The following is a 113,743-nucleotide window of genomic DNA, read 5'->3' as shown; positions in this document are numbered from 1 at the left end:
ACCGCCGAAGTGAATGCGCAAATGCAAAGCGTCCGCGAACTCGCCGCAAAGAACAGCGCTGCCGAGCAACGACTCGCGCAGAGTGATGCTGAGCGCGCTGTCGTGTGGAAGGGCCGCAAGGCCGCCTTCGCCGCCATGGGTCGCGTCTCGCCGAACTACATCGTGCAGGACGGCGTGATCCCCCGCACCGCTCTGCCGCGCGTACTCGCGCAGTTCGATGCACTCAGCAAGGCCACTGGTCTCCGCATCGCCAACGTCTTCCATGCCGGCGACGGCAACCTGCATCCGATGGTGCTCTACGATGGCTCGATCGCTGGCGAAGAAGCCCGCGCTCTCGACGTCTCTTATCAACTCCTCCGCCTCTGCGTCGACGCAGGCGGATCCATCACCGGGGAGCACGGCGTTGGACGCGAGAAGCAATGCGAGATGAGCTACATGTACGCGCAGCCTGACCTTGCCGTCATGCAACGCGTCCGCCACGCCTTCGATCCGCACGAGCTCGCGAACCCCGAGAAGCTCTTTCCCACGCCTCGCCTCTGCGGCGAGCGACACAACGGACCCCATCGCGAACACCCGCTTGTCACTGCGGGCATCGCGGAGATTTTCTAATGCGCGCACTCACCGACACTCTTCGCAACGAACTCGAACAGGCTGCAGGCGCACCCTTTGCAGGACCCGACACGATCGCGCCACTCAGTACCGATCACGTCTCCGCCGTGATGAAAATCGCTGCGCGCGAACAGCTGATTGTGCGCACGCAAGGTGGCGCGACTAAGCTCGGCTGGAGCAATCCTGTCGATGCCGACATCACGATCAGTACCGCGAACCTCGCGGGCATTCGTGAGCACATCTGGCAGGACCTCACCTGCACCGTCGGCGCGGGCACCACATGGGCGGTGCTCGAAGAACATCTCGCTGAGCATCATCAGCGCGTCGCGCTCGATGCCTTTGCGCCACAAAGTGCAACCGTCGGCGGCATCCTCGCGACAAATGACAGCGGTCTCCTGCGCCTCAAGTACGGCTCGCTCCGCGATCTTGTCCTCGGCGTCACCATCGTGCTTGCAGACGGCACCATTGCGCGCTCCGGTGGCAAGGTCGTGAAGAATGTCGCAGGGTACGATCTGCCGAAGCTCCTCATCGGTTCTTTCGGCACGCTCGGCATCATCACCGAAGCCAGCTTCCGCCTGCATCCGCAGCCGATCAATGCTGCCAGTTTCACGCTGCGCTCGCATGATGCTTTAGCGCTGGCCGATGTGATGAAGGCCGCTCTGGCTCAACAGCTCGCCGTGGAGCGCATGCAGATGCGCAACGAGAGCACCGCGTTCGCGCTCGATATCGAGCTCGCCTCAAACGACTCAGTCCTCGCCGAACATACGCAGCGTCTGCTGGCCCTCGCGGGAGACATCGCGATGGAGCCGGCCGCGCCACAGGTATGGCAAATCCGCGATGAGATCCTCGCCACACGCGGCGAAGCCTCGATCCTGAAGATCACGGCGCTTCCGGCGAAGCTCGCTGCCATCCTCGCAGGACTTGCGCAACTCGCACAGCAGCCCGACCACAGCATCCGCGCGGTCGTCGATCCCGTCGGCATCATCACGCTCGTCTGCGAAGCGCCTCCCGAAACCACAGTCGCTATCGTCGAAGACCTTCGCGCGCGGCTACGCTCTTCGGGCGGCAATGTAGTCGTCGTGCGTCGCGGCTGGCTGCCAGAACTCATCGACACCTGGGGCATCGCGCCGCAAGCCATCGACGTCATGCGTGCCGTCAAAAAAGAGTTTGACGCCGACCGGTTACTGAACCCCGGCTCCTTCGTAGGAGGCATCTGATGGACTCCACAGGTACAGCTCCGCAGACGCTCGTCAGCATCAAGCCTTCGGCCTTCGACGCGATCCATCCGCCGGAAAAATCCGTCATGGACACCTGCGTCCATTGCGGCTTCTGCCTGCCTGCGTGCCCCACTTACACGCTCTGGCAGGACGAGATGGACTCCCCGCGCGGACGCATCTGGATGATGCGCAAGGCCGCGCAAGGCGAGGCGCCGCTGGATGAAACCTTCCAGCAACACATGGACCACTGTCTCGGCTGCATGAGCTGCATGACGGCCTGCCCCTCGGGCGTTGAGTACAACAAGCTGATCGAAGACACGCGCGGCCAGGTTGAACGAAATATCCCCCGCACCTTTGCAGATCGCCTCTTCCGCAAGATGCTGTTTGCAACCTTCTCGCATCCGAAGCGCCTGCGTTCGCTCGGCGTGCCGCTCGCGATCTATCAACGTACCGGTCTGCAATCGCTCATGCGCAAGAGCGGTTTGCTCAAGCTTCTGCCCGCACGCCTTGCCGCGATGGACGCGCTGCTCCCGACCGTTCCGCTGAACCCCATTCATTCGCTGCCCACGAAGAATGCCGCCACCACAGCAGCCATGCGCACTCGCGTCGCGATGCTCACCGGCTGCGTGCAAGACGCCTACTTCGACCACGTCAATCGCGCCACCATTCGCGTCCTCACCGCCTTCGGCTACGAGGTCGTCATCCCCGAATCGCAAGGCTGCTGCGGCGCGCTCCTCGTCCACTCCGGACTGGAGGAAGAAGCTCATGCCTACGCCAAGCGCCTCATCGAAAAGTTCGAATCCACCGGTGCTGAGTTCATTGTGATCAACGCTGCGGGATGCGGCTCGACGATGAAGGAGTACGGCCATCTGCTGCGCGACGACGCCACATGGGCCGCACGCGCGGCGAAGTTCTCCGCAAGCTGCCGCGACATCTCCGAGTTGCTCTCGCCGCTGAACGATAAGCCCGAGTTCCATGCGCTGCCGATCCGCATCGCGTACCACGATGCATGCCACCTTCGTCACGCGCAGGGGATCTTCACTCCTCCGCGCGCGCTGCTGCAGTCCATCCCGTCGCTCGACCTTCGCGAGATCGCCGATGGCAATCTCTGCTGCGGCTCCGCCGGCGTCTATAACCTGCTCTATCCCGAGACCGCTGCAGAACTCGGCGACCGCAAGGCGGCAAACGTCCTCGCCACAGAAGCGGAAGCCCTCGTCAGCGCAAATCCCGGCTGCCTGTTGCAACTCGCAGCATCGCTGCGTCGTAATGGCCACGCCGAGTTGCCCACTTTCCACACCGTAGAAATTCTCGACGCCGCTCTGCGCGGCATCTCACGAGAAGAGTTGCTCGCAGGTCGACGCGCATAGCATCCCTCATGCAAACTGAAAGACTGACAGAAGGAGTTACACCGATGACCGGAGATCGCGAAGCTATTCTCACCAAGACCGCCGACGTGTTGCTCGACGCACGCCGCACCGGCAAGACGCTCACCGACTTGCCCGCAGACCTTATCCCCGCGGACATGGACGAGGCCTACTTCGTGCAGGACAAAATCGCCGAAGCCTTTGGCGAGATCGGCGGATGGAAAGTAGGCGCGCCGACTCCCGAAGCCACTCCCGTGTTCGCACCGATGCCCCTCGCGTGGATCTCCGCCTCAGGATCGACTCTCACCGGTGCGCGCTGGCGCTATCGAGGTCTTGAGGCTGAGATCGCTTTCCTCGTCGGCGAGGATCTTCCGCCGCGCGAGCAGCCTTATTCGCGCGAAGAAGCTCTTGCGGCTATGGCCTCATGCCACCCCGCCATCGAAGTGCTCGAAGCAGCGTTTGAAGATCCGACGAAGGCCACACGCCTCGCAGCCTTCGCAGACATCCAGATGCACGGCGGCTTCGTCTACGGCCCGGCCATCGCGGACTGGCAATCCATCGACTGGAATACCGAGGTCGTAACGCTCGTTGTCGATAGCGCTGTACGCGTCGAGCGCACCGGCTCCAACACATCCGGTGATTTGCTCAAGCTCCTGCCTTGGCTTGCGAATGAAGGCGCCAAGCGCACCGGCGGCCTGAAGAAGGGCCAGTGGATCACGACAGGTTCGTGGACCGGCAATGAACCTGCCAGCGCTGGCTCCACCGTCGAAGCGAAGTTCACGCACGCTGACTCTGTCGATCTGAAGTTCGCCTAACTCCCCAAAACGAGGTCGCTATGTCTCTCCCCGCAGGCGTCGAACTTCACGCCACCACTGCCGACAAATACGCTGAGATCCTCACGCCCGAAGCCCTTGAGTTTGCGGTTGCTCTTCAGCGTGAGTTCAACGCAACGCGCAAGCAGCTTCTCGAGAACCGCGTGGCGCGCCAGGCGCGCATCGACGCTGGCGAACTCCCGGACTTCCTTCCCGAGACCGCGCACATCCGCGAATCCGAGTGGACCGTCGCCCCTCTGCCTGCCGACATCCTCGACCGGCGCGTCGAGATCACCGGCCCCGTCGATCGCAAGATGATCATCAACGCGCTGAACTCCGGCGCGAAGGTCTTCATGGCTGACTTCGAAGACTCTTCCACACCCACGTGGGAGAACCTGCTCGACGGCCAACTCAACCTCCGCGACGCCGTGCGCCGCACCATCACCTTCCACGACGCCAACAACGGCAAGGACTACGCGCTCAAGCCGGAGACGGCTGTACTCTTCGTCCGTTGCCGCGGATGGCACATGGAAGAGCGCCACGTCCTCGTCGACGGCGAATACATGAGCGGTTCCATCTTCGACTTCGCGCTCTACTTCTTCCATAACGCCAAGGAAGCGCTCTCGCGCGGCACCGGTCCCTACTTCTATCTGCCGAAGATGGAGTCACACCTCGAAGCACGCCTTTGGAACTCGATCTTTGTGCGCGCGCAAGAGATGCTCGGCGTGCCGCAAGGCTCCATCAAGGCCACGTGCCTGATCGAAACCATCCTCGCTACCTTCGAGATGGACGAGTTCCTCTACGAGCTACGCGAGCACTCTGCCGGTCTCAACTGCGGCCGCTGGGATTACATCTTCAGCTTCATCAAGAAGCTCGCCGCTGACGAGACAATACTTCTCCCCGACCGCTCGCAGGTTACGATGGCGACGCCCTTCATGAGCAAGTACTCCAAGCTCTGCATCAAGACCTGCCACCGTCGCAATGTCCACGCTATGGGCGGCATGAGCGCGCTCATCCCGATCAAATCGGACGCGGAGGCGAACGAAAAGGCCATCGCGGGCGTGCGTGCTGACAAGGAGCGCGAAGCCACCAACGGCCATGACGGCACGTGGGTCGCGCATCCGGCGCTCGTGCCCGTGGCGATGGAAGTCTTCGACCGCATCATGCCCACGCCGAACCAGATCACCAAGCAGACGCCGGAGTTCGCCGTCACCGCTGCTGAACTGCTTGAGGTTCCGGCCGGCACGATCACGGAAGCAGGCCTGAAGCAGAACGTGGCTGTCGGTCTCGGCTATGTAGAAGCATGGCTGCGCGGCATCGGCTGCGTCCCGCTCTTCAACCTCATGGAAGACGCCGCCACAGCGGAGATCTCACGCGCACAGCTCTGGCAGTGGGTGCATCATCATGCAAAGCTCGAAGATGGCCGTGCGGTCACCGCAGAGCTTTGCGACGAGTACATCGACGCCGAACTCGCGCAGGCCAAAACAGCCTATCCGCAAGCCCGCTACGAGGCCTACGAGCATGCCGCCTTCCTGATGCGCGAACTCATCAAGACGCCTAAGTTCCAGGACTTCCTCACCACTCCCGCCTATGCGCGAGTGCTGGATAACGAGATCTACACCGCATAAACAGAAAGGCCGCTGATCACTCAGCGGCCTTTGCACTTCTGACATCTTGTTAGGATCATCGCGACCTGAACACAGGCGCGATCTCCAACTAGAACGCTGCCAGCTCCGCCATCGCGTCATAAATCCGCTCCGGCTGCGGCAGGATGATGTCCTCAAGAATCGGCTGATACGCCACAAATGTATCAAGACCTGCGACGCGACGCACCGGCGCATCCAGATCATGGAAGAGCTCATCGCCAATGCGCGCGGCGATCTCCGCACCATAGCCCCAGCTCTTCATGTCCTCGTACGCGACCAGCACCTTGCTCGTCTTCTTCACTGACTCCGCAATCGCTTCCCAGTCATACGGCGCGAGCGTGCGCAGATCGATCACCTCAACGCTGATGCCCTTTTCGCGCTCGAGCTTCTGCGCAGCCTGCAGCGCACGCGGCACCACCGCGCCGTAGGTGATCACCGTGAGGTCCCTGCCTGGCTTCACGATCTTCGCCTTGCCAAACGGGATTGCATACTCCGGCCCCGGATACGGCGCGCGGCCAAAGGTCTCGCGGTACAAACGCTTGTGCTCGAGGAACAGCACCGGATCGTCGCAACGAATCGCCGTGCGCAACAAGCCCGCTGCATCCAGCGCATTCGATGGCATCGCAATCCGCAAGCCCGGGATATGCGTGAAGATGCTTTCGCCCGACTGCGAGTGATAGATCGAGCCGCCCGTCAGATAGCCGCCAATTGGCACACGCATCACCATCGGCGAAGAGTACGTTCCGTTCGAGCGCCAGCGCATCACGCTCAGTTCATTGCGAATCTGGTGTACCGCCGGCCAGATGTAGTCGAAGAATTGGATCTCCACCACCGGCTTCAGGCCGCGTACAGCCATGCCAATCGCACGACCCGTAATGTTCGCCTCGGCCAGCGGAGAGTTAAAGCAACGATCGTTGCCAAACTCCTTCTGCAAGCCGCTCGTCAGCTTGAACACGCCGCCCTTGCCCTTCAGTTTGCCCGCGCGCAGCGGCTCATCGCGCGTTGCGTCGGCAACATCTTCACCAAAGACCACGATGCGCTCATCGCGACGCATCTCGTCATGCAGCGTGGCGTTGATGAGATCCGCCATCGTACGGTCTTCGCCTTCAAACTTCGGCTCGGTCGCAAAGATCGCATCCGTCGGCTTCAAGTCTTCCGAGTACTGATGCACGAAGATCGACTCAGGCTGCGCAGGCTGAGCTGCAAGCGCGCGGTCCGCTGCGTCCTGCACCTCAACATCCACCTCATGCTCCAGCGCTTTGACGCCATCCGCATCAAGAATTCCCTCGCGAATCAGCCACACCTGCATCTTCGCAATCGGATCACGCAGAGCATCTGCCTCGAGCTCTTCGGCAGAGCGGTAGTTGCGCTCATCATCCGAAAGCGAGTGAGAGTAAGGGCGAATCACGTGTGCATGAACCAGCGCTGGCCCCTTGCCTGCGCGAGCATACGCCACAGCCTCGACCATCGCCTCATAGCTCGCGATCGCATCCGTGCCATCCACCTCAGCAAAGTGGAAGTTCGGGAAGTTCGCAATCAGCTTGGAGATATTCCCGCCTGGCGTATTCGCTTCCACCGGCGTCGAGATCGCATAACCGTTGTCCTCGACCACATACACCACAGGCAGCTTCGCATTCGAGGCCGTGTTCAGCGACTCCCAGAACTCACCCTGCGAGGTCGAGCCTTCGCCGATCGAGACATACGTTACCTCGTCGCCGTGCCACACCACATCCTTGAACTCGCGATAGTCGCCCGTGGCCTTCTTCGCCGCGTCGGGATGGTTCTTGTAATAGCGTCCGGCTTCCGCGCAACCAATCGCGTGCAAGCACTGCGTCGCGGTCGACGAGCTCGGCGAAACAATATGCAGTTCCTTCGACGTCCAGTGCGAGGGCATCTGGCGTCCGCCGCTTGCGGGGTCTGTCGCCGCTCCCACCGCCTGCAGCAACTGGTCTTCCGGCGTATTGCCCAGCGCCAGGCAGATCGCGCGATCGCGATAGTACGGCACGAACCAGTCGTAGCCCGGCTTCATCGCCATACCCGCGGCCACGAGAATCGCCTCATGTCCCGCGCACGAAATCTGGAAGAAGATCTTTTGCTGGCGCTTCAGCAGAATCTCGCGATCATCCACCTTTCGTGAGGTGTACATCGTCCGATAGAACCGAATCAGCTCTTCAGGAGTCAGCCCACCATAGGACGCAGATTTCTTCGCGGTCTCTTTTACTGTCTTCATCGTCTTCTGCGCCACGTAGATAAGCCCTCCTGCTGCAACTAAAGATTTTACCTGTCCCGCGGCCTCTTCGGCTCGGCGTCTGCGGTGGAAACTTGAGCTGTGTCCGAAGCTTCGGCGCAACCGCTGCCTCACACCGCAATCGCCGATGAAGCCTGCGTCCGCGAAACCATCGCGCGAGGTTCCACTCCGCATGTTGCAACGTCTCGTTCTCCTGTTCGCTGCTTTGCTGCCTGCCTCGCTCTGCGCACAGACGACACGGCTCGTTGTCTTCTACGACAAGCCAGCCTCTCTACCGCTCGTGCAGCAGAATGCGCGATGGTTCGGAGCGCGCGGCCTGCGCAACATGCCGCACCTGAATGCCAGCATTCTCACCGTCGACAACAACGTCGAGCAGATCACCGCAACCGCGATGCGGATGCAGCCCGGAGTGCTCGCCGTGGTCCGCGATCGCTACGTCAGCGGTCACGCACTTCGTGTGCGCGGTGTGCGCGAGCTTCATCCCTTCATCGAAAGCATCGGAGCTCCGCGGCGTAGCCTCGCGTCCTCGAGTAACCCGACGACTGTCGACGCTGCCTACAACTCTCCGGCAGGCTGGGCCGTGCGAGCTTCAGGGGGTTACGGCAACAGCATCGCAGGCGGCCCGAGCGTGGGCCCGTGGAACTCCACGCGAGGTGCTGGTGTACGGATCGCTGTACTGGACTCAGGCATCGACAGCAATCACCCAGACCTCATCAACAATGTTGCTATCAATCTCAGTGAGGTCGATCAGACTGCGCTGCCGAGCCCCTGCGATGACGGATCTCCCCAGGATCAACAAGGACACGGAACCTGGGTCGCGTCCCTCGCCGCTGGCGCTCTCGGCGGCGGAGAAACCGTCGGCGTTGCGCCAGAAGCAACGTTACTCAACATCAAGGTTCTGCAGCGAATGCCCGCCATAGGCCAGAGCAGCACACTCGCCGCCTGCGAGGCGGGCGACACCGGCGGCCTGTTGAGCTGGGTGCTGACGGGCATCAACGACGCGCTCGCGCAGCACGCTGACGTCATCTCGCTTTCGCTTGGCACGCTCGTCGACCTCACCACCGGCGACGGCGCAGGCTGGAAGACGAGCTTCGACCGCGTCACCTATGCCGCGCAGCAAGCCGGAACGGTGATCATCGCGGCGACCGGCAACGACGGCATCGATCTCTCCACCGGTCGATATATCGAGCTTCCATCACAAGCTCGCGGCGTTCTCGCAGTCACCGCTACCACGAACGCTGATTGCGTCGAAAACCCTAAGCCCAATGCGATCTGCGCTGCAGGGCCGGTAGCGCGAGCTTCTTACGCGAACTTCAACGCGCCAAATTCGATCGCAGCCCCCGGAGGCGCATTGCCAGAAGGTGCAGACGACGCGACGAGCGGCTGGATCTTCGGCGCGTGTTCCAGTGGCATCGCAAACACCACCGACGGCCTTCCCGCCTCCGGCAAGAGCTTCGGCTGCTTCGGTCTCGGCCATGTAGCGTACGTGCAGGCGATGGGAACGAGCGCGTCCGCGCCGCTTCTCGCGGGTGCCGCTGCGCTGCTCAAAGCGGCGCATCCCGCATGGAGTGCCGCGCAGATCATTACCGTTCTTCAAACTTCTGCGACACCATCGATCTACATGAGCGAGCGTCAGCTCAACTTGCCCGCGGCTCTGTATGCCACGCCTTAGCCCGCGTATTCGTTATCCTTAGGCGACGCCGCTCCTAGCGGCCAGGGACAAGATCATGCTGCAGCCCTCGCTCCTCCCCCCGTCGCTCCCGCAGAATGAGAAGACGCTTCACTCAGTCGAAGTCGGCTGGCACGCCGCCTTTGTGGACTTCGTGCAGACGGGTTTACCAAAGATTGTCGTCGCATTGATCCTCGCGTTCATCGCAGGCGTCATCGTGCGCTTCTTTGTCAGCCGCCTGCGCAAGCGCGCCGATGCGCACGTGGGTAACTCGCACCGTGCGGCGCAGCTACGGACGCTCTCAGGCATCATCCGTGCCACGGCCTTCGGCCTCATCGGCGCGTATTTGGTCATGCAGATTCTCGGTGCGGTCGGTGTGCCACTCGGCACCTTCATCGCTTCCGCCGGAGTCATCGGCCTCGGCATTTCCTTCGGCGCGCAGTCCATCTTCAAGGACATGCTCACCGGCATCTTTGTACTTGTCGAAGACCAGTACAGTGTCGGCGATGTCGTGAAGCTCGCTGGCCTCACCGGCACCGTCGAAGATTTCACGCTGCGCATCACACAGCTCCGCGACGGCGACGGCACTCTTTACATCGTGCCAAACTCGCAGATCACGACAGTGTCGAACCTATCGCGTGACTTCTCGATCGCGACGCTCAACGTCTCCGTCGATCCGAAGGAGAACCCCGATCGCGTCGTCGAAGTGCTCACCAAGCTCGCGCAGGAAGTCCGGCAGGACGCGATCTTCAACGACATCGTCATCTCCGACCCGACCATCGTAGGCGTGGACAAGATCTCCGGCAACGAAGCGATCTACCCCATCAGCGTGCGCGTACGAGCCAATCAGCGCGACGGCGTGCTTCGTGAGCTTCGCCGCCGCATTCTGCTTGCCTTTGCCCGCGAGCGCATCGCTTTTGGAGCTACTAGCAGCACCATTCTGCTGCAGCATGATCCAACAGCGGCTGCGCCCTCCACGGCTTCGTAGCCTATTCGTCGAGCAGGTCCAACAGCGCCTCCGGTTCAAACACCGGGGGCGCACATGTTTTGCCTCGGCATACGAGCGCGACGGCCTCAGCCTCCGGCAGATGCGGCAGCGTCTCAGCCAGCGCAGGCGGCAACGCCCCCATCTGCTCACGGCTCAGGCGAATGATGCTCTTGTTCGCCGCGTAGCGCATCGTCGCTGCGAGGGCAAGCTCCTCAGCCTTCTGCCCTTCGCCCACGATCGCAATCTGCAAGCCGCCTTCGAGCAAGCGACGTAGCGAAAGCGCGTAGCTCGCCGCATACAGCCCGAAGTGTTCTACAACCCCTGCGAATGTCTCAAGCGTCTCGCGTCCACGCTCGACATAGGTGTCATCGCCGCTCAGATCGCCCACACGCAGCAGCACATTTGCGGCTACGGAATTCCCCGAAGGCGTCGGCGAATCTTGTAACGGCTTACGGCGTGCAGCGAGGGCGCCGATGGCTTCCACCTGCAGCTCGGCGTCGAAGAACGCGCCACCTTCAGCGTCGTAGAACTTCAAGAGCATCGCGTCGGTGAGTCCCTTCGCAGCCTCGTAGTAACGAAGCTCTCCGCTTGCTTCAAAGGCATCGAGCGCTGCTTGTGTCACAAACGCGTAGTCCTCGAGCACCGCAGGAATCGGAGTTGCCGTGCCTCCCTGCTCTCCGTAGGCGACTACGCGCTGCAGCGTCGTTCCATCCCACGCCGTAGCCAGTACGCGGTCCATCGACTTCAACGCAAACGTACGTGCCTCGGGCAGGTTCAACGCGGCAGCAGCGGTAAAGTACGCCGAGATGCACATACCATTCCATCCCACATAAATCGTCTTATCCACGTAAGGCGTCTTGCGAAGCAGGCGCGCGGCGTACATCTTCGCGTGAGCACGTTCCAGCGCGGCCTCATCCACCTTTGCAGGCGCGACGTGCAGCACGTTCTTCAGCGGATTGTGGTGCATGTCGCCCACAGGACGCAGGTTGTAGAACGCGGATGCAGCCGCGAACTCTTCGGGAGACAGCACAGCCTTGGCTTCATCGCGCGTCCAGGTGAAATAATCGCCGTCATCTTCCAGCGAATCATCCGCATCCTGAGAACCGTAGAAGCCGCCCAGCTTGCGGTCCGACAGCCACTCATCCATCCACTTCACGATGCCGTTCGCCACCTGTGCGAAGTCTGGCTGCGCGAAGGAAGCGAACGCATGCGCATAATTCTTCAGCAGGTCGGCGTTGTCGTAAGCCATCTTTTCAAAGTGCGGCACGATCCAACGCTCATCCACCGAGTAGCGATGGAAGCCGCCGGCAAGCTGATCGTGAATGCCGCCTGAAGCCATCTTGCGCAGCGTCGTTTCCGCAACCATACGGGCGTTGTCCGACTCCACACCACCGCGGCCCGCAGCATCGATCAACAGATCGATCGCGCCACTGTGCGGGAACTTCGGCTGCGAGCCAAAGCCGCCATTGCGCCCATCGAACTGGCGTAGCGGCGCGTTGATCAGCTTCGCAAGAATCTCGCGGCCCAACTCGCCATCCACTCCGGCAGCACGACCGGAGAAATTTTCATTGTGCTCAAGCGCAGCCATCACGCTGCCAGCGGTCTCCAGCACTTCGTCGCGCTTATCTTCATAAGCGTCGGCCATCAGGCCAAGCACACGTCGAAAGCTCGGACGCTGATAGCGATCGTCCGGCGGAAAGTACGTCCCACCGAAGTAGGGGCGGCCATCCGGCGTGAGGAACGCCGTGAGCGGCCAGCCGCCTTGTCCGCTGATCGCCGACACCGCAGCCTGATAACGCGCGTCCACATCGGGACGCTCGTCGCGGTCCACCTTCACGGCGATGAAGTGCTCGTTGATCATCTCCGCCGTCGCCGCATCCTCGTAGCTTTCGCGGTCCATCACATGGCACCAGTGGCACCACACCGCGCCGATGTCGAGCAGCACCGGCTTGTCCTCAGCCTGCGCCTTCGCGAAAGCCTCAGTACCCCACTCCATCCACAGCACCGGTTGATGCCGCGCCGAGCGCAGGTATCCGCTTGCTGACTTCGCCAATGCATTTTCTGTCCCGTGATCGTGGGTCATCTGCTCGCTCATGCTTTTCCGTCCTGCTCCCTTGCAAGCGAAGGCCGCAGCATCATCGCTGCGGCCCTTCGCGTCCTGTCATCTCTTAGTTTACGGCGTTACTGCTGCAGTGGTCCGGGATCGGCCGTCAGCGGCTTTGGCGGAGCGGGCGGCACCGGCGGCGTCAGCCCCGGAATCACGGGCCTCTGCGCGAGGTTGCCCGTCGTCGCATCCTGAAGGGTAATGCCGTAACGATCCAGCGTGTTCGCCAGCAGCTGGTTCAGCGAGGAGCGATCGCGCGCAAACGCCGAGTTCGCCGAGATCAGCGTGTTCTCTGCTGTTGCCAGATTGCGTTCCTGCTGCAACACGTTCGCGGTCGTCGAAGCTCCCAAACGATACTTCTTCTGCTCCGCTTCCAACGCCTGCGCTTGATAGTCCCGCGCCGACTGCGCCGACACCACCGAAGCGCGATCGTTCGTGATCGCATACATCGCGTTCACAACCTGGATGCGGATCTGCGTGTACAGCTGCTGCAGGCGCATCTCGCTTTGGCGAAGCTCCATCTGCGAACGAACCTGGTCAGCCTGCGCCGCACGGTTGCGCAGCGGCACCGAGATATTCACGCCCACCGACCAGTCCGGGGCCTTGCCGCTGAAGGAGTTGCTCAGCGAAGAGCCGTAGCCGCCGGTCGGAATATTCTGCTGCTGATAGTAGTTCGACGCGCACGGTACAAATGTGTTCGTGGTCGTGCTCGTGTTGCAGTTCAGCGAAGGGTTCTGCGATCCCGTAAGTCCCGATCCCGCGTAGAAACCATACGCATCCACGACAGGCAGCAGACCGTTCTTCTCTGCACGGATCGTGATCTTGTTGTTCTTCATGTTGAGCATGGCCTGCTCAATCTGAGGGTTGTTCTCGTACGCTTCGCGCACAAGGTCCTCCACCTGCATGTCCTCTTCGGGCAAGCGACCCAACCCGGCGCGGTCGGTCGGTACTACCGGCGCGTGGGTCAATTCGGGATCATTCAGGTTGCGGGCGACGGCCTGCTTCAGCAGCAATTGCTGATACTCAAGATTCGTCTGCGAGGTGATCAGGGACTGCTTGTCGGTGGCTACCGTCGAGTCGGAGTTCACCACGTCCAGCGGAGCCAGCGTGCCGATCTGCAACTGCTTACGATTGTCATTCGCCAGCTGCGTCGACTGCTGCAGCGCGCGTTCCTTGGCCTGCTCGTCCTCATACGCGCTTACCACCGCCCAGTAGATGTTCTCTACCTGGTTGACGGTGTAAAGCACCTGCTGACGGAAAACCGAGTCTTCGATGCGACGGTTGTTCTTTGCCTGCACGATGAAGCGCGTGTTCAGCCAGAGCCCGAAGCCCTGCAGCAGATGCTGCGTGAGCTGGGCCTTGAAATTGTTCTGGTAGAGCGGGCTGTAGGTCGAGCGCTCGCTGTTGGTGCCCGTGCGAGAGTTATCGAAGGTCACGTTCAGCAAGGTGCCCGTCTTGAACCCCTGTTGATAGCCCGCGTTCCAGGTGAACAGCTTCTGGTTCAGCGTATTGGTTCCGGTCAGAACCGTCGTGCTCTGGGGCGTTGTCGAGCTTTCGTAGCTCACTGTGCCGGTCAGAACCGGGTCGAAGACCTCGGGCGCGGGACCGCCGCCATTGGTGCTCAGGACGAGTCCTGAAGCACCCGTGCCGGCCGTGCTTGAAGTCGTTCCCGCAGGGCCGCCACCGGTGGTGATCGTGGTGGTCGTGCCGCCCAGCGTGTTGTCCACGATCGAGGTCGAAACGCCGCGCAGCGTCGAGCCTGCCTTCGCGCGCAGAATGTCCGTATCCGCGATGTCGAGGTTGATGCGGGCGACCGCAATGTCGTAGTTGTTCTCGAGCGCCAGCGCCACAGCGTCCGACAGGCTCATGTAAATCTTGCCGTCGTGCAGCAGATCACGAAGGTCGGAGGTGTTCGTCAGGCGTTGTCCGGGATACGAGATCGCCTTGTAATCGAGCAGCGGATTCGGAAGGAAGCGATAGCCCTCGGTGTAATCACGCGTCGTCGGACGCAGATACAGCGGCTCAGTCAGCTTCGGCGCGGGGGCCTGCGGCAGGTTCGGATCGCCGGTCGTGTCGTTCTGCACCGGCACGGCCGTAGCGGGCGTCGTCGGGCTTACCTGACCGCCTGTCTGCGCAGCGTTCGGCGTCCCCTGCTGTTGCTGGGGTGCGGCCTGAAAAGGTTGCGCAGCCATCTGCGCAGATGCGCTGGCCAACGTCAGGGCGACACACGCCGCCGCCTGCAAATGCTTCAACATCGTTTCCTGGTCTCCGGGGATCGCGCACAACGATCCTCTGCAACTACATACGGACGACACCAGCGCGAAGTTCCAACAACCTGAAAAGCCACGCGCGGGAATCCTCACGAGTATAACTTCGTCGCGCGACGACGTCGTGTATTCCACCGCACCAAACTCTGTACCATTTCGACAGAGGACGCAAGGCAACCCCAAGATGGCGCACTGGAAGCTCACAATCAGCTATGACGGCAGCAGTTTCCACGGCTGGCAGATCCAGCCCAACGGTCTGCCCACCGTACAGGCAGCATTCAGCGAAGCCATCCATCACCTCACCGGCGAATCCGTACAGCCGCAGGGCTCGGGGCGCACCGACGCCGGTGTTCACGCCCTCGCCCAGGTCATATCCTTTCCGTTGAACGGTGCGCTGCCGCCCACGAACTTCCTCCGCGCGCTCAATCGCGTGCTGCCGCAGAGCATTCGCGTGCTGCAAGCGGAGCTCGTCCCGGAAAGCTTCCACGCGCGCCACTCCGCGCGCGGCAAGACCTACGAATACCGCGTCTTTGAGCGGCGAGTGCGCCAGCAACCCGGCCAGCCCGCTGCCGAACTCGTCTGCTCGCCCTTCCTTGCACCCTTCGTCTGGGATTGTCGTTGGCCGCTCGATTTCGAGCTGATGCAGCAGGCATCGCGCCAGGTCCTCGGCACGCATGACTTCACCTCCTTTGCCGCCAGTGACCCTGACAAATCTCTCCGCGAAGACGGCCAGCGCTCCGGCCCTAATCCCGTGAAGACGATCGATCGCTCTGAGTGGACACGCGAAGACGGCCTGCTCATCTACCGCGTCCACGGCACGGGCTTTTTGCACCACATGGTGCGCAACCTCGTCGGCACCTTCGTAGACGTCGGCCGCGGTGCGATCCTGCCCGACGAGATACCGACGATCCTCGCAGCTCGCAACCGGACCGCCGCAGGACCGACCGCGCCCGCACGTGGCCTCTTCCTCAAGCAGGTGGATTACGAAGCGCAAGCTCCGCAGGCTGGCAAACTGGAAGGTGAAAGCTGAGTCTCGCATCCATGCCCACGCGCTTCCAAATCTCGCTGCTTGGCCTGATCCTCGCTCCGACCGTCGCCGCGATCACAGCTCAAACGCCGCAGCCCGCAGCGCAGATTGAGATCCAGCTTCGCGATGGCCGCAGCGGAAAGTCCCTGCCCAAGACCCGGCTCACCGTTACTGAAGCTTCAAGTGCCTCAGCAATCTCCAGCCTTGACACCGCAGAGACTTCGCGGGCCCAGGACCTCGACGTGATCCTGACCACGGATGAGAGTGGGAACGCCAAACTCACCCTCGCCGCAAACATGACGGCGCTGCAAATCCGGGTCAGTGGGCAGGTCTCCTGCGGCTCTCAAATCCAGATCTTTCCGGTCGCGACAATCCTCAGCACAGGCGTGACGGACGCAAACACCTGCAACCCTCTGCCTCTCTGGACGCCTACCCATCCCGGACAGCTGACCTTTTACGTCCGGCCGAACGCTGCGGAGAAATTCAGCTGGTGACGAACTCCGCCGCGAACCGCCGCATCACCACGCTCGCCGGACAGCGTGCCGTGCACGCTGCCTTTGGCTGGCTGCATTTGCATGAACCGCAGGTGCGCCGTTGGCAGCGCGAACTCGTGGCGATTCCCGCCCCGACCTTCCACGAGCAAGCCCGCGCCGCCTGGTTCGCCGACCGCTTTCGCGATCTCGGCCTCGCCGACGTCCACGTCGACGAAGCCGGCAATGCCCTCGCCGAGCTTCCCGGCGCCAGCGAGCAGTGCGTGCTGCTCTCCGCGCATCTCGACACCGTCTTCGACGCCGACACCCCCATTGTGCCGACCGAGGAGGAGGACGGTACGCTCCACGCGCCCGGTGCCACTGACAACGCAGCCGGTCTCGCGGCGTTACTCGCGCTCGCCGCTGCGCTGAAGCACTCGCAGATCCAGCCTGCCGCCACCATTCTCTTTGCCGCGAACGTCGGCGAAGAAGGCCACGGCGATCTGCGCGGCATGCGCCATCTCTTTGGCCCGTCGCCCTACGCTCCGCGGATCCGTTCGGCCATTGCACTCGAAGGCGCAGGCACGTCGACCGTCATCGATCGCGCGCTCGGCAGTCGACGTCTGCGCATTTCGCTCACCGGTCCCGGCGGCCATTCCTGGGCGGACTCGCATCGGCCCAACCCCATCGTCGCGCTCGCGGAGTTGATCGTTGAACTGCAACGCCTGAGCCTTCCGGCCACGCCGCGCACCACGCTCAACATCGGCACGATCCTCGGCGGCAGCACGGTGAACTCCATCCCCGCGGAAGCCTCAGCCGACCTCGACCTGCGCTCCGCCTCCGCGCATGAGTTGAACCGCCTCGAGATGTCGGTCCTCAAGCATCTCAGCGGCGTGATCGCCCGCTGGCCCGACCTCAGCATCTCCGCCGAACGCATCGGCGATCGTCCCGCAGGTGAGCTCGCCGCAAACTCCGCGCTGGCTACCAGCCTCCGCGCCGTCGATCGTCACCTCTCGCTCCAGCCAGACTCACGCCTCGGCTCCACCGACGCGAACCTCCCGCTCTCGGTCGGCATCCCTGCATTGGCTATCGGCGCAGGCGGCCAAGGCGGAGGCATCCACACCACCGGCGAATGGTTCACCCCTGCGAACCGCACGCTCGCGCTACGCCGCATCCTGTTGCTCCTGCTCGATACCTGCGCCCTCGTCGGAGCCGCCGAGTGACACCGCGCCGCACGAGCCTTACCGCACACATCCTGCTTGCGCTCGTCACCCTCGTCTGGGGAACGACCTTTGCGCTCGTCAAAGTCGCCCTCCACGACGCCACGCCGCTGGCGTTCAACCTCGCGCGCATGACACTCGCATTCCTCGCGCTCGCGGTCATCAACTTCGACAGTCTCCGCACGCTCACCCGCTTCGACCTGGTCGGCGGCGCCTCCGCCGGACTCTTCCTCGCCCTCGGCTACCAGTTCCAGACCGCCGGGCTCGCCCACACGACCGCCGCCAAGTCAGCTTTCATCACCGGCCTCGTCGTCGTCATCGTGCCGCTGCTGGCGACCATCCCTGCGCTCGCTCCGCCGAACCACCGCAAGCCCGGGTTCGCCGCCCTCCTCGGCGCGATCATCGCATTCGCGGGCCTAGTACTGCTCACCACGCCTCCCGGCTCTGGCGCGGCGGTCTTTTCCGGGCTGCATCGCGGGGAGTGGCTCAGTCTCTGCTGCTCGTTCGCTTACGGCCTGCATCTGCTCACCATCGCCCGTTTCGCTCATCGCAGCTCCGCGCGCAAACTCGGCACGCTGCAAATCGGTTTCGCCGCTCTCGTCATGGCAATCACGCTTCCACTCGGCGGCAAGCCGATGCTGCATCTCACGCCGATCGTCATCGTCGCTCTCCTCGTCACCGCTCTGCTCGCCACCGCAGCGGCGTTCACCATCCAGAGCTGGGCGCAGCAGCACTTGCCTGCCACGCACACAGCACTCATCTTCACGCTGGAACCCATCTTCGCGTGGCTCTTTTCGCTGCTCTTCCTTGGCGAGCATCTCAGCACGCGCTCGCTGACAGGAGCTGCGCTCATCCTCGCCGGAATCCTCTTTGCCGAGCTCGCCGCCGCGACCTCGGGCGAAAACAGCGATATCCTACCCACGACGGGCACGTAGCGTCGGTCGCCGCTATCATGTTCCACAGCCGGGCTTAGCGACCTTTTCGCCAGCGTCACGTCTATCCTTGTGGCGTACATAAGTGGCGTACCTAACCTTCGCCGCGGCGGACATCCTCCCCGGTGAATTCGATCTCCAATCGAGAACGAGGAAAATACACAAAGATGTCATCTCCCAAGCACCCGTTTACATCCTTTTGGACCAACATCCGTTCCGGTCGTCTGACCACCACCTTCACGGTGCTCGGCGCTCTTTCCGTCGGCGTCCTTGCTGGCTCTCTGCTCACCGGCCGCGTTCACGGCGCCGAGCAGAAGGCCTCCGATGCGAAGCCGCTGACCATTCCCTCTCCGGTTACGCTTTCCAACGGCTTCTCGACCATCGTCAAGCAGGTTGAGCCCGCGGTGGTGAACATCAATACCGAGTCCACGCCCAAGCCTGCGAGCAAGCGTCGCGGCGGTCGTAACATGCCCGTCCCCAACGGCGGCGATGACGACGACCAGCAGAACGACATGCAGGACTTCTTCAACAAGTTCTTCGGCGGCCAGAACCCCAACGGGGATGGCGATGCTACCGGTGGAACGCGTCGCGCTCTCGGTTCGGGCTTCATCGTCGACCAGCGCGGCTACATCATCACGAACAACCACGTCGTCGACAAGGCTGACCACATCTACGTGAAGCTCTCGTCCGACCCCGAAAATCCTCTCGATCCGGGCCGTCCCGCTACCGTTGTCGGCACCGACAAGGACACCGACATCGCCGTCATCAAGATCGACCCCAAGGGCATGACGTTGCCGACCGTAAAGCTCGGCAACTCCGACGGTCCGCAGGTCGGCGACTGGGTTCTTGCCATCGGCAGCCCCTTCGGTTTGTCGCACACGGTTTCGGCGGGCATCATCTCTGCCAAGAACCGCTCGATCGACGAAGGTCCTGACGCAAACGGCGTCTCGAAGAACCAGTTCCAGCGCTTCATCCAGACCGACGCGGCGATCAACCCCGGCAACTCCGGCGGCCCGCTCGTCGATATGTCCGGCTCGGTGATCGGCATGAACACGGCGATCTACACACAGTCGGCCGGCTCTGAAGGTGTCGGCTTCGCGATGCCGTCGAACATCCTCATCAACGTCTACAACATGCTGATCGGCCCGAGCCACAAGGTCACGCGCGGCTCTATCGGCATCCAGTTCCAGGCCAATCAGTCCTCGGCGGTCGGTCGCATGTACGGCTTCGCCAACGGTGGCGTCATGGTCAGCGCAGTTACGCCGAACATGCCCGCAGCGAAGGCTGGCCTGCAGCCGAACGACATCATCGTCACCATAGACGGCAAGCCGGTGAAGGATGGCGACGAACTCGTCAGCATCATCTCCGCGAAGACGCCCGGTTCGACCGTGAAGATCGGCTATCTCCGCAACGGCAAGCAGGAGTCGGCAGAGGTTGGCATTGCTGACCGCGCCAAGCTCTTCGACGATCTCGACAAGAGCGACTCCTCCAACAACGCACCCGATGACAGCGACGCTGGCCAGGCCGGTCAGGCCAAGCTGGGCATCACGGTCTCGGCCGTCCCCGCCCCGATGGCCTCGAAGCTCGGCCTGAAGAACGGTGGCGTGGTCGTTACGGCGGTCCGCCCGGGTTCGTTCGCGGACGAAGTCGGTCTGACCCGCACTGCGGTCATCACCGAGATCAACCGCCATGCCGTCACGGACGTCTCGAGCTACCGCTCGATCGTCAGCAATCTGAAGTCCGGAGACGACGTGGTTTTCGTCGTTCGCGCCCAGACCGGCGGTGGATCCAACTTCATCGGCGGTACTCTCCCGTAAACAGAAGCAGCCATAAGGTTGCTTTGAGCACACGGAAAAGCCCGGCCAATTTTGGTCGGGCTTTCCACTTCATGGAACTCTTTTCCACAACATTCCACGACGACGCGCGTCCACACAAAGGTACCCTGATAGCTACCTGTCAGGTGTGCCTCGTGGCCGCCAAATCGGGCTACGATAAGAATTCCAGCGCACGCCCTCAGGCTGCCGACAACGATCGTATGAGGTCAGATTTCACGATGCGTTCTGCTACCGCTTTCGCTCTGCTCTTCTCCATCGCACTTCCCGCCGCAGCCGCGCGCCCGCACCATGCCAAGCACGCTGCCACCACTTCACATTCCAGCGCACACAAGAAGACCGCTGCCGCCGTATCGCACACCCCGGCGATGGCTCCGGAGCGCGCTACGGCCATTCAAGCAGCGCTCATCAAGCAGGGCTACCTCACCGGCGAGCCTTCGGGTAACTGGGACTCGTCCTCCGTCTCGGCCATGCAGAAGATGCAATCCGACAACGGCTGGCAGACCAAGTACACGCCCGACTCGCGCGCTCTGATCAAGCTCGGGCTCGCGCACAATGACACGACGGCTGTCGCTTCCGCGCCATCCTCTCCTGCCGGCGGCGGCGTCTCCGACGCGAGCTCGCAGCAATAGCAACCGCTCCCGCAAAATGCCGGAATCCTCAGGATTCCGGCATTTTATTGCGTTATTCTTGACCCATGAAGCTGCGCTTCGCCCTCGTCTTCGCCGCGTTCCTCCTGGCCATGCAAGCCCACGCCACGGAAATTAAGATCTCCGCTCAGGCGCTCGAACGCACGCTGCACCAGCAGCTCTTCACCGGACCGGACGGCAAGTATTTCATCAAGGGCAAAGATGGCCAGCCGTGCTTCGTTTACGCGCGAGACCCGAAAGTCTCTTTCAAAGACGACCGCATCGTCATCCACGTCAGCACAAAGAGCCGCTTGGGCAGCAGCGTCTTCGGCAACTGCATCGGCGTCGGACTCACCACCGATGCCGATGTCTCCGTAATCCCGGAAGCTGAGGGCGAGTCCATCGGGTTCCGCGACGCACGCGTCGATAACCTCGCTGCCAGTCGCGAGTTGAACTTCCTGCTCGTCCCGTTTCTGACGAAGAAGCTTCCCCAGCAGATGAAGATCAACGCCGCCGATCTCATCCGCCAGCTGCTCAAGAATTCGCTGCAGCAGACCGGTTACGAAATGCACCTTGACGGTCTGAAAATCCACTCGATGCAGGTCTCAAACGGCAATCTCGTCGTGGATTTCGATAGCGAACTTTCCGTGAAGTAACTACCGCCAGCTCACCGCAAGATGCCAGCGCAGATCACGCTCGGCGGTCTTTCGCAGCACCGACTGGTACTCGCGCAACTCCGCCAGCACCATGGCCCCTTCGCTGCCGAGCTGATACGGATCCTCCTCGAGCGTCACCACCAGCGCATCAATCGTGCGCAGGCCATCCTCTCCGCGATACCACTGCGGCGGAGGCAGACGCTTCAATAAGTCCGGATTCCCTGCGCCTTCTTCGATCAGCAACGCCATCGAGTGCTCGTCGGCCGAGAAGAACTCCAGCAGCGGCTTCACACCAAGCTCCAGCGCCAACCGCTCTACCGCGGACTCATGTCGCGCCAGGGCCCGGCCGTTCACGAAGATGTCGTAGCCCGGATCTTCGCCTTCCACCACGATGTACATCGAAGCCGCCATTGCCCAGAGTGTAACGCCATCTCCCCGAGCAAGCGCAAGCCCTATCGTCAGCGATTACTCGTCACTCACCGGCACACCAAACTCTGCGTCATCCATCTTTGGCGGGAGCAGCAGAAACACCGCGGCAAAGAGCATCAGCGCAAGCCCGGCAATCGTCCGCGGATCAAGATGCGGTCGCAACAGCAACACTCCTTCTGCGATCACGACGAGCGGCACCAGCACAAATTGCGCGGACCACCGTGTGCCGCCCACGCGGAAGAGTGTAAGCACCGTCAGCCCAGCGGTCGCGGCGTCAAACGCTGAAGCCAGCAACGTCGCGTGGCTCACAGGAAGGTGCCGCACAAAAGCGACAGCCACAGCGACCAGCATGCCCGCAGCTAACGCAAGCGCAGCGCGCCAGGACGCCGAGCCCGCACGCGTCCGCAGCCACATGGCGCCAACGCCTGCCATGATCGGAGCAGCTCCTAGCGCGATCCATGGAAGTGCGCCACTCAACGCGGGCTGGGGCAGCAACAGCAGCATTCCCGCCACCGCGGCAATCCCCGGCCAGAGTCGCCCGGCCAGTTCTTGACGATCGCCACGATGAAACGCGGGCCGCGCTACGGCCACGACCACAGGTACCAGCGCCAACGCCAGCGTCAACGCACTTGCATCGATGAACCGCGTTCCCAGCAGGACTCCCAGCAACGGGCCGCCGAGCATCAGACTTCCCGCCGCGAAAGAGGCGAGCCCGTCGCGCAGCAGCAACTTCGGCTCATGCCGCAGCGTCGCCACCGTCAACGCGATCAGGCAAGCCGTCAGGCAGCCTAAAGCTGTCGACCATAGCGACGGCAGACTCGCAGGCACACTTTCGCCTACGGACCAGCGAACAGCCGTAAACACGCAGAGGCAGACAAAGGGCCACCAGCGCCGAAACGTCGAACTTGCAGCAGTTTCACTCATGCTTGAGTACTTAGACGTCAAAAACACGAAAGGCCGCGCAAGGTAGCGCGGCCTTTCGTCTATTTTTGTAGCGAACCCACTTAGCTGGCTGCTCCGGCGTTTCCACCACCGTTGCCACCCGGGCGACGGCCCGGACGACGGCGGCGACGACGCTGACGATCACCAGCAGGCTTCGAGCCGTCAGTCGCTGCCGGCTCTTCACCGGTCGACTCCGTCTCTTCGCCCTCATCCTCACCGTCTTCGAAATCATCGTCGTCATCAAAGTCGTCTCCGCCTTCAACCACTACGGTGTTCTCATGCTGCGGACGTGCCGGAGCTGCTCCGCCTTCCTGCGTTTCCGGCAGGCCGAGCTTGGCGCGCTGTTCCTTCAGCACAGCCTTACGGCTGAGCTTGATGCGGTTGCCTTCGATTGCCAGCACCTTCACTAGGATCTGATCACCTTCGCGAAGCTCGTCCTTCACTTCCTTCACACGGTGCTCTGCGATTTCGGAAACGTGCAGCAGGCCATCGGTGCCCTGGAAGATTTCGACGAATGCGCCGAACTCCGCCAGACGAACCACCTTGCCGAGGTAGGTCTTGCCCACTTCCGGCACAGCCGTGATGTCCGAAACCATCTGGATCGCCTTCGCGAGGTTGTCCGGATCCGACGAAGCGATGTTCACCTTGCCCGAGTCCTCAACGTCGATCTTCACGCCGGTCGCTTCCACGATGCCCTTGATCACCTTGCCGCCAGGGCCGATGAGGTCGCGGATCTTGTCGGTCGGGATCTGCAGCGTGTGGATGCGCGGAGCGTACTTCGAAGTCTCTTCGCTCGGTGCAGCGATCGCAGCTTCCATCTTGTCCAGGATGTGGAGACGGCCAGCCTTCGCCTGCGCCAGTGCCTCACGCATGATCTGCGGCGTGATGCCCATGATCTTGATGTCCATCTGCAGCGCCGTGATGCCATTGCGCGTACCGGCCACCTTGAAGTCCATGTCGCCGTAGTGATCTTCTGCGCCTGCGATGTCGGTCAGGATGGCGTACTTGTCGCCTTCCATCACGAGACCCATCGCCACGCCGGCCACTGCACCCTTCAGCTTGATACCAGCCTGCATGAGCGAGAGCGACGCACCGCAAACCGTCGCCATCGACGACGATCCGTTCGACTCGAGAATGTCGGAAACCACACGCAGAACGTACGGCGACTCCTCGGGCAGAACTGCTTCGATCGCGCGCCATGCCAGCGCGCCATGACCGATCTCGCGGCGACCTACGCCGGTCATGCGGCCCACTTCGCCCACCGAGAACGGTGGGAAGTTGTAGTGCAGCATGAACGCGCGCTTCTGCTCGCCTTCGTACGACTCCATGCGCTGCGCGTCGTCGCTCGTGCCCAGCGTTGCCGACACGAGTGCCTGAGTTTCGCCGCGGGTGAAGATCGCCGATCCGTGGACGCGCGGCAGCACGCCGAGCTCGATCGAGATCGCGCGGATCTCGTCAAACTGGCGGTGATCCGGACGGATACGCTCGTCCAGCACCTGGTCGCGGAAGATCTTCTCGCGCATGCCTTCGAAGTAAGCGTTCAGCTTCTTTGCGGCATCCTTGTCGTCTGCGGGAAGGTCCTTCTTGACCGAATCCTTAACTTCCTTAACCTTCGCGTAGCTCTCGAACTTCGGATACTTCTTCGTGTTCAGAGCGTCCTTCAGGCTCTCGCCGATCTTCGCTTCGAGCTCCTTCGCGTAAGCTTCGTCCTTTTCAACGACGGCAACCGTTCGCTTCGTCTTGCCAGCCTTCGCGGCCAGCTCCTCGATGCCTGCCACGATCTTCTTGATCTGCTCGTGCGCAAACTCAATCGCGTCCACCACGCGATCTTCGCCGATTTCCTTCGCACCCGACTCGATCATCGTGATGCCGGCCTTCGTTCCAGCAACCATGATGTTCAGCGTCGAGGAGAGGCGCTCGGTGTACGTCGGGTTCACGATGAACTCGTCGTTCACGATGCCGATACGCACAGCGCCGATCGGGCCCTGGAACGGGATGTCCGAAAGCGTCAGCGCGCAGCTCGCGCCGTTGATGCCGAGAACGTCCGGGTCGTTTTCCTTGTCCGCGGAGTACACGAACGCGACCACCTGGGTCTCATTGCGGAAGGTCTCCGGGAAGAGGGGGCGGATCGGGCGATCGATCTGACGCGAGGTCAGGATTTCCTTCTCGCTCGGACGGCCTTCACGCTTGATGAAGCCACCCGGAATGCGGCCACCGGCGTAGGTGAACTCGCGGTATTCCACGGTGAGCGGGAAAAAGTCGATGCCTTCCTTGGGGTCGGCCGAGGCCACTGCCGTAGCGAGCACAGCGTTGTCGCCGCTGGTCGTGTAAACAGCGCCGCTTGCCTGCTTGGCAATGCGACCTGTCTCAAACGTGATGCTCTTGCCACCGGCAAGCTGTACGGTTACTTCCTGCTTCATTCAGGTTCTTCCTTTTCGTCTTCTTTGTTTGCTTTAAGCTTTTGCGTTTAAGCGCTACGTTCGCAGCTAAAACGAAAACCCCGCCGAAAATTCGGTCGGGGTCTTTGAGGTTAGGGCTGGTTTGAAGATGCAGAACCGCTGCGATGAGCGCGTAGGCTGCTCACCGTGCGCGAGGCAAACAGGCCCAGTCGAAACCAGCCCTGCTGCTCGGTCATCGCAACGAAATTCAAGGATTCCTGCACTCCAGCAGACGCGATATCCTCGCGTCCGACCAGCGAATTTACTTACGGATACCGAGCTTGCCGATGACTTCACGGTAACGATCCGAGTCAGTCGTCTTCAGGTAGTCCAGCAGGCGACGGCGCTTCGAGACCAGCATAAGCATGCCGCGGCGCGAGCCGTGGTCCTTCTTGTGCGCCTTGAAGTGCTCGTTAAGCTCGCCGATGCGCTCCGAAAGGATCGCAATCTGGACTTCCGGGCTGCCGGTGTCCGAATCGTGCGTGCGGAATTTCGTGATGATGTCGTTCTTCTTAGCAGTTGCCAACACGGCGGTGATGCTCCTAAATCTTTTGTCTAGTCCACTACTCTTAGTGACTCGTATCAGAATACCACTAAACCCGCGATATTTGGCCGTTTGCAAGCCGCAAATGCACCGTTCTTGATGCCACCTCAATCTATTCGTAAGAATCTGGCTTTCCCGCAGAAAATAAAGCGGATACGGGAGCTTCCCGTATCCGCCTGACTTGCGTTCTACGAAACGCTGCAGAGAACTAACCGAGATGCTTGCGCAGGAAGCTGATCGAGCGCTCGTCCGCGACCTTGGCCGCGGCTGCCACGAAGCTCGGGCGAGCTGGATTCGCGAACGCGTGTCCTGCGCCGTCGTAGACGTGAATTTCGACCTCAGGATGAGCCGCCGCTACCGCTTCGCGCTGATCCGCGCCGATGTGGTCGTCGTCCGCACCGAAATGCAGCATCACCGGGCAATGGATCGCCTCAGCCGCCACCTTGCCGACGCCACCTGCGTAGTAGCCCACCGTGCAAGTCGGTGTGAAGCCGAAAGCAGGTCCGCGTGCCGCCGAAAGCCACGCCGTCAGGCCGCCATAGCAGAATCCCAGGACTGCAGTGCCCTTGCCTTCGTTCTTTACGAACTCAAACGCCGCAGCCACATCGTTCAATGTGTTATCCGGGTTGAGCTTCGCATACAGCTCGTAAGCCTTCTTCATGCTCGCTTCGTCATAGCCAAGCTGAACGTCCTTCTCATAACGGTCGAAGATCGCCGGAGCAATCGCCACATAGCCTTCGCTTGCCAGCCAGTCGGCCGCGCCCTGGATCGACGGATTCACACCGAAGATCTCCTGCACCACGACCACGCCTCCGCGCACTTCGCCCGAAGGCTTTGCCACATACGCGCTCAGTTCGTTGCCATCGGCAGCCGTCAGCTTTACCCAATCACCCATTCGTCAAATGCTCCTTATCGCAATAAGACGAAGATACTCTGCGGAAAGCTGCAAGAAGATGAACGCCTTCTACATGTAATCGAACAGCGAGTACTTGTTCACCGCAGTGGCGGCGCTCAGCAGGGCTTTCTCCTGCGTTTCGGTTGTGCTCAGGTCCGTGGCAACCTTCGTCGTATCCGCCGACACGAGCGAACTCTGGCCGGCGGTCAGGTTCGTGATCTCTGTGGAAGCATATGTGCTTGCAGCGCTTAGCGCGTTTGTGGAGGCCGCCAGCACACCGCGCTGTGTCGTCACGACATCCAGCGCACTTCGCAGCGTATTCAAATCCGTTGTCGAGCTCGACGATGCAGTGCCTGCAGAAAAGTCCGCAATCAGATTGTTGAGGCTTCCCAGCAAATCGGCGTTGCTTGACGAGAAGATGCTCGAGCCATCCATCGTCGTCGCAATCTTCTGCCCCGTAGGTGTCGACGCGAACTGCGTATCGGCATCGCCCGCGTAGCCTGAGGTGGCGCTGGCATATGGCTGTGTGTCGCTCGTGCCGCCGAAAACATACGTGCCGTTGTAAGACGTATTCGCCAGCGAGACTACCTGGTCGCGAATCGAGGTCAACTGCTGCGCGATCGCCTGCAGGTTGCTCGCAGTCAGTGTGCCGTTCGTCCCTTCTACGCCCAACGTGATCGCAGAGGTCACCTGGGTCACCACGGAACTCAACGCGGAGTCTGCGGTCTGCAGGCGGCTCTCCAGACTCGATGCGGTCTGGACGAATGTATCGTCCTGCGCGATCTTACTGCCCATGCGCACGCTTGCCGCCGCCGCCGCGGGATCGTCCGAAGCGCTCGACACGCGCAGCCCACTCGACAACTCCGAGGTCAGCGTGCTTTCCTGTCCCGCCAGCCGATTCAGGTTGCTCGCCGCATTGAGATTGAACAGCGGATCTACTCGCAACATCGTCTCCTCCTAGCTCACTGTCGTTGTCTGGCCGAGGTTGATCGCATCCGCCATGATCGCGTCGATGACAGAGAACAATTTTGCCGCCGCCTGGTACGAGCGCTGAAACTGCGACAGCGCCGAAGCTTCTTCGTCGAGCGATACCGCCGACAAGCTGTCGCGTGCCGTTTGCGCCTGGGTCGTCGCCGCGCTCGCGGTGCTCTCGTCCGTCGTGGCTGCAGACACCGTCGTTCCCAGCGCGCCCAGGAAGCTTGCGAAGAACGAGTCGGCCGTCTGTCCGCTGACCAATGCACTCGACGCAATCTTCGCCAGGGCGATCGCGTTCGAAGTTCCGGCGGCGCCTTCACCACTAGCCGCTGTCGCGAGGCCATCCGTAGAGCTCATCGCGACAGTGATCTGCGCGGCCGATCCGGCAACGCTCGATGGCAAGGAGAAGATAGCTCCTCCCGCCCCTCCGCTCGGGGTGAGCCCCGCCTCGTTCTGCGTGTTCATTGCGTTGCCCAAGGCATTCGCAAGCTGATCCAGCGAACTCATCATCGACGGAAGATCCTGATCACGCGTCTGCAGCATTCCGCCGATTGATCCGCCGGAGATACCACTCTGCAACGTTGCAGGATCTCCGGCAACGAGCTGCATGTTGCCGTTCACCGTGGTCGTGGAAACGCTATAGGCGTTCGCTCCGCTCACCAATACTGCGCCCGTGGAGGTCGTCAGCGTCAGCCCGTTGTTCTCGGTCGTGATGGAGTTGACGCCGATCAAAGCCGATAGCTGTTTCACGGCTTCCTGTCGCTGGTCCTCGAGCGTGCCGGCATCCTCGTCGGATCCCATCGACGTGATCTGTGAGTTCAATGAAGCGATGGTGCTCGTCAAGCTATCAATCTGCTTCGCCGAGCTTGCGATGCCGCTATTTAGCGAACTCGTCTCCTGCGAGATGGTATTCGATGCATCGTTGAACGCCGTAGCCAGAGTCTGCGCCGCGCTCAGAACAGACTGGCGCGTCGCTGCATCCGTGGGGGCCGATTCCAACGAAGACAACGCGGAAAAGAATCCGTCCAGTGCAGATCCTAGTTCTGTCGAACTCGCGTTGCTACTTGTGGAGGACAGTCCAAACCCCGATTCCACACTCTGCAAAGCCGTCAAACGCGCGGCCGCAGCGCTTGAGGTCGATGTCGCCTGCTGTAACCGCTGCTCCAGCACTCGCGAACGCTGCGAACTCACCGTCGCATCCACGCCTGTGCTCTCGCCGGAAATGGTGACGCGATCGCTCGTCGTAAAGCTCACGATCTGTCGCGTGTAGCCTGCCGTGTTCTGGTTGGCCACATTATTCGCGGTCGTATTCAGCGCGGTCTGGTCAGCATCCAGCGCGTTCTTCGCCAGCGACATTAATGCGGTCAGCGAACCCATCGCAGCTCCCCATCTTGCGATGCATCCCCCGACAGACCGCTCGCACGCAATCCACGCAGCTCACGCAGTACCCGCAGATTTTCGTCGGTCGTGCGCAGCAGCTCGAAGAGCGTCTGCTTGAGCGCAGAAACCTCTGCGACGGGCAAATCACCAGCGCCTGAAGTCTGCGATCGAAGATCTTCCGCCTGCTCACACAACGCTTCCAGGCGTTCTGCGTCCATCTGCCCGAGTGCCGTAATGCTCTGCTGCAACAAAGGCTTCAACATCGTCGTTACTTCCCTTCCATCATGAAGCCCATCAGCTTGTCGGCCACCTGCGATGCGCTCACGTTGTAGCTGCCGGATGTAATCGCAGCCTGCAGCGCCGACACCTTGTCCGCGCGGATGTCGTCATCTCCCACATTCTGCGAGAGCAAATTCCCCGTGTTGCTTACGACAACCGTCGACGGCGCCGATGCATTCACCGAACCGGTGCTCGTGCTCTCCATCGCAGCAGCCGGTGCTGCCTTATCCAGCGAGTCGGACTCCCCTACGTTCATTGTCGACAACCCCATCGTCGACATCTGCAAGCTATTGATCTGAGTCATGGCTTTCTCCTTACTTACTTCATCGGCCGATGCGAGGGAGACTTTAGCGCCGTCCGAAATTATTTCCCGGTCTCAAGTTTCTGGTTCTCGGCTTCGACCTTCGCGACAATCTGCCGTGCGACTCCAAACCCGCCAGCGGTTGCGACGGCCTTCGACATCGACTCCACGCCCAGGCTCTTCATCGTGCCGTTCGCGCCATCGCTCTCTGTCTGCGACTCATCGCTACCGAAGCTGCTCTTCAACATCTCCTGCAGGAAGATCGCCTCAAACTGCTGCGCCGCGTCCACCAGCTTGTGATGTTTCACCGCATCTTCGTTGGCGGGCACCGGCCCACTCGTGTGCACACCCGCAACACTCGTCATAGCACCTCAATCTCCGCTTCCAGAGCACCAGCAGAGTGCATCGCCTGCAGAATCGAGATCACATCGCGTGCGGTCGCTCCGATCATCTGCAGATCGCGCACCAGCTCGTCCACGGTTGCACCCTGTTTCAACTCGATCCGATTCACCGGTTTATCTTTCGCTTCCAGTCTGGTCACCGGCACGACCTCAGTTTGCCCCTGATTAAGCGGTCCAGGCTGCGACACGCTGTACTGCGTCACCACATTTACGGAAAGACCGCCATGCAGAATCGACACCGGCTGCAACACGACCAACCCACCGATCACCACAGTGCCTGTCCGTTCATTCACCACCACGCGCGCCTTCGGATAGAACGGCACCTCCACCGCCTCCACACGTGCAAGTGCGCCAGGCACATCGAGCGACGGATTCACATGCAGCTCAATGCGACGGCTATCGATCGCGCGCGCCCCCACTCCTTGCACCTGTGAGTTGATCGCATCGGCCATCGCGCCCGCCGAGCGGAAGTCAGCCTCGTGCAGCGCTAATACAAACTCACGACGTGATCCAAGCGCGGTCGGGGCGGCGCGCTCCACCATAGCTCCCAGCGGGATGCGTCCTGTCGTCGCGTGATTCACCGTTTTACTCGATCCGTTAGCGCTCACGGAGTATCCACCGAGCACTACAGGCCCCTGCGACTGCGCATAGATGCGACCATCAGCGCCGTAAAGCGGAGTCATCAAGAGCACTCCGCCTTCGATGCTCTTCGCATCGCCAGCCGAGGAAACAGTGACGTCGATCTTCGCGCCGGAGTCCGCAAACTCCGGCAGCTGCGCCGAAACAAACACCGCCGCCATATTCTGTACACGAATCGCACTTGGCGAGACGCTAACGCCCATGCGCAGCAGTGTCGCCGCTAGCGTTTGCACCGGAAAGCTTGTCTGCTGCGAGTCACCAGTCCCCTGCAAGCCCACGACGATGCCGTAGCCGACCAGCTGGTTCTCACGTACACCTTCGATGGACGCGATGTCCTTCACACGCGCCAGCATCGGCTTCGCCACATCCCTGGCATTCGCGCGCGCAGCACAAGCCAACAACACAAGACATATCCAACGTCGCATCGTCATCCCCTTAGAACACCAGCAGCTTTTCGATGAACCGCACCAATGGGTTCTGTCGATGCGTGTAGTCGTTGATGATCCCCTTGCCCTTCACCTCAAGCTCCAGACTCGAGATCGCCGTCGAGAGCACTTGATTGCTCTGCGAAATATCTTCAGGACGCACCAGTCCACGCAGCACGATCGTCTGCGTCTGTTGGTTGAACTCCACCTGCCGTGCTGCTTCGATCACCAACATGCCGTTGGGCAGGACCTCGACAACCTGTCCGCCAAGCGTGGTGTTCAAGCTGGAGCTGGTTTCGCTGTCCCCCGCTGCGTTGAGCGCTGAGGCGGAGTTCTGCGTCAGCAAATTCTGCATCGCATTGCCCGCATGTAGTTTGCCGATCAAGCCGCTGATGCCGGAGCTTGCGCTGCTGGAGCGAGAGTTCTTCACCGTTCCATCTGTCGTCGCAGAAAGACTCTCGTTCACCACGACTGAGATCAGATCATGCGGTCGACTTGCTCGCGGGTCTGCGCTCAGCCGCGCGAAGCGCCCGTTCTCCGTCCAGATAGAGCCTGTAGACGGAAGATCCGATGCATTCTCTGCACGCACTCTGGATAGATAAGCGCTCAACGAACTCGACGCAGGATCAGACTTCGCGGACTTCGTCTGCGCGCTCAAGACACTCGCGCCCATCAAGAGACAAAGACAAAAAGTCTTCACGGAAGCACCTCCACAACACCCGCGCTCTTTACGCGGCAGCGCAGCTTTGCACCGAGCACACCATCGCGCACAAGTGCGTCCGTGAGTCGCACCATAATCTCCTGACCAACTGCACCTGCTCCCTCCGCGCGTCCCTCCAATTGCAGATGCGTATCGTTTGTGACCTTCAGCACCAACAGTGCATCCCCGGGATGAATCAATGTTGTCTTCTCGTTCGTCATCAGCTTCACTCTCATCGTCGGCAACTTCACCGCGGTCAGCGGCTCCGACGACCCGCCACACCGCCCCACCAAGGCATATCCTTCACCACGTACCGCGTCCACATGCACATGCTCGACGCGAAACCCCGTCACAATTCCTGCATCCACTGCAGCCTCCAGCATCTTCGCTACGGCGGCCTCAGCGGTCGGCGCGCACGGACCATGAAGCGGGAACGCATAGCCTGCTGTGGATACAAGCGCACACAACAACGCCAGGCGGAGCATCAGCGCACCAGCCCGTTGATGTCCTGATACATATCGTCGGCCACATGCATCACCTTGCTGTTCGACTCGTACGCACGCTGCGCGACGATCATCTGCACAAACTCCTCCGTGACGTCCACGTTGGAGTTCTCGACATAGCCCTGCTGCAGCGTTCCCATGCCTGTCGATCCTCCTGGGTTGTCGGTGATCGCGTTTCCTGATGCGGACGTCTGCTCAAACAAGTTGCTTCCAAGTGCGCTCAAGCCGCCGGCGTTCGGGAAGGTCGCAAGGGTAATCTGCCCCAGCTGTGTCGACGCCGTCTGTCCGGGCAGCGTCGCCGAGACCACACCGTACTGCGATACCGTCACGCTTGTTGCATTCGAAGGCACAGTGATCGACGGCAGGAGCGCGTTACCGTCTGCTGTCACGACCTGCCCCTGATTGCTGAGGTGGAAGTTGCCATCACGCGTGTAAGCGGTGGTTCCATTCGGCATCGTCACTTGAAAGAAGCCATTGCCTTGAATTGCCACATCAAGTGTGTTCCCGGTCTGCGTCAGGCTTCCTTGGGTCTGGATCACTTCGGACGCAACGGTGCGTACGCCGAGGCCAATTTGCAGACCGGCAGAGGCAGTGGATGTGCTCGCCGCCGCTCCAGGCGTCACCATGTTCTGGTAGATCATGTCCTGAAACTCCATGCGACGCTTGCGGAATCCCGTCGTCGCCGAGTTCGCCAGATTGTTCGCTACGGTGTCGAGGTTCTGCTGCTGCGCGCTCATCCCGCTTGCGGCCGTGTAAAGTGCCCGAATCATCGCTCGTCCTTTCGTCTATACCTTCGCCAGCTGCTCGCTGGCGGTCTTGTCAAAGTCGTTGTTGAAGACGCTCAACATGCGCTGCATCATCTCGGCCTGTCGCTGGATCTCGACGAGTTGCACTGTGCCGGAGACGGTGTCCTGGTTGGCGCCCTCGAGCGCGCCTTGTTGCACCGTCGTCTCTTGCGAGATCGTCGCGGTTGCGTTCGCACCCAGCTCATAAAGGCCCGCCGTCGCACTCTCTTGCGCGCCACCGACTCCCAAATCCATCAATCCGAGTTGAGAGACGACCGCACTTCCTTCAGCGTTGCTCACTGAAATGCTGCCGTCTGTACCGATCGTGATCGTCCCGGCAGGGAGCTGAATCTTCGCGCCCTGCTTATCCAGAACAGGGTCACCATTTTTGGTGGTCAGCGTTCCGCTCTTGTCGAGCTGCAGCTCACCATCGCGCGTGTACCTCGTGCCCTGAGCCGTTTGTACGGCAAGATATCCCTTGCCGCGGATCGCCACATCCAACGTGTTGCCCGTAGGCGCGATCGTCCCTTGCAGATCGCTCACATGGTGAGACATCAACAAGGATTGGCTGTTGACCGCGTTGCCAAGCTGTGACTCTAGCGTGCCCTGAGCATCCGCCAGCATTCCGCGGAACGAGGTGCGCCCCGCATGAAAACCCGCCGTACTCGCATTCGCGAGATTATGCGCCGCCATATCCAGCGCTTCCGTGCGTGATCGTAGTGCCGTGTACGCTGCGTAGAGTCCGCTATCCATGCGGCTTACAGTTGCATCTCTACGACCAAACGAATCTCAGCGTTCTCAAAAATTACTCACCTGGCTCTGTTTGATGAGAAGCGGCACATCTCTACGAGGGGCGACGAAACAACACATCCAACACGTCTTCACCACTCGCGGGCAACATTCCGATGTGGCCAATCGCTGCAGGCTCGAGCCACATGCGCAACCACCAAACGCCGTGCACCATGCAGAGTCGGGATGCAATCGGCTGCTGTCGAAAGAGCGTGCTCACGATGCTGCGGCTCAACTCATCCATATCGTGAAACATATACTCTTTCTCCATCGCACCGTGTGCACGATCAAGCACCTCAGAGCCCTGCAAATGATCACGATAAACAGCGATGCCGCTCTCAACATGCAGGCCCGTCATGCGCTCAAGCGCGGCGACCGCTACATGATCGATCTGATCCGTGAACGCGGCATACATTCGCTGGGAGGCATGGACGCGCAAAGGCAAGACACCCGTCAGCCTGCGAATAGACGCGGGCATGGCCAGCGCCATCTCTGGTTTTATTGCGGCGGCCCCCTGTAGCACCGGTCGACTCCATTGCGCCGCCAAGGCGCGCGTAACATTCTCCGTTGAGACGCCAGCAATCCTCTGCAGCCAGTCTCCAATGCGGCCTTCGGCCGCGCTCCGCTGACGTATGAGTGCATGCTGCAACTGCTCCTGGCTCACCATGCCCCGCTCCAGCATCATGAGCCCCAGCGGGATCCTGTGCTGATGTCCAACACGCTCGCAGATTGGCGAATTCAGCTTGCGGACGAGTGCTGTCACACGCTGCAGCGCGCACTTCTTACTGCATACCCAACCATCTTCGAATACAGGCCGAGCAGTCTTCTTCCAGAATGCAGGCCTTGCATCACACCCCAGCGACGAACAGCGAGTCTTCTCGCGGAGAGAAGACTGAGGCTCATCCCGAACGGTAATTTTCGAGCTGGGAGACCACACATCATCTGCCCAATCCTGCTCGCTCAGAATTGCCGTTGGTGATGCCACCAAATCCTCTCGCCCTGTAGTGAAGACCTTCACAGCGCACGCTCCAATCGCATCTGCGGACCAAGCACTTCAGTGATGCGAAGCGCAAAATTTCCCTTGACGACAACGACCTCACCACGGGCAACGATGCGCTGGCTGACCACAAGATCAACCGGAGCCGCAACATGTCGATCCAGCTCAAAGACATCACCAGGCCCCAGTGCGAGCACTTCACGAAGGCTCATCTCTGCAGTGCCAAACTGCAGAGCCGCCTCTACCTCCACGTCGAATAACTTGTCGATCTCGGACTCATTGACGGTCATGCGGTAACCCCTGAACTTGTTTGCGATGGAAGCTGCGGCGTCGTCATGAATCCATCGAGCACCGCTCGTTCTTCGATCTTCGCGGTCGAAGGCTCCGCATAGACCTGGCCAGCACGAAGCTCCGCTTTCGCCACCGGAACGGCCTGCAAAAGACGAAGGTTGCCGACCACAAGCTCTGACGATGCGCTGCGCGGAATACCAAGCTCCAACACATGCCCGGGAGCCAATTCGCGTAGCACTTGCGAACTGATCTTGGTGGACGGCGTTCTCAACGCCATGCGGAATTGACTCTGCCCCATCAGGCTCGCAAGCCTCGCGCTGCCGGCGCCGAAGTCCCGACGTGGCTGCTCACGCACCGCAATCAGCCGACGGTGAATGGTGTTCAACGTCACGATCGGCAGGCAGAGTCTCAGCTTTGCCTGCGTCTCTTCTAACTGCACATCGAAGCTCACAACGAGCATCCGCTTGCTGGCCGGTCTTAATCGCTGCATGCGCGCGCGAGCTTCGCGTTTCTCGAGATGAAACTCCAACCCTACCGTTTGCCACGCAGTGTTCAACTCACGCATGACGATTGCGAGCACCGAGCTCAGTACAGCCTCTTCAATCTCTGTGACCTCTCGCGCCTGGTCGCAATGGCCCTTGCCGCCGAGCAAGACATCCACGATCGAGAACACCAAAGAGAGATCCAGTTCAATCATCCCCATGCTGCTCAAAGGCTCCAGACGCAACATGCAGACATACGCAGGATCAGCGATCCCCGCGAGATACTCGCCATAGGTCTGCTGTGTCGTCTCAGCCAGCGCAATCTGCACTTGCGAGCGCAACCATGCTCCCAGCGTGTGCGTCAGGTTGCGTGCGATGCCATCGTTCACCATTGCAATTGCCTGCATCTGCTCGGTCGAGATCTGCCCCGAGCGCGAGAAGTTATACGGCCTGGCCTCTTCAGGGCCCATGACAACTGCCTCTTCTTCGTTCATGCCAACTCCTATCGGCTACGCTTCGGCACACTGGCTCCCAGTGCAACCCGCAGGCGCACCACCGCCGATGAATGTATCTGCGACACGCGCGATTCCACGACGCCGAGCGTGCGCCCAATCTCTTTCATCGTGAGTTCCTCAAAGTAGTAGAGCGTCAATACCAAACGCTCCTTCTCCGGCAGTGCCTCGATTCCCGCAGCAAGACGCTCCCGCATCTCGCCCTTCAAGCAGATGAAGAGAGGGTCCTCCTCTGGCGAGCCAGGAACATAAGCAAGCTCTTCATCACCGGAGTCCTCACCGCGCTCGGCGTGCAGACTTCCAATCTCAAGCCCCTTCAGGTCGCCTAGCAATCGCTGATACTCCTCCAGCTTCATGCCGAGTTCCGCAGCGATCTCCTGATCCTGCGGGGCGCGACCGAGCTTCAGCGTCGCAGAGCGAATCGCTTCCTCTACCGCGCGGCCCTTGCGACGTAACTCTCGCGGGCTCCAGTCAAGCATTCGCAGCGAATCCAGGATGGCACCACGGATACGAAACTGCGCATAGCTCTTGAACTGCACGCGCTTCGAATGATCAAACTTACTCATAGCGTCAATCAGTCCTACGACGCCCGCAGAAACCAGATCCTCCAGTTCCACGTGTTGTGGCAGACGCTCATGGATTCGCCGCGCGATATAGCGAACCGACGGAAGATGTTCCATCAGAAGCGCGTCCCGCTCCGCCTGCGAGCGATATCCATGCTCGCGTTGATCTCCAGCGCTCTCCTGATCGACAGCGAGCTCCAAGCCCCCGCTCCAATAGCTGGTTTGCGGCTCCGCGAGTTCGTTCATCACACTGTTATGCATTGCCATCTATGTACCTCTCCCTGCGCCGCTACTGCCTAGCCCAATGCGCCGATGCTCCGCACTTTCACATCGGGCGGAATTTCTTGCGCCGAAAGCACCGTCATCTTCGGCAAAATCGGCTCCATCCAGCGCCACAAGTGATAGCGCGCTGGCGATGGACAAAGGAGCACGGGCGTGGCCGAAGCGCCACCCTTCGCCGTTAGGGATTTCACAGACTCCACAAGCCGCTTTAATCCTTCGCCCGGCGCGCCATTCTGCTGTGACAGCATCCGTTGCGCTGACGCGGGATCAAGCGTGCCCACGACATCTTGCTCGAGTTGAGGCTGCATCACCATCACGCGAAGTTCACCGTCAGCTCCGACGTACCGCCGCACCAACCCACGCCCCAGCGCCTGCCGAGAGTTCTCCACCAGATGCACCAGACTCTTAGAGACATGCGCAGCCTCCACCAGCGTTTCGAGGATCACGCCGAGATCGCGAATAGAAACGCCTTCCCGCAAGAGCTGCTGCAAAACCTTCTGTACCTCGCCGAGCGTCATCAACTTCGGCACCAGCTCTTCCACCAACTTCGGGTGCGAGTCGTTGAGGCTATCCAGCAGTCGCTTTGTCTCATTGCGCCCGAGCAGCTCATGCGCGTGACGGCGAATCAGCTCTCCGAGGTGCGTGGCGATCACACTCGTCTGGTCCACTACCGAGTAGCCCGCAGCAAGCGCCTGATCTTCCAGGCCTGGCTGAATCCAGCGCGCTGTCACACCGAACGCAGGCTCCTTCGTCTCAACCCCGGGCAGGGCCTTCGCCTTGGGGCTCGCGTTCACAGCGAGCACGCAGTTGCCTTCCGTCTGCCACCGCGCAATCTCTACACCGCGCAGGGAGATGACATACTCGCGTGGCTTCAGGCGCAGATTATCCGTGATGTGCACCGCCGGCACGATGAACCCCAACTCGGTGGCAAGATGCCTACGCAGAGCACGCACGCGGTTCAGCATTTGGCCGCCCATCTTTTCGTCTACGAGCGGGATCAACTGGAAACCAATCTCCAACGTGAGCTCGTCCATGCGGAGCAGTGACCCGAGTTGCTCATCTCCAGTACTCTTTGCCGTATCAGCTGCAGTGCCTTTCCCCTTGGCTGCGGCGAGTACATCATCGTTCTCCGCCGTGACCGCTTGCTCCGCGGGCAGAGTGCGCGCGAAGAGGCCGAGCCCCCCAGCCATGACCAGGAACGCGAGCTTCGGCAACCCTGGCACGAGCGCCAATGCGCACAAGACTCCGCAGGCGATCCAAATCGTCGTGCGTTTCCGCAGGATCTGCGCACCGATGTCGCTATCCAGCTGGCCCGCCGAGGACGCACGCGTCAAGATCAGGCCGCCGGCAATCGACACAAGCAAGCTCGGGATCATCGTGACGAGGCCGTCACCCACGGTCAGGATGGTGTACGTCTTCACTGCGGTCGCAAGATCTGCGCCCTGCTGCAAGACACCAATCAGCAGCCCTGCAATGATGTTGATCGCCGTGATCAGGATGGTGGCCATAGCATCACGCTGCGAAAATCGTGCGGCACCGTCCATCGCGCCGTAGAACTCAGCCTCGCGCGCGATCGCTTCACGCCGCTTCTTCGCGCCACGCTCATCGATCAATCCCGCGTTCATATCGGCGTCGATCGCCATCTGCTTGCCCGGTAGCGCATCCAGCGTGAAGCGCGCAGTGACCTCAGCAGTGCGCACTGCGCCGTGGCTGATCACCAGAAACTGAATCGCCGTCAGCGCCAGAAACAGCACGAAGCCGACGACATAGTTGCCGCCGACGACGAACTGACCGAAAGCCTCGATGACCGATCCCGCAGCGGCCGTGCCCTCATGCCCGTGTAGAAGGATCCTCCGACTTGATGCAAGGTTCAACGCGAGACGAAAGAGTGTAAGCAGTAATAGCAATGTGGGAAACACACTGAGATCGACGGCTTTGCGTATGCGAATCGCAGTGAGAAATACCAGAACAGACACGGAGATCGACACAGCAAGCAGCAGGTCAAGCAGCATCGCGGGTATGGGGATCAGCATCACGAACACGATGCTGATCGCGGTCACCGGAAGCATCAACGCGTTCCAGTTCTTCGCTTCCTTCTTGGGCGTACTCATCAGACGCCTCCTTCATATCTTGGCTGCGGTTGCATGCTCGCCATCATTTGCCGCTCCTCGCGAGCCTGCTGTGCCTGCCGCTGCTCCCGTGCGGCTTGTTCCTGCTGCTCCCGGAAAAGAAATGCCAGCAAGCCTGCCACCGCCGAGTAGAGCTCGAACGGAATCTGCTGCCCCGGCTCACAGGCTCGATACAGAGACCGCGCTAGAGGAGGGTTTTCGACGATCGGCACACCTGCGGCCTTTGCTTCGTCGCGAATATCAAAGGCCCAAAGATCGCGCCCTTTGGTCAGCACCGTCGGTGCACCCATCTCTTCGAACGAAAACTCCAGTGCGACCGCATAGTGCGTAGGATTCGTGACAACGACGCTCGCTCGACGCATGTCCACCTTTGCTTTGCGCCGCGCCATCGCACGCTGCAGTGAACGGATTTTCCCCTTCACCTGTGGGTTCCCCATCGCTTCCTTCACTTCTTCGCGCATCTCCTGCTTCGACATCTTCAGCCGCGCATTCCATGCCCGCCACTCCATGGCGTAGTCGAAGCCCGCCCACACCACCATCACCCAGGCAGACTTGACACCCACCCCATAAGCGGCACCAAACGTTTCAGGGAGCCGCATCATGCTCATCACCGGCATCGTCTGCATCAACGCGCGTAGCGCGTTCGCGCCCATCCCGGCCACAGCGAGCGCAGGCACAAGAGACTTCGCCAAACGCATGAGCGACTTCGCGCTGAAAATCTGCTTGAGTTGGCTTCCGGGATTCAGCCGATCCAGCTTCGGCATCAATGCCTGCGCGTTGAATGCCGCACCACCGTTTTGCGCAAATCCGACTCCGACGATCATTACGGAGGCGGCGCAAACCACCACCAGGATCGGCGCAACAGCCGGCAGTACTGCCACTCGAACGAGCGTGACCAACTCGCGTATGCCAAAGCTCGTACCGCTCATGGCGATCCGCAATGTATCGCGGAAGCATCGATGCCATGTCTCGACAAATCTCGGCACCATGCTGCTGAGCGCGATGAGTCCGGCCAGCGTTCCTCCTGCGGACAGCAACTCCCGGCTGCGGACCACATCGCCTTGGTCGCGCGCCTTCTTCTTCCGTTGAGGAGTTGCTTTCTCTGTGCGTTCGCTGCTCATAGACGCCGTTGTCTTGGCGACTAACGAGTGAGCAACTGTGCCGCCGCATTCAGAAGTGAATCAAAATGGCGCTCTAAGAATATGGGCCACAAGCCAAGCGATCCGATAAGAACGCCGTAACAAATCAGCGTCTTCGCGGGCACACTCAAGATGGTCGTCGGCAGACTCGGAGAAATGCGTCCCATGAGTGCCGCTGTCACCTCTACCAAAAGCGCTGCAGCCATCACGGGCGAGGCAAGCTGAACGCCCGCTAGAAAGATTCCACTCGCCATATGCAGCAGACGAAGCCCACTCATCTGCGACATGACGAATGCGCCGACAGGTATAGCGTCAAAGCTCTTCAGCAATGCGGCGAGAATCGTTCGATGCAAGCCCGCCCCAAGCAGAACGAGTGTGGTCATCCATCCGAACAACTGCCCCATCACAGGCGTCTCGACCTTACTCACAGGATCGATCAAATTCACAAGTGAGAACGAGAATTGCATTCCCAGCACAGTCGATGCGAACAGTACCATCTCGGTGAGCAAAGTAAGACTCACTCCAAAGAGCAGCCCCACCGCTAACTCGCTCAAGACCGTCGTGACACCAAGTTCAAGATGTCCGCCACGCCTGTCGAGCATCGCTGGAGTCATTAACAACGAGATGGCGAACGCAAAACCTGCTTTGATCCTCGCGGCGATCGCCGGCGATGAGAACACGGGTGCAAACACAAAGAGCCCGCTGACTCGCAGGAGTACCAGCACGCCAGCGGAGAGAAAATCCTGCCACTCTTTCATCCCAGATACCGGTGCAAGTCCGTCCACAGAGTTCGCGTGTAGATCACTGTGCGATGTGCGGTCCACGGTAGCAGCACGAAGGTCATTGCGAAGACAATCACCAATCGCGGCACGGTGCTCAGCGTTTGCTCCTGGATACCCGTGATCGTCTGCAGCAGGCTCATGACGAGGCTGACGACGCAGGCCGTGATCAACATCGGCGCACACAGCAGCAGAGCCTCCATCAACACCTGCCGCGTCAACGCCACCGCCATATCCGTTCCCATACTTGCTCCTAGAAACTCTTCACGAGCTGGTCGGCGAGTAGCGTCCACCCATCCACCATCACGAAAAGAAGAATCTTCACGGGTGTCGATATGACGGTGGGCGAAAGCTGCAACATCCCGATCGATGTCGTGATGCTGGCAACTAAGAAGTCGATGAGGAGGAACGGCAGGAACAACACAGCGCCGATCTGAAAACCCGACTTCAACTCGCTGAGGATGTAGGCAGGAACAACGATCTGCATGCCGAGTTCCGAGGGCGTCGATGGCCGCGCAGTATGCGAGGCCGCTACGAATACTTCCAAGTCCTTCTCGCGCGCATAGTGCAGCATGTACTGCTTCACGGGCTGCGAGCCGCGGTCCATCGCTTCGCTCAACGAGATCTTGTTCTGTTGAAAAGGCTGAAGCGCCTGTTGATCAACCTGAGTGAGCACCGGCTGCATCAGAAACCAGGTCATCATCAGAGCAAGCCCCATCAACACCTGGTTCGATGGAGCTGTCTGCGTCCCTAAGGCCTGACGCAGGAAGTGAAAGACCACGAGTAGACGCACCATCGGCGTCATCGCAAGCAGCATTGCTGGGAGCAAGGTCAATAGCGTTAGCCCAACCACGATCGACCATGGCGTCGAATTATCTTTGGTCGCCGCGAGTAGATTCAACGCGTTCCCCGGATGGCTCGCGGGTACTACTTCCTTCTGTGATTGAACCTTCGGCGCTGGATGCTTTTCACTCACCTTGTGCGCAGTCGATCGATGCACCCATTGCGCATCCTGCAATGGATGCAGCGGAACCTCCGCGATGGCGGAGCGCACCGCCAAGCCACAGAGAATCATCAACACTACGCGCACGCATCCCACTAAACCTCGACCATCCCCTCTTGCATCGTTTCCACCGGCACAATCGCATCTACGCGATCACTCACCCCTACCAGATATCGCTGCCCACCCACCGCAACAAGGACCAACTGCTTCTTCCCCGCCAGCGGCAGCGTCTCGAGCAGCTTCATCTCGCGCTCATCGCGCCGCCGTCGTGCACCGTCACGAAGATGTTCAACTCCGCGTGCGATCCAACCAGGCACACCAGTGGCTCGCCACGTATCTCCACTCATCGCATTTCGCTCCTTAGCCAATACGCGTCAATCGCGCAGCCATCAAGCCCTCAACCACTGCAAACTCGCACCAGCTCAGGGGCACGGTGCCCGCGAACATCGGCACTTCCTCCGAAGCCATCCACTCACTGCTCAAGATGTCGCCAGGCTGCAACGCGCGCAGCTCCTTCAAGCTCAACGTTCGCAATGGCACGCGAACGCTGAGCGGCACATGCAGGTTCTGCAGTACCGGCCATTGCTCGTTCGCTTCGAAGCTCTCTGTACTCAGCTCCGGAGCCTTCGCATCTAGCGATTCGGACAACAACTTCTGCGCAGGTGTCATCGCTGCACCAGGTAATCCGTGAAGTACACGGCACGCACATGCGCACTCGGCACAGCTTCATTCACCGCAATCTTGAGCTCTTTCTTGAGGTCTTCTTTCCCCGCGTCAGCCAGCAACTGCGCGCTCTGCTTCTTGCCGAGCACACCGAGGACTGCGTCGCGGAGAGCCGCGTCAGCCCCAGGCACCGGCTTCTCTTCCTTCTTCGCCTTCAGATCGGCCTCTTCACCCAGCACCACACCGATCCGCAAATACGAATGACCGTCTGCGTCGGCGAGATTCACGAGCATCGTTTCGAGCATTACGTTTTGTAGCGGGGTCGCGTCGTCATGAAGCTCGTTCACCACGACGGGAGCTGGAGTCGCTGAAGCTGCTCCAAGCTTTCCCTTCTTCGCCAGATACAACAGCACTCCGGCGCATCCACCGATCGCTAACAGCGCAGTGATGACGCCCACGATGAGCATGGATCCGATCGGCACCTTCACCGATGCCGATGTTGCTGACGAGTTTCCCGGTACAACCGCTGAGCTTCCCATGCGGTGCTTACCTGCACGTTGTCGGCCAAGAGCCCGCATCAAATCTAAGTCGTCGCTAAACACAAAAGGCGAGCAGGCATTGCTGCCCGCCCGCCTTCATGGCACCGCTCTTAGCGGATCAGTCCGATCGTGTCCTGCATCACGGTGTCGAGCGTCGTCACCGTCTTGGAATTCGCTTCAAACGCTCGCTGCGCCACGATCAAGTCTGAGAACTCCGTCGAAATATCCACGTTAGAGCTCTCTAACGCTTCATCTTCGATGGCACCGCGACCGCCGGAGCTCGCCAGCCCAATGACCGCCTGGCCTGAAGCCAACGTGGACTGGTAGCAATTGTTGCCGCTGCGCGTGAGCGCCTGTTCATCGCTCACCATCGCCACCGCGACGGAAGCAATCGCCTTCGTCTGGCCGTTCGAGAACGTTGCAGCAACCGTGCCCTGAGCATCGATCGTGAAACCCGTGTAGCTCCCGCTCGTATAGCCGTCCTGCGTGGTCGCTGACACGGCTGAGGTTGTGGCCGACTGCGATACCAGAGAATTCCCGGCGGAGTCCGTCATCTTCCAATCGAAGCTGAGGTCCGAGGCTCCGTCCGTCATACCCGTAAACGCGATACCCGCCACACCATTCGTTGGAGATGTGAGATTGCCATTCGAATCAAACGTCAACGTTCCGCTTGTGTTCGACGAACCCGTTGCGTCGCCAGCGGGCAACGCAACGTCATAGCTCCACTGGTTCGTACCCGTCTTCGTGAATGTCGCCGTCGCGGTGTGCGAATTTCCGAGCGAATCATAGAGACTCACCGTCGACGTAAACGTCGTACCCGTCGAGGACGATGCGTTGAGATTCATCGTCATGGTGACGTTCTTCGTAGCGCTTGCCGGTTCCGTAACACCGGTAGGAAGCTGAATCGCCGACAATGTCCCACCAGAGTTCACCGTGCCATTCGACATCGCATAGCCCATCACCTGGTAGCCATCTGTTGACTCCAGCGTGCCATTCGAGCTCAGTTGAAAGTCACCCGCACGCGTCAACAACTGCGTGCCATTGTTGTTGACGACGAAGAACCCGTTGCCTTCCAGCGCGAGGTCACTGCTATCACTCGTCGTCGTGATTGCACCTTGGCTGAAGTCTGTGGCCGTTCCTGAAACTCGCACGCCCAGCCCTTGCTGAATCGCGTCGCCTGATCCGGAACTTCCTGTCTGCTGATAGAACAAGTCGGCAAACGTTGTGTTCTGCAACTTGTAAGCGGTCGTGTTCATGTTGGCCAGGTTATTGCCGATCGTAGAAAGCGCGGCGTTCTGCGCGCGCAGGCCTGTCAACGCTACTGAAAATGCACCCATCTCTTTTCTCCTTTTCACGCCCGCACGGGCTCACTGCTCAAGAGGTCAATAGCCTCGGTTAACCGCCGAGATCTTGATTGATTTGAATCAACTGCTCAAGGCTGTTCACGCCGACAAGCTGCTGCACATAAGTCGTCGGATCCGTCGGCGATGTCGGATCCTGATTCTTCAACTCGCTCACCAGCAGCGACAGAAAATCAGAACTCGTGATCTGATTGCTTGCAGAACCCGTCGACGTGCCTCCACTCGACGTCCCACTTGCGCTTGCTAATGCCGACGTCTTTGCGGTCGATAATGCATTTGCCACCGCACTCGCTGCAATGTTCATACCCTCTCCTCAAACTCGCTCATTGACCCACGTCCCTGTAGTCGCAATCGCCGTGCCAACCTCGCTCGCACCGTCTAACGAATCGCTAACCATCGACGTATCGGCGAACGTCTTCTGCGTCCAATGCTGCCGCGCACGTTGCTGCTGCTGAGCATCGGGACTGCTGCTGCCTGCGTCGCTACTCATTGCGTCCGTCGAAACGCTCGAAGGATTCGCTTCACTCGCGGTCCGTGCCTCGATAGACACCACGGGCATCACAGACTGCGTCTCGCGCATGAAGCTTTGCATGCCTTCCGTCATCCCAAGAAGGCGTTCGGCCGCATGAGGCGCAGCTTGCAGCGTCGCGTGGATACTTCCATCGCTCCTCATCTCGGCCCGCAGATGCATCGTGCCGAGTTCACCGCCACTCATCCCGACTTCGAGCCGATTCTTCGCTGGAGCCGAGAGCGCGTGCACGGTAGGCTCCGCAACGGCGTGTGCAGTGGATCTTGCAGTGACCTCTCCCGACACTGTGGCGACGCCCCCAACTGCCGACGGCTCTCGCTCGTGCGTGAGCGTTTGCTGGAACGATGGAGTGACTCGCTTCGAGTCGGTAGTTTCCACAGAAACATCGTGAGGGAGCACGTCCTCTCTGTTCTTCGACTCCGAGAGCTTCATCACCGCATGAGAACTCTCGACTACACCGACATTGGTCTCACCTGGCGTGGACGTATCCTGTTCAGGATCGTCTTCACGTCTCGGAGTTGCGATGCGAGCAGACCGAGCACCAACAGCGCGTGCTTTCACACTATCGCCAGGACATGAGACGTTCTTGCTTCCAGCGTCATCACTCGCCATGGCACTCGGCACTTGAGGAACCTGAATCGGCTGGGCCGCGACAGTATCCACCGGGACGGCTTCGGATGGCGTTATCTGCGCCCCCTCCTTCGCTGTTTCTACCGCTATGTGCTTCACGTTGGTGCCCCGCTGTTTTTCCGCGACAACCTTCTCATGGTCTTGGGGCCGCGATGTTTGCGCCTCAACGGTTTGAGCAGTATCCATCAACCTTGGTGCCGCCTTCGTAGTGCGGACGATCGCTTTGCTCTGCGCGCTAACCGCCACCTGCGAATCGAGATCGCCAGTGGCTTGTTCTGTCACTACATCCGTTGGGACCGGCGTGATGGTAATCGAGTCTGAAGGCACGCAAGGCGCGATCTTCACAACATCTCCAGCCTGTTTCAGTTGATTCGCCGAAGCGACGTCAGGAGTCTGAACTCTCGCGCTAGCGGGCGCAGCCAGCCCGACGAGCATCGCGACCTGCGCAAAGGATTGTCTCTGTAAAGATCCCGTCGCTGCCGCGGTGGTCCCAGCAGACGACACCGCAACATCGACCAACTTCCCCAATGAATCAATACTCAACGTGGATGCCATCATTCTTCGCGAGCTCCTTTGCGCTTCGAGGCCTGCGCCTGAGCCCAGTGCTGGCGTGCGGCGTAGCGATCATCCGACTCCGCCTGCGCTGCCTTCTCCAGGTGCTGCGTGACTATTGCGCGTGCGTCGCGCTCCAACTGTTGCACTCGCTTCGCATCGCAACGATCCCGCATGAGATCGGAGCGCACCTCAGCAGCCTTCACCTCAGCGCGACTCTTATATTGATCGAGCTGCGTCAACTCCGCGCTCCGCATATCGTGCTCAAACGCAGCCCACCTCCAAGCGAGCGCGTCTCCATGCCGCAAAGCAGTTCTCCCCACAGATGCGACTCCCAGCAATTCGTTCTCCGTGTCGGTTATTCGGGAGCTAAGACGATTCACAGCAGACGACGCCTGCGCCAGTCGTGCCTCCTGCATTCGAACCTTCGCCTCGCGTAGCCGACGCATGCGCTGTAACTGCTTCACCGCCTGCATCACACTTCCATCGTCTGCAACGCAGCAATGGTTTGCTCCAGCGACGGCGCTTCATCCCGCTCTTGCCGCAGGAAGTTTCGCAAGATCGGCATCGCAGCCATCGCGTGATCCAACTCCACGTCGCTCCCCGCGCTGTATGCACCCATGCGGATGAGATCGGCGGACCGCGCATACGTCGACATCACGCTTCGCACTTTCATTGCCTTCGCGCGATGTTCGCGACTCGTCACCGCGGGCATCAAACGGCTTAGAGAATCCAGCACGTGCACCGGTGGATACCACCCCTCAGCAGCCAGCTCTCGCGACAACACAACATGGCCGTCCACATACGAGCGAACACTATCAACGATGGGGTCCTGCTGATCGTCGCCCTCCATCAGCACGGTGTAGAACGCCGTAATGCTTCCGTAAGTAAAATTCCCCGCGCGCTCTACCAGCTTCGCCAGATGGGCAAACACGCTTGGCGTGTACCCTTTGCTTGCCGGCGGCTCACCCGCAGCCAGGCCGATCTCACGCGCGGCCATCGCGTACCGCGTCAGTGAGTCCAACACCAACAACACGTGCTTGCCTTGCCGTGCGTAGAACTCCGCCGTAGCCGTTGCTGCCTGCGCTGCTCGCATGCGCAGCAGCGGCGACTGGTCAGAGGTAGAGACAAATACGACAGACTTCGCCCGTCCCTCCTCTCCGAGCGCATCTTCGAGAAACTCTCTCACCTCGCGACCACGTTCGCCGACCAACCCAACGACCGTCACATCCGCAGACGTGTTGCGCACCATCATGCCGATCAATGTGCTCTTGCCAACACCAGAGCCGCCGAAGATTCCCACACGCTGACCACGTCCGACCGTGAGCATTCCATCAATCGCGCGCACCCCTGTGCGCAGTGGCTTGCAGATAGGCTCTCGCTCCATCGGTGCTGGCACTTTGCCGTCAAAGCTGACGCTGCGTTCTCCGAGGAACGCACCTTGATGATCGATCGGCTGCCCGACTCCATCAAACACGCGCCCCAACATCGTCTGGCCCACTCGCAGCTCGGCTGGCCGGCCCATCGCGAGCACACCATCTCCCATGCGGAAGCCCTGCGTTGAATCAAGCGGCATCACGAGCACGCGATCCGCGCGAAAACCAATCACCTCGCCTGCGTGCCGCACGCCATGTGCATCCCGAATTTCACAGCCCTCACCTACTGACGACGGCGGCCCCAGGCATTCCAGCATCTGTGCATTGGCTTCCACCACGCGACCGCACCAACGCCACATCGTAGCGACGCTTGCGGCCTGCAGATAGTGATCGAGATTCGCGAGTCGTTCCATCGCTATGCGGGCCTCTTCGCCATCAAGTCAAAGAAGCCACGCTCCAGCTCCACCAGCTGAGCCCGCACGCCGAGTTCTACAGCGCCTGCCTTCATCTCCAGACGCAGATCTCCTGCATGTAAATCACTCGCACCTTGCACGGAGACTTCGCTGCTCTTCATTGCACGCGTCCAAAGAGTGACATCAGCCGCTGGCACGAGGAGACGCACACCTTCTGAGCTGCTCAGCTTTGACAGTGCCGCATGCACGACTCCACGCAACATCGTTTGATCGATGGCCACTTCACGCTGTAACACACGTTCAGCAATTGCCAATGCGAGCTTCACCACTTCCGTCTCCACCTCGGCAAAGTAGCGACTGCGCTCTTTCCCAAAGCTTGTGCACAACAGTGTGATCGCGCTGCGTTCGGTCTCCACAGCATCGCGCAATCGCTGGTCAAGCTCTTCGCGAAGATCCAGTCTTGCCTGCACCTTCGCCGCCGCCACAGCGTGGATCAGCTCCTCGCGATGGCGCTCCTCCGCACTCGGGCGAAGCTCCTCTTCCTCGCTATCCATCGACGCTTCAGACGAAGCGGTCTCTTCGACCTCAGCAAACATCAACGGCACAACCGTGCTCTCAGGCTCTTGTTCAAACAGCGAAGTCATTGTCGCTCTCCATGCTCAGAATGACGCGACCTTCGGCCTCAAGCTTGCGCGCCACAGCGAGCAGTTGCTGCTGCGCTGCTGCCACATCCTTCGACCGTACCGGCCCCAGAGTTTCCATGTCGTCCTGCAGCATCTCTACCGCGCGAGAGCTCATCGCCGAAAATAGATGATGCCGAATGCTGTCGCGCGAACCCTTCAGCGCCATCGCAAGGACGCGCTTGTCTACCGCCGTCAGGATTTCGCGAATGCCCGACTGCTGCACCGTGATCAAATCGTCAAAAGTGAACATCAAGTCGCGAATCCCGATCGCGAGTTTCGGTTCCTGCTGCTCGATGCCCTCCAGGATCGTGCGGCTCACATTCTGGTCCATGCGATTGAGCAGGTCCGCTACCGACTTGAATCCTGAGTAAGAACGCCGACCGCTGGAGCCCAGCGAATCCATCCTGCGAGCCAGGACAAGCGCAACCTTCGAAGCCATCTCCGGCGAGAAATGTCGCATCTCGGCCAAGCGCCGAACAGCCTCGACTCTTAGCTGAGGCTGCAAAGACATGAGCAGCGTCGATCCTCGCTCCGGCTCCAGATGCGCCAGAACGAGGGCAATCGTCTGCGGATGCTCATTCTCCAGAAACTTGCTCAACTGCTGGGGGTCCATCTCGCGCAGCACCGCGATGTCGCCTGTTGTGCGCTCCTGCATCTCGCGCACTTCGTTCATCATGTCCTTCGCGCGCGCGGCGCCGAAAGCGTCCGTCAACACACGCTCCGCGTACTCACGACCGCCGCGCACCATAAACTGTTGCGTCTCCAGCAGTCCGTAGAACTCCGTCGCCACCTGCGTCAAGACGGGCGCGGGAACGTCAGCCAGCATCGTGATCTCGTCTGTCAGCCGCTGCACATCGCGCGGGGCGAGCCTAGGAAGAATGTCCTTCACCAGCTCATCGCCGAGTGCCAGCATCAGGATCGCCGCTTTACGCAATCCCGGCATCTCTGCTGGCTCAAAGCCTTCAACCGGCAATAACAGCGGCTCCACCATCATGTTCGGCACCATCGCCTGCGTCATCCTTTTGCTCCTTTGCCTTCTGCGATCCACGCCTCGATCAGCCGCGTCGTCTGCTGCGGTTCTTTCTTCACATGCGCGGTGATGTACTCCAGCACGCCATTCGCATCGATCGCCGATCGACGCGAGTTTGCGGGAGATTCCAATCCCATCGGCTCCGTATCACCCGCTGCTATCGCCGGAGCCTCCTGCAACTTCACTGACGGCAACGCGTGGCGATCGACTCGCGCCTCCTCGAGCAAGCGAACAACCTGCGTCGCTACAGGCCGCACCACAAACGCCAGTAGCAACACTCCCATCAACGCCGCACCAAAGTCGCGAAGCATCTCGGGCTGTGCACGCATCAACTCCTTCACTTCACCGCTCGTTCTGTCCCATGCGCCCAACGCAGGCTCCGGTGCATTCGCCGAGAACGCTATGTTCTGCAGCACCACCGAGTCCCCTCGCTTCACATCGAAGCCCACCGCGGCTTGCGCCAGTTGCTCCAGTCGTCGCATTTCCTCCGCGGTGCGCGCATGCCAGACCGTATGCGTCGACGCTCCGCTGCCCTCACGTTGCGAGCGATCATTGATCAGCACAGCGGCCGTCACGCGTGCCACGCGCCCCGGTCCGGTCGATTCATGCAGCGTGTGCTTCGTCACGGCATAGGTCGTGGACTCCTGATGACTCATCTGCGCATTCGGGGCCGTAGTCGGATAGACCGGCAACTGTGGCTTCCCCTCCACGCCCGTAGAAACCGCTGCATTGCTTGCCGTGCCAGGAACGCCACTTGCTTTCGCTGCGCCACCAGGACCGCTCTCCTGCTGGCTCTTCTGCGTCTGCAGCGCGACTACTTGCGTAGGATCAACCACCTCATCCGTCCGCTCCTGCGAGCTTTGGTCATAGCTGATGTTCACCGTCGCGCGTACGTTCTCGCGTCCCGCTAACGGCTCCAGCATCGCGACCAGCTTGTCTGCGAGCGCCTGCTCTTCCGTACTGGCCTGTATGCCTTCACCCTGTGCGCTGAGGTTCACGCGGCCATCCGCATCCACCAGCGTCACCTGTTGCGGAGAGAGCCCTTCCACCGCACTGGACACAAAGTTACGAATCGACTCCACCTCATCTTTGCTCAACGCAGGACGCTTCAACTTCAACACCACCGAGGCCTTCGCTGGTTGCTGCTGGTCCGCAAACAACGACTCCTTCGGCAATACCAGATGCACGCGCGCAGATCGCACAGCTCCAATCGTTGCGATCGTATGCTCAAGCTCACCCTCAAGCGCGCGCTGATAATTCACCTTCTCGTCGAACTCTGAACCCACCCAGTTCGGCTTATCGAACAGCTCGAAACCGAGACGCCCTGACTGCGGTGCTCCTTTCGCTGCGACCTCCATACGGGCCTTATCGAGCGTCTGTGCCGGAACTTCCACGCCACTCCCATCACTCGTCGTTTGATACGTGATGCCGGCAGCGGCCAACTCCTGCTCCACCTGTTGAAGATCCCGTCCTTCAAGGCCCGAGTACAGCGTCTTCCAGTCCGTCCGCGTGCTCCACCAGCCCACCAATGCACATGCAGCCGCAAGCACAACGACGCCGAGCAGCAGTCGCGAACGCGTCTTCGGCGCGAGGCCCTCCCACGTTCCACGCGCACGCTCAAGCGCCTGCAATGCTGCGGGCTTCGGAGCGATCTCACTACCCGGTGTTGTCGTTTGCTCAGCCAAAGTCTTCTATCTTCCTGCAGCTAAAACTGCATGCCCATCATCGTCTGGTACGCCGCGACCGCTTTGTTGCGCACCTGCAGTGCCAACTCAAAACTCATGTCCGCCTTCTGCGTTGCGATCATCGCGTCGTGCAGCTCCACGCCGTTTCCCTGCATGACGCCCATCACCGCGTCCTTCGCCTTCTGCTCCAGCACCGCGCTCTCCTGCATCATGGAATGCATCACCCCCGCAAATGCTGTTGCCCCACTCGGAGAAACAGCGCTCTGCGCGGTTTGCACCTGCTCGCTCTGCATGGCATGTTGCAGCAAATGCGACATCGTTCCATCGATCATCGAAGCCTCTCTTCCGTACCTACTTCAAGATGTCCAGCGAAGCGCTCACCATGCTCTTCTCCGCCTGCAACGCAGAAGCGTTCGCACCGTAGGCGCGCGAGGCCCCCATCAGGTCCACCATCTCTGTCACCGGATTGATATCCGGATACGCCACATAACCATTCGCATCCGCGTCAGGATGTCCAGGCTCATACCGCATCAACGGAGCAGCATCATCACTGCTCACCGCGCTGATCGCCACCCCACCCGGAACAGCAGACGAGTCATCCAACCCTGCTCGCGACAGCATCGTGGGCATGTTCACCGGTCCCTGCATCACGTTGCGAAAGCTCGGCAAATCATTACTCTCGAAAACCACCTGCTGGCGGCGATAGGGCGTGCCATCTGCCGTACGAGTCGTCTCAGCGTTCGCCATGTTCGCCGCGCTCACCTCGGCGCGCATGCGTTCAGCCTTCAACGCCGATCCGCTAATGTCCATGACGCCAAAAAGGTTCATCACTCGCCTCTACCTACTTCGCATCCGCATGGATCGCAGACATCGTGCGCGAATACTCATGCTTCAAAAACTCAACGCCGGTGCGGAACTGCAGCTGTTCCTTTGCCAGATCGAGACTCTCGCGGTCCATCGATACGTTGTTGCCATCACCACGAGCGACGAGTCCCTGCACGTCACTCACCTGCGGTGTCGAAACCGTCGAAGCATCGTCACCCAGGCTTTTGATCGCGCCCGAAAACGCTGACGCAAAGTCGATGCCCTGCGTCTTATATCCCGGCGTATCAATGTTCGCCAGGTTCGACGCCGTCAACTTCATCTGGTCTGTCGTCAGGTCCAGATAACGCCCCACAGCCTCACTGAGAATCGATCCGATCTGCATCACTTCTGCCTCGCTTCGCTACACTCCTGATGCATCGCGACGGCCAAAGCGAAAGGCGCTCATGTGAGCGCCTTCTTAGCGGGTCGTGCCCCGCGTATAGCTTTCTTAGAAACCACTTCATCTCCGAGTGCGGCTCAAACGAATGTCCTCCGGCAGAATCTCCGGACGATCCCCTGCAAGAATCGTCGCTCGCTGCAGCGCATGTCCCAACTCACGCACATTTCCCGGCCACGCGTATTGCTGCAGCACCGCGAAGGCGTCCGCAGAAAGCCGCTTCTTCGGAGCACTCTCCCCAAGCTTGGCGAGAATGAATTCGCTCAACACATCGAGTTCTTCCATCCGGTCTCGCAATGCGGGCACATCAATCGGAAACACTGCGAGCCGGTGATAAAGATCCAGTCGAAACGAGCCTTCAGCTGCGCGCTTCTCAAGCATCTGATGCGTCGCAGCAATCACTCGAACATCCACGCGCACCACATCGTTCTCACCCACGCGCTGCAACTCACCGCACTCCAGAAAGCGCAGCATCTTCGCCTGCAACGCCAGAGGCATCTCGCCGATCTCGTCCAGGAACAGCGTGCCGCCGTGCGCCGCTTCGATGCGTCCGGTGCGCGAAGTCACCGCACCCGTGAAAGCGCCGCGCGTGTGCCCAAACAACTCTGCCTCCAGCAACGACTCGGGAATGGCTGCGCAATTCAACACCGCGAATGGCTTACCCGCGCGCTTGCTCAGCGTATGCACCGCCTGCGCGACCAACTCTTTACCTGTGCCTGTCTCGCCCTCGATCAGCACGGTAGCGTTCGTCGGAGCGACAAGCCGCACCTGACGCGCCAACTCATGCATCAGCGCACTTCGCCCCACCATGCCTGGCAGCTCAATCGGATTCAACGTCTCCGACTGCGCATTCACTTCCAACGTCACAACGCTCGACGACACCATCGCACGAATCGCCGGCTCACCGAGCAGCACAGCATTGAGCCCCGCAGGCACAGTGACCGGCGCGCTCATCCAAGCCGCACCATCGCTCTGACTCACAACATCCACCACAGGCGCAAGCGGAAGATCTTCCCACGCCTCTCGCAGCGCATGGAGTAGTTCGTGCCGCCGAGGGGATCGAGTCGCACCCTCCACCGGATCACCATCTACACGCAGCACATCCAGCTCGGGGTACATCGCTGAAACCTGCCCGGCAAACTCAGCAGCTTCAAGGTCAGGCAGCCAGTGGTCCACCACCAACGCCTCCGCATGAGACGCATCCATCTGCGCCAGCGCCTCGGCACCGCCAGCGGCCTCGCACACCGTCCAGCGCATCGCGGCGAGGCTCCGCCCCAAACGCTGACGCAACGCCGCATCCGCGCTCGCCAGCACCACCGTCTTTCCTTGTGATCCGCTCCACACCGCCATGCCGACTACTCCTCGCCCCGCTTCGCCATCTCGTCCTGCAGGCGCGATCTCATCCGCGCCACAGCCTCAAAAATGCGGGCCGCATCCTCGAGCGCACCATCTGTCGCTTCGATCAGCGCGACCTCGTCACCGCACATCTTGCCCAGCTCCAAACGGCACTGCAACGAAGTCACCGGCTGGCAAAGGTCATGCAGCTCACGCTCAATCGCCTTCAACAACTCCATATCCACTTGCCGCGCATCCGCCATCACGCACTCCATGCATATCCCGCTTGATGTTCAGCCCTTGCCGCTACAGGTGCCTTCTTCGTCGCCACGCTTTCGCCCAGGCCCATGCGATATCCCACACCGCGCACGGTCTCAATCACCGAAACGGCCTGCACGTCCGAGCCTTCAGGCATAGCGAGCTTGCGACGCAGGTAGTTGATGTACACATCGACGACATTCGTCGGCGAGTCCTCCGGCATCTGCCACACCTCGCGCAGCAACTCACCGCGCGCACACGCCTTACCTTTACGCAACAGCAGAAACTCAAGCAGCGCAAACTCCTTGCCCGTCAGCTCGATCACCTCACCCTCGCGCGTCACCACGCGGTCCAGGCGATTCATCTCCACGCCACCGAAACGCACAAACGAGTCTCCCGCTCGCGCGCGGCGGCGAAGAATCGCACGACAGCGTGCCGTCAACTCATGGAAGCTGAACGGTTTCAGCAGGCAGTCATCCGCTCCCGCATCAAGACAACGCACGCGCTCATCAATCTGGCTTCGCCCCGTCAGCACCAGCACCGAGGTCTCCGGATGCCGGCGATGCACCTCCGTCAGCACCTCCATACCATCGCGCCGTGGCAAGCTCAGATCAAGCACGATCAGGTCCGGCACATCCGTCGACGCCAACTCGATCGCGGCGTCGCCATCGCCCACCCAGGCCACTTCATGGCCCTCGATCTTCAGGCCCTTCTGAAGAAACATCCCCAATGCACGATCATCCTCAACCACCAACACTCGCATTCGCCGCCACTCCTCATTCAGTGATTCAATTTCGTGCCCACCAATGCAGAAGGACTCAAACGAGATTCCTCATCAGGGCGCATCTCCACCTTCTCGCGGAGATCGCTGAGTGCGCTACGAAGCGAAGCCACGAAAATGGCTTGTTGCTCCAATTCAGGAAATGTCGCTCCACGTCACGAACGCCCGGACTCTTTACCAGGATGGTTCCGCTAAATTTTCGCTTGCAATTCGCTTTTTATTCCCTACAATCTGTTGCTATGGCGATCACGCGCAGGCAAAAAGAGGTTCTCGACTTCCTCGCCGGTTTCACGACCAACCACGGCTACTCGCCGTCGTACGAGGAAATTGCTGCGGGACTTGGCCTCAATAGCCTCGCCACCGTCCACAAACACGTCACCAACCTGCAGAGCAAAGGCCTCCTGCAGCGCGCACACAACCGTTCGCGCTCCATCGATGTCATTCCGCAGCGCCCTGCTAAGAAGACCGTGGAACGACTTCCGCTCCTCGGCCGCATTGCCGCAGGCAAGCCTGTCGAAGCCATCGAGAGCGCAGAAACCATCTCTCTCGGTGACATCATCGGCAATCGTGAGGTCTTCGCGCTCGAGGTCCGCGGCGATTCGATGCGCGACGAGCATATCGTCTCGGGCGACTTCGTCCTCGTAGAGCGTACCCGCGTCGCTCGCGAAGGCGAGATCGTCGTCGCCCTCGTCGACAACACCGACGCCACGCTCAAGCGGTACTACCGCGAAGGCAATCTCATTCGCCTGCAACCCTCGAACACCGAGATGGCTCCGATCTACGCTTCTGCCGACAGCGTTACGATTCAGGGCAAGGTCCTCGGCATTCTCCGCAAATACGCCTGATTTCGCGGAACCAATTACACTTTGCCTGCGTATAAGCCTCCAGACACATGCCGCGTCTGGGGGCTTTGCCGCTTCCGGGGCCGTCGCAGTAACCTGATTTCGCAAAGTCATTCCAAGGATCTGCCATGAAACAGCACCTGCTGCTCGCCGCTCTTTCCCTAGGTCTCACGGCCACCGCCGCACACGCCGACGACACCTTCCGCCGCACGCTCTCCGCTTCGGCGCAGCCCGACGTTTACGTCTCCACCGGTTCTGGCAACATCCGCATCACCCCCACCGATGACGCCTCCGTTGAAGTCGTGGGTCACGTCCATGCCGGCTGGGGCGCGCATGGCGACGTCCGCCAGCGCATCGCGCAGATCGTCGCGAATCCGCCTATCACGCAGAGTGGCAATGCCGTTCACATCGGCGAATCCGAAGACCGCGAACGTTACAACAACATCAGCATCGACTACGAGCTCCGCGTCCCCCGCAACTCAGCGCTGAATCTCCGCTCCGGTTCCGGCGACATCGAATCCAACGGCGGCGTCGGCCGCTTCATCGCCGCATCTTCCGGCTCGGGCAACATTCGCGCCCACCAGATTCATGGCGCGGCTCAGCTCGAAGCGGGCTCGGGTGACATCGAACTCGAAGAGACTGCTCCAGGCAATGTGAAGGCGCGCTCCGGCTCCGGGAATATCCGCATTCACGGCTACAGTGGCAGCCTTGACCTTCGCGCTGGTTCCGGCGAAATCGAAGCCGACGGCCACCTCGAAGGCGCGTCCTCAGCGTCTTCGGGCTCCGGCAATATCCGCCTTCACGTCGGTGGCAACGCGCAGTTCCGCCTTGAGGCCGCAACCGGCTCAGGTAGCATCCGTGCCCACATGCCGGGTGTCGATCAGAACGGCGACGACGGCAACCGTCATCACCTCACAGCGACGGTCAACAGCGGCAGCGCCCCGCTTTCCCTCCGCACCGGCTCGGGCGACATCGAAGTCACGCCTTAACACCCGCATCAGGTACTGGAGGGCGCATACTACTCGTGTATGCGCCTTCTTTGCGTTACTCTCGCCGCCGCCATCACGCCAGGCATCGCCCCGGCGCAGCAGTCCAAAGACTCGATTGAAGTGCCGAGCTCGCTACGACAGCACTTCGTTGCTGGTACGAATGCGCGCAGTACCGAAGCGCTGCTTCCTCTCTTCACCCAGGACGCGAGCTGGACTGACGCGAAGGGCCAGACGGTCTCCGGTAAGTCATCGCTACAAGCGCTCTTCACCTCCACCTTCGACCACCTCCGCCCGCAACTGAGTCTTACGGTTATCTCAAACTACAGCGAAGGCACGCCCAAGCAGGCCACCTCGATCCGCGAAGACGGCAGCTACGACGAAACGATTTTCGACCTGAAGACCAGCGTGTCCCACCATGAGTGCGGACACTACCGCTTTGTCTACACGCCGAACCCCGAAGGTGGCTGGCTCATCGGCTCCGCCACCTGGACCACAGGAACCTGTCCCGCGCCGAAGCCATAGACTAGAGGCATGGCTGCCTCTGCTCTGCGTCTTCTCGTTTTCGACCTCGACGGCACACTGATCGACTCTTCGCTCGACCTCTGCAACTCCATCAACGCCACGCTCGAGCATGTGGGCAAGCCCGCGTTGCCCAATGCCACCATCGCCAGCTACATCGGCGACGGCGCTGCCATGCTCGTTCGTCGCGCGCTCGGAGATCCCGGCGACGCTGACTCCCTTGAGCCGAGCAACGATGCCCTCTTCCGCACAGCGTTCAGCTTCTTCCTCACCTACTACCGCACTCACAAGCTCGACAATACCTACGTGTATCCCGGTGTCCACGACGCTCTGGCACTCATGCGCGAGCAGCATCCCGACGTACTGATGGCTGTCCTGACGAACAAGCCCGTCGGCCCCTCGCGCGCCATCTGCGACGCACTCGGACTCTCACCGTTCTTCTTTCAAAATTACGGCGGCGACAGCTTCGCCACGAAGAAGCCAGATCCCGAGGGCTTGCAGATGATCTTCGCCGAGGCTCGAGCGATCTTCCCGGGACTCACTCTCGACGAAGTCGTCATGATCGGTGATTCGGACGTCGACGTGCTCACCGCCAGGCGGGCAGGCGTTCGATCGCTCGGCTGCAGCTATGGGTTGGCCCCGCACGCCATGGCAGCCGCAGAACCTGATCACATCGTTGCGCACGCCAGCGAATGGCCGGAAGCTCTAGGACTCCTCTAACCGTTGCGCTTCTGCAGCTGCATCTCTGCACCCGCCAGAATCAAGGCCAGCCCCTCGCGATAGCGGCGGTCGAAGCGTTCAAACAACACGCTCCCCGCCTGCTTCATCAGCGGCAGTCCAGCCTCCGCCAACGCTGCGCTGCGAGCCTCAAGATCATAGGCCGCCGATAGCTCGCCCGGCACCGGGAACACCGCTTGCTCCTCGATCACCAGACTCAGCGTGTAGTGATACACCGTGCTCATCAGCACGATCGCTTGCCGCAAGGTAAATCCGGCGTCTACCAGCGTCTTCGCAAGCGACTCCGACAACCGGATGAAGTCGGTGTTTCGCAGGCGCGTGCCGACTACCATGCGACCTCCATCGCGGCAGCGCAACAGCGCCCCACGCAAGCCCTCGCCGAAGTGCGTCATCCAGACGTTCCATGAAGCCGAAGCGCGTTTCGGCAGCATTTCCGGGCCAGCCTCCGCAAGCAGCAGCGTCGCCATCTCGTCAATCAACGCCTCTTTGTTCGGGAAATGCCAGTACATCGCCGCCGCCTGCACCTGACACTCTTTCCCAAGCCGCCGCAGCGTCAACTGCTCGAGTCCTACTTCGTTCAGCAGACGCAGCGCAGTTCGCGTCAAAATTTCCCGGTTCACCTTCATGTTCCGAGCATAACGAACGCGTCTCGAATTGAACAGTGTTATATTTACTTGAACGACGTTCATTTTACGGCGCGACAGATTGAAGGAGAGCAGACATGAAAGCAGCCATCGTTACCGGCCCCGGAGCAACACCCATCTTCGGCGAATTCGCCGTCCCCACCGCGGATGCAGGCGAGCAGCTCATCACTGTGCGCGCTTCTGCCCTCAGCAACCTCACCCGCGGACGCGCTGCCGGATCCCACTACAGCTCCGATAACGCTTACCCTGCGGTGCCCGGAACGGATGGCGTCGGCATCACCGCGTCTGGTCAGCGGGTTTACTTTGCTCTGCCGCGTGCGCCCTTCGGAGCCATGGCCGAGCAGAGCGTTGTCCCCCTCGCACATTGCATCGCCATCCCCGACAGTCTCGACGACATCACAGCAGCGGCTATCGCCAACCCCGGCATGAGCGTCGCCGCCGCACTGCTCGAGCGCGCCAACCTCATCGCAGGCGAGACCGTATTGATCAACGGCGCCACCGGCGTCTCGGGCAAGCTCGCCGTGCAACTCGCCAGGCACTTCGGCGCAGGAAACGTCATCGCTACCGGTCGCAACGCAGCTCAACTGGAGCTCTTGAAGCCTCTTGGCGCCGACGTCGTCATCCCCTTCACGCTCGACGGCTCAGACCCACTCGGTGCCAGGCGCTTCGAGCAGCAACTCATCGACACCTTCGCGTCCGGCATCGATATCGTCGTGGATTATCTCTGGGGACAAAGTGCGCTCAGCATCATGACCGCAGTCGTCAAGGGAGTCGACGACGCACGTCCTGCTCGCTTCATTCAGGTCGGTTCAGCAGGAGGCGAAGACAGCATCCTGTTGCCGGCAGCAGGCTTGCGTTCTTCATCGCTGGTGCTCATGGGCAGCGGCTTGAAGAGCGTTCCGTTCCCCGCACTGCTGCGCTCTGTGCAACGGACCTTCGATGCGGTAGCGCCAGCGAATCTGCAGATCGATGCCAAGCCTGTCCCGCTCGCGGATGTAGAAGCGACGTGGAACGCTGGAGGTCGCGAACGTATCGTCTTCACGATCTAACGCGTAACCACTTCACGATCTGCTGCTCAACCCGGCAAACAGAAAAGGCGAGCCGAAGCTCGCCTTTTTCTTATTTCTTCCACTGTCCGAAGAGTCGTCGCAGTACCACCATCTCGCCCACATGATAGGCCGTGTGGTCGGCGATCAGCAGAGTCTGCCGCAGCAGATTCTGCCCATCTCCCCAAGGGAACGGAGCGATCAACTCGTCGTCGCTCGCCTCGCGGATCAACTGCTCGAACGCCTTGCGGTCTTCGCGGATCTGCACGACGGTCTTGTTCCAGGCCGCCGCTGAAGGTGGTTCCGCTTCCTTCGGCCAGTAGTCGTCCGGCCAGTTCAGAGCCTTATAGCTGCCATCCTGGTTCCGGCTGAAGTCGAGAATGTCGCGCTGAGCGATGCGCAGATGCTCCAGCAGTTGCCAGCCAGAGTACGGCAGGTTCTCCGTAAGCTCGCCCTGCAGCGATGGCGGAAAGCCCTTCACCGCATCGTCGAATGTCGCGTGCGCCTGTCCGCCATCCAACAGCGCAAGAAGCTGCTTACGCAGCTCGACTCCCATGCGCGACTTCGGCTCTGCCGCGCGTTGCGTCTCTGATTTCGCGTCGGGCTTCTTCACCGCCGCCTTCACTTTCGCCATTCGTGCTCCGTCCTATGCAACACACACTCTCAGATGCAGCAGCACCGCTGTCGGTCACTTTTCCAGAGGCCACAACCATGCCGCGCCGCGTACGCCGCTCGAATCGCCATGCAGATTCCGCAGAACGGGCGCTTCACAACCCCTGCCAAACGTAAGCTCCGCGATGCGGCGCTGTAGATTGCCAGAGTACAGAAAATCCAGCTTGGAAAGACCACCGCCGAGCACAATCGCATCCGGATCGACAATATTCGCCAGCATCGCCAGCGCTCGGGCCATGCGATCTTCCAACCGATCCAGCGCCGCTTGAGCGTCATGCTCGCCGCGTTGTGCCGCAGCGACGATCTCGTGCCCACGCCAATCCTTGCCCGTTACCCGACGAAAATCCGCTTCAAAACCGGTGCCCGAGATCCAAGTCTCCAGACATCCATGGTTGCCGCAGTAGCACGCTGGTCCTGGGAACTCGTCCTTCGTGATCCACGGCAACGGCACATGGCCCCATTCGCCGCGAATGCCGTTCGGCCCCGCGCCAATCTTGCCATTGATCGCGATACCGCCGCCGCAGCCTGTGCCGATGATCACGCCGAATACAACTTCGTAGCCGGCGGCGGCACCATCAGTAGCCTCAGAGATCGCAAAGCAGTTCGCGTCGTTCGCACAACGCACCTCGCGGTCGAGCGCCACGCTAAGGTCGCGCTCCAACGGCTGCCCGTTCAGCCATGTCGAGTTTGCGTTCTTCACCAGCCCGGTGGAGCGAACAATCGTTCCCGGAATGCCTACGCCAACGGTTCCGCGTTCGCCAGTAGCGCTCTCGAGCTGCGTGACCAGACCCGCGATGGCCGCGACCGTACCGGGGTAATCGCCCTTCGGCGTTGACATACGAATGCGCTGCAACTCCGCGCCACTATTGTCCATTGCAAGGGCTTCAACCTTTGTGCCGCCCAGATCTACACCAATTCGCATCCGCTTTCTTACGCTCCTGGCAATCGCGTCAATCCTACCCCGAGAGCGACTCCAACGAAAATCCAGAAGATTTGCCAGGCCATCGCGCGCGGCCTCCGCTCACTCATCAGTTCCGGCAGCAGGTCTACCAGCGAGATGTAGAGGAAGCTTCCGGCGCTGATGGGCAGCAGCCACGCGATCACGGCAGGGTTCGCCGCGCCGAGCCATGCGGCAAGTCCCCAGCCCACCAGACCCGACATTCCTGCAAGCACAGCCAGCCATGAAGCACGGCGGCGCGGGACATCCATATGCAGCAGCAGCGCAAAGTCTCCGAGTCGATGCGGAACCTCATGCAGGCCGACGGCGATCGCCGTCACCCAACCGAGTCGGAAGTCCACTACAAAAGCCGCAGCTACGCTCGCACCATCCACAAAGCTGTGGGTGACCGCTCCGAGCAGCAAGGTCACGGGGCGCGACGAGCCGTGCGCATGGTGATGAATCTCCTCGCACTCCTGGTCCGCGAGACTGGGCGCAGGTTCAGGGCGAACACCGCTCACCGCATGGAACACGCGCTCAAAGCCAAAGAGCAGCGCCATAGTGCCGACCAGCACCACCCACACCCAACGGCTGTTATGCAGTTGCTCCAGAGACTCCGGCAACAGATGCGCCAGCGCAGTCGCCAGCAATACTCCCACGGCGACGCCGACAACATGCGGCAACCAGCGCCGCAGGCGCGTCTCCTGTGCGCGCGCAGAAAACACCGCGAGCGCAGCTACACCCTGCACCGCCGCTATCGCTACCACGCCCTCAACCAATACCCTGCTCAAACTGCCTCCAAACCTTCATGGTACGCAACTCGCGCGCAGAGGCAAACAGGACGCCCGCAGGCGCCCCGTTGATTGCTGCAGATCTCTTACTTTTGCTCGGGCAGCGGAACCGGCTTCGTGTCCGCGCTCTTCGGAGGAAGCGTGTAGATCACTTCTCCCTGACGCGTGTAATGAAGTTCTTCGCGCGCCTGATGTTCAATCGCGCCTGGATCGTTCTGCAAGCGATCCACATGCTCACGCAGGCGATCATTTTCCTTCTGCAAGCGGTCCATCTGTCCATGCAGGTCGCGCTCTTCCGACATCTTGTGCGCGAATGCAGTCACTCCGTTGTGCCCGAAGATCACACCGTAAGCCATGAAGACCGCCAGCGTTCCTACGGCGACCGTAGCCCCACGCCGACGCCAGGACTCCGCATGTTCGCGGGCAGCCTCCATCCATGCCGCTACACGCAGCTTGGTCCGGGATGCTTGCTTCACGCTCATGCGCGCAGTGCCTTTCAGTGGAGGAAAATCGCGATTTCAGTATTCCATTACGCAAGAAGATTTTCTCTATACGCGACGCAATCGGAACCAATCTAATCACACTTATTTTCGAGCTTTCTTCCATGCGACCGCAAAACTCCTCTGCGGCATCAAACGACGCCTCACATGCCCAACTGGTATCCTTCAGATAGGCACCTATGCCCTACTTGTTTGCCATCACGGTCGTAGCCTTTGTCGCCCTCCTCTGGGCCTCCATCTCGACCGCGCAATACATTCGCCGCACGCGCCGCAGACAGAAACTCGCACAGGCCGCCGAAGCGAAAGGTCGCTCTGCACTGTCGCGCCAGCGCGCTATGCTCGCCACCGAACCGGTAGCTCCTCCGCCGCCAGCCATTGAGCCCACTCCCGCTCAGGAAAAGACGCTACATGACTTCGCTGAGGCCTTCCGCGCTGCGAGCGAGATGCAACAGCGCCACGCAGCACCACCTGCGCCGCCTGTAGAGGCACCAGCGCCTCCTCCTCCTGCCCCCGCGGTAGAAGCGGCTCCCGCAGAGCCTGCAGTACGCTTCCCGCTCTCCTCCCATCGCATTAAGGCTGCATCCGTTGCGCCCGTCACTGCCGCTGAAGAAGAACCCTTCCGCCCGCAGCCTACCCAGTTCCCTAACCTTCGCCGCCCCGTTGTAAGCCCGACCGACTGGAAACAGTTCGACCCCGGTGCCGGTGGCGACCTTACTGACCCCGAACCCGGCCGCTATCGCCGCTAACGCCTTTCCCGGCCGCAGCGCATCACGCAGCCAGGCCCCGTCTTCAACCGCAACAACGCGCTCCGGCGCAGCAACAAACAAGGAACCCATGAGCAACGTAGCTGCAGATATTCGTGACATCTCCATCGCCCACAGCCCGGACTCCGACGACGCCTTCATGTTCTACGGCCTCGCGACCAACAAGATCCGCGTGCCCGGCTATCGCTTCAACCACACTCTCACGGACATCGAGACCCTGAACCGCAAGGCGCTCAACGAGCAGTTCTACGACGTTACCGCCGTCAGCTTCCATGCTTACCCCTACCTGCAGGACCACTACGCCTTGATGGACTGCGGCGGATCCGTGGGCGACAACTACGGCCCCATGATCGTCGCCACCAAGCAGTACACCCTCGACGAAGTGAAGAAGCTCAAGATCGCGGTCCCCGGCGAACTCACCACCGCCTACCTTGCGCTGAAGCTCTCCCACCCCGAGGTGGAAACCCAGACGATCCCGTTCGATCAGATCATCCCCTCTGTGCAGTCCGGCCAGTTCGACGCCGGCCTCATCATTCACGAAGGCCAGCTGACCTACGCACGCGACGGCCTCAAGAAGATCCTCGACCTCGGCGTGTGGTGGCGTGAGCTCACCGGCGGCCTTCCGCTGCCGCTTGGCTGCAACGTCGTCAAGCGTTCGCTTGGCGAAGAAGTCATGCGCACGACGACGATCGCCGTCCGCGACTCCATCCAGTACGCACTCGACAACCGCGAAGCGGCCCTCGAGTACGCGATGCAGTTCGCACGCGACCTCGACACGAACCTCGCGAACCGCTTCGTCGGCATGTACGTCAACGAGCGCACCATCAACTACGGCGACGACGGTCGCGAAGCCATCCGCAAGCTTCTCGAGATGGGCTACGAAAAGGGCATCATCCCCTTCAAGGCCAAGATCGACTTCATCGGCTAAGCAGACTCCAGAACGTAGAAAGGGCAGCCACCTCGGCTGCCCTTTCTACGTCTCAAGCCCGGGCTATGGCAGCACCTTCCAACTGCATCCGCCCGTAGCCATCGCTGAAGGAAGGGGCTGCAGCTTCACGGTGGTGTTTGCCGCGAGCGTGACCGCCTGCCTGCCGTCGATCAACTCAACGAATGACGAACCCCAGCCTGCAATCGCTGCCTGCACCGTGGCGTTATTGTTCGACGCATTCACAATCGTGCGCGTCTTCGAGTATCCCTGACAGTCCGGCAATGTGATCACCTGTGCAGCAGCCCCTGTGAGCTTCACGCAGCCATCACGCGCTTGCTCGGCGTAGCTCGCAGCAGCGGTCTCATTCGGCTTGGCACAGGTAGCGCCTCGCCACTCGTTGATCGCATTGGCGAACATCCCCGCGATCGCTCCCTGCTCTGCAACGGTATTCGGGTGCAACCCCGCGGCGCCACTGCTCTGCTCCACGAAGCATCCGCCCGGGTTGCTGCGATTGCTCGCTCCGTCCGCTCCCAGGCACGGAAACGTCGCCAGGTCCACCAGGGTCACCGCAGCATCAGTCGCGTACTGTTGACGCATCATCGGCGTAATGGTGTTCTTCGCCAGATCGTATGCGCTCCCGCTACCCGCAATTTCGGTGGCGAGAAAGACGTGATACCCCAGCTTCTTCAGCCTTTCCACGCTGCACATCTGCTGCTCGAAAACGAACGTCGAAGTCGCCACCGTCGCCGGATTCGGGCCATACACCGCGTAGTCGTTGACGCCCATCCACACAGCCGCCATCAACGCAGGGCTGGAAGCGTCCTGATATCCCGCGTTCCACCAGTTCTCGCGGTCCGCGCACAGGTCCTGCGCCGTAGCACCGCCAAATCCCCGGTTCACCACCTGCGTATTCGCATCATCCAAACGCAGCGACGACGGCCAATCGCATCCCGCGCAAGCCACACCTGCCGTTCGCGAATCTCCGTCCGCCACCAGCAACGCAGGGTGATGTGACGGCGTACTGAGCGGCCTATCCTGCTCAGCCCCCACGGACCTGCCATAGCTGTGCAGCGCGTCGGAGATCGTCGCCACACTCGCCGCATCGAGCTGCTTCGAGTAAACCAGCGTCCCCGTCAGGATGTAGTTGCCGAACGTGTCCGTGCCGAGCCGGGAGCCTCCAACCTGATAGACACCGGTCGCAGTATTCGTCGGACAGCTGATGCCCCCGCCGCCTGACATCGTCACCGGCCGTCCATCGTAGTAAACCTGGCTTCCGCTGCTCCGCTGCGTGGAGCAGACATAGGTGACGACGTGCCAGCCAAACGGAAGCGCCTCCGTCGGCTGGGAACCCGTGCTGGAAGGCAACTGGTCCAGCAACCATGAAGAGGCGCGCGGTCCCGTCCGATACTCCGCCTCGTACCCATCGATTCCCAGCAGGTTCGGCGAGGTCCCGAAGAAGAGTGAAGGATTCAGGCAATGCCCCGACGCGTCCCCGAAGCCATAGCCGTAGCTCGCACCGAACGGCGGAAAGAAGCCGTAAACGACGAAGGTCTGCGCCGCGCTCGCGACCGCTGGGAGCTGCAGCGCCTGCTGCTTGCCGCAGTCCCCGACGTTCAACGCCAAACCTCGGTCGCTTACAGGCGGAGCGTTCAGGATCGTCCCGACACCGGCGCTGCCGCAAAAATCGGGCACGGAATTCCCCGACACGTTCGGCAGCATCGCCCCATACAAACACCCCGCCTTCGGAATCTTGCTTAGCGGATCAACGGCAACCGAGTTTCCTTTGTAGTACCCCTGACCAGCGGTCCCCAGGCCGCATCCACAAATGAGCCCAGCGAGGCTGATGCCCCAGAGAGCCAGAATTTTTCGCATGTTGCAGACTCTACGACGGATATATCGCTCATCGGCACCGACATCGTGAGTTTTCTTTCGAAGTCGTTTCAAAACGGGACAAGGTTCACCCTCGCGCCTGACGCTTCCGTCAACCTACGGCGATTACTACCGCGAGCCATCCGCCGGACCAAACCCCTCACCGCAGAGTTGAAGCGGGCAGATAAGCCGCGAGCGTTCAGTGAAGAATCCCAAGCGATTGATGAGCGGAACCCTTTCACTACGCACCAACGCAAAACGGTTCGCCGAAGCGAACCGTTTTGCGAATCTTTTGGTGGACGCGGTAGGAATCGAACCTACAACCTGTCGATTAAGAGTCGAATGCTCTGCCAGTTGAGCTACGCGTCCATTCCTTGACCTCGCCTGGCGCGAGGCGCAAACTTCATCTGAAGCCTGCTTGGGAGTGTGCAGGAGAACCTCACCGCACGAAGATTAGTATAGCACCGATTGCCTGAAGTTTTCCTCAGCCCGTGACAAATCGAGTGCGTTAGAAGTTGAACGCCAGTCCGCCCTGAATCGCTCGCGGAACCTGCGCCAGAAAGAGCGTGTGTCCATCCGGCGCGACTACCGGCAAGTATCCCTGCTCCAGCAGGTTCGTCGCCGCAATCACCGCGTCCATGCCGTGCGGCAGAAACCGTCCGCCCCAGATGCGCTGGCGCAGCGCGAAGCCAAGAAACGCCTCGTCGGGAGCCACGTTGTAGGCATTCACCTGCGTCAACGTACTGTTTGGCTGCCAGCGATACTCCACGTTGATCGAGGTTCCCGTGCGGGCAATCTTGCCATGGACGCCCGCCGTCGCCGCCGACGACGTATGTCCACGCGTCGACAGTCCCTGAGCCTGGCTACCGAGCGACGTAGCGCGCAGCGAGGTTCCCAGGTCGTAGCCGACGAAAGCTTTTACTCCCGGCGCGAGCTCGTGCGTATAGCTCACACTCAGCCCCTTGCCCGTGTAGCCCGCTACCGCGAGGCGGAATGTACCAGTGGTTGGATCAGCAACGACTGGCAGAGTCGCCACCGAAAGCGCGCTCAACTGCCCCGACCCCATCAACGCCGCGTTCGCAAACGCATCGCGGTAGAGCGCCAGCATGATGACATCGTTCTCGGTGAGCTTCTGGCTCAAGGAAATCTCGTGATGGCTCCCCTTGTTCGACAGCGGCCGACCGTTCTGTTCAGCCATCACATTCGCTTCGGGCTTCAGATTGTCGAGGTCCGTAGAACTCTGCAACTGACGCCCTGAAGCATAGCGATAGGTCACCGCGGTGGTCCCACTCGGGTGTACCGAGACGCGAACGAACGGCTCGTTCATCACGCGCGAACTCGCGAGCTTTTCCGCCTCGAAAAGCGTTCCCGCGTCGATCAACACGGCATCCCCCAGCGAAAGCTCCTGGGCTGTGGCCATGCGCAACGTCTGGAATCCGGGGATAGCGTTCGCAACCAGCTCCGGGTGGGAGGCGAAGCTCATCACCATGCGCGTGCGTCCGCCGAACTTCGTCTGGTGCTGATAGCCCGCCAGCATATCGATGCTGGGTGCGACCGTCAGCGGCACCTGCGGATCGCCGATATCCGCGCGCAAAATCTCTCCACCGCCATCCTCGACGATGCGGTCCATCGTGAGTACCTGATGCGTTCCGCCGAAGCCAAACGCACCGTCGCCGTTCACAATCGTCACGCGCCCCTGCGTGTCTGCGTGATGAACCTCGGTGGCCGACGTTGACATCTCCGAGCCGGATTCAGGATCCACCAACCGGAGCAACGGACGGCTCGCGGAAGAACGCAGCGTCCACTTCCAGTCGTCGTTCAAATCATTGGGGCCACGACGCTCCGCCGGAAGCCAGTTACCAGCCTCGAACAGCGTGCTCATGGTGAGATTGATCACAGCCTGCGCACCTGCATGGAGGCTGAGGTTGGAGCGCGTGACCGGAACGAAGAAAGCTGCACTGGCGCGTAGCTGATATTTACCCGGATTCAGGCTCTGCATCAGGTAGCGGCCATGATCATCCGTAAAGGCCGTGGCCACTGCGCTCGCATCGGGTCGAAGCAGCTCCACGAGCGCTCCCATCTGCGGCGTTCCGTGCACGTCGCGCACCACGCCGGAGACGATCGCGGGCGCAGGCGTGGCACGGGCCTGCATCGCCCACGCCATGAGCATAACGACCACGAACAGACCTGATGCTACTCGCTTCACCGCGCCTCTTTTAACTCGAATGCGTGACGCGCCAACGGCTCTCTCTAGCGGTGCCGAAACGGATATTTCGGCGGATGGCCGTCGCGGTACTGTCCTGCGCGGCCTGTCCCAGAATTGTACAACTTTAGTCCTGAACGTTGAACGGCGCACTCTCGGCAATTTGCTGCTTGGAAACGCCGTCGCTGACCTTGATCGTCACCTGGTAGCGGCCCGGCTGCAGGCTCGCCAACGGCATTGTCTTCTCGAGCGTCAGCTGGTCTGCGTTCGGGTTCAGCTTTGCGGCCGACTCCTGCGCATTCAGCACCTGCTTGTTGCTGGCCAGATCGACGATCTGGTACTCGATCGTCGCGTCGTTACGCTTGTTGTCACCGATGCCCAGGTTGTAGACCTGCATCCAGAAGCTGAGGCTCTGTGCACGATGGAAGGTCACCGGTGCAGCCACCGCAGCCGGCACACGCGGACGCAGCTTGGTGTTGCCGATCACGAAGTTGCCCGTACCGATGTCCTTCGACGGCACGCGCTCCATCTGGTCTGCCAGGATCAGCGAGCTGGTGGCCAGACGATCGCTCTCAAAGCGCGGAACATCTACCGAACGGCGCCAGGTGCCGAGGTGATCAGGGTTATTGACGTCCTTGATCGCGATCTCCACCTTGTACTTGCCCGGGGGAAGCGGCATGGCCTTCCAGTACACCGACTGGTTATTCTTCGTGCGGCCCAGCAGCTCTGAAGGAACCTCGACCTTCACCGTATCTTCGAAGGTCTGCACGATGCGGTGATTGATGTTCGAAACACGACCGAGGATGTTCACCGTTCCGGTCGAGATGCCGTCCTTGGTCTGATAGGTGATATCGCCGTTGCGGATCTGCAGCGTCAACGGAACCATCACGGTGTCGCTCGTGAGCTTGACATAATCCGTACGCACATCAAAGAGGAACGGTGCGCCGGTGAGAATCTTGCTCGACGAAAGGAACTTGTCGAGGTCGGCAAACTTGATCTCCGGCGGAGCCATCAGCTTGGCGAAGGTGTCGAGGCGATCAAACTGCTTGGACTGCTGCGACTGCGAACCCGGACCAGCACCGAGGCGTTCCAGACCACCACCCGAGAAACGGTCGGCCTTCTTCGCCTGGCCCATTTCTTCATACATCGTCAGACCTGCGCCCGGCGTGTGCAGCAGCGCGTCCTTTTCAGAGCGATCGATCGTGGCGTGGTAGTCACCGCACATGCAGGTGTCCACGAATTCGATGTCGATGTTGTCGCCCACGCCCTGCAGCCAACGGTAGTGCCAGGTCTCGAACGGGAAGGTCGAGGTCGAACCGCCGCCTTCTTCCATCGGACGCTGGTACTGTCCGCCGGACGGGTGGGAGTCAATCGAGTCCGGCTTGCCGAACGAAATATAGATGTGACCGCGATCGGTCATCCAGCCGGGCTTACCGGCAGCGAAGTGCTCGTTCGCATAGGCGATACGCGCATAGTGCTCGTCGCGGAAGATGTTGTCGACGGATTCGGGGTTCGGGTTGCGGCGCTGCCAGAACTCCTCGATGAACGCATCGCGCTCTTCGTCGTTGGCAAGGCTCTTGAACGCCTTCATTTCCTCGTCCGTGATGATCCAGCGAACGTCTTCGTCGAGCCACTTCTTGTACTCGCCCTTGATTTCGATCTTCGTGGCCTTACGGCGCGCGAACTCTTCGCGGTCGCTCAGGCGGCGCTTGGTAGGGTCGGGGCGCTCTTCGGTTGGCTGCACGCGGGTTACGCTGGCATCATTCTTTTTCTGCTGATCGGCTGCTGCCGGGGCCTGCTGCGGAGCCGCCGTCGGCTCCTGCGCCGAAGACAAGAACAACGATCCGCTCAGCAAAAACAATCCGAGGCCCGAAACCAAAACGCGTGAACGATGCATGAGAAGCCGTACTCCTGAAGCCCGGAGAAAGACACGAAGGGCTATGTATCAGTCTACCGCCGGGCAACCCTTGCAGCAAGCTGCCGCATCGCGATTCTGCGTACTCAGTTTGACCCTGCACATCGAACGATTTTCAGCGCTCACGAAAGCTCAACGTTTCCGTCCAAAGCCGCTGCTATCATCGTTCTAACTTTCTCCACGACTTTGCCGGGATTACGTGGCGCGGAACTTTCTCTCCGCTCCCTGCGTACTGTCGATCACACGTGGATTTCGCTTCACCCGAAGAGACTCATGAGCGCTAAAAAGATCATCGCCCTTGTTGCCGGCCTTCTCGTTCTTATCGCGATTGTCGCGGGCACCATCAAGTACAACGCCTCCAAGGTGACTGCGGTCGCTACGGGTAAGGCTGTGCGTCAGGACCTTGTCGCGACCATCTCCGGCACCGGCCAGATCAAGCCCAAAACCTACGTCAACGTAGGGGCCACGGCCTTCGGCCGCATCACGCACCTCTATGTCAAAGAGGGGGATCACGTGAAGGCAGGACAGCTTGTCGCTACGCTCGAAAGCGAGTCCCCCGCCTCGGCCGTGGCTTCGCAGCAGGCCGTCATCGCCGCGAATCGTACGAACGTCGAGAGCGACCTCGCCGCCGAAAAGACCGCCTTCGCCAACACCGCGCAGGCAAAGGCCGATCTCGAGCAGAAGAAGCTGGACTACGACCGTGCACAGTTGCTCTACGGCGAAAAGCTGATCTCCAAGCAGGATTACGACGCGAAAAAGGCAGCCTTCGATGTCTCCGCCGCGACCGTGCTGCAGCGCCAGGCCTCTGAAGCGCAGGCAAAAGCCCAGACCGCATCCGCGCGCTCGAACGTTCAGCAGTCCGTTGCCACTCTGCGTGGCAATAACTACTCGCTCGGCCTGACGCAGGCGCGCGCTCCCTTCGACGCTCTCGTCACCAATGTGCCCGTGCGCGAAGGCGAAACCGTGGTCACCGGCATCCAGAACGCCGAAGGCTCCACCTTGATGACGCTTGCTGACATGAGCGTGATCACCGCCGAAGTGAAGGTGGACGAGACCGACATCGTCAATGTGAAGCTCGGTCAGCCCGCTGACATATCGGTAGACGCCCTGCCCGGTCGCGTCTTCAAGGGCCACGTTACCGAGGTCGGCAATCAGGCGCTGCTCCGCACCACCGGTCTCGCGACCTCGCAGTCCACCACCGGCACCGAGGAGGCCAAGGACTTCAAGGTCGTCGTGACGCTCGACCCTTCCGGCAACGACCTCGATGCTCTGCGCCCCGGTCTCTCCACGACCGCGAAGATCACCACGGCGAATAAGCCAGACACGCTCGTCATCCCGATTCAGGCGCTCGTACAGCGCGATGCAAAGGCCGAGGGCGACCTCTGGGCGCACCACGGCAAGGCATCGACTTCTGCGACAGACCTGACAGCTCCGTCGCAGAAGAAGCCCGAGCAGATTCAGGGTGTCTACATCCTTGTCAGCGAGGGCAGCAAACTCCGCGCGAAGTTCGTCCCCGTATCGACAGGCGTCACAGGCACCACGGAGATCGAAGTGGTCAGCGGCCTCAAGCCCGGCGACGAGATCGTCACCGGCCGCTATAAGGTGCTGCGCACGCTTGCCAGCGGAACCGCAGTGAAGCGTGACAACTCCATCGCAAAGACGGACGATTCTTCCTCGAGCTAGACGCATCTATCTCTCAGCAGGAATTATCCTTACCTTCAGCACGAGCACGGAAGCAGCCCCATGACCCAGACCGCAGACGCCACGATCATCGATCCCGCAGCCCGCATCGGCTCCAACGCCAATGGCCCCAACTCGGGCGAGGTCATCGTGACCGACAACCTCTGGAAGACCTACGTCATGGGCGACCAGCAGGTGCACGCGCTGCGTGGCGTCGATCTCCGCATTCGTCGCAACGAATACGTCGCGATCATGGGTCCGTCGGGCTCGGGTAAGTCCACGCTGATGAACTTGATCGGCTGCCTCGATTCCCCATCCTACGGACGCTACTGGCTCAACGAGCACGATGTCTCGCAGCTTGATGACGATCAGCTCGCTCGTATCCGCAACAAAGAAATCGGCTTCGTCTTCCAGACCTTCAACCTGCTCGCCCGCGCAACCTCGCTGCACAATGTGGAGTTGCCGCTGATCTACAACGGCACGCCAGCCGCTGAGCGCATTGAGCGCGCGAAGGAAGTACTGACGCAGGTAGGTCTCGAGTCGCGCATGGACCACAAGCCGAACGAACTCTCCGGCGGCCAGCGTCAACGCGTCGCCATCGCTCGCGCGTTGGTCAACCGCCCGTCCATCATCCTCGCCGACGAACCAACGGGCAATTTGGACTCAAAAACTTCCGTAGAAATCATGGCGCTTTTCGATGACCTCCACGCCAAGGGGAACACCATCGTACTGGTGACGCATGAGCCTGATATCGCTGAGTTTGCGCATCGCGTTATCAGCATCCGCGACGGCTCAGTGGCCTCGGATCACCCGAGCTCGCGCGCTCGCGGCTAGTGCTGCAGAAGTCACCCAAAAGCAACTAACCTCCAAGCACGGATCGCATCTAAACTCACACCATGGGTTTACTGCGCCTGCGCCAACTCGCTCTACCGTTTCTGCTCTTCGCCGGACTGCAAGCTGTTCCGATGCACGCCGACGGCAATCGATTTGACCTCACCGGGCCCAAGATCGATGTGCGCGTAACGCGTGGTACAGAATCACTCGACATCGCGCACGTACCGAACCTGAAGGGTGGCGACAAGCTCTGGCTGCACCCCGACCTGCCTCCCACGCAGTCGGTCCACTACCTGCTCATCTGCGTCTTCCTGCGCGGCACGACCAACCCTCCGCCCGAGGACTGGTTCATCCGCATCGAGACCTGGAACAAGAAGGTCCGTGCCGAAGGCGCCTTCGTCACCGTCCCCGATGAAGCGCAGCAGGTCGTACTGCTTCTCGCACCGGAAACCGGCGGCGACTTCTCTACCCTGAAATCTGCCGTACGCGGACGCCCCGGCGTCTTCGTGCGCGCTCAGCAGGACCTCATCGAGGCCAGCTTCGAGCAGCAACGCATCGAGAAGTACATGGCCTCCATCCGCCGCGTTCCTTCGGCAGACTCCAAGGACCTGCAGAAGCACTCAGACATGCTCGCGCGCACGCTCGCGCTGAAGCCTAATGAGGATTGCTTCAAGCGCCAGGTAGATATGCAGTTCACCTGCCTCACGCAGACCGGCTCGCAGATGCTGCTCGACGACGGCCACGGCCAGACGATCGCCCAGCGCCTCTCCAACGGCAACAGCTCCGACTTCATCAACCAGGTGAGCTACACCGGCGTCGGTGGAGCGGGCCTCTACTCCGCCTACGTCGGCGCCATTGTGGATCTCGTTCGCCTCATGTCGAACATCCACTCCGCGCAGTACCAGTACATCCCCGCGATCAGCTTTCCGCAGGGCTCCTCGTTGAACCTCCGACTGAACACGCCGCCTTCGTTCCACAACCCGAAGTCTGTGATCGTGATCGCGCTCCCGGCCGTGACGCCTTCAGTGACTCCGCCGCTGCGCCTCTCGGACCCCAATCAGGTCACGTGCCTCCTCCAGCCCAACGTCACCATCCCTATCGAAGGCGCGCCGCTGGTCTTCTCCACCGCGCTGTCGCATGACATGGTGCTGCATCTGAACACGCCTCCGGGTGCGCCGAAAGAGGCCGATATCCCGCTCGCTGCCGACGCCTATCAGGGCGGCCTCGTTTTGCAGGGTTCCGACTTCGCTTCACGGCGGCATGAACTCCCCGTTCCGGCCGAGTCACCAAAGATTCCGGCGCTCGGAACACCCGGCGCTCCAGGGCAGAAGCCCGCCTCTGACAAGCCAATAACGCCACAGCCCGAGCCGGTGATTCTTACCGGTTCCATCCAAGGCAAGTGGGGTTTCGACACCTTCACCGGCCCGAACGTCACGCTGCAGCAGCTCCCCGGCGGCGATTGGCACATCGTGCCCGGCTCCAATCTCATCACCGGTACCACCTCAAACCTGTTGCTCAGTGCAACAGGCACCGGCTGCGTGCACCGCATCACGGCCCAGCCGACGGGCATGAAGTCTCCGCTGCAACTTGAATTCAAGCCCGATCAGCATCCCGACAACGCTGACGGTTCAGCGATTCCGCTCGCCGTCACCCTTCCGCTGAACGAGAGCCACACCGCTGGCGATCTCCACCTGGAAATCCAGCAATACGGCCAGCCGAAGTCGGACACACTTTCCACCCGCACCTATTCCGCGCCCGCTGAGATCACCGAAATCGAGATGCACGCCGCCGACCGCGCGATCCGACTCCGCGGCAAGAACCTCGACACCATCTCGCACGTGGATGTGGGTGATCTCGTCTTCAAACCGAAGGGTTCGGCGCAGGACAACACCTTGCGTCTCGCTCTTCCCGACGGCGCTCCGGCGCCATCCACCAAGGTGGACGACGACCTGACCGCCTCCATCAAGCTCAACGACGGCCGCGTGCTCACGCAACCACTTACGGTGACCGCGCCGCGCCCCTCCGTCAGCATCATCTCGCGTAACATCGAAGCCGGTGGCGACAGCAACATTACCCTCACCGATAAAGATGATCTCCCGCTCGCGTCTCATCTCACGTTTACGCTGAAGAGCAAAGCGAGCTTCCCGCGCAATGTCCTCGTCGAGGTCGAAACGCTCGACAGCACACTGCACGCGACGCTCTCGCTGGCGCCTTCAGGTGGCCTGCTCCTGCAGGACCCTCATACCGTGGTCGCCACGCTCGATCCGTCGCGCTCCTTCGGTCCGTCCGCCTTCGGCGCTCTCCATGCCCGCATCGTTTTCCCGGCCAAGGGCAACCCCGAAGGCAAGTCCGACAGCGATGCTGACGGCTCCGTGACCAGCGACTGGATTCCGCTCGTTACTCTCGTTCGGCTCCCCGTCCTTACCGGCATCCAGTGTCCAACGGACATGACGCAGAATTGCACCGTTAGCGGTAGCGCATTCTTCCTCGTCGACTCGATCTCGAACGATCCCGCATTTGCGAATCCCGCGCCGGTTCCTGACGGATACACCGGGAACACCATCACCGTTCCTCATCCCACAAACGGCACGACGCTCTTTCTGAAACTCCGCGATCATCCTGTGCCGATCGACTCGGCCACGCTGCCGGTCATCGCGGCTCCTGCGCAGCATCACGCAGCGACACACAAGCCGGCTGCTACACCTGCCGCAGAGAAGGAAGCGAAGCCAACGCCGGCCACACCTCCTGCTACGGCGACCGCCACGAAGTAGCCGCCGGGCTCAGCACTCTGGCCTATCGACCCATTCAATCCTGACGCCTTGAACGGGTCACCTCGCGAAAGATGTGGACCCGCTCCTCGTCCAGTCTCCTCCGAAAAAGCAAGGGGAGGGCCAATGGCCCTCCCCTTACTGCGTTTCTGCCTCTATCTAGTGAGGCGGTTCCGGTCCTAGCCCCAGCTGCACGCGGCTATGCTTGCGGCTGTAGGCGAAGTAAATGATCAAGCCGAGCGCGAGCCACACGAAGAGACGTACCCACGTCTCCCACGGCAGACCCGCCATCAGACCGAACGACACCAGGATGCCGAGGATCGGCGTCACCGGCATCCACGGTGCGCGGAACGGACGCGGCAGCTCCGGCGAGCGCTTACGCAGCACCCACACGCCCGCGCACACGATGATGAACGCCAGCAGTGTGCCGATGGAGCACATCTCACCCAGCTTCGCCAGCGGAATCAGCGACGAGAACGTCGCGACCACAAGACCGACCGTGATCGATGAGATCCAGGGCGTACGGAACTTCGGATGGATCGTCGAGAAGAACGGCGGCAACAGGCCATCCTTCGACATCGAGAAGAACACACGGCTCTGACCGAGCAGCATCACGACCATCGTCGACGACAAACCGCCGAGCGCGCCGATCTTCACCAGCAACGCGCCCCAGCGAACGCCCGTCGCGTCCATACCGACCGCGAGTGCGTCCGGCAGGTTGAGGTACTTGTAGTTGATCAGCGCCGTCAGCACCAGGCCGACGAGGATATACAACACCGTACAGATGATCAGCGATCCGAGGATGCCACGCGGCATGTCCTTCTTCGGATCCTTCGCTTCCTGCGCTGCGGTCGAGACCGCGTCAAAGCCAATGTACGCGAAGAAGATCACACCCGCGCCACGCAGCACGCCCGACCAGCCAAAGTCGCCAAAGTGGCCACGGTTCGGCGGCAGGAACGGATGCCAATTGACCTTCATCATCTCCGGGTGGTGGATCAGCGTGTTGCCGCCAACGACCAGGAAGACCGCGAGCACGAAGAGCTTCACAGCCACGATCACGCTGTTGAAGTTCGCCGACTCCTTCACACCGACCACGAGGATCGATGTCACCAGCATGATGCCGATGAACGCGACCAGGTTGAACACGCCGTGACGCTGCGGCAGCGAATGCCAATCAATGCCCGACTGCTCCAGCTTCGCCTGTACGCGCCCCAGAAACTCCCAGTGGCCCTGGTACAACACGAAGACCGAACCCGGCGTTCCCGCCAGTTCCGGCGGAAGGCGCAGGCCGAAGTCCTGCCCGAGGCTCAGTACATAGCCCGACCAGCCGGAACACACCGTGGCCGCGCCAAACGCGTATTCCAGCACGAGGTCCCAGCCGATGATCCACGCGAACAGTTCGCCGAGCGTCGCATAGCCATAGGTGTAAGCCGAGCCCGCTACAGGGATCATCGCCGAGAACTCTGCGTAGCAGAAGCCCGCGAACACGCATCCGACCGCAGCCAGGATGAACGCGTACACCACGCCCGGTCCTGCATACTGCGCCGCCACCGTTCCGGTCAGCACAAAGATGCCCGTACCGATGATCGCGCCGATACCCAGCGCGATGAGGCTGCCTGAGCCGAGCGACCGCTTCAGCGTGTGCTCACCCGTCTCCTGCGCTTCGCCCATGATGGCGCTTAGCGACTTCACCTTCAGCAAATTCGACATGCGTTTCCTTGAGTCCCTTAAATCTTTGTCTTACGTAAGTTCGGCGCTGGCAGCCGTCTTTCTCTGCCACAAAAAGTAGACCGGCAAACCAAGCAGCACGATCCCCAAACCAGGCCAAGTGTATTGAGGCTTATACCGTAAAAGTACACCACAAATAAACGCCGCCGTCACAATGTAAAGCCCGGGCAGGAGCGGATAACCGAACGCTTTATACGGACGCGGTGCCTCCGGCTGCGTCCGACGCAATCGAAACAGGGCCACAATCGTCAGCACGTAGAACACCAGCACCGCAAAAATCACGTAATCCAGCAGGTTTCCATACTGTCCGCTCAGGCACAGCAGGCACGACCAGCCGCACTGCAGCCAAAGCGCATTCTTCGGCACGCCGGTCTTCGCGTCGAGCTTGCCGGTCGCCTCAAAGAAGAGTTTGTCCTGGCTCATCGCGTAGTAGACGCGCGCCCCCGCCAGCACCATCCCGTTCGCGCAGCCGAAGGTGCTCACCAGGATCGCCGCCGCCATCAGCTTCGAGCCCATCGCGCCAAACGCAACCTGCATCACCGCCGTCGCCACTCGGTCCTGGGGCGCATTGGCGATCGCCACCATCGGCAGCACGCTGAGATACACGAAATTGCATGCGATATAAAGCAACAGGACGACGCCCGTTCCCCCCACCAGCGAGAGCGGCAGATTCCGCTTGGGGTTCGTCATTTCCCCGGCCGTGAAAGTCACGTTATTCCACGCGTCTGACGAGAACAGCGACCCCACCTGCACCACGCCGATCAGCGTGAACACGCTTACCCACGCGAGCCGGCCACCGCCCACCATCAGCAACTGCGGTGTATGCCAGTCCGCATTCACCCAGAAGTTCTTGCCGAAGTTCGCCGCAATCGCCTGCGCATTGCGCGCCAGAAACCCCACCGCGATCACGCCAAGAAGCGCCAGCACCTTGGCGCTCGTGAAGATATTCTGCACTGCCGCGCCCAGCTTCACGCCGCGCGTATTCAGCCACGTCAGAAAGACAACCGTCACCATCGCGACGAGGTTCGCCGTGTTCAGACCAACGTTGCCCTGCCCCATATGCCATATCCAGCGCGACTGACTCACGCTCGGCACAAAGACTCCAAGGAACTTCGCGAACGCCACAGCCACGGCCGCAATCGTCCCGGTCTGGATCACCAGAAACAGCGTCCAGCCATAGAGGAAGCCCCACACCGGCCCCAAACCTTCGCGCAAGTAAACATACTGGCCGCCAGCCTTCGGCATCATCGCCGCCAGTTCGCCGTAGCTCAGCGCGCCGACGATCGTCATGAACGCCGTCACCAGCCAGGCGGCGATCAACAACGCAGGCGAAGCCAGCGTGCGACTCATCTCCGCCGGCACAATGAAGATGCCCGAGCCGATCATCGAGCCCATCACGATAGCCGTGGCCGAAAACAGCCCGAGGCCCTTCACCAGATGCGTTTGCGATTCGTTTGCCGTGGTCACTGCTTCACAACGTAGCATCCCGGCGGCCTCTCCGCACAGCACAACCGCGCTGGACAGCGGCCGACGGCCATGAAAACCTAGCTGAGATGAAACCCATGCCGAAATCCTTCGAAGACTTCCAGCAAAAACGCCTCGAAGTCGATCGCAAACAGGTCAACTCAGGAATCGCCGTGTACATGGCGAAGAATGTGGCGATCCGCGTCGTCTTCGGCGCTGGTTTCCTCTATCTTTTGTCCGTCATGGCCAGCAGGCGCGGCGGCAGTAAGATGGATTTCTTCCAGCTGGGAATTTTTCTCGCGGCATGGCTCGTCGTCAGCCTGCTTTCCACCTATCGCCGCTTCCGCGCTCTTGAGAAACGCGTCGCCGCCGCTCGTTAGCTGCTCAGTCGCGCGATCAACTCCTCCGCAACCTTACCCGGCCTCTCGCCCGGCACGAACAGCGCACTGATCACCGCCACAGAGTCCGCGCCTGCGTCGATCACGCTCCGCGCATTTTCGAGCGTGATCCCGCCAATCGCCACCAGCGGCTTGGACGTCAGTGCACGCGCCTTCCGAACGCCGTCCAACCCGACTACCGGCTCCGCATCGAGCTTCGTAGACGTCGCGAACACCGGCCCGATTGCCACGTAGTCCGCCTCGCCTGCATCGGCAGCTCTCACCTGCTCCCCATCGTGCGTCGAGACGCCCACAAACGCGCCCGACAGCACCTCGCGCACCGCGACCGGCGGCATGTCCTTATGCCCCACGTGAACGCCTGTCCAACCCGCCAGCACCGCAAGGTCGGCACGATCATTCATCACCAGACGGCACTGCGTCCCCGCGAACTCACGCTCCACCTCAGCCGCACGGCGCAGCACATCCTGCGGCGAGCCCTGCTTGTCGCGAAGCTGCACAAGCTCCACACCTGCACGCGCCAACTCGCCCGCTACACAGCTCAGCCGCAACCCACGACGCTCCAGCGTCTCCACATCGAGAATCACGTACAGCTTCGGAAACTTCATCGCTCACTCCTGCGCACGACTCCGGGAAAGGCCGACAGTGTGCGCCTATAACGCCATGCTGCGCAAGAGGCAGCATCCATCAGAAACAAAACCCGGCGCCATGGCCGGGTTCCGCTTGTGAATGTCGATCGATTACTTCCCGAGGAAGCGCTCCATAAACTTCGTATCGAAGTCGCCCTTCTGGAAATCTTCGTCCTGAAAGATGCGCTGGTGCAGCGGGATCGTCGTGAAGATGCCTTCGATCACGAACTGGCTCAACGCACGCTGCGTCTTCGCCATCGCCTCTTCGCGGTCCTTGCCGTGGCAGATCAGCTTGCCGATCATCGAGTCGTAGTACTGCGGCACCACGCCTTCCTGATACTGAGCCGTGTCGATACGCACACCATTACCGCCCGGCACGTTGAACACCGTGATCTTGCCGGGGCTCGGCGTGAACTTCTCCGGATGCTCCGCGTTGATGCGGCATTCGATGGCATGGCCACGAATCTCCGGCACCGAAGGAACGATCTCCGAAAGCTTCTCACCCGCCGCGATGCGCAACTGCGCCTTCACCAGATCGACCCCCGTCACCATCTCGGTCACGCAGTGCTCCACCTGAATACGCGTGTTCATCTCAATGAAGTAGATCTCGCCGTCCTCATCCATCAGGAACTCGATCGTACCCGCGTTCCAGTAGCCGATGTCCTTCAACGACTTCTCAATCGTGTCGCCCAGCTTCTTGCGCAGCTCGGGCGTTACCTGCAACGACGGAGCCTCTTCGATCAGCTTCTGATGACGACGCTGAATCGAGCACTCACGCTCGCCCAGGCTCATCACATTGCCGTGCTCGTCGGCCAACACTTGAAACTCAATGTGGCGCGGGCGCTCGATGAACTTCTCCATGTACAGGTCGCCGTTCGAGAACGCGTTTAGCGCTTCGGTCGAGGCAGCGTTGTACAGGTCAGGCAGCTCTTCCGGCGTGCGCACGATACGCATACCGCGTCCGCCGCCACCAGCCACCGCCTTCAGAATCACCGGATACTTAATCGACTTCGCCGTCTTCAGCGCATCGTCGACATCCGTGAGGATGCCATCGGAACCCGGCAGGATCGGCACACCAGCCGCCTTCATCGTCGAGCGCGCCGTCGACTTCTCACCCATCATGCGTGTCACTTCAGGACGCGGCCCGATGAACTTGATGTTCGACACACGGCACACTTCGGCGAAGTTCGCGTTCTCGCTCAGCAGGCCATAGCCCGGGTGAATCGCCTCAGCGCCGGTGATCTCCGCGGCCGAGATGATCGCCGGCACATTGAGATAGCTCTCCGACGACTTCGCCGGCCCGATGCAGATCGCCTCATCGGCAAACTTCACATGAAGGCTATTGCGATCCGCCTCCGAATACACCGCGACCGTGCGAATGCCCATCTCCTTGCACGCCGAAATCACGCGCAGAGCGATCTCACCACGGTTAGCAATCAAAACCTTACGAAACATCAAATCCGTCCTTAGCTAGGGAGTGCGGCCTTATCTTCATGCTGCGCTTTCATCCAACGCATTTCACGCCATACTGCCGACAAACTCGCGAAAAGAATGAACGCCAACAAAAGTGCAGGTTTCCAAAACTCCCAACCAATACTGCGCCAGTGGTGCGCTAAATCAATCACGAATGAGAGTGGGAGGAAGCTGAAGATAATGATCGTCAGCTTTGGATCGTGCTTCTGTTCATCACAGAGCTTTATCAGTCTGTCGAGAAGACTCGCCATACTTCCTCCGGTACTGAGACTACTTGATCGCAAACAACGGCTGACCGTACTCCACCGGCTGACCGCTCTCGACGAAAATCTTCACAATCTCGCCCGCGCCATCCGATTCAATCTCGTTCATCAGCTTCATCGCTTCCACGATGCAAAGCACCTTGCCGGTCGATACCTTGTCACCCAGCTTCACGAACGTGTCAGCGTCCGGCGAAGGCGCCGCATAGAACGTGCCCACGATCGGTGACTTCACGATGTGCGCACCAGCGAGGTCATCTGCTGCCGGTGCAGCAGCTGCGGGAGCGCTTGCCGCCGGTGCCGCTACAGGAGCAGCAGCCACTGGAGCCGCCGCCATTGCTGCAGGAGCCGCGTACGTGATCTGGGCCGCAGGCTGGACGATCGCGCTCGCAAACTTCAGCGCAATCTTTACCTCTTCGCGCTCCAGCTCAAACTCCGCGATCTCGTTGGCCTTCAGGAACTCCACCAACTCGCGCAAATCCTTCAAATCCTGTGCAGATGCCATCTTCTTCCTTTGTCCTTTTCGCAAACATGCGTACTTCGAGAAACTGTCCTGCTTAGTGTAACTTCCCTACCGCTGAGTCCAAACCTTCGGGCTGCCAGAAGTGATGACCTCGCATCCATCGTGGTTCACCACCACCGTATCTTCGATGCGCATTCCGAACTCGCCGGGTAGATAAACGCCCGGCTCGATCGTAATCACCATACCCTCGACGAGCTGCTGTTTCTGGTGAGCCGCCACGCGGGGGCCTTCGTGGATCTCCAGCCCTACGCCATGCCCGGTGGAATGCGTGAACCATTTGTCGAGCTTCGCCTTGCGCAACACGCTGCGCGCAGCCTCATCAATCTCGCCGCAAGTCACGCCCGCGCGTACCGCATTGACCGCCGCAACCTGCGCTTCCAGCACGGAATCATACACTTCGCGCTCACGCCTGGAAGCCTTGCCACGAAACACAGTTCGCGTCATGTCCGAGCAGTAGCCGTCGAGCACCACACCGAAATCCACGGTCACAAATCCACGCTTCGGCAGCTTCGCCGCGCTCGCCCGGCCATGCGGCAGCGCCGACCGCTCGCCCCCAGCAACGATCGTGTCAAAGCTCATCGCCTCGGCCCCGCCGCGCTTGGCCGCAGCCTCCAGCCGCAGAGCAAACTCCGCCTCAGACTCCGCGCCCGTCAGCAGCGCCTCAAGGTTCTCGTTGAATACCTTGCAGCCGAGCGCCGCGGCTGAGCGCATCTTCGCAATCTCGTCGGCGTCCTTCACCTCGCGCAGCTTGGCGACGAACTCGGCCTTCGCGACGAAAAATCCGCGACGAACCTCCGCAGGTACGGCTTTGCGGAATGTTTCAAACTCCGCCACAGAGGTCTGCGCCGCATCGAAGCCGACCTTCCGCGCCGCGCGTTCAGTCAACCACCTTGTCGCGAGCAAACCGGGAGAGCCTTTGCCGATCACCACACGCATTCCAGCAGCTTCGGCCTTGGCCTGCGTCGTATAACGGCCATCGGTAAACAGCACCGCTGGCGAGCCTTTGCGCAGCGCCACGGCTCCGCTCGAGCCCGTGAATCCGCTCAGCCAACGTACGTCCGCTCCATGCGTCACGAGCAGCCCATCAAGCCCCTCAAAGGCAGCGGTCGCTAACGCGCGCTTTCGTCTTTCGGCAAATCGCATCCCGGTCATTCTACGCAGGCTGCTTGTTGGATTTCCGCAACACGTACCAGAACCCACCACTCCCGCTGGAATGATTCGCACAACGACCGGTATCATGACCTATGGGCATCGAAAGCACCCCCCGTGAGACGCTGACCACGACGCGCCCCCAGGACCGCATCCACCTTGCGCCGGCGCCCAGTGGCCGTGCACCCTCGTATACGCGCCGCGCGTTCCTGACGACCGCCGGGCTCGCCGCTGCAGGACTCGCCACCTACTCGAATACGTTGGCGCGACACGAGCTGGTGCACTCCAAAATCACGCTGCCCATCCGCAACCTGCCGGACGCCTTCGTCGGCTTCCGCATGGTGCAGATCTCGGACCTCCATCTGCACGGCTTCACCGAGTCCTGGTTCCTTGAACAGGTCATCGGACAGGTGAATGCGATGGATCCAGAGGTGGTGCTGATCACCGGGGACTTCGTCAGCCGCGGCGGATCGCAGCGCAAAATCACTCAGGCTGCCGGTGAATGCGCGGAGATCCTCAGCCAGCTCAAGGCTCCGCAACGTTTCGGCATTCTCGGTAACCATGACGTCGCCGTCGGCGCGAACCGCGTCATCGAGCCGCTGGAAGCCCACCGGACGCCTGTCCTCGTAGACAGCTTCTTCGCTCTCGAGCGCGGCTCCGACCTGTTGTGGCTCGCTGGCGCGGACGATGCCAGCATCCGCCTTCCCGACCTCGATATGTCGATTCCGCTGTACCCGAAGGCTCCCGTGATCCTGCTCGCGCACGAGCCCGATTTCGTGGATCACGTGGTGAAGCATCCCCGCTTCCCACTCATCGACGCCATGCTCTCCGGCCACACGCATGGAGGGCAGATCCGACTGCCAGGCGTCGGCCCTCTCGTACTGCCTCCGCTCGGCAAGCATTACGTTCAGGGTGCCTTCCAGTTCGAGCACATGAAGCTCTACGTGAATCGTGGCGTCGGTACCGTCGGCGTTCCGTTCCGCTTCAACTGCCCGGCGGAAATCACCGAAATCACGCTACAACGCGCATAGTTACAGCGATTTACCGCCATAACTTCGACAAAAAAATGGCAGGCACGCAATTCCACCCGTGCCTGCCGTTTTTTGACCTGAACTGCTCTTAACGCGCTCTGCCCATCGGCTTCTTCTGCGTGGCATCCACCGCATCTTCCAAGGCGACCGAAGGCGTTACGCCGCTCTTCTCATCCATCCACGAATCGAGCAGGCTCTTGCGGAAACGCCAACGGTTGCCGAGCTTGAACGCAGGCACAAATCCTTCACTGGCATAGCGATACAGCGTGTCGCTGCTGATGCCGAGATACTCCGCGGCCTGGCGGATATCCATGACTTCACGAACCGCAACCTGTCCCAGCGTGTTAGCAGTCATCGTATCTTTCTCCTCAGGCGAGTCTTCCGGTTTTTCCGGCGGTTGTGTCCTTTTGTACCGGCTTTTCCACAGCCCTGCAAGCCTTTTCTCACGGCCACGCCTTACTTTCCTGCGCCGTGCTTGCTGAGTAAATCCCTGCTGTTGTACAACTTGCCACGAATCATTGACGCAACACATGCATCAGGAAGAACTCGAAGTTAGGACGCGCAAACCACTGATTCTAATACTGCTTCCACCACAACTCGCGAGAGGGGTTCTCGGCGTCAAAGTCGGTAGGCACGCCAGGCTTCGGTAACCAGAGACGCAGATCCTTTCCATCCTCAAGTGACAATAATTCCTCGATCGGCTGACGCCACGCGTGGAGTGCGAGGTTGAAGAGCCCCCAATGAATTGGAAACAGTACGCCGCACTTCGCGGAGCCACCCATGTCAGCGAATGCCTTGGCCGCGTTGTCGGGACCAAGGTGGATCGCCGACCAAAGCGGATGGAAGGCGCCAATCTCCAGCATGACCAAATCAAAGCGATCGTACTGCGCGCCGATCTCCGCAAAACCGTCCCAATAGCCGGAGTCCGCACCGAAGTAGACGCGGTGCTTCTCTCCCTCCAGCACAAACGATCCCCAAAGCGTCTTGAAGCGATCCCCCAGGCCGCGACCGGAGAAATGGCGTGCAGGCCACGAGGTGACGCGGAGTTTGTGCTCTCCATGCCCAAGCTCTACAGTCTCGGTCCAGTTCAGCGCGGTGATGCGCTCGGTCGGCACGCCGAGCTTCTGCAGGCGTTGGTCCACGCCGAGTGACGTGACCCAGCGCGCGCCGAGGGTTTGTGGCAGCTCGTTCAAACGCTTCAGGGTCTTCGCGCCGAAGTGGTCGTAGTGATCATGCGAGACGAGCACGACGTCGAGTGGCGGCAGGTCTTCCAGTCGCATCGTCGGCGCAAAGAAGCGCTTCGGGCCGAAGACGCCGAATGGGCCAGCGCCCTTCTCCCAGATCGGGTCCATCAGGACGCGAAAGCCGTCGATCTCGAGCAGCACGGAAGAATGTCCGAACCACGTCAGACGCATGCCGGTGTGCGGCTCGCTCGCGTAGATAAGGCTGTCGGTGTGGAAAGGGCCAATCGCGTTGCGCGGTGTGCTCTCTTCGCGGTTCTTCAGGTACAGCGGCAACACCTTGAAGGCCATACTGAACCCGGCCATCACCGTGGGTGCTGGGTTCTGAAACTTGCCTTCAATCTTTTTCGCGCGCAACAAAAGGGACATGCGCTTTGGATGCGGCGCATGTCCTGTTTGATGCGATTGATATCTTTCCGTCGTTACGGAATGAAGTACATCGGGTTTGGCAGCTTCACGCTCACCGTCGCCTGCGGGGCGCCAAGCAGGTCGCTCCACTGGTCGCCGATGCTCATCACGATGCGATAGCCTTGCGCGATGATCTTCTCGCGCATCGCGGACTTGTAGGCGATCGTCTTGCCATGCAGCATGTCTGCAGGACGCAGGTACAGTCCACCGTAGCCGTCGAATCCGGCCAGCTTCAGGTTGTGCGCCGTCTGTGCGGTCTGGTCGACCGTCTTACCAGGCTCGGTCGCACCGTCGCGCCCGGTGATGAAGAAGACCGTCACGCCGAGATGCCTGGCTTCGTCGAAGAGCCTCTTTGCTCCCGGGATTGCGACGCTCGCTTCCTCGCTCACCACCCACGCATTGAAGGCCTTGCCGTCGTAGTGGAAGTCTTCACGGCGCATCTCGCAATAGCCGCTCAGCGTGGTCTCGTCGATGTCCATGACGACGGCGAGCTTCTCCCCCTTCTTCGCCTGCTTGACCTGGTCCGCCAAAGTAGATTCGGCGCGTCGATACTGTGCGTCCAGATCGGACCAGTAGCATCCCCGCGTACCGACGCAGTCGGTGTACTCGCGCATGGCGTCGTAGCTGAACTGCAGGTTCTGCACCGGTTCGTCGAACGACAGCACGGTCATTCCGGCAGGTTGAACACCCTCGCCGATACCTTGCTCGCCATGTGCGGCGGCGATCTTCGCGGGGTCGGCGGGAGTCGCGGGCAGCGTCAGTGCGCCTGATTTGTCGCGGAGCTTGCAGGTGGTCGGTGGGCCGTAGTGATCTGTCGGAACAACAATTTGCTGTGCCTGCATCACGGTCGCCGTGGTCATCACCGCGACGGCCCACCATCCTGCTTTAGTCCGCATACATCTCCTCGATCTTGTCTTTGTACTTCTCGTTGATTACGCGCCGCTTGAGCTTCATGCTGGGCGTCAATTCGCCTGACTCCACGGTCCACTCTTCGGGCACGACAGAAACTTTCTTGATTGTCTCAAAGTGTGCCAGCGAACCGTTGGCCTTCTCAACGATGGCCTCGTAGACCTTCTGCACCTTCGGGTCTGTGACCAGCTTCTCCGGCTCCGTCGCCTGTACGCCGTTCTTCGATGCCCAGGATTTCAGCGCCTGCAGGTTCGGTGAAACGATCACCGCGACAAACTTACGATTATCGCCGATGAGCGCCACCTGCCCCACGAGCGCGTCTACCTTGAGCTTGCTTTCGATCGGCTGCGGCGCGATGTACTTGCCGCCCGAAGTCTTCATCAACTCCTTCTTGCGATCCGTGATCGAGAGGAAGTTTTCTTCGATCTTGCCGATGTCGCCGGTCTTGAACCAGCCGTCCTCGGTGAACTCCTTCTTCGTCGCCTCTTCCTTCTGCCAGTAGCCCGCGAAGACCGCGTCGCCGCGCACTTCGATCTCCCCATCGGCGGCGGTGCGGGCCTCGAAGTTCTTGATGATCTCGCCAACGGAGCCAATGCGGCACGCGTCGAAAGTGTTGCGCGAAACCACCGGCGAGGTCTCCGTCAGACCATACCCCTCGAAGACGCGAATGCCAACGTCGAGGAACCAGTCTGTAGTTTCCTTGCCCAGTGGAGCGCCGCCCGACACATAGAAGCGCACCTTACCACCAAACGCTTCGCGAATCTTCGAGTACACCAGCTTGTCGGCGATCGAGAAGAGCAAGCCGCTCGGCTTCTTGCCGGCCGCGACCTCGTCGCGATGCTTCGCACCCACGCCGAGAGCCCAGCCAAAGATGGCCTTCTTGAGTCCCGTGCTCTTACCTTCGACGCCCTGGCGCACCTTCTCGAAGACGCGCGGCACGGCGAGGAAGATGGTCGGATGTACGCTCTTCATCGCCGGCGCAAGATCGTTGAAGCTGGGCAGATAAGCCAGCGTCGCGTGGTTCGCATAGAGCGCGTAATCAAGATGGCGCGCCAAAGCGTGGCTCAACGGCAGGAACGAAATGCAGGAGTCGTTCTCCGTGATGTAGAGGCCGTCGGTCGAGTAGCGCAGGTTCGACGCGAGGTTCTTATGCGTCAGCATCACGCCCTTGGGGTCGCCGGTCGTACCGCTGGTGTAGACGATCGTCGCCAGATCCTCGGGCTTCGCCTCGAGCAACTTGGCCCGCAACGAGTTGTCGAACTCTTCGAGCGAAGTTGCATCCTTGAGGACTTCGCTAAAGCTCTCTGCATTCGCAAAGGAGCCTTCATCGAAGACCGCTACGTGCTCCAGCGCGGGCAACTCGCCCGCCTGCGTCAGCTTTTCGTACTGCTCTTTGCCTTCGAGGAAGATCGCCTTGGCGCCGGAGTCGCGCAGGATGAAGCCCATCTGCTCGGGCGTCAGCGTCTGATACAGCGGCACGTCCGCCGCGCCGTGCGCAAGCACAGCAAAGTCCACCACCGGCCATTCCCAACGGTTGTTGCTGACCAGCGCTACGCGGTCGCCGCGCTGAATACCCCATCGTTCGAGCGTCTGCATCACGGCGCGCACGCGGCCCACCATTGTCTTCGCCGAAATAGGCTCCCATCCGCCGGAAACCTGCTTCATCGCCACGGTATCCGTACCGCGGGCAGCAACCTTCGCAAAGACATCGTTCACAGTGTTGAGTTCAAGCATCGTTTGGGACTCCCTCATCAGCAAGCAGACGCACGAAGGCGGCTGCGTTTACCGAGAAACATCCTCATTCAGATGCCGGGTAATGCGCAACCGCCGTATGTGCTTCGACTTATGCGTTGTTTATTTGGAAGGTGCCGCAGGTGCCTTGGCGATCTTCGGGAAGTAGCCCGCGCGTGTACGCACCGTCAGGTTGCGGAAACCCTTCTCCTTCGCCTCGACGTGCACCTGGCGGTAGCCGCCGTTCTGCGGCGGGTTCGTGGAGCGATAGCTGATCGTGTACTGCGTACGAATATCCGCCGCTACGTCCTTCGCGATGTCGTCCACTTCCTTCAGCGACTTCGGAAAGTACGCTGCGCCGCCGGTCTGGTTCGCAAGCTCCGTCAACACCTGCCGCGAATGCTTCGCTTCGCTATGGGAGACATCATCACCAAAGAGCAAACCGATGCAATAAATGACCGGGCCATCGAGGTTCTGCACACGGCGGATCGCCGCTTCCAGCGTGGCGTTCGTCGAGGCATTGTCATCGCCGTCAGTCACGATCAGCAGAACCTGCTTGCTGTTCTTCGCCGACTTCGCCAGATGGTCCGCCGAAGCGACCACAGCGTCATAAAGCGCCGTACCGCCGCTGGACTTCACATACGCGAGCCCCTTCTGCAGTTGAGCGACGTTGCTCGTGAAGTCCTGATCAAGATAAGGCTCCGACGAGAAATCCACGAGGAAAGCTTCATCCTGCGGATTGGACAGCCGGACGAGATCGATCGACGCCGCATCCACAGCGGCGCGTTTGTCGTACATCGAACCAGAGCTGTCGATGACGATACCCAGCGATACCGGCAAATCCTCATGGCGGAATCCGAGGATGTTCTGCTGCACACCATCTTCGTAGACCTGAAAGGCCGACTTCGGCAACGAATCCACAGGTACACCGCGGGAGTCAACGACCGATGCATTGAGACGTACTTCGTACGCGCCTGTACGCAGCGTGAATTCGCCGTTTTCTTCGGTGATCTGTCCCACACTGGAGCTCGGGGCCTGCGTTTGCTGCGGCGTGGCCGTCACGATCTTCTTGTCCGGGTCGGCGGACGGAACGGGGTCACTATCGTGCGTGAGATCGGGGCTCTTCGTCGCGGGAGTCGTTTGCTGAGCACGCACCGGCGTCGCCGCACCCAGCGGCAAAAGAACAGCAAGAACACTTCCCCACACCTGGCTCTTCAAAAGACCCATACTCTCCCTCGCGGACCGCACATCGTTCGGCGGTCGCATCCGTCCAATCTACGCCATCGGGAGCATACTCTGCCCCAGCGCCCCACATCCAGCGCGCCACATACTGAGACGCGCATTGCCCGCCAGAGGCTTCCCGGGCCATTTACTTCTTCGTGACCTTTCAGCGGCTCGTAAGTCGATACAATGGAGACACTCATGGCTCGTCTGTATCCTTTCCGCGCCCTTCGTTACGACACCACCCGCGTCAACATGGCTGATGTGGTTACTCAGCCTTACGACAAGATCTCGCCCGCGATGCAGGATGCCTACTACGCGGCCAGCCCTTACAACCTCATCCGCGTCATTCTCGGCAAGAAGAAGTCCACCGATGACGAGATCGAGAACGTCTACAGCCGCGCAGCCGCAACGCTCAAAGCCTGGCGCGAAGAAGAGATTCTGAAGCCGGAAGCCGAGCCCGCGCTGTACGGCTACTCGCAGACCTACACCGTCCCCGGCACGGAAGAAGTTCGCGAGCGCCGCGGTTTCATCGGCCTCGGCCACCTGCACGACTATGCCGACAAGGTCGTCTATCGTCACGAGCAGACCTTCCCCAAGCACAAGTCGGATCGCCTCTCGCTCTTCAAGGCAACGCGCGCATATTGCGAGCAGATTTACATGCTCTACTCGGACCCGACCTTCACGGCGGAAGAGTTGATCTTCGGCTCGAAGGCCGGCGGGGCCACCAAGGCTGCGGACCTCGAGATCACTGACGAGTACAACGTAGTGCACCGCGTCTGGAAGCTGGCCGACCCTGCGCTGATCCAGCAGGTGCTCGCCGCGATGGACGACAAGTGGCTGCTGATCGCTGACGGTCACCATCGCTACGAGACCTCGACGACCTACATGCAGGAGCGCGCCGCAGAACTCGGCATCGACCCGAAGTCGGCTCAGCCGAAGCTCGACGAGAACGGCCTGCCCGTTCCCGCATTCCCTGAAGCCGCGATGATGATGACCTTCGTCAACGCCGACGCGCCCGGCATCACGATCCTGCCGACGCATCGCGTTGTCTTCGGCCTCAATGACTTCAACGGCCGAGCGTTTGCCGAGAAGGCTTCGACGTACTTCGACGTCGAGGAAATCCCGAACACGACCGACGGCCACTACCCCGGCGCACCGACGCTGCTTGCAAAGCTTGCTGGCAAGCCAGGCGTGGCCTTCGTCGCTGCGACGCGCGAGGGTGACTTCCTGCTTACGCCGAAGGCTGATGCGATCGCTCCGCTGCTGGCAAAGCTTTCACCACGCCAGGCTGCGCTCGACGTCACGCAGCTTCACAAGGTTGTGCTCGAGAATATGCTCGGCCTTAGCGAAGAGACGGTCCGCGCCGGCTCGAACGTACGCTACGTCCGTGAAGCTACCGAAGCCCTGCAGCAGGTGGGCAGCGGCAATGCTGATGTCGCCTTCCTCATCAAGCCCGTTACGCTCGAGCAGATGAAGGACATCTCGCTGAACCTCGAAGTGATGCCGCAGAAGTCCACCGACTTCTATCCGAAGCTGCTCTCGGGTCTGGCGATGTATACGCTGGACTAGTCAGCAGTCGTTACTGTGCAATGCGAAGGGCCTGAACTTCTGTTCAGGCCCTTCGTATTGCGTACTCTTCACTTACCTACTCCACGGGCAGCTTCGCCTTATAACCATCGCGCGCCACGACGGAGTACTTCAACTGTCGGCCCTTCTCGTCCTGCATCTTCAACGGACGCCCTTCCTTGTCCACCAGCAGGACCTTCACCTTGCGATAGCTGCCGTCGTTCTTCGTGTTTGTCGGTCGATAGGTCAGCACATACTGATTCCGGATCGACTCATTGATCTGTGACATGATGTCGGGCAGCTCGCCCTGGAAGATCGGCTTGAATGCCAGACCGCCGGTCATCTCCGAGATTGCGCGCATCTGGTTGTCGGCCTGCAGGTACGACATGCGCGTCATCGGTCCAAGCTGCCCGCGCGCATCCGCGAGTGTTAACAGCAACTGCCCAGTGCTGATCGTAAAGATCGTCACATTCGGCGTCGCTTTCACCTTCGCCAGCATCTTGTCCAGCGTCAGCTTCGACATCGAATCGATGCCCGAACCTACGAGGATGATGTATTTGCGACCCTCGATGCGCGTGAGGCGATCGAGCGTTTCATAGAGCGCGTCGAAGGTGTTCGTCTCGCGAAACCCCGGAATCGTCAGGCTGTTCAGCGCCTCATCCACGGTCTCTTTGTTGTTCGTGAAGTCCGTCAGGATATGCGTGCGCATATCGAAGGTTTCTACCGCGATGTAGTCATCCGGCTGGATGGTGCGGAAGAAGCTGTCGGCCGTGTTGCGCATGTCCTGCAAGAACGGCCAGGAGGTCGAGGCGAACTCCAGCAGCATTACCGCCGTGATCGGGGCCTTCGACGTGCGCACCGAAGTGACATTCTGCTCCACGCCGTCTTCGAGCACGAGGAAGTTCTCGGGCTTCAGGCCCGGGACAAACTGGTGGGTCTTATCGAGCAGCACGTTCACGTCGAGGCTCACGATCGGCACATCGACACGCATCGAAAAAATCTGCCCGTTCGGGTTCTGCGTCGGAGCCTCGGCGGGCGCAGCAGGCTGTTGCTGCTGCTTCTGCTCGTCGGTCTTCTTCTGCAGAACGATGCCGTCGTTGCTCTGCACCGGGCCGGAGTCATCGCTGGCGGGTGGCGGAGTCTTCTTCTGCGGATCCGCAGGCTCCTGCGCACGCGCCACTCCGCCCATCATCGCCAAACCCAGAAGCGCTGCCGAAAGCCCTCGCGACAAACCCATGCCCGTACACACCTCGCCTTACCAGCTTAGACGGCAGAACCGTTCTGCTCGCAGTACACCACTAAAAAACGAAAATGCCCCGGCAGACCGGAGCAATTTGCGCCTCCTATCAAGAGACGAACGGTGGGGGAACGTCCCGACCAGAGGCGCAGCCGAATTATGTCACTCACGTTTGAGCCGCGCAAGCGTGCATCTTTCAGGCGTTCCACAAGCAGCGTGGCCGCCGCGTATCCTAGAAACTCATCGTGCGCTTCGAACTCTTCATCGCCGCTCGTTATCTCCGCGCCCGCCGCCGCCAGCGCGTGGTCGGCCTCGTCACGGGGCTGTCCGTCATTGGCATCGCCGCAGGTGTGGCCTCGCTGATCATCGCGCTTGCCATCACCAACGGCATGCGCCGCGACCTCCAGGACCGCCTCGTCGGCGCCACCGCGCACATCCAGATGATGCGCTCGGCCGGTGACGGCATTCGCGACTGGCGTCCGCTGCTCGATCGCCTCCAGCACGTCGACCACGTGACCGCGATCGCTCCCGGACTTTACGGCCAGGTCCTCATCAGCCGCGGCGCGCGCTCAGGCGGAGCACTCATCCAAGGCATCATTCCGGCGAACGAGCGCACCGTCGGGACGCTGCTTAGCTCGATGACAAAAGGCTCCGCCGCAGAGCTTGAACCGCAGGCGACCACCGGCACCGTGATCGCAACACCGCCGCTGGTGCTGGGCCACGACCTCGCCGATACGCTCGGTGCGCAGGTCGGCGACACCGTCCTCGTCACCAGCCCGCAAGGTGAGTTGACGCCGCTGGGCCTTGTGCCGCGCTACCAAAAGTTCACCGTCGTCGGCATTTTCACGTCGGGCTTCTACCAGTACGACAACGCCTACGCGCTCATGCGCCTCACCGACGCACAGCGACTCTTCTCCGAGCCAGACCTCATCAGCGTGATCAACATCAAGCTCGATGACCTCTACCGCGCGCCTCAGGTGGCCCGCGCGCTCGAGCAATCCGCCGGCCCGGGCTTCCAGGCCATTACGTGGATGGAGCAGAACCGCGAGCTCTTCCGCGCACTCAAGCTCGAACAGTACGTCACTTTCATCGTGCTCGCGCTCATCGTCGTGATCGCTGCGCTGAACATTCTCATCGCGCTGACGATGATGGTGATGGAGAAGACCCGCGACATCGCTGTGATGATGAGCTTCGGCGTGTCCCCTGCGCAGGTGCGCCGCATCTTCCTCTGGCAAGGGCTGCTCATCTCCGCGGTCGGCACGGTGATGGGCACAGTCGTCGGCTACATCGCCTCGATCGCCGGTTCACACTTCCGCATCTCACTCGACGCCAGTGTCTACTCGATCGGCTACCTGCCCTTCGCGCCGCGTGTCGTCGATGCGGTGATCGTGGGCAGCGTCTCGCTTGGCATTTCCCTGCTGGCTACGCTCTACCCCTCGCGCAACGCGGCAAGCATCCTGCCTGCCGAGGCTCTACGCTACGAGTAGCTACTGAGCCGCCAGCTTCGTCGGATGCGCGTACATCAATACTTTCGCAGGCCACGCGCCGGGGTGAGATTTGAAGCTCTTCACAGCATTGCCGTCAGCGAAGTTCGTCTGCCCAGCCTGTATCGTCTCCGGACCATCGGCGGCTAGTTGCTCATCCGTTTTCACCGCCGGGCGCACGATCGCGATATGCCCATGCTTGCCAGCCTCGGTCGCGACGTAATCCAGCACGACTAACTCGCCGCGGTTTGCGCGCTCCTGCGCTTCCTTTGCGGTGACCACCTTCACCCACCCCTTCGCTGCGGCATCGTCGGTTGTGAACCACTTGCCCTGCGCGCTCGCGAGATACAGTTCGCCATGGTCGGGCGGTCGCAACATGTACACATCGAGCTTCATACCTGCCGACGCTGCAAACGCCGAGCAATGCGTATGCGGCTTGCCGTCGGTCAGCATTTCACTCGTCGGGTCGCCACTCTTCCACTCAACATGCCGGTCGGCGAGCCAATGATGCTCGACGTCCATGCTGTCCAACGCATGAATCAACTGCCAGCCAGCGTCCGTGATCGGCCCACAGCAACCGGTCTTCGTCGCGTCGATCGCATTCGCCGCCTGGCCGACTCTTTCCACGGGAGCAGGATGCAGCTTGAGCGCTGTTTCATCGACGGGATGCGCCATAACGCTTCCGCCTGGATCCACAGGGACTAAAGCCGCGGGGACGATCTGCGCCTTGCCGAAGTCTCCACGCGACAGCCGCGTTTCATGCGCGTAGACGACTAACCCATGCGGCCACGCGCCGGTGTGCCTGGCGAAGCTCCGCACGGTGTTGCCATCGCGGAAGTTCGTCGCACCTGCCTGCGTCGTCTCCGGGCCTTCTTCCTTCAATTGCGCGAATGTCTTCATGGCAGGACGCACAATCGCGATATGCCCTGGCGCGTGGTGATTCGGGTTGATGTAGTCGACCACGACAAGCTGTCCCTGGTTCGCAAACCGCTGCGCATCATCCCAGGTACTCACGCGCTTCCAGCCGTCGCGTCGCCCTGCAGCGGAGCCAAACCAGCGGCCTTGCGCGCTTGCCAGCAGCGACTGGCTGTGGTCGGGCGGACGCAGCATATAGACATCGAGCCGATCGCCGACAGCCGCCGCAAATGCCGAGCAGTGCGTGCTGTGATTGCCGTGGGAAACTCCGTCAGGCCAACCGGTCTTCCAGTTCACGTGCATGTGCTGCGGCCACAGCCGCTCTACATCCATCGCGTCGAGCACCTGCAGCAACTGCTGCCCGCCGGGCGTGATCGGCCCGCAGCAATCCTTCGCAAGGAAGCGGTCCATCTCCGACGCCATCACCGTCGGCTTGTCGTCGATCTTCTCTTCGGGTGCGTTCTCCTGCGCGAACGCGGTTCTGCTCACTCCGAGCATCAACACGAAGACCACAGTACAAACAACATTGCGGAACATGCACTCATCTTATTAGGGGAGAAAGGCCCGGAGGAGAGTGGCCAGCACCGCTGAGAGGATTTTGCCGAATGCCCGAACGCCTCCGCTACACCGAGATTGCCCCCGAGGGCGTAGCCGCACTCCGTGGTTTCGGTCACTACCTCAACATCGCCACCACGCTCGACCCGGTGCTGAAGGCGCTTATCGAGCTCCGCGTTTCGCAAATCAACGGCTGCGAGTTCTGCACGGAAGCGCATAAGCATGAGTTACAGAAGCATCATGAGCCTGACTCGCGCATCGATTCCGTCGCTGTATGGGCAACGAGCGACGCGTTCACGCCGCGTGAGAAAGCGGCCTTCGCCTGGGCTGAAACGCTGACGCGCCTGCCCGACGGCAACAACGCCAGCGACGCGGAGTACGAAGCCATCCGGGAGTTCTTCGACGGCAAAGACCTCGTCGACCTCACGCTCGCCATCGCCAACATCAACGTGTGGAACCGTCTCGGCCTGGCGTTCCGCCCGCAGTGGGATCCGAAGAAGGCCTCCAAGCCGAAGGACGGCGAGATGCGCGATGCGGTCGACGACGACGGCGGCAAGGTCGCCGAAGACTAGATCGTGTAGCCTCAACCTGATGCCACCGCTACTCCAAGCCGAAGGCCTGACGCAACGCTTTGCCTCTCCCGGCGCGAACACCGCCGCGCTCGAACTCTTTCGCCAGCTTTCGCTGACGGTGGAGGAAGGCGAAATGGTCTCAGTCGTCGGTGAATCGGGCGCCGGCAAGAGTTCCCTGCTGCACCTGCTCGCCGCGCTCGAAAAGCCCAGCGAAGGCAGCATCCTCATCGGCGGCCGTGATATCACGCAGCTATCGGCGGCCGCGTCTTCTGCGTTTCGCAACACAGAGATCGGCTACGTCTGGCAGTTTCACTATCTGCTGCCGGAGTTTTCCGCGCTCGAAAACATTGCACTCCCGCTGCTCGCACGTGGTGTCGCCCAGAAAGAAGCCACTAGCCGCGCCAAAGAATGGCTCGCACGCGTCGGCCTCGCAGACCGTGCGGCACACCGCTCCGGAGAACTCTCCGGCGGCGAGCAACAACGCATCTCCATCGCCCGCGCGCTTGTCACCGAACCCAAGCTGCTGCTCGCCGATGAGCCCACCGGCGACCTCGACAACACTACCGCTGAGAGCGTCTTCACTCTGCTCCAGGAGCTTCACCGAGAGCGCCGCCTGACCAGCGTCCTGGTGACGCATAACCTCGACTTTGCCGCGCGCTGCGATCGCTCACTGCGTCTCGTACGCGGCCAACTCGTGGCGGCGGGCTAGCTACTTCTTCTCGCGGTGCGGGCAATGCTCGTTGTTGATGCATGACTCCGGCAGGCGCAGACGCTCCACCGGTTTGCCGCCAACCAGGTGCTGCTCGACGATCTCGACAAGGTCTTTCTTGCCCACAAAGCCGTACCACACGGCCTCCGGGTAGACGACCACGACCGGCGCATGCTCGCACTGGTCGAGGCATCCGGTCTCCTGCACGCGGACACGACCTTTCAGGCCCGCCTTTTTCGCAGCGTCTTTCAGCAGTCCCTTGAAAGCCTTGCTCTTCTCATGCCCGCAGCTCGGGCGCGAGGCATCCGGACCGCGTTCGTTCGTGCAAATGAATACGTGATGGTCGTAATTCGGCATGTTTGCTTGGATGCCCGGAATCGCACATCCGCTTCTGTGAGAATGTTGTAGATATGCTTCTTGATGATCTCTTGACCGTGAAAGACGACATGGTGGCCTTCATCGCCGGCCACGGTCTTCGCACCATGACCGCCTTCGTCCCCGAAGAGCTCGCCGCTGTCCTGTTTGAAGACGACGACCCCGAAAGCTGGAAGGACTTCGTCGAGCACGCCAAGTCGGCCAACGTTCCGTTCGTGACGATGAGCGAAGTCGTGCTCGAGCCTGAAGACGTCGCCACGTTGCTCGAACAGGTGCGCGACCAGCACTACCCGGACCATGAGGCCCACGAGCTTGAGGAGGCGCAGTCGCTCACCCAGCACGTCGGCAAGATCGGCTACCTGCAGCTCGGCTTCTCCGCTGGCGGCGTGGTCTATCTCTACGAAGCTGCGACGCCCTGGTACGACCAGTTCCAGGAGCTGCTCGACTCCGTATCCGGTCTCAGCAACCTGATGATCGACGACCACGACGACGACTCCCTCTAGCCTCACCGCGATGTCAGATCCCGCCGTCCCCGCACCCGAGTGGCTCACGCTCGCTGAACGCAACGAGGCCTCAGCTTCGCTTGCGCAGCAACTCGGTGTGCCTGCGGGCATCGCCGCGCTGCTGCTTTGCCGCGGTCTCGACACCGTCGAAAAAGCACAGGACTTCCTCTCGCCAAGCATCGCGCAACTGCATTCGCCGCTGCGTATGCTCGGCATCAGCACCGCTGTCAAACGCCTCCGCGCCGCGCTGCTCGCCCGCGAACCCATCCTCATCTACGGCGACTACGACGTCGATGGCACCGTCGCGACCGTGCTGCTCAAGACAGCGATCGAACGCGCCGCGCAGTCTCTCGGCGTCACCGCCGACGTGCGTTACCACATCCCGCATCGCATCCGCGAAGGCTACGGCATCCGCACCTCGCGCCTCGCCGAAGCCGCCGACGAAGGCGTGCGACTCGTCGTCTCGGTGGATACCGGCATCCGAGCCTTTGCCGCTGCCGATGAAGCCAAACGGGTTGGCCTCGACCTTATCGTCACCGACCATCACCTGCCCGACACCGGCGAAGGTGTCCCCGACGCGCTCGCGGTCATCAACCCCAACCAGCCCGACGACACCTATCCCTACAAGGATCTCTGCGGAGCTGCGGTCAGCTACAAGCTCGCGCAGGCGCTTATGGAGTCCACCGCCGACGACGACGAACTCGCGCGCATCCGCACACGCATTCTGCCGAGCTTCCTGAAGCTGCTCGCGATCGCGTCCATCGCAGATTCCGTGCCGCTCACCGGCGAAAACCGGGTCATCGCGTCGCTCGGCCTGCTGGAGCTCCGCAAGCCCGCGCAATCCGGCCTGCGTACGCTCATGGAACTCGCCCAGATCGATCTCGCACGCCCGATCTCGAGCTTCGATGTCGGCTTCCGCATCGCCCCGCGCATCAACGCTGCCGGACGCATGGACGTCGCCTCCGACGTCGTCGAGATGTTCCTCACGCGCGACGCCGCACTCGCCCGCTCGCTCGCCGAAAAGCTCCACAGCCTCAACGACGATCGCCGTGCTACCGAGGCGGAGGCCCTGCGCGAGATTGAAGCGCGCCTCGAACAGCTCGCCGCCAGCGAAGAAGGCCTGGCCGCCGCTCTGGTGCTCGACGACGAAGCCTCCGCCAGCCCCTGGCACCGCGGCGTCGTCGGCATTCTCGCTTCGCGCGTCGTCGACCGCACCGCCTCTCCCGCGCTCGTGCTCACGCATGAAGCGCATGAGGATGGCACCAGCAGCGCACACGGCTCCGGCAGGTCTATCGCGGGCTTCCACCTGCTCGATGCCATCACCGCCGCGCACGCCGAGCACCGCGAGGCCACCGGACAGCCGCTCTTTGACCGCTTCGGCGGACATGCCCACGCCGTCGGCTTCGCGCTGCCCAGCTCCAATGTGGCAGCACTGCGAGAGCGCCTCGCCGCTTACGCCGCCATCCACCGGCCGGCTGTTCCGGTCATCGAACCTGTCGAGTGCGATCTCGAAATCACGCTCGACGAGTTGAACGACGAGTTCTTCGCGGCTCTCGAACGCCTGGGTCCTTTCGGCAACTCCGCGCCGGAGCCGACCTTCCTTACCCGCAACCTCCGCCTCGCGCAGGCCTGGCGGGTCATCAAGGACAAGCACCTTCGCCTTACGCTCGAAGATCCGCAGGATGGCAGACGTCTTGGCGGCATGGCCTGGTCACGTGCCCGAACCGACTTCGTGGCCCTCGCGCGTCAGTCGCAGTGGGCACAGGGCTCGGCGCTCGACGTCGTCTACCGCCTCCGTCGCAACTGGCACCCCGACTTCGGCGGCTGGGAGATGGAAATTCTCGCACTCCGCAACACCACGTTCCTCCGCTGAGTCCCTTTCAACCCCCAAAGCGTCAAAGGTTTTGCGACCTCTTTCCGCGTCGGCAGTCTTATATACTGTCCTTTCGAACTCATGGCTGCTCAGGAATCAAAATCGTCGCGTCTCTGGATCTGGATCGTCCTCCTTGTGGTCGTCATCGCAGCCGCTGTGTACTTCTCCCGCGGCCGTGAAGTGACCCCCATCCGCACCGCCACGGCAGAACGCCAGAACCTGCTGAGCACCATTTCGACCAACGGTAAGGTCGAACCGATGGAAGACTTCCAGGCGCATGCGCCCGGTCCGGTTCTCGTCGAAAAGCTGATGGTTTCGCTGGGCCAGCACGTGGCTGCGAACCAGGAGCTGATGCGCCTCGACACCGCCGACGTCCAGAGCAAGGTCGCTCAGGCGCAAGCCTCCGTCGCGCAGTCGGAAAACAGCCTGCAGAACCTGCAGAAGGGTGGCTCGCAGGAAGAACTGCTCAGCTCCAGCTCGGACCTGAAGACTGCGCAGCAGCAGGCGGCCTCAGCCCAGGCTTCGCTGAACACCATGCAGTCGCTTCAGGCCAAGGGTTCGGTATCGCCCGCGGAGGTTGCCAGCGCGCGTCAGCGCCTGAACGACGCCAATACCCGCGTCGCCGTGCTGCAATCCCGGTCCACCTCGCGCTACAGCTCGTCCGACATCTCCTCGCAGAAGGCGCAGGTCACGCAATCGCGCGCCGCTCTCGCCGCCGCGCAGAAGGCCTATTCGGACTTCGACATTCGCGCGCCCTTCTCGGGCACGGTCTACTCCCTGCCCGTCTCGCAGTATGACTTCGTGCAGGCAGGTGAAGCCCTGCTCGACGTCGCCGACCTCTCGCGCCTTCAAGTGCGCGCCTACTTCGACGAGCCGGAAATCGGCAAGCTGGCCGTCGGTCAGACCGTCAAGATCGTCTGGGACGCCAAGCTGAACCGCGTCTGGCACGGCCACATCTCGCAGGCGCCCACGACCGTCATCACCTACGGCACGCGTAACGTTGGCGAATGCCTGATCACCGTCGATGACCCCAGCGATGACCTGCTGCCGAACACAAACGTCACCGTGACCGTCACGACCTCCGAGCGCAAGGACGTCCTCAGTGTTCCGCGCGAGGCCCTGCACACCGAAGGCACCACGAACTACGTCTTCCGCATCCTGAACAATCGCCTCGTACGCACGAACGTCCAGGTGGGTGTCGTCAACCTCACCCGCGTCGAGATCACCGGCGGTCTGAACGAGCACGACGTGATCGCCCTGGGCGCTACCACGCAGGTGGACCTCGCCGACGGCGCTCGCGTCAAGGTCCAGTAACCCGAGGCTGACCGTGCCCAACCTTCGCCAACTCGTTTCCATCGCTCTGCTCGCCGCAGTCTCGTGCGCTGCTCATGCGGCTGATCTCGGCTCCGCAGAAAAGCTGCTTGTGCACGGCCAGCTAGATGAAGCTCTTACCGAGCTGAACTCGCTGCCCGCAACGCCGGCGCAGAAACTCCTGCTTTGCCGCACGCACTTCGCCGCACACCATATCGATCAAGCCGTTGCCAGCTGTGAAGCCGCGGTCGCCGCGCACACGTCAGCCGCGAGCGTGGACTGGCTCGGTCGCGCTTACGGCCTGCAGGCCGATCATTCCGGGCCGCTCTCCGGCATGAAGCTCGCGGGCAAGGTTCGCAGCACCTTTGAGCGCGCCGTGGACCTCGATCCGAAGTACCACCCCGCCGTCGATGACCTCACCGACTTCTACGTCGCGGCTCCAGGCATGGTCGGCGGCGGCACGGACAAGGCCAATGCTCTCGGCCATCGCGTTGAAGCCATGCTGCCTCAGTCCGCGCACCGTGCTTTCGGCCTTGCCGCCGAGAAGGACCACGACTACGGCACCGCCGAACGCGAATTTCGCGCCGCCGTGGCGGTGTCTGGCGACTCCGGCGCATGGACCGACCTCGGTTTCTACTACGGCCACCGCAAGCAGTACGACCAGAGCTTCGACGCGCTGCAGAAAGGCGTCGCTGCCGCGCACAATTCGGGCAATTCCCTCGTCGATGCCGCGCAAATCCTGATCGAACAGAAGCGCCACCTCGACCTCGCCGAGCGCTGGCTGCGCCAATACCTTTCCGCCACTGCCGGGCAGACGGACGGCCAGCCAGTTCCCAGCGTTCACGTCATCCTTGGCAAACTGCTCGCCAAGCGCGGTAACAAAGACGCGGCCCGCCAGGAATACAACGCGGCACTCGCTCTGGTTGCCAACTACGAACCCGCCCAAAAGGCTCTAAACTCCTTATAAGCCGCGTCTCTCCAGACGCCCACGAGGCCCCGCAAACCACCCGATGCAACGACGCTTTCTACACGCCGCGCTTGGATTCGCCATCGCCACGGTCGCCTCCACCGCTTACGCACAGATTTCGCTCTCCTCCGCCGTAGACCTCGCGCTGCGCTCGGACCCGCGCGTACAGTCCGCCCGCGCCGATGCGGACAAGGCCCGCGCTACGCTCTCAGAAGCGAAGTCTGCCTACGTCCCCGTCGTCGGAGCCGTTGGTGGCGTCGGCAAAGGCACCGGCGTGCCGCTTTCCGTGCCGACGATCTTCACGATCTCCGCGCAATCGCTCGTCTGGAACGCCTCGCAGGTTGACTATATTCGCGCCGCACACTTCGGCTGGAACGCCACCCAGTTCGCGCTCCAGCAGGCAGAAGACGACGTCGCCGAAGACGCGGTGTACACCTACCTCGCGCTGAACAACGCGCAACAACGCAAAGCCGCCGCACAACGCGCGCTCGACCACGCAGCCAAGCTCGTCCGCATCACACAGGACCGCGTGAACTCCGGCGTTGACGCGCACATCGAGCTGCCGCGTGCACACCGCACCATGATTGGCATCCAGCTCCAGATGCTCACCACCGACTCCGAGGTTGCGCAGCTCTCCGACCATCTTGCGCGCCTCACCGGCCTGAACGGCTCGCAACCCTCGACCGAATCGGACACAATCCCGTCCATTCCCGATGTGGCAACGCTGACCTCCGAGCACCTTCCTCCCGAGACCATCAGCCCGGCGCTCGAGGCCGCACAGGCCAACGAACGTGCCAAGATGTCGCAGGCCAGCGCGGATTCAAAGTATCTCTATCGCCCCATCGTCGGCTTCGGCGCAAACTACGCCCGCATTACCACCGACTTTTCCAGCTATTCGACCTATTACCCGGCCTTCAAGAAGGATGATCTGAGCCGCAACTCTCTTTCCCTCGGCATCCAGATCAACCTTCCGCTGCTCGACCAGACGCACCGCGCCAAAGCCCGCGAGTCTGCCGCAGAAGCCCGCAAGGCGCACTTCGACGCCCTCCGCGCTCGCGACCAGTTCATGGAGGGACGCCTGAAGCTGAAGACCTCAGCGACCGAGCTTGAGTTGAACGCCGAAGCCGCGCAGGATGACGTCGATGAGGCTCGCGATACGCTGGAAACCGTTTTGATTCAGCTACGTCCGGAGGCTGGCGAGGTGAGCAATGGCCAGGCTCCCCTCACGCCGAAGGACGAGGAAAAGGCTCGCCTTAACATCGCCCAGAAGGAGCTTGACCTGCTCAAGGCCAAGCAACAGCTTCTGCAGACCGAAGTGTCGCTGATGCGCCAGACCGGCCAGCTTTCGAGCTGGCTCCGCACAGCCATCCACTAGCACGACCCCCTTAACTGATGATTGCCCGTACCAAACGAGCATCCTCCCAGCGCAGCCATTGCCGAAATGGTAAAATCTAAGCCTGTGAAGCCCCTAAAGACACTGCTCCTGAACCCGCCTTCCTTTGAGAACTTTGACGGTGGCGCCAGCTCCCGCTGGCCTGCTACTCGCGAGATCGAATCTTACTGGTACCCCGTTTGGCTGACCTATCCGGCTGGCATGCTCGAAGGCTCGCGCCTTCTCGATGCTCCGCCGCATCACGTCTCCGCGCAGGAAACCATCGAGATCGCTAAGGACTACGAGTTCCTCGTGCTCTTTACCTCGACGGTGGGCTGGTCCAGCGATCACGCGCTCGCCAACGCCATCAAGGCTGCGCACCCGACCATCAAGATCGCCTTTGTCGGACCGCCGGTCACCACCGACCCCGAGCGTGCGCTCAACGAGTGCGCGGCGATCGACTTCATCTGCCGTCGTGAGTTCGACTACACCATCGTCGACTTCGCGAACCGCAAGCCGATCAACGAGATTCTCGGCCTCTCCTACAAGGACGAGAATGGCGTGATCCAGCACAACCCGGACCGCCCGCAGGTCGAAGACCTCGATGCGATGCCCTGGGCGACCAAGATCTATCAGCGTGACCTCGACGTCACCAAGTACAACGTGCCGTTCCTGCTGCACCCCTACATCGCGCTGTACTCCACGCGCGGCTGCCCGGCGCAGTGCACCTTCTGCCTCTGGCCGCAGACGCTCTCCGGCCACGCTTGGCGCAAGCGCTCGACCGACGACGTCGCCGCTGAAATGAAGTGGGCGAAGGAAGCCTTCCCGCATGTGAAGGAATTCTTCTTCGACGACGACACCTTCAACATTCAGCAGGGCCGCACGATCGAGCTCTGCGAGAAGTTGAAGCCGCTCGGCCTCACCTGGAGCTGCACCTCGCGTGTGACCACCAGCTACGAGACCCTGAAGGCGATGAAGGAAGCGGGCTGCCGCCTGCTCATCGTGGGCTTCGAGTCCGGCGATCCGCAGATCCTGAAGAACATCAAGAAGGGTGCCACCGTCGAGCGCGCACGCGAGTTCGTCAAGAACTGCCACGACCTCGGCCTCGTCATCCATGCCGACTTCATCCTCGGCCTGCCGGGCGAAACCAAGGAATCAATCCGCAACACGATCGAGTTCGCCAAGCAGCTTGATTGCGAAACGATTCAGGTTTCCATCGCGCACGCTTTCCCCGGCACCGAGTTCTACGACTTCGCCGACAAGAACAACTACATCACCAACAAGGACATGAACGACCACGGCGGTCACCAGATGGCTCACATCGAGTACCCTGGCCTGCCTGTCGATTACGTCATGGAGATGGTGCACAAGTTCTACGACGAATACTACTTCCGTCCCAAGGCTGCGTTCCGCGTGGTCTGGAAGGCGATCGTGAACCGCGACGTTCCCCGTCTCTACGAGGAAGCCAAGAGCTACATGAAGCTGCGCAAGGAGCGCAACGACATGGTGCGCAAGGCCCGCGAGGACGCTTCGACCAAGGCTCAGGAAACGACCTCAATGAACGCGTAGTTCGCGTCCCGCAGCTTCACTGCAACGGCCAGCCTTCGGGCTGGCCGTTTGCTCTTCATCAAGAAACGACAATGTAACCACGACCTCGTAAGATGTCATCATGAAGATCTTTGCGCGCGCGCTTGCTTTGCTTTCAGTGGCATCCATCCTCACCACCTCCACCGCGGCACACGCCGACGCCTACGACGCGAAGCCCAAGCTCGTGATCGTGCTTGTGTTTGATCAATTCCGGGGCGACTACCTCGACCGCTGGCGCGCGGACTTCAAGGCCAAGCGCGGTTGGAACCTCTTTCTAAATCACGGCGCGCACTTCACCGACTGCTATTACGATTACGGCAACCTCATCACCGCTGCCGGACACACCACCATCGGCACCGGAGCCTATACCGACGGCCATCACATTCCCGACAACGAGTGGCGTGAACTCGGCACCGATGGAAAGTACCACACCGTTGAGTCCATCACGGACTCGCGCTACACGCTGGTGGGCGAGCCCGCTGGCCACGATATCTACCCCGGCGTCAGCCCGCAGCGCGAGCAGGCTACAACCCTCGGCGACGAACTCGTCATCGGCACCAACGGCAAGGCCCGCCTCTTCGGCGTCTCGCTGAAGGACCGCGCTGCCGTGCTCACCAGCGGCCATGCCTCGCAGGCTGCGTACTGGGTCGACAAGGACACCGGCGCCTGGATCACCTCCAGCTACTGGATGAGCAAACTCCCCGACTGGGTCGAGCAGTTCAACGCGACAGAACCGCAGAAGGCGCGCGCTGCCTCGGGCAAGACCACCGGCAGTTTCTACGGCACGGTCGGTCGCACCCCTGCCAGTGTTGATTACCAGCTCGACTTCGCCATGGACCTCATCAAGCATGAGCACCTCGGCAACAACCCCGCCGGTGTCGCCGACATGCTGACGATCTCTATCTCTTCTACCGACATCAATGGCCATGCCGTTGGGCCGGACGATCCTTCGCAGCGCGCGCTCATCGATGCATCGGATGTCTCCCTGGACCGCTTCTTCACGGAACTCGATAAGGAAGTCGGCCTGAATAACGTCCTCATCGCTTTCACCGGCGATCATGGTGTGGCGTCCAGCCCTGCGGCCATGAAGGAAGACCTCATGCCTGTCCCGCAGATCAGCGCGGGTGACTTCACGAAGAGCGTCGAAGCCTCGCTCGAGAAGCGCTTCCCGAAGAAGGGCGACGGTCAGTACGCGCTCGGCTACATGTATCCCTATCTGCAGCTCAACATGCCGTTGCTCAAGGCGAATGGCGTGAAGGAAGAAGACGCCGAAAACGCCACGCGCGAGGCGCTGCTGGAGATCTTCGCCAGCTATGCGAAGCACGATATTCCGAACGGACGCGCGCCGATGGACCCGTACCCCACTATCTTCACCACCACCGAAATGCGTGACGGCCGCCTTCCGCAAACACAGCTCGGCCGCCTCGTCGCGCATAGCTACTCGCCTTACGTCGGCTGGGCCGTGTGGATGAACTTCGGCCCGTATCAGTTCCCTCACAGCGGCGATACGATCGCGACTACGCACTTCACGGCCAACAGCTACGATCGTCACGTGCCGCTCGACTTCTACGGCTCTGCGATTATCCCGGGCACGTACCACACGGCTGTCGCTCCGGTAGACATCGCCGCCACCTTCGCCTCGCTGCTGCGCATCAACCGCCCGAGCGCCGCCGTAGGCCGCGTTGTCACCGAAGCCTTGAAGCCTGAAGCTGCGGGCGTGACCTACCCCTAAGCCGCTGAGCTAAACCAAGCACTATAAGCAGCGTTGCTCCCGTACACTGGGAGCAACGCCTTTTTATGCTTTCGCAAGACGAACATGCCGCACTGCTTCACGCCACAGAACAACGGGCGATAGCGATTGCGCGCGTTGAAAGCCTGATGGTGCGCATCAACGACACCATCCCCGCGTACATCTCGTACGTGGACCGCGATCTGCGGTATGTCTACATCAACCAGACGTATCTCAATGCTTTTGGCCGCACGGCTGAGATGATCGAGGGCCACCTCGTTGCCGATGTGCTCGGCCCGTCCTTCCCGAACGTGCGCGATCATCTGCTCGCAGCTCTCGCGGGCCACGAAGAGCACTTTGAGACGCGCATGGGGACGGTTCATAGCGAACGCATTCTTTCCGTCGCGCACATTCCTGACCGCGATGCCACCGGCGACGTGATCGGCGTCATCATCCACGGTGCGGACATCACGGATCGCCGCCGTGCAGAAGCCGCACTGATGCAGAGCGAGAAGCTCGCCGCTGTAGGTCGGCTCGCCTCCACGATCGCGCATGAGATCAACAACCCGCTCGAGGCCGTGACGAACCTCATCTACCTCGCGCGAGCCTACTCGACCGATCCTCTCGCCATCGAGTATCTCGAGACCGCAGACCGCGAGCTCCGTCGCGTCTCCACCATCGCGAACAAAACGCTGCGCTTCAATAAGCAGTCTTCGAACCCGATGCCGACACATGCTGAGGATTTGCTTTCGAGCGTGCTGACCATCTACGAGGGTCGCCTCCGCAACTCCGGCATCGAGGTGGTCTCGGACCTGCGCGCAAAGGTTCCGGTGGTCTGCTTTGAAGGCGATGTGCGCCAGATCCTCAACAACCTGGTGAGCAACGCGATTGACGCGATGCCGCATGGTGGAAAGCTTCTGCTCCGCAGCCATGAAGCCCCGCATCCCCCCACGGGCCGCCGCGGGGTCGTGATCACTGTTGCGGACACAGGCTCTGGCATCTCGGCGTCTCATCTGCCGACCATCTTCGATCCGTTTTTCACCACGAAGGACATCAACGGCACAGGTCTTGGCCTTTGGGTGAGCAAAGAGATCGTCGACCGCCACAAGGGCACGCTGCGCGTCCGCAGTCGTGTCCGCGAAGACGCATCCGGCACAGTCTTTCGCCTCTTCTTACCTCACTCTTAGAAGTGAAGGTAGCGATGTGAAGGTAGCGGCTATCCAAGCAGCGCTAGAAATTCTCGCTCATCCTCGCGCAGCCGCTTGGCAATCGCCACCATCTTGCGCCCCATCGCCCGCTTTTCTCCGCCCTCAAGATAAGCCTCCAGCACTGCGGGATGCACGTAGCATTTGCGGCAAACGCTCGGCGTGTTGCCCAGCTTTTCGGCGACCTGCTTGATCGCCTCGACGACATTCTTCTTCGCCTTCGTCTTCGAGCCGCATTCCTCCATGGCACGCAACGCCATGCAAGCCAGCACGCTGCCTGACCATGTGCGAAAGTCTTTCGCCGTAAAGTGCTCGCCCGTCACTTCGCCGAGATATGCGTTCACGTCAGACGAATTGATGGAGTGCCGCGCGCCGTCATCGTCGACGTACTGAAACAGCTCCTGCCCTGGCAGCTCCTCGCACTGACGCACGATCTTCGCCAGCCGCGCATCGCGGAGGTCCACCGTATGATGCACGCCGCTCTTGCCATCGAAGCTGAACGTGATCTTCGAGCCCTTCACATCGACGTGCTTATTGCGCAGCGTCGTCAGGCCGTAGCTTTTGTTCGTGCGCGCGTACTCCTCGTTGCCCACGCGGATCAGCGTCTCTTCCATCAGACTGATCACCGTGGCCAGCACCTTCTCGCGCGGCAGACCGGGCAGCTTCAAATCCGCTTTCACCCGCCGCCGAATCTTCGGCAGCGCTTCGGCGAACAGCGCCATCCGTTCGTACTTCGTCGCGTCCCGCGAAGCCCGCCACTCGGCGTGATAGCGGCTCTGCTTGCGCCCTCGAGCATCACGCCCGGTACATTGCAGGTGTCCGTTCGCCTGCGCGCAGATCCACACCTCCGTCCATGCCGGAGGAATCACCAGAGCCTTGATCCGTCCCAGCGTTTCGGCGTCGCGCACAGCTTTACGCTCGGCGTCGACATAGCCGAAGCCCTTGCCCCGCTTCACCCGATGCAGCCCCGGCTGCCTGTCGGAAACATACCGCAGCCCCGCGGCCTTCGCCGCCACCACCGGATCCATCACTACCGCTATCTTCTTTGCGCGCATCGCCTCAGTCAGATGCCGCGCTGCAGCTTCGCGTTCACTTCCTTACAATGGAAGATGCAATGAAGCACGCCCTGAAGCCCTCGCAGTACGCGATCCTCATCGCCATCATGCTCACCGCCTCGGTGGGAGACACGCTGCTCTCGCACGGTATGGCGCAGGTCGGCGCCGTGGACTTCCAGCACCTGCACCTGCTCTGGCGCGCGCTGTCCAACCCCTTCATCGACGCCGGCATTCTGCTGCTCATCGGCTTCTTCGCCAGCTACATGACGGCGCTTTCCTGGGCCGACCTCACCTTCGTCATGCCTTCCACGGCCTTCGGCTACGTCGTCGTCGCGCTGCTTTCGCACTTCTGGCTGCATGAGCACCTGAGCGTCTCGCGCTGGGCGGGTATCGTGCTCATCACCTGCGCGGTCGGCTTCGTCGCCAACGGCCCAAGCCGCACCGAACACCCTGCCGAAGAGATTCTCGACGCCAACCTCGGCCGCTAGGTGTAATCTTCTACGCATGACGAGAGAAGAAGCCATCGCGCTGCGCCCTGCCTCGCGCGTTACCTACTGGACCAGCCTCGTCGCTGCAGCTCTTATCGTCGCGCTCGGTCTCGACTGGAGCTTCTTCGTCAAGCGCTTGTCCATCTTCGGCGAACTCGCCAGCGTGGCCGTGATCGCCGGGTATTCCGTGCTCGGTTTGCAGGCCTATCTCCGTCTCTTCCGCCCGGAAGTCTCCGCGAAGATCGCGTTACGGTTCTCCCCTGACACCAAAACCAGGCTTCGCCAAATCGGTGTCACCGCGCAGTTCCTCGGGCTGGGCGTCGCCATCTTCGGCATGTCGTCTCACCATCATGGCTGGGGCGTGCTGGGATGGGGAATCTACGCGCTGAATCCAGCTCTGGCCGATCTCGCCGGAGAGAGATTCACCGGCCCACCGCCCCCGGCTCGTCGGCAATATAACGCCAGCATCGGCCCCGCCACGCAGTGGCAACCGATCGCCTCTGATCACTGGCACGACCGATAGAAGCATCCCCAACGGCCCTCCGTGCACTCTCACTGAAAGCTGTTTCATCCGCTTGAGGTGTGCAAAATGCCCCGCCCCTACTGGTCCGGCCAGGTTCAAATCTCGCTCGTCAACTTCGGTGTGAAGCTCTTCGTCGCCACCGAAGCCAAGTCGCAGGTCACCTTCCATCAAATCGACCGCAAGACCGGCGAGCGTGTGCGTCATCAGAAGGTGCTCGCCTCCGCCGTCGAGACCGCGCCTGAAGAAGCCGCTGATCCGGTCGAGAAATCGCAGATCGTCAAAGGCTACGAGTACTCCAAGGGCCATTACATCCAGATCGAGCCCGAAGAGATCGCACACCTTCGCGTGCCCTCCAAGCACACCATGTCCGTCGACCACTTCGTGGACGAAGCCGAGATCGACCCTGAATTCTTCGAAAAGCCCTACTTCGTCGTCCCCGAAAACGACGCGCAGACCGAGGCCTTCCTCACCGTGCGCAAGGCCATGCTCGACACCAAGAAAATCGCCATTACCACCATCGCTTTCGGCGGCCGCGAACACATCGTCGCGCTCGCTCCTGCGGGAGACGGCCCCGTTGGCGGCATGATGGCCTACACCATGCGCTACGCCGCTGAACTCCGCCAGCCCGACGAGTATTTCCGCGACATCCGCAAACACAGCGTCGATGCCGACTCGCTTTCGCTCGCCAAAGAACTCATCAAGCGCAAGGCAGGTCATTTCCAGCCCGAGAAATTCATCGACGGCTACGAAGTCGCGCTGAAAGAACTCGTCGACGCCAAGCTCAAACACGCGCCAATCCCACGCGATGAAGCTCCAGCGGCCAAACCCGGCAAGGTCGTCTCACTCATGGACGCATTGAAGAAGTCCATCGCGGACAAAGCCGCCGATGAAGACGAAGAAACGCCCGCAGCCAAGCCTAAGAAGCACGCGCTGAAGCTCGTAAAGAGCACGAAAGCCGCACCCAGGAAGGCTGCGAAAGCTCCAAAGCGTAAGACCGCATAAGCCCTGACACACTGCCTCACTGAACTCTGGATGAAGCGCCCACCGCCACCATCCTCAACCGCTTCCAGCAATCTTCGAGCATCGATGGCGACCAAGAAAACAACAACGAAGAAGTCCACAAAATCCGCCCCTGCAAAACCACGCGCTGCGAAGAAGTCGACCGTCTCTGCGGATGCCGTGGACGAGCAGCTCGCGCGTTATCGCTCGATGCGCGACTTCAAGATCACCGACGAACCCGCTGGCAGCGACAAGCCCCTGAAGTCCAAGCCGGCGAAGACGACCCGTGCCACCAGCATGTCGCGCGGTCTCCCCTTTGTGATTCAGAAACACGCAGCCTCGCATCTCCACTACGATTTTCGCCTCGGCTGGGCGGGTGTTCTGAAGTCCTGGGCGGTTGCCAAAGGCCCCAGCTTCAACCCCAAGGATCGCCGCCTCGCCATCGAGGTTGAAGACCATCCCATGGAGTACGGCGGCTTTGAAGGCATCATCCCCGAAGGACAGTACGGCGGCGGCACCGTCATGGTCTGGGACCAGGGCACATGGTGGCCGCAGCCCGGACATGAGAACGTCTCCGCCGGTCTTCGCGAAGGCTCGTTGAAGTTTGAAATGCACGGCAAAAAGATGCGCGGTAAGTGGACGCTCGTGCGCATGAAGCCCCGCCCCGGCGAGAAGAAACCGCAGTGGCTGCTCATCAAAGAGCACGATGAGTTCGAGCGCGGTCCCGACGATAAGTGCATCACCGACAGCGAGCCGAACTCCGCCGTCACCGGTCGATCGCTCGATCAGATCGCCGGCGAAGGTGACCACGTCTGGAACTCCAAAGACACCGCTGGCACCGGCAAAGCGTGGTATCGCCGCGCACCGGGAAGCACCGAGCCAACCGCACAAGAACCTCCCAAGTTGAAGAAGGCGGGCCGCTCCAAGGCTCGCCTTTCGCACGATTCAACCCTCGACCCACTCCCCCGCGAATCACAGCCCGACTTCCTTCCGCCACAGCTTGCCGTGGAAGCCACCGAACCTCCAGCGACCGCCGCGTGGTTGCACGAAATCAAGCTCGATGGCTATCGCATTCAAGCGCGCAAGCACGGCGACAAGGTGCAACTGCTCACGCGCAAAGGCCTCGACTGGACGCATCGCATGAAGCCCGTCGCAGAAGCTGTCTCACGACTCGCTGTCGACGACGTCACGCTCGACGGTGAAGTCTGCGTCATCGACGAACACGGCGTCACCTCCTTCGCCGCGCTGCAGGCGTGGTTTCAGCAGAACGAGCCCGCGCCGCTCACTTACTTCGCCTTCGACCTGCTCCACCTCGACGGCCACAACCCGCGCAACCTACCTCTACGCGAGCGCAAGCAAATCCTGGCAAAGCTGCTGACGAACGCGGACGAGACCCTCCAGCTCTCCGAAGACGTAAGCGACCCCGGCAGCGAAGTACTGGCGCACGCTTGCAAGCTGCATGCCGAAGGCATCGTCTCCAAGCGCGCCGACGCGCCGTACCGCGGCACTCGCAGCAACGATTGGCTCAAGTCGAAGTGCCTTCGCGAGCAGGAGTTCGTCATCTGCGGCTGGACAGACTCCAGCACCAGCGCCCACGCCCTCGGCTCATTGCTGCTGGGTGTTTACGACGACGCAGGCACGCTCCATTACTGCGGCCGCACCGGCACCGGCTTCACGCAGACGACGCGCAAGCTTCTCCACGCGCAGCTCGCCAAGCTCGCCGCGAACTCCTGCCCCTTCCCACGCAAGCCGGCCGACGCCCGCTCCGACGTGCATTGGGTGAAGCCGAGGCTCGTCGCGCAGGTGCGCTTTGCGACGTGGACCTCCGACAACCTCGTCAGGCAGGCCGCCTTTCTCGGTCTCCGCGAAGACAAGCCCGCCGAAGAAGTTCGCCGTGAAGAAGCGACGGTCGCGCCCACGCCGAAAGCCGCCCGCGCCGCACACACTACGCACGCCCACGCAGCGCATATGACCAAGCCCGCCGCGAAAGCCACAGAGCACGCGCCAGTGCGTCTCACGCATCCCGACAAGATTCTCGATACCGAATCACAGCTCACCAAGCAGGAGCTCGCCGACTACTACTGGGCTGTCGCGCCACACATGCTCCCTGCCCTTGAGGGCCGGCCGCTTTCGCTCGTTCGCTGCCCCGAAGGCGCAGGCCATCCATGCTTCTACCAGAAGCATGCGAACCACACGCTGCCCGCGGGCGTCGGGTCGGTCATGGTGCCCGACAAGAAAACCGGCGACCCCGAGCCTTACATCACGCTCGACACGCCGGAAGCCCTCGCCGGGCTCGCTCAGATGGGCGTGCTCGAGGTGCATCCGTGGGGCTCGCGCAACGACAACCTCGAGCATCCCGATCGCCTCATCCTCGACCTCGATCCCGACGAATCGCTGACCTGGCCCACGCTCGCCGCGGCCGCCGAAGAGGTTCGCAAACTCCTCAAGAAGCTTGGCCTCACCAGCTTCTTGAAAACCACCGGCGGCAAGGGTCTGCATGTCGTCGCGCCGCTGGAGCCCACGCTC

General features: G+C 61.1%; 110 protein-coding genes and 1 tRNA gene (2 of these 111 cut by a window edge). 42 read left to right on the top strand and 69 right to left on the bottom strand.

The window, feature by feature from the left end:
* The 5 genes in view from OHL11_RS14615 to aceB are tightly spaced (at most 44 nt apart) and all read left to right on the top strand, a layout consistent with a single transcriptional unit that may run on beyond the window.
* A protein-coding gene (locus OHL11_RS14615; protein ID WP_263372267.1) for an FAD-binding oxidoreductase crosses the window boundary here: on the top strand, window positions 1-609 show its final stretch. Its footprint begins 882 nt before the window's first position; 609 of the gene's 1,491 nt are visible here — the last part of the coding sequence; its start codon lies off the left edge, out of view; its stop codon occupies window positions 607-609.
* A complete protein-coding gene (locus tag OHL11_RS14610; RefSeq protein WP_263372266.1) occupies window positions 609-1,826 on the top strand; it encodes an FAD-binding oxidoreductase in 1,218 nt (405 codons plus the stop codon). The genes OHL11_RS14615 and OHL11_RS14610 overlap by 1 nt, the downstream gene beginning before the upstream one ends.
* The gene (locus tag OHL11_RS14605; protein ID WP_263372265.1) at window positions 1,826-3,193 is read left to right on the top strand and encodes a (Fe-S)-binding protein; all 1,368 of its coding nucleotides are present in this window, start codon (window positions 1,826-1,828) and stop codon (window positions 3,191-3,193) included. Before OHL11_RS14610 ends, OHL11_RS14605 begins: the two co-directional genes overlap by 1 nt.
* Before the next feature lie 44 nt (window positions 3,194-3,237).
* The gene (locus OHL11_RS14600; RefSeq protein ID WP_263372264.1) at window positions 3,238-4,005 is read left to right on the top strand and encodes a 2-keto-4-pentenoate hydratase; all 768 of its coding nucleotides are present in this window, start codon (window positions 3,238-3,240) and stop codon (window positions 4,003-4,005) included.
* Between the two features lie 20 nt (window positions 4,006-4,025).
* Window positions 4,026-5,630: a malate synthase A gene (gene aceB, locus OHL11_RS14595; RefSeq protein ID WP_263372263.1), complete on the top strand. Its 1,605-nt coding sequence runs from the start codon at window positions 4,026-4,028 to the stop codon at window positions 5,628-5,630.
* 88 nt (window positions 5,631-5,718) lie between these two features.
* Here aceB and OHL11_RS14590 read toward each other — a convergent pair whose 3' ends face one another.
* Window positions 5,719-7,878 carry an alpha-ketoacid dehydrogenase subunit alpha/beta gene (locus OHL11_RS14590; protein ID WP_263372262.1) on the bottom strand — a complete coding sequence of 720 codons (2,160 nt, stop codon included), beginning with the start codon at window positions 7,876-7,878 and terminating at the stop codon, window positions 5,719-5,721.
* Window positions 7,879-8,068: 190 nt separating this feature from the next.
* On the opposite strand from OHL11_RS14590, the gene OHL11_RS14585 reads away from it, so the two are divergent.
* Complete coding sequence (locus tag OHL11_RS14585; RefSeq protein ID WP_263372261.1) at window positions 8,069-9,568, top strand: S8 family peptidase; 1,500 nt, start codon at window positions 8,069-8,071, stop codon at window positions 9,566-9,568.
* A 55-nt stretch (window positions 9,569-9,623) separates the two neighbouring features.
* Window positions 9,624-10,553 carry a mechanosensitive ion channel family protein gene (locus OHL11_RS14580; RefSeq protein ID WP_263372260.1) on the top strand — a complete coding sequence of 310 codons (930 nt, stop codon included), beginning with the start codon at window positions 9,624-9,626 and terminating at the stop codon, window positions 10,551-10,553.
* A 1-nt stretch (window position 10,554) separates the two neighbouring features.
* On the opposite strand, the gene OHL11_RS14575 is transcribed toward OHL11_RS14580, so the two are convergent.
* A complete protein-coding gene (locus tag OHL11_RS14575; RefSeq protein WP_263372259.1) occupies window positions 10,555-12,648 on the bottom strand; it encodes a thioredoxin domain-containing protein in 2,094 nt (697 codons plus the stop codon).
* An 86-nt stretch (window positions 12,649-12,734) separates the two neighbouring features.
* Window positions 12,735-14,912, bottom strand: coding sequence for a TolC family protein (locus OHL11_RS14570; protein WP_263372258.1), 2,178 nt, complete (start codon window positions 14,910-14,912; stop codon window positions 12,735-12,737).
* A 196-nt stretch (window positions 14,913-15,108) separates the two neighbouring features.
* On the opposite strand from OHL11_RS14570, the gene truA reads away from it, so the two are divergent.
* The 7 genes from truA (at window position 15,109) to OHL11_RS14535 (ending at window position 21,690) form a co-directional block, all read left to right on the top strand.
* A complete protein-coding gene (gene truA, locus OHL11_RS14565; protein ID WP_263372257.1) occupies window positions 15,109-15,954 on the top strand; it encodes a tRNA pseudouridine(38-40) synthase TruA in 846 nt (281 codons plus the stop codon).
* Window positions 15,955-15,965: 11 nt separating this feature from the next.
* Entirely contained in the window at window positions 15,966-16,445 is a 480-nt protein-coding gene (locus tag OHL11_RS14560) for a hypothetical protein (RefSeq protein WP_263372256.1), read from the top strand.
* Window positions 16,442-17,644: a M20/M25/M40 family metallo-hydrolase gene (locus OHL11_RS14555; protein ID WP_263372255.1), complete on the top strand. Its 1,203-nt coding sequence runs from the start codon at window positions 16,442-16,444 to the stop codon at window positions 17,642-17,644. The genes OHL11_RS14560 and OHL11_RS14555 overlap by 4 nt, the downstream gene beginning before the upstream one ends.
* Window positions 17,641-18,576 carry a DMT family transporter gene (locus tag OHL11_RS14550; protein ID WP_263372254.1) on the top strand — a complete coding sequence of 312 codons (936 nt, stop codon included), beginning with the start codon at window positions 17,641-17,643 and terminating at the stop codon, window positions 18,574-18,576. The genes OHL11_RS14555 and OHL11_RS14550 overlap by 4 nt, the downstream gene beginning before the upstream one ends.
* 164 nt (window positions 18,577-18,740) lie before the next feature.
* Window positions 18,741-20,390, top strand: coding sequence for a trypsin-like peptidase domain-containing protein (locus OHL11_RS14545; protein WP_263372253.1), 1,650 nt, complete (start codon window positions 18,741-18,743; stop codon window positions 20,388-20,390).
* Between the two features lie 236 nt (window positions 20,391-20,626).
* Entirely contained in the window at window positions 20,627-21,037 is a 411-nt protein-coding gene (locus tag OHL11_RS14540) for a peptidoglycan-binding domain-containing protein (RefSeq protein WP_263372252.1), read from the top strand.
* A gap of 65 nt (window positions 21,038-21,102) precedes the next feature.
* Complete coding sequence (locus tag OHL11_RS14535; RefSeq protein ID WP_263372251.1) at window positions 21,103-21,690, top strand: hypothetical protein; 588 nt, start codon at window positions 21,103-21,105, stop codon at window positions 21,688-21,690.
* On the opposite strand, the gene OHL11_RS14530 is transcribed toward OHL11_RS14535, so the two are convergent.
* From OHL11_RS14530 to OHL11_RS14330, 41 genes are all read right to left on the bottom strand, one after another.
* Window positions 21,691-22,101, bottom strand: a complete 411-nt coding sequence (locus OHL11_RS14530) for a hypothetical protein (RefSeq protein ID WP_263372250.1) — start codon at window positions 22,099-22,101, stop codon at window positions 21,691-21,693.
* 54 nt (window positions 22,102-22,155) lie between these two features.
* Window positions 22,156-23,043, bottom strand: a complete 888-nt coding sequence (locus tag OHL11_RS14525; RefSeq protein WP_263372249.1) for a hypothetical protein — start codon at window positions 23,041-23,043, stop codon at window positions 22,156-22,158.
* A gap of 80 nt (window positions 23,044-23,123) precedes the next feature.
* Complete coding sequence (gene pnp, locus OHL11_RS14520) at window positions 23,124-25,481, bottom strand: polyribonucleotide nucleotidyltransferase (RefSeq protein WP_263372248.1); 2,358 nt, start codon at window positions 25,479-25,481, stop codon at window positions 23,124-23,126.
* 280 nt (window positions 25,482-25,761) lie between these two features.
* Window positions 25,762-26,028 (bottom strand): 30S ribosomal protein S15, encoded by a 267-nt coding sequence (rpsO, locus tag OHL11_RS14515; protein ID WP_263372247.1) that lies wholly within the window; start codon window positions 26,026-26,028, stop codon window positions 25,762-25,764.
* A 223-nt stretch (window positions 26,029-26,251) separates the two neighbouring features.
* Window positions 26,252-26,938, bottom strand: coding sequence for a dienelactone hydrolase family protein (locus OHL11_RS14510; protein WP_263372246.1), 687 nt, complete (start codon window positions 26,936-26,938; stop codon window positions 26,252-26,254).
* A 69-nt stretch (window positions 26,939-27,007) separates the two neighbouring features.
* Window positions 27,008-27,886 carry a flagellin N-terminal helical domain-containing protein gene (locus OHL11_RS14505; RefSeq protein WP_263372245.1) on the bottom strand — a complete coding sequence of 293 codons (879 nt, stop codon included), beginning with the start codon at window positions 27,884-27,886 and terminating at the stop codon, window positions 27,008-27,010.
* A 9-nt stretch (window positions 27,887-27,895) separates the two neighbouring features.
* Entirely contained in the window at window positions 27,896-29,290 is a 1,395-nt protein-coding gene (flgK, locus tag OHL11_RS14500; RefSeq protein ID WP_263372244.1) for a flagellar hook-associated protein FlgK, read from the bottom strand.
* A complete protein-coding gene (locus tag OHL11_RS14495) occupies window positions 29,278-29,556 on the bottom strand; it encodes a hypothetical protein (protein WP_263372243.1) in 279 nt (92 codons plus the stop codon). The genes flgK and OHL11_RS14495 overlap by 13 nt, the downstream gene beginning before the upstream one ends.
* Window positions 29,557-29,561: 5 nt before the next feature.
* Window positions 29,562-29,876, bottom strand: a complete 315-nt coding sequence (gene flgM / locus OHL11_RS14490; protein ID WP_263372242.1) for a flagellar biosynthesis anti-sigma factor FlgM — start codon at window positions 29,874-29,876, stop codon at window positions 29,562-29,564.
* Between the two features lie 59 nt (window positions 29,877-29,935).
* A complete protein-coding gene (locus OHL11_RS14485; RefSeq protein WP_263372241.1) occupies window positions 29,936-30,238 on the bottom strand; it encodes a hypothetical protein in 303 nt (100 codons plus the stop codon).
* Window positions 30,235-31,344 (bottom strand): flagellar basal body P-ring protein FlgI, encoded by a 1,110-nt coding sequence (locus OHL11_RS14480; RefSeq protein ID WP_390233590.1) that lies wholly within the window; start codon window positions 31,342-31,344, stop codon window positions 30,235-30,237. Before OHL11_RS14480 ends, OHL11_RS14485 begins: the two co-directional genes overlap by 4 nt.
* A gap of 4 nt (window positions 31,345-31,348) precedes the next feature.
* Window positions 31,349-32,011: a flagellar basal body L-ring protein FlgH gene (locus OHL11_RS14475; RefSeq protein WP_263372384.1), complete on the bottom strand. Its 663-nt coding sequence runs from the start codon at window positions 32,009-32,011 to the stop codon at window positions 31,349-31,351.
* 23 nt (window positions 32,012-32,034) lie between these two features.
* The gene (locus OHL11_RS14470) at window positions 32,035-32,523 is read right to left on the bottom strand and encodes a hypothetical protein (RefSeq protein WP_263372240.1); all 489 of its coding nucleotides are present in this window, start codon (window positions 32,521-32,523) and stop codon (window positions 32,035-32,037) included.
* A complete protein-coding gene (gene flgG, locus OHL11_RS14465) occupies window positions 32,523-33,311 on the bottom strand; it encodes a flagellar basal-body rod protein FlgG (protein ID WP_263372239.1) in 789 nt (262 codons plus the stop codon). The genes OHL11_RS14470 and flgG overlap by 1 nt, the downstream gene beginning before the upstream one ends.
* Before the next feature lie 15 nt (window positions 33,312-33,326).
* The gene (locus tag OHL11_RS14460; protein ID WP_263372238.1) at window positions 33,327-34,079 is read right to left on the bottom strand and encodes a flagellar hook-basal body protein; all 753 of its coding nucleotides are present in this window, start codon (window positions 34,077-34,079) and stop codon (window positions 33,327-33,329) included.
* Window positions 34,080-34,170: 91 nt separating this feature from the next.
* The gene (locus tag OHL11_RS14455) at window positions 34,171-35,133 is read right to left on the bottom strand and encodes a hypothetical protein (protein WP_263372237.1); all 963 of its coding nucleotides are present in this window, start codon (window positions 35,131-35,133) and stop codon (window positions 34,171-34,173) included.
* Complete coding sequence (locus tag OHL11_RS14450; protein WP_263372236.1) at window positions 35,130-35,402, bottom strand: FliM/FliN family flagellar motor switch protein; 273 nt, start codon at window positions 35,400-35,402, stop codon at window positions 35,130-35,132. The genes OHL11_RS14455 and OHL11_RS14450 overlap by 4 nt, the downstream gene beginning before the upstream one ends.
* A complete protein-coding gene (locus OHL11_RS14445; RefSeq protein WP_263372235.1) occupies window positions 35,399-36,379 on the bottom strand; it encodes a flagellar motor switch protein FliM in 981 nt (326 codons plus the stop codon). The genes OHL11_RS14450 and OHL11_RS14445 overlap by 4 nt, the downstream gene beginning before the upstream one ends.
* 8 nt (window positions 36,380-36,387) lie before the next feature.
* A complete protein-coding gene (locus tag OHL11_RS14440; RefSeq protein WP_263372234.1) occupies window positions 36,388-37,227 on the bottom strand; it encodes a sigma-70 family RNA polymerase sigma factor in 840 nt (279 codons plus the stop codon).
* Between the two features lie 29 nt (window positions 37,228-37,256).
* The gene (gene flhA / locus OHL11_RS14435) at window positions 37,257-39,353 is read right to left on the bottom strand and encodes a flagellar biosynthesis protein FlhA (protein WP_263372233.1); all 2,097 of its coding nucleotides are present in this window, start codon (window positions 39,351-39,353) and stop codon (window positions 37,257-37,259) included.
* The gene (locus tag OHL11_RS14430; protein WP_263372232.1) at window positions 39,353-40,492 is read right to left on the bottom strand and encodes an EscU/YscU/HrcU family type III secretion system export apparatus switch protein; all 1,140 of its coding nucleotides are present in this window, start codon (window positions 40,490-40,492) and stop codon (window positions 39,353-39,355) included. Before OHL11_RS14430 ends, flhA begins: the two co-directional genes overlap by 1 nt.
* A gap of 20 nt (window positions 40,493-40,512) precedes the next feature.
* On the bottom strand, window positions 40,513-41,268 hold the full coding sequence (locus OHL11_RS14425; RefSeq protein WP_263372231.1) for a flagellar biosynthetic protein FliR: 756 nt from the start codon (window positions 41,266-41,268) through the stop codon (window positions 40,513-40,515).
* A complete protein-coding gene (locus OHL11_RS14420) occupies window positions 41,265-41,534 on the bottom strand; it encodes a flagellar biosynthetic protein FliQ (protein ID WP_263372230.1) in 270 nt (89 codons plus the stop codon). Before OHL11_RS14420 ends, OHL11_RS14425 begins: the two co-directional genes overlap by 4 nt.
* Before the next feature lie 8 nt (window positions 41,535-41,542).
* A complete protein-coding gene (gene fliP, locus OHL11_RS14415) occupies window positions 41,543-42,343 on the bottom strand; it encodes a flagellar type III secretion system pore protein FliP (protein ID WP_263372383.1) in 801 nt (266 codons plus the stop codon).
* 44 nt (window positions 42,344-42,387) lie between these two features.
* Window positions 42,388-42,639 (bottom strand): flagellar biosynthetic protein FliO, encoded by a 252-nt coding sequence (locus OHL11_RS14410; protein ID WP_263372229.1) that lies wholly within the window; start codon window positions 42,637-42,639, stop codon window positions 42,388-42,390.
* A gap of 13 nt (window positions 42,640-42,652) precedes the next feature.
* On the bottom strand, window positions 42,653-42,940 hold the full coding sequence (locus tag OHL11_RS14405) for a FliM/FliN family flagellar motor C-terminal domain-containing protein (RefSeq protein ID WP_263372228.1): 288 nt from the start codon (window positions 42,938-42,940) through the stop codon (window positions 42,653-42,655).
* Between the two features lie 17 nt (window positions 42,941-42,957).
* Complete coding sequence (locus tag OHL11_RS14400; protein WP_263372227.1) at window positions 42,958-43,494, bottom strand: flagellar basal body-associated FliL family protein; 537 nt, start codon at window positions 43,492-43,494, stop codon at window positions 42,958-42,960.
* 110 nt (window positions 43,495-43,604) lie between these two features.
* Entirely contained in the window at window positions 43,605-44,831 is a 1,227-nt protein-coding gene (locus OHL11_RS14395) for a flagellar hook protein FlgE (protein WP_263372226.1), read from the bottom strand.
* A 58-nt stretch (window positions 44,832-44,889) separates the two neighbouring features.
* On the bottom strand, window positions 44,890-45,159 hold the full coding sequence (locus tag OHL11_RS14390; RefSeq protein WP_263372225.1) for a flagellar hook capping FlgD N-terminal domain-containing protein: 270 nt from the start codon (window positions 45,157-45,159) through the stop codon (window positions 44,890-44,892).
* 9 nt (window positions 45,160-45,168) lie between these two features.
* Window positions 45,169-46,572 (bottom strand): hypothetical protein, encoded by a 1,404-nt coding sequence (locus OHL11_RS14385; protein ID WP_263372224.1) that lies wholly within the window; start codon window positions 46,570-46,572, stop codon window positions 45,169-45,171.
* Window positions 46,569-46,808: a hypothetical protein gene (locus OHL11_RS14380; protein WP_263372223.1), complete on the bottom strand. Its 240-nt coding sequence runs from the start codon at window positions 46,806-46,808 to the stop codon at window positions 46,569-46,571. The genes OHL11_RS14385 and OHL11_RS14380 overlap by 4 nt, the downstream gene beginning before the upstream one ends.
* A gap of 233 nt (window positions 46,809-47,041) precedes the next feature.
* Window positions 47,042-48,355 (bottom strand): FliI/YscN family ATPase, encoded by a 1,314-nt coding sequence (locus OHL11_RS14375; RefSeq protein ID WP_263372222.1) that lies wholly within the window; start codon window positions 48,353-48,355, stop codon window positions 47,042-47,044.
* 2 nt (window positions 48,356-48,357) lie between these two features.
* The gene (locus tag OHL11_RS14370; protein WP_263372221.1) at window positions 48,358-48,999 is read right to left on the bottom strand and encodes a FliH/SctL family protein; all 642 of its coding nucleotides are present in this window, start codon (window positions 48,997-48,999) and stop codon (window positions 48,358-48,360) included.
* Window positions 48,983-50,056 (bottom strand): flagellar motor switch protein FliG, encoded by a 1,074-nt coding sequence (gene fliG / locus OHL11_RS14365; protein WP_263372220.1) that lies wholly within the window; start codon window positions 50,054-50,056, stop codon window positions 48,983-48,985. Before fliG ends, OHL11_RS14370 begins: the two co-directional genes overlap by 17 nt.
* Complete coding sequence (gene fliF, locus OHL11_RS14360) at window positions 50,053-51,753, bottom strand: flagellar basal-body MS-ring/collar protein FliF (protein ID WP_263372219.1); 1,701 nt, start codon at window positions 51,751-51,753, stop codon at window positions 50,053-50,055. Before fliF ends, fliG begins: the two co-directional genes overlap by 4 nt.
* Window positions 51,754-51,773: 20 nt before the next feature.
* Complete coding sequence (fliE, locus tag OHL11_RS14355; protein WP_263372218.1) at window positions 51,774-52,085, bottom strand: flagellar hook-basal body complex protein FliE; 312 nt, start codon at window positions 52,083-52,085, stop codon at window positions 51,774-51,776.
* A 19-nt stretch (window positions 52,086-52,104) separates the two neighbouring features.
* Window positions 52,105-52,581, bottom strand: a complete 477-nt coding sequence (flgC, locus tag OHL11_RS14350) for a flagellar basal body rod protein FlgC (protein WP_263372217.1) — start codon at window positions 52,579-52,581, stop codon at window positions 52,105-52,107.
* A 13-nt stretch (window positions 52,582-52,594) separates the two neighbouring features.
* Window positions 52,595-52,960: a flagellar basal body rod protein FlgB gene (locus OHL11_RS14345; RefSeq protein ID WP_263372216.1), complete on the bottom strand. Its 366-nt coding sequence runs from the start codon at window positions 52,958-52,960 to the stop codon at window positions 52,595-52,597.
* Between the two features lie 117 nt (window positions 52,961-53,077).
* Window positions 53,078-54,364: a sigma 54-interacting transcriptional regulator gene (locus tag OHL11_RS14340; protein WP_263372215.1), complete on the bottom strand. Its 1,287-nt coding sequence runs from the start codon at window positions 54,362-54,364 to the stop codon at window positions 53,078-53,080.
* A 5-nt stretch (window positions 54,365-54,369) separates the two neighbouring features.
* Complete coding sequence (locus tag OHL11_RS14335) at window positions 54,370-54,615, bottom strand: hypothetical protein (RefSeq protein WP_263372214.1); 246 nt, start codon at window positions 54,613-54,615, stop codon at window positions 54,370-54,372.
* Complete coding sequence (locus OHL11_RS14330; RefSeq protein ID WP_263372213.1) at window positions 54,612-55,370, bottom strand: response regulator transcription factor; 759 nt, start codon at window positions 55,368-55,370, stop codon at window positions 54,612-54,614. Before OHL11_RS14330 ends, OHL11_RS14335 begins: the two co-directional genes overlap by 4 nt.
* Window positions 55,371-55,627: 257 nt before the next feature.
* Between OHL11_RS14330 and lexA the strand changes: the two genes are divergently transcribed.
* The 4 genes from lexA (at window position 55,628) to OHL11_RS14310 (ending at window position 58,458) form a co-directional block, all read left to right on the top strand.
* Window positions 55,628-56,233, top strand: a complete 606-nt coding sequence (gene lexA, locus OHL11_RS14325) for a transcriptional repressor LexA (protein WP_263372212.1) — start codon at window positions 55,628-55,630, stop codon at window positions 56,231-56,233.
* Window positions 56,234-56,358: 125 nt separating this feature from the next.
* On the top strand, window positions 56,359-57,219 hold the full coding sequence (locus tag OHL11_RS14320) for a DUF4097 family beta strand repeat-containing protein (RefSeq protein WP_263372211.1): 861 nt from the start codon (window positions 56,359-56,361) through the stop codon (window positions 57,217-57,219).
* 39 nt (window positions 57,220-57,258) lie between these two features.
* Window positions 57,259-57,741 (top strand): YybH family protein, encoded by a 483-nt coding sequence (locus OHL11_RS14315; RefSeq protein ID WP_263372210.1) that lies wholly within the window; start codon window positions 57,259-57,261, stop codon window positions 57,739-57,741.
* A gap of 9 nt (window positions 57,742-57,750) precedes the next feature.
* A complete protein-coding gene (locus OHL11_RS14310) occupies window positions 57,751-58,458 on the top strand; it encodes an HAD family hydrolase (RefSeq protein WP_263372209.1) in 708 nt (235 codons plus the stop codon).
* Here the strand turns inward: OHL11_RS14310 and OHL11_RS14305 are convergent.
* Entirely contained in the window at window positions 58,455-59,096 is a 642-nt protein-coding gene (locus OHL11_RS14305) for a TetR/AcrR family transcriptional regulator C-terminal domain-containing protein (protein WP_263372208.1), read from the bottom strand. The genes OHL11_RS14310 and OHL11_RS14305 overlap by 4 nt on opposite strands.
* 101 nt (window positions 59,097-59,197) lie before the next feature.
* On the opposite strand from OHL11_RS14305, the gene OHL11_RS14300 reads away from it, so the two are divergent.
* A complete protein-coding gene (locus OHL11_RS14300; protein ID WP_263372207.1) occupies window positions 59,198-60,169 on the top strand; it encodes a quinone oxidoreductase family protein in 972 nt (323 codons plus the stop codon).
* A 70-nt stretch (window positions 60,170-60,239) separates the two neighbouring features.
* On the opposite strand, the gene OHL11_RS14295 is transcribed toward OHL11_RS14300, so the two are convergent.
* The 4 genes from OHL11_RS14295 to OHL11_RS14280 form a co-directional block, all read right to left on the bottom strand.
* Window positions 60,240-60,800: a DinB family protein gene (locus tag OHL11_RS14295; protein ID WP_317890657.1), complete on the bottom strand. Its 561-nt coding sequence runs from the start codon at window positions 60,798-60,800 to the stop codon at window positions 60,240-60,242.
* Between the two features lie 54 nt (window positions 60,801-60,854).
* Window positions 60,855-61,760 carry an ROK family protein gene (locus OHL11_RS14290; RefSeq protein WP_263372206.1) on the bottom strand — a complete coding sequence of 302 codons (906 nt, stop codon included), beginning with the start codon at window positions 61,758-61,760 and terminating at the stop codon, window positions 60,855-60,857.
* Between the two features lie 8 nt (window positions 61,761-61,768).
* Window positions 61,769-62,566: a ZIP family metal transporter gene (locus OHL11_RS14285; protein WP_263372205.1), complete on the bottom strand. Its 798-nt coding sequence runs from the start codon at window positions 62,564-62,566 to the stop codon at window positions 61,769-61,771.
* 86 nt (window positions 62,567-62,652) lie between these two features.
* Window positions 62,653-63,048, bottom strand: coding sequence for an FtsB family cell division protein (locus tag OHL11_RS14280; RefSeq protein ID WP_263372204.1), 396 nt, complete (start codon window positions 63,046-63,048; stop codon window positions 62,653-62,655).
* 197 nt (window positions 63,049-63,245) lie between these two features.
* On the opposite strand from OHL11_RS14280, the gene OHL11_RS14275 reads away from it, so the two are divergent.
* Together OHL11_RS14275 and OHL11_RS14270 are read left to right on the top strand one after the other, a co-directional pair.
* A complete protein-coding gene (locus tag OHL11_RS14275) occupies window positions 63,246-63,812 on the top strand; it encodes a hypothetical protein (RefSeq protein WP_263372203.1) in 567 nt (188 codons plus the stop codon).
* An 88-nt stretch (window positions 63,813-63,900) separates the two neighbouring features.
* The gene (locus OHL11_RS14270; protein WP_263372202.1) at window positions 63,901-64,758 is read left to right on the top strand and encodes a menaquinone biosynthesis family protein; all 858 of its coding nucleotides are present in this window, start codon (window positions 63,901-63,903) and stop codon (window positions 64,756-64,758) included.
* 63 nt (window positions 64,759-64,821) lie between these two features.
* Here the strand turns inward: OHL11_RS14270 and OHL11_RS14265 are convergent, their stop codons facing one another.
* The 4 genes from OHL11_RS14265 to OHL11_RS14250 all read right to left on the bottom strand — a co-directional run bounded on the left by OHL11_RS14265 (window position 64,822) and on the right by OHL11_RS14250 (window position 70,727).
* A complete protein-coding gene (locus OHL11_RS14265; protein ID WP_263372201.1) occupies window positions 64,822-66,630 on the bottom strand; it encodes an SGNH/GDSL hydrolase family protein in 1,809 nt (602 codons plus the stop codon).
* A gap of 290 nt (window positions 66,631-66,920) precedes the next feature.
* Window positions 66,921-66,996 (bottom strand) — tRNA-Lys (locus tag OHL11_RS14260).
* 139 nt (window positions 66,997-67,135) lie between these two features.
* Window positions 67,136-68,833 carry a carboxypeptidase-like regulatory domain-containing protein gene (locus OHL11_RS14255; RefSeq protein ID WP_263372200.1) on the bottom strand — a complete coding sequence of 566 codons (1,698 nt, stop codon included), beginning with the start codon at window positions 68,831-68,833 and terminating at the stop codon, window positions 67,136-67,138.
* Window positions 68,834-68,957: 124 nt separating this feature from the next.
* Entirely contained in the window at window positions 68,958-70,727 is a 1,770-nt protein-coding gene (locus tag OHL11_RS14250) for a GWxTD domain-containing protein (RefSeq protein ID WP_263372199.1), read from the bottom strand.
* A gap of 291 nt (window positions 70,728-71,018) precedes the next feature.
* Here OHL11_RS14250 and OHL11_RS14245 point away from each other — a divergent pair, with 291 nt between their 5' ends.
* The 3 genes from OHL11_RS14245 to OHL11_RS14235 all read left to right on the top strand — a co-directional run bounded on the left by OHL11_RS14245 (window position 71,019) and on the right by OHL11_RS14235 (window position 76,030).
* Window positions 71,019-72,428: an efflux RND transporter periplasmic adaptor subunit gene (locus OHL11_RS14245; RefSeq protein ID WP_263372198.1), complete on the top strand. Its 1,410-nt coding sequence runs from the start codon at window positions 71,019-71,021 to the stop codon at window positions 72,426-72,428.
* A 60-nt stretch (window positions 72,429-72,488) separates the two neighbouring features.
* Entirely contained in the window at window positions 72,489-73,259 is a 771-nt protein-coding gene (locus tag OHL11_RS14240) for an ABC transporter ATP-binding protein (protein WP_317890656.1), read from the top strand.
* A gap of 62 nt (window positions 73,260-73,321) precedes the next feature.
* Window positions 73,322-76,030 (top strand): hypothetical protein, encoded by a 2,709-nt coding sequence (locus OHL11_RS14235; protein WP_263372197.1) that lies wholly within the window; start codon window positions 73,322-73,324, stop codon window positions 76,028-76,030.
* A 156-nt stretch (window positions 76,031-76,186) separates the two neighbouring features.
* Here the strand turns inward: OHL11_RS14235 and OHL11_RS14230 are convergent, their stop codons facing one another.
* The gene (locus tag OHL11_RS14230; protein WP_263372196.1) at window positions 76,187-77,737 is read right to left on the bottom strand and encodes an amino acid permease; all 1,551 of its coding nucleotides are present in this window, start codon (window positions 77,735-77,737) and stop codon (window positions 76,187-76,189) included.
* A gap of 30 nt (window positions 77,738-77,767) precedes the next feature.
* Window positions 77,768-79,240: an APC family permease gene (locus OHL11_RS14225; protein ID WP_263372195.1), complete on the bottom strand. Its 1,473-nt coding sequence runs from the start codon at window positions 79,238-79,240 to the stop codon at window positions 77,768-77,770.
* Window positions 79,241-79,317: 77 nt separating this feature from the next.
* On the opposite strand from OHL11_RS14225, the gene OHL11_RS14220 reads away from it, so the two are divergent.
* Entirely contained in the window at window positions 79,318-79,599 is a 282-nt protein-coding gene (locus OHL11_RS14220; protein ID WP_263372194.1) for a hypothetical protein, read from the top strand.
* On the opposite strand, the gene thiE is transcribed toward OHL11_RS14220, so the two are convergent.
* From thiE to OHL11_RS14195, 5 genes are all read right to left on the bottom strand, one after another.
* Complete coding sequence (thiE, locus tag OHL11_RS14215; protein WP_263372193.1) at window positions 79,596-80,222, bottom strand: thiamine phosphate synthase; 627 nt, start codon at window positions 80,220-80,222, stop codon at window positions 79,596-79,598. The two genes, OHL11_RS14220 and thiE, sit on opposite strands and share 4 nt — an antisense overlap.
* A gap of 132 nt (window positions 80,223-80,354) precedes the next feature.
* Entirely contained in the window at window positions 80,355-81,698 is a 1,344-nt protein-coding gene (gene accC / locus OHL11_RS14210; RefSeq protein WP_263372192.1) for an acetyl-CoA carboxylase biotin carboxylase subunit, read from the bottom strand.
* 11 nt (window positions 81,699-81,709) lie between these two features.
* Window positions 81,710-81,967, bottom strand: coding sequence for a hypothetical protein (locus OHL11_RS14205; RefSeq protein WP_263372191.1), 258 nt, complete (start codon window positions 81,965-81,967; stop codon window positions 81,710-81,712).
* Between the two features lie 19 nt (window positions 81,968-81,986).
* Entirely contained in the window at window positions 81,987-82,481 is a 495-nt protein-coding gene (accB, locus tag OHL11_RS14200) for an acetyl-CoA carboxylase biotin carboxyl carrier protein (RefSeq protein WP_263372190.1), read from the bottom strand.
* Window positions 82,482-82,547: 66 nt separating this feature from the next.
* A complete protein-coding gene (locus OHL11_RS14195) occupies window positions 82,548-83,642 on the bottom strand; it encodes a M24 family metallopeptidase (protein WP_263372189.1) in 1,095 nt (364 codons plus the stop codon).
* A 101-nt stretch (window positions 83,643-83,743) separates the two neighbouring features.
* Between OHL11_RS14195 and OHL11_RS14190 the strand changes: the two genes are divergently transcribed.
* On the top strand, window positions 83,744-84,679 hold the full coding sequence (locus tag OHL11_RS14190; protein WP_263372188.1) for a metallophosphoesterase: 936 nt from the start codon (window positions 83,744-83,746) through the stop codon (window positions 84,677-84,679).
* Window positions 84,680-84,767: 88 nt separating this feature from the next.
* On the opposite strand, the gene OHL11_RS14185 is transcribed toward OHL11_RS14190, so the two are convergent.
* The 5 genes from OHL11_RS14185 to OHL11_RS14165 form a co-directional block, all read right to left on the bottom strand.
* Window positions 84,768-85,034, bottom strand: a complete 267-nt coding sequence (locus OHL11_RS14185) for a helix-turn-helix domain-containing protein (protein ID WP_263372187.1) — start codon at window positions 85,032-85,034, stop codon at window positions 84,768-84,770.
* A 220-nt stretch (window positions 85,035-85,254) separates the two neighbouring features.
* Window positions 85,255-86,289 carry an MBL fold metallo-hydrolase gene (locus OHL11_RS14180; protein WP_263372186.1) on the bottom strand — a complete coding sequence of 345 codons (1,035 nt, stop codon included), beginning with the start codon at window positions 86,287-86,289 and terminating at the stop codon, window positions 85,255-85,257.
* 53 nt (window positions 86,290-86,342) lie between these two features.
* Window positions 86,343-87,224, bottom strand: coding sequence for an HAD family acid phosphatase (locus tag OHL11_RS14175; protein ID WP_263372185.1), 882 nt, complete (start codon window positions 87,222-87,224; stop codon window positions 86,343-86,345).
* Window positions 87,214-88,971, bottom strand: coding sequence for an AMP-dependent synthetase/ligase (locus OHL11_RS14170; protein ID WP_263372184.1), 1,758 nt, complete (start codon window positions 88,969-88,971; stop codon window positions 87,214-87,216). The genes OHL11_RS14175 and OHL11_RS14170 overlap by 11 nt, the downstream gene beginning before the upstream one ends.
* 120 nt (window positions 88,972-89,091) lie before the next feature.
* Window positions 89,092-90,195 carry a VWA domain-containing protein gene (locus OHL11_RS14165; RefSeq protein WP_263372183.1) on the bottom strand — a complete coding sequence of 368 codons (1,104 nt, stop codon included), beginning with the start codon at window positions 90,193-90,195 and terminating at the stop codon, window positions 89,092-89,094.
* A 195-nt stretch (window positions 90,196-90,390) separates the two neighbouring features.
* Here OHL11_RS14165 and OHL11_RS14160 point away from each other — a divergent pair, with 195 nt between their 5' ends.
* The gene (locus OHL11_RS14160; protein ID WP_263372182.1) at window positions 90,391-91,761 is read left to right on the top strand and encodes a DUF1015 domain-containing protein; all 1,371 of its coding nucleotides are present in this window, start codon (window positions 90,391-90,393) and stop codon (window positions 91,759-91,761) included.
* Between the two features lie 76 nt (window positions 91,762-91,837).
* Here the strand turns inward: OHL11_RS14160 and OHL11_RS14155 are convergent, their stop codons facing one another.
* A complete protein-coding gene (locus OHL11_RS14155) occupies window positions 91,838-92,995 on the bottom strand; it encodes a VWA domain-containing protein (RefSeq protein ID WP_263372181.1) in 1,158 nt (385 codons plus the stop codon).
* 245 nt (window positions 92,996-93,240) lie between these two features.
* Between OHL11_RS14155 and OHL11_RS14150 the strand changes: the two genes are divergently transcribed.
* Window positions 93,241-94,482, top strand: a complete 1,242-nt coding sequence (locus OHL11_RS14150) for an ABC transporter permease (protein ID WP_263372180.1) — start codon at window positions 93,241-93,243, stop codon at window positions 94,480-94,482.
* Here OHL11_RS14150 and OHL11_RS14145 read toward each other — a convergent pair whose 3' ends face one another.
* Window positions 94,483-95,883, bottom strand: coding sequence for a hypothetical protein (locus tag OHL11_RS14145; RefSeq protein ID WP_263372179.1), 1,401 nt, complete (start codon window positions 95,881-95,883; stop codon window positions 94,483-94,485).
* A gap of 116 nt (window positions 95,884-95,999) precedes the next feature.
* Here OHL11_RS14145 and OHL11_RS14140 point away from each other — a divergent pair, with 116 nt between their 5' ends.
* The gene (locus OHL11_RS14140) at window positions 96,000-96,521 is read left to right on the top strand and encodes a carboxymuconolactone decarboxylase family protein (protein ID WP_263372178.1); all 522 of its coding nucleotides are present in this window, start codon (window positions 96,000-96,002) and stop codon (window positions 96,519-96,521) included.
* Window positions 96,522-96,540: 19 nt separating this feature from the next.
* Window positions 96,541-97,230 (top strand): ABC transporter ATP-binding protein, encoded by a 690-nt coding sequence (locus OHL11_RS14135; RefSeq protein WP_263372177.1) that lies wholly within the window; start codon window positions 96,541-96,543, stop codon window positions 97,228-97,230.
* On the opposite strand, the gene OHL11_RS14130 is transcribed toward OHL11_RS14135, so the two are convergent.
* Window positions 97,231-97,587, bottom strand: coding sequence for a (2Fe-2S) ferredoxin domain-containing protein (locus tag OHL11_RS14130; protein ID WP_263372176.1), 357 nt, complete (start codon window positions 97,585-97,587; stop codon window positions 97,231-97,233).
* Window positions 97,588-97,640: 53 nt separating this feature from the next.
* Here OHL11_RS14130 and OHL11_RS14125 point away from each other — a divergent pair, with 53 nt between their 5' ends.
* The 8 genes from OHL11_RS14125 (at window position 97,641) to OHL11_RS14090 (ending at window position 108,134) form a co-directional block, all read left to right on the top strand.
* Window positions 97,641-98,108, top strand: a complete 468-nt coding sequence (locus OHL11_RS14125; protein ID WP_263372175.1) for a hypothetical protein — start codon at window positions 97,641-97,643, stop codon at window positions 98,106-98,108.
* Between the two features lie 10 nt (window positions 98,109-98,118).
* Complete coding sequence (gene recJ, locus OHL11_RS14120) at window positions 98,119-99,981, top strand: single-stranded-DNA-specific exonuclease RecJ (RefSeq protein ID WP_263372174.1); 1,863 nt, start codon at window positions 98,119-98,121, stop codon at window positions 99,979-99,981.
* Between the two features lie 81 nt (window positions 99,982-100,062).
* Window positions 100,063-101,295 carry an efflux RND transporter periplasmic adaptor subunit gene (locus tag OHL11_RS14115; protein WP_263372173.1) on the top strand — a complete coding sequence of 411 codons (1,233 nt, stop codon included), beginning with the start codon at window positions 100,063-100,065 and terminating at the stop codon, window positions 101,293-101,295.
* 13 nt (window positions 101,296-101,308) lie between these two features.
* Window positions 101,309-102,259, top strand: coding sequence for a tetratricopeptide repeat protein (locus OHL11_RS14110; protein ID WP_263372172.1), 951 nt, complete (start codon window positions 101,309-101,311; stop codon window positions 102,257-102,259).
* A gap of 43 nt (window positions 102,260-102,302) precedes the next feature.
* On the top strand, window positions 102,303-103,634 hold the full coding sequence (locus OHL11_RS14105; RefSeq protein ID WP_263372171.1) for a TolC family protein: 1,332 nt from the start codon (window positions 102,303-102,305) through the stop codon (window positions 103,632-103,634).
* Window positions 103,635-103,718: 84 nt separating this feature from the next.
* A complete protein-coding gene (gene hpnJ, locus OHL11_RS14100) occupies window positions 103,719-105,200 on the top strand; it encodes a hopanoid biosynthesis associated radical SAM protein HpnJ (RefSeq protein ID WP_263372170.1) in 1,482 nt (493 codons plus the stop codon).
* Between the two features lie 100 nt (window positions 105,201-105,300).
* A complete protein-coding gene (locus OHL11_RS14095; RefSeq protein ID WP_263372169.1) occupies window positions 105,301-106,950 on the top strand; it encodes an alkaline phosphatase family protein in 1,650 nt (549 codons plus the stop codon).
* Between the two features lie 65 nt (window positions 106,951-107,015).
* Complete coding sequence (locus tag OHL11_RS14090) at window positions 107,016-108,134, top strand: two-component system sensor histidine kinase NtrB (protein WP_263372168.1); 1,119 nt, start codon at window positions 107,016-107,018, stop codon at window positions 108,132-108,134.
* A 29-nt stretch (window positions 108,135-108,163) separates the two neighbouring features.
* Here the strand turns inward: OHL11_RS14090 and OHL11_RS14085 are convergent, their stop codons facing one another.
* Window positions 108,164-109,207 carry a DNA topoisomerase IB gene (locus OHL11_RS14085; RefSeq protein WP_263372167.1) on the bottom strand — a complete coding sequence of 348 codons (1,044 nt, stop codon included), beginning with the start codon at window positions 109,205-109,207 and terminating at the stop codon, window positions 108,164-108,166.
* A 59-nt stretch (window positions 109,208-109,266) separates the two neighbouring features.
* Between OHL11_RS14085 and OHL11_RS14080 the strand changes: the two genes are divergently transcribed.
* From OHL11_RS14080 to ligD, 4 genes are all read left to right on the top strand, one after another.
* Window positions 109,267-109,695, top strand: coding sequence for a DMT family transporter (locus tag OHL11_RS14080; protein ID WP_263372166.1), 429 nt, complete (start codon window positions 109,267-109,269; stop codon window positions 109,693-109,695).
* Between the two features lie 16 nt (window positions 109,696-109,711).
* Window positions 109,712-110,218, top strand: a complete 507-nt coding sequence (locus tag OHL11_RS14075; RefSeq protein WP_263372164.1) for a hypothetical protein — start codon at window positions 109,712-109,714, stop codon at window positions 110,216-110,218.
* A gap of 66 nt (window positions 110,219-110,284) precedes the next feature.
* Window positions 110,285-111,220 carry a non-homologous end joining protein Ku gene (gene ku / locus OHL11_RS14070; RefSeq protein WP_263372163.1) on the top strand — a complete coding sequence of 312 codons (936 nt, stop codon included), beginning with the start codon at window positions 110,285-110,287 and terminating at the stop codon, window positions 111,218-111,220.
* 84 nt (window positions 111,221-111,304) lie between these two features.
* A protein-coding gene (ligD, locus tag OHL11_RS14065) for a DNA ligase D (protein WP_263372162.1) crosses the window boundary here: on the top strand, window positions 111,305-113,743 show its 5' portion. 354 nt of this gene lie beyond the right edge of the window; the window shows 2,439 of its 2,793 coding nt (coding positions 1-2,439); its start codon is at window positions 111,305-111,307; its stop codon lies beyond the right edge, outside the window.

Source organism: Granulicella cerasi, assembly GCF_025685575.1.
GTDB lineage: Bacteria > Acidobacteriota > Terriglobia > Terriglobales > Acidobacteriaceae > Granulicella > Granulicella cerasi.
This window is presented reverse-complemented; position numbering and strand designations above follow the sequence as displayed.

What these genes read in the sequence shown, in the direction of transcription:
- OHL11_RS14165 (WP_263372183.1), bottom strand. Translation starts at nt 90,195, where the DNA reads ATGGGTCTTTTGAAGAGCCAGGTGTGGGGAAGTGTTCTTGCTGTTCTT.
- OHL11_RS14440 (WP_263372234.1), bottom strand. Translation starts at nt 37,227, where the DNA reads ATGGCAATGCATAACAGTGTGATGAACGAACTCGCGGAGCCGCAAACC.
- OHL11_RS14395 (WP_263372226.1), bottom strand. Translation starts at nt 44,831, where the DNA reads ATGGGTGCATTTTCAGTAGCGTTGACAGGCCTGCGCGCGCAGAACGCC.
- OHL11_RS14445 (WP_263372235.1), bottom strand. Translation starts at nt 36,379, where the DNA reads ATGAACGAAGAAGAGGCAGTTGTCATGGGCCCTGAAGAGGCCAGGCCG.
- OHL11_RS14510 (WP_263372246.1), bottom strand. Translation starts at nt 26,938, where the DNA reads ATGGGTGATTGGGTAAAGCTGACGGCTGCCGATGGCAACGAACTGAGC.
- OHL11_RS14180 (WP_263372186.1), bottom strand. Translation starts at nt 86,289, where the DNA reads ATGTCCCTTTTGTTGCGCGCGAAAAAGATTGAAGGCAAGTTTCAGAAC.
- OHL11_RS14525 (WP_263372249.1), bottom strand. Translation starts at nt 23,043, where the DNA reads ATGAGTGAAACTGCTGCAAGTTCGACGTTTCGGCGCTGGTGGCCCTTT.
- OHL11_RS14130 (WP_263372176.1), bottom strand. Translation starts at nt 97,587, where the DNA reads ATGCCGAATTACGACCATCACGTATTCATTTGCACGAACGAACGCGGT.
- OHL11_RS14390 (WP_263372225.1), bottom strand. Translation starts at nt 45,159, where the DNA reads ATGAACATTGCAGCGAGTGCGGTGGCAAATGCATTATCGACCGCAAAG.
- OHL11_RS14245 (WP_263372198.1), top strand. Translation starts at nt 71,019, where the DNA reads ATGAGCGCTAAAAAGATCATCGCCCTTGTTGCCGGCCTTCTCGTTCTT.
- thiE (WP_263372193.1), bottom strand. Translation starts at nt 80,222, where the DNA reads ATGAAGTTTCCGAAGCTGTACGTGATTCTCGATGTGGAGACGCTGGAG.
- aceB (WP_263372263.1), top strand. Translation starts at nt 4,026, where the DNA reads ATGTCTCTCCCCGCAGGCGTCGAACTTCACGCCACCACTGCCGACAAA.
- OHL11_RS14265 (WP_263372201.1), bottom strand. Translation starts at nt 66,630, where the DNA reads ATGCGAAAAATTCTGGCTCTCTGGGGCATCAGCCTCGCTGGGCTCATT.
- OHL11_RS14345 (WP_263372216.1), bottom strand. Translation starts at nt 52,960, where the DNA reads ATGCAGATCGGATCGATTCTCAGTGAGGCTGTGGGGCGTTATCTGGAC.
- OHL11_RS14080 (WP_263372166.1), top strand. Translation starts at nt 109,267, where the DNA reads ATGAAGCACGCCCTGAAGCCCTCGCAGTACGCGATCCTCATCGCCATC.
- OHL11_RS14300 (WP_263372207.1), top strand. Translation starts at nt 59,198, where the DNA reads ATGAAAGCAGCCATCGTTACCGGCCCCGGAGCAACACCCATCTTCGGC.
- OHL11_RS14195 (WP_263372189.1), bottom strand. Translation starts at nt 83,642, where the DNA reads ATGCGATTTGCCGAAAGACGAAAGCGCGCGTTAGCGACCGCTGCCTTT.
- flhA (WP_263372233.1), bottom strand. Translation starts at nt 39,353, where the DNA reads ATGAGTACGCCCAAGAAGGAAGCGAAGAACTGGAACGCGTTGATGCTT.
- OHL11_RS14190 (WP_263372188.1), top strand. Translation starts at nt 83,744, where the DNA reads ATGGGCATCGAAAGCACCCCCCGTGAGACGCTGACCACGACGCGCCCC.
- OHL11_RS14240 (WP_317890656.1), top strand. Translation starts at nt 72,489, where the DNA reads ATGACCCAGACCGCAGACGCCACGATCATCGATCCCGCAGCCCGCATC.
- OHL11_RS14205 (WP_263372191.1), bottom strand. Translation starts at nt 81,967, where the DNA reads ATGGCGAGTCTTCTCGACAGACTGATAAAGCTCTGTGATGAACAGAAG.
- flgM (WP_263372242.1), bottom strand. Translation starts at nt 29,876, where the DNA reads ATGACTCAGATCAATAGCTTGCAGATGTCGACGATGGGGTTGTCGACA.
- OHL11_RS14400 (WP_263372227.1), bottom strand. Translation starts at nt 43,494, where the DNA reads ATGGGAAGCTCAGCGGTTGTACCGGGAAACTCGTCAGCAACATCGGCA.
- OHL11_RS14075 (WP_263372164.1), top strand. Translation starts at nt 109,712, where the DNA reads ATGACGAGAGAAGAAGCCATCGCGCTGCGCCCTGCCTCGCGCGTTACC.
- OHL11_RS14370 (WP_263372221.1), bottom strand. Translation starts at nt 48,999, where the DNA reads ATGACTTCGCTGTTTGAACAAGAGCCTGAGAGCACGGTTGTGCCGTTG.
- OHL11_RS14470 (WP_263372240.1), bottom strand. Translation starts at nt 32,523, where the DNA reads ATGCTCCGCCTGGCGTTGTTGTGTGCGCTTGTATCCACAGCAGGCTAT.
- OHL11_RS14610 (WP_263372266.1), top strand. Translation starts at nt 609, where the DNA reads ATGCGCGCACTCACCGACACTCTTCGCAACGAACTCGAACAGGCTGCA.
- flgC (WP_263372217.1), bottom strand. Translation starts at nt 52,581, where the DNA reads ATGAACCTTTTTGGCGTCATGGACATTAGCGGATCGGCGTTGAAGGCT.
- OHL11_RS14420 (WP_263372230.1), bottom strand. Translation starts at nt 41,534, where the DNA reads ATGGGAACGGATATGGCGGTGGCGTTGACGCGGCAGGTGTTGATGGAG.
- lexA (WP_263372212.1), top strand. Translation starts at nt 55,628, where the DNA reads ATGGCGATCACGCGCAGGCAAAAAGAGGTTCTCGACTTCCTCGCCGGT.
- OHL11_RS14220 (WP_263372194.1), top strand. Translation starts at nt 79,318, where the DNA reads ATGCCGAAATCCTTCGAAGACTTCCAGCAAAAACGCCTCGAAGTCGAT.
- OHL11_RS14250 (WP_263372199.1), bottom strand. Translation starts at nt 70,727, where the DNA reads ATGCATCGTTCACGCGTTTTGGTTTCGGGCCTCGGATTGTTTTTGCTG.
- OHL11_RS14170 (WP_263372184.1), bottom strand. Translation starts at nt 88,971, where the DNA reads ATGCTTGAACTCAACACTGTGAACGATGTCTTTGCGAAGGTTGCTGCC.
- accB (WP_263372190.1), bottom strand. Translation starts at nt 82,481, where the DNA reads ATGGCATCTGCACAGGATTTGAAGGATTTGCGCGAGTTGGTGGAGTTC.
- fliG (WP_263372220.1), bottom strand. Translation starts at nt 50,056, where the DNA reads ATGACGCAGGCGATGGTGCCGAACATGATGGTGGAGCCGCTGTTATTG.
- OHL11_RS14540 (WP_263372252.1), top strand. Translation starts at nt 20,627, where the DNA reads ATGCGTTCTGCTACCGCTTTCGCTCTGCTCTTCTCCATCGCACTTCCC.
- OHL11_RS14450 (WP_263372236.1), bottom strand. Translation starts at nt 35,402, where the DNA reads ATGACCGTCAATGAGTCCGAGATCGACAAGTTATTCGACGTGGAGGTA.
- OHL11_RS14600 (WP_263372264.1), top strand. Translation starts at nt 3,238, where the DNA reads ATGACCGGAGATCGCGAAGCTATTCTCACCAAGACCGCCGACGTGTTG.
- OHL11_RS14270 (WP_263372202.1), top strand. Translation starts at nt 63,901, where the DNA reads ATGAGCAACGTAGCTGCAGATATTCGTGACATCTCCATCGCCCACAGC.
- OHL11_RS14225 (WP_263372195.1), bottom strand. Translation starts at nt 79,240, where the DNA reads ATGCTACGTTGTGAAGCAGTGACCACGGCAAACGAATCGCAAACGCAT.
- OHL11_RS14230 (WP_263372196.1), bottom strand. Translation starts at nt 77,737, where the DNA reads ATGTCGAATTTGCTGAAGGTGAAGTCGCTAAGCGCCATCATGGGCGAA.
- OHL11_RS14570 (WP_263372258.1), bottom strand. Translation starts at nt 14,912, where the DNA reads ATGTTGAAGCATTTGCAGGCGGCGGCGTGTGTCGCCCTGACGTTGGCC.
- fliE (WP_263372218.1), bottom strand. Translation starts at nt 52,085, where the DNA reads ATGATCGATGGAACGATGTCGCATTTGCTGCAACATGCCATGCAGAGC.
- OHL11_RS14140 (WP_263372178.1), top strand. Translation starts at nt 96,000, where the DNA reads ATGCCCGAACGCCTCCGCTACACCGAGATTGCCCCCGAGGGCGTAGCC.
- OHL11_RS14460 (WP_263372238.1), bottom strand. Translation starts at nt 34,079, where the DNA reads ATGGATAGCGGACTCTACGCAGCGTACACGGCACTACGATCACGCACG.
- OHL11_RS14290 (WP_263372206.1), bottom strand. Translation starts at nt 61,760, where the DNA reads ATGCGAATTGGTGTAGATCTGGGCGGCACAAAGGTTGAAGCCCTTGCA.
- OHL11_RS14545 (WP_263372253.1), top strand. Translation starts at nt 18,741, where the DNA reads ATGTCATCTCCCAAGCACCCGTTTACATCCTTTTGGACCAACATCCGT.
- OHL11_RS14480 (WP_390233590.1), bottom strand. Translation starts at nt 31,344, where the DNA reads ATGACGATGCGACGTTGGATATGTCTTGTGTTGTTGGCTTGTGCTGCG.
- OHL11_RS14135 (WP_263372177.1), top strand. Translation starts at nt 96,541, where the DNA reads ATGCCACCGCTACTCCAAGCCGAAGGCCTGACGCAACGCTTTGCCTCT.
- OHL11_RS14590 (WP_263372262.1), bottom strand. Translation starts at nt 7,878, where the DNA reads ATGAAGACAGTAAAAGAGACCGCGAAGAAATCTGCGTCCTATGGTGGG.
- OHL11_RS14160 (WP_263372182.1), top strand. Translation starts at nt 90,391, where the DNA reads ATGGCTCGTCTGTATCCTTTCCGCGCCCTTCGTTACGACACCACCCGC.
- OHL11_RS14560 (WP_263372256.1), top strand. Translation starts at nt 15,966, where the DNA reads ATGCCCACGCGCTTCCAAATCTCGCTGCTTGGCCTGATCCTCGCTCCG.
- OHL11_RS14580 (WP_263372260.1), top strand. Translation starts at nt 9,624, where the DNA reads ATGCTGCAGCCCTCGCTCCTCCCCCCGTCGCTCCCGCAGAATGAGAAG.
- OHL11_RS14115 (WP_263372173.1), top strand. Translation starts at nt 100,063, where the DNA reads ATGGCTGCTCAGGAATCAAAATCGTCGCGTCTCTGGATCTGGATCGTC.
- OHL11_RS14280 (WP_263372204.1), bottom strand. Translation starts at nt 63,048, where the DNA reads ATGAGCGTGAAGCAAGCATCCCGGACCAAGCTGCGTGTAGCGGCATGG.
- OHL11_RS14185 (WP_263372187.1), bottom strand. Translation starts at nt 85,034, where the DNA reads ATGACTGCTAACACGCTGGGACAGGTTGCGGTTCGTGAAGTCATGGAT.
- OHL11_RS14090 (WP_263372168.1), top strand. Translation starts at nt 107,016, where the DNA reads ATGCTTTCGCAAGACGAACATGCCGCACTGCTTCACGCCACAGAACAA.
- OHL11_RS14105 (WP_263372171.1), top strand. Translation starts at nt 102,303, where the DNA reads ATGCAACGACGCTTTCTACACGCCGCGCTTGGATTCGCCATCGCCACG.
- OHL11_RS14585 (WP_263372261.1), top strand. Translation starts at nt 8,069, where the DNA reads ATGTTGCAACGTCTCGTTCTCCTGTTCGCTGCTTTGCTGCCTGCCTCG.
- OHL11_RS14095 (WP_263372169.1), top strand. Translation starts at nt 105,301, where the DNA reads ATGAAGATCTTTGCGCGCGCGCTTGCTTTGCTTTCAGTGGCATCCATC.
- OHL11_RS14425 (WP_263372231.1), bottom strand. Translation starts at nt 41,268, where the DNA reads ATGAAAGAGTGGCAGGATTTTCTCTCCGCTGGCGTGCTGGTACTCCTG.
- OHL11_RS14605 (WP_263372265.1), top strand. Translation starts at nt 1,826, where the DNA reads ATGGACTCCACAGGTACAGCTCCGCAGACGCTCGTCAGCATCAAGCCT.
- OHL11_RS14085 (WP_263372167.1), bottom strand. Translation starts at nt 109,207, where the DNA reads ATGCGCGCAAAGAAGATAGCGGTAGTGATGGATCCGGTGGTGGCGGCG.
- OHL11_RS14475 (WP_263372384.1), bottom strand. Translation starts at nt 32,011, where the DNA reads ATGGGCGCGAGTGTCTTGAGCGCGCAGACGAAGTCCGCGAAGTCTGAT.
- truA (WP_263372257.1), top strand. Translation starts at nt 15,109, where the DNA reads ATGGCGCACTGGAAGCTCACAATCAGCTATGACGGCAGCAGTTTCCAC.
- OHL11_RS14125 (WP_263372175.1), top strand. Translation starts at nt 97,641, where the DNA reads ATGCTTCTTGATGATCTCTTGACCGTGAAAGACGACATGGTGGCCTTC.
- OHL11_RS14315 (WP_263372210.1), top strand. Translation starts at nt 57,259, where the DNA reads ATGCGCCTTCTTTGCGTTACTCTCGCCGCCGCCATCACGCCAGGCATC.
- flgG (WP_263372239.1), bottom strand. Translation starts at nt 33,311, where the DNA reads ATGATTCGGGCACTTTACACGGCCGCAAGCGGGATGAGCGCGCAGCAG.
- accC (WP_263372192.1), bottom strand. Translation starts at nt 81,698, where the DNA reads ATGTTTCGTAAGGTTTTGATTGCTAACCGTGGTGAGATCGCTCTGCGC.
- OHL11_RS14310 (WP_263372209.1), top strand. Translation starts at nt 57,751, where the DNA reads ATGGCTGCCTCTGCTCTGCGTCTTCTCGTTTTCGACCTCGACGGCACA.
- OHL11_RS14495 (WP_263372243.1), bottom strand. Translation starts at nt 29,556, where the DNA reads ATGTTGAAGCCTTTGTTGCAGCAGAGCATTACGGCACTCGGGCAGATG.
- OHL11_RS14340 (WP_263372215.1), bottom strand. Translation starts at nt 54,364, where the DNA reads ATGGCGGTGTGGAGCGGATCACAAGGAAAGACGGTGGTGCTGGCGAGC.
- OHL11_RS14235 (WP_263372197.1), top strand. Translation starts at nt 73,322, where the DNA reads ATGGGTTTACTGCGCCTGCGCCAACTCGCTCTACCGTTTCTGCTCTTC.
- OHL11_RS14295 (WP_317890657.1), bottom strand. Translation starts at nt 60,800, where the DNA reads ATGGCGAAAGTGAAGGCGGCGGTGAAGAAGCCCGACGCGAAATCAGAG.
- pnp (WP_263372248.1), bottom strand. Translation starts at nt 25,481, where the DNA reads ATGAAGCAGGAAGTAACCGTACAGCTTGCCGGTGGCAAGAGCATCACG.
- OHL11_RS14530 (WP_263372250.1), bottom strand. Translation starts at nt 22,101, where the DNA reads ATGGCGGCTTCGATGTACATCGTGGTGGAAGGCGAAGATCCGGGCTAC.
- OHL11_RS14155 (WP_263372181.1), bottom strand. Translation starts at nt 92,995, where the DNA reads ATGGGTTTGTCGCGAGGGCTTTCGGCAGCGCTTCTGGGTTTGGCGATG.
- flgK (WP_263372244.1), bottom strand. Translation starts at nt 29,290, where the DNA reads ATGGGTTCGCTGACCGCATTAATGTCGCTGGCGAAGAACGCGCTGGAT.
- OHL11_RS14430 (WP_263372232.1), bottom strand. Translation starts at nt 40,492, where the DNA reads ATGAGCAGCGAACGCACAGAGAAAGCAACTCCTCAACGGAAGAAGAAG.
- recJ (WP_263372174.1), top strand. Translation starts at nt 98,119, where the DNA reads ATGTCAGATCCCGCCGTCCCCGCACCCGAGTGGCTCACGCTCGCTGAA.
- OHL11_RS14505 (WP_263372245.1), bottom strand. Translation starts at nt 27,886, where the DNA reads ATGTTGCGAGTAGATCCGCTGTTCAATCTCAATGCGGCGAGCAACCTG.
- OHL11_RS14410 (WP_263372229.1), bottom strand. Translation starts at nt 42,639, where the DNA reads ATGAGTGGAGATACGTGGCGAGCCACTGGTGTGCCTGGTTGGATCGCA.
- OHL11_RS14485 (WP_263372241.1), bottom strand. Translation starts at nt 30,238, where the DNA reads ATGACGAGTGTTGCGGGTGTGCACACGAGTGGGCCGGTGCCCGCCAAC.
- OHL11_RS14275 (WP_263372203.1), top strand. Translation starts at nt 63,246, where the DNA reads ATGCCCTACTTGTTTGCCATCACGGTCGTAGCCTTTGTCGCCCTCCTC.
- OHL11_RS14375 (WP_263372222.1), bottom strand. Translation starts at nt 48,355, where the DNA reads ATGGAACGACTCGCGAATCTCGATCACTATCTGCAGGCCGCAAGCGTC.
- OHL11_RS14175 (WP_263372185.1), bottom strand. Translation starts at nt 87,224, where the DNA reads ATGCGGACTAAAGCAGGATGGTGGGCCGTCGCGGTGATGACCACGGCG.
- OHL11_RS14535 (WP_263372251.1), top strand. Translation starts at nt 21,103, where the DNA reads ATGAAGCTGCGCTTCGCCCTCGTCTTCGCCGCGTTCCTCCTGGCCATG.
- ku (WP_263372163.1), top strand. Translation starts at nt 110,285, where the DNA reads ATGCCCCGCCCCTACTGGTCCGGCCAGGTTCAAATCTCGCTCGTCAAC.
- OHL11_RS14330 (WP_263372213.1), bottom strand. Translation starts at nt 55,370, where the DNA reads ATGCGAGTGTTGGTGGTTGAGGATGATCGTGCATTGGGGATGTTTCTT.
- OHL11_RS14320 (WP_263372211.1), top strand. Translation starts at nt 56,359, where the DNA reads ATGAAACAGCACCTGCTGCTCGCCGCTCTTTCCCTAGGTCTCACGGCC.
- OHL11_RS14575 (WP_263372259.1), bottom strand. Translation starts at nt 12,648, where the DNA reads ATGAGCGAGCAGATGACCCACGATCACGGGACAGAAAATGCATTGGCG.
- OHL11_RS14385 (WP_263372224.1), bottom strand. Translation starts at nt 46,572, where the DNA reads ATGATGGCATCCACGTTGAGTATTGATTCATTGGGGAAGTTGGTCGAT.